The 86273-nt window shown below is 59.0% G+C and carries 75 protein-coding genes; 38 read left to right on the forward strand and 37 right to left on the reverse strand.

The features are described from left to right. Positions 1-103 precede the first annotated feature (103 nt). Genes RRF55_RS16405 through RRF55_RS16415 form a run of 3 tightly spaced genes read right to left on the reverse strand, consistent with a single transcriptional unit; the run spans position 104 to position 3105 of the window. Positions 104-901, reverse strand: coding sequence for an ABC transporter ATP-binding protein (locus tag RRF55_RS16405; RefSeq protein WP_002892698.1), 798 nt, complete (start codon positions 899-901; stop codon positions 104-106). Continuing rightward, positions 898-1926: a FecCD family ABC transporter permease gene (locus RRF55_RS16410; RefSeq protein ID WP_074421628.1), complete on the reverse strand. Its 1029-nt coding sequence runs from the start codon at positions 1924-1926 to the stop codon at positions 898-900. The genes RRF55_RS16405 and RRF55_RS16410 overlap by 4 nt, the downstream gene beginning before the upstream one ends. 60 nt (positions 1927-1986) lie before the next feature. After that, the gene (locus RRF55_RS16415; RefSeq protein WP_009308082.1) at positions 1987-3105 is read right to left on the reverse strand and encodes an ABC transporter substrate-binding protein; all 1119 of its coding nucleotides are present in this window, start codon (positions 3103-3105) and stop codon (positions 1987-1989) included. A gap of 271 nt (positions 3106-3376) precedes the next feature. On the opposite strand from RRF55_RS16415, the gene RRF55_RS16420 reads away from it, so the two are divergent. Together RRF55_RS16420 and RRF55_RS16425 are read left to right on the forward strand one after the other, a co-directional pair. Next, positions 3377-3766 carry a hypothetical protein gene (locus tag RRF55_RS16420; RefSeq protein ID WP_032414637.1) on the forward strand — a complete coding sequence of 130 codons (390 nt, stop codon included), beginning with the start codon at positions 3377-3379 and terminating at the stop codon, positions 3764-3766. 179 nt (positions 3767-3945) lie between these two features. Further along, positions 3946-4401 (forward strand): RcnB family protein, encoded by a 456-nt coding sequence (locus RRF55_RS16425; protein WP_032414638.1) that lies wholly within the window; start codon positions 3946-3948, stop codon positions 4399-4401. A gap of 64 nt (positions 4402-4465) precedes the next feature. Here RRF55_RS16425 and RRF55_RS16430 read toward each other — a convergent pair whose 3' ends face one another. After that, positions 4466-4591, reverse strand: a complete 126-nt coding sequence (locus tag RRF55_RS16430) for a hypothetical protein (protein WP_016831715.1) — start codon at positions 4589-4591, stop codon at positions 4466-4468. Here RRF55_RS16430 and RRF55_RS16435 point away from each other — a divergent pair. The 4 genes from RRF55_RS16435 (at position 4554) to RRF55_RS16450 (ending at position 7963) form a co-directional block, all read left to right on the forward strand. Further along, complete coding sequence (locus RRF55_RS16435; protein ID WP_032415644.1) at positions 4554-4691, forward strand: hypothetical protein; 138 nt, start codon at positions 4554-4556, stop codon at positions 4689-4691. The two genes, RRF55_RS16430 and RRF55_RS16435, sit on opposite strands and share 38 nt — an antisense overlap. Before the next feature lie 215 nt (positions 4692-4906). Further along, complete coding sequence (locus RRF55_RS16440; protein WP_004176999.1) at positions 4907-6085, forward strand: M20 aminoacylase family protein; 1179 nt, start codon at positions 4907-4909, stop codon at positions 6083-6085. Between the two features lie 19 nt (positions 6086-6104). Beyond that, positions 6105-6881, forward strand: a complete 777-nt coding sequence (locus RRF55_RS16445) for an ABC transporter substrate-binding protein (RefSeq protein ID WP_002892707.1) — start codon at positions 6105-6107, stop codon at positions 6879-6881. Between the two features lie 128 nt (positions 6882-7009). After that, a complete protein-coding gene (locus tag RRF55_RS16450; RefSeq protein ID WP_004147443.1) occupies positions 7010-7963 on the forward strand; it encodes an aldo/keto reductase in 954 nt (317 codons plus the stop codon). Positions 7964-9051: 1088 nt separating this feature from the next. Here the strand turns inward: RRF55_RS16450 and RRF55_RS16455 are convergent. From RRF55_RS16455 to RRF55_RS16470, 4 genes are all read right to left on the reverse strand, one after another. Further along, positions 9052-9843 carry a MoaF C-terminal domain-containing protein gene (locus RRF55_RS16455; RefSeq protein ID WP_004176998.1) on the reverse strand — a complete coding sequence of 264 codons (792 nt, stop codon included), beginning with the start codon at positions 9841-9843 and terminating at the stop codon, positions 9052-9054. 25 nt (positions 9844-9868) lie between these two features. Further along, positions 9869-10645, reverse strand: a complete 777-nt coding sequence (locus tag RRF55_RS16460; RefSeq protein WP_064153146.1) for an SDR family NAD(P)-dependent oxidoreductase — start codon at positions 10643-10645, stop codon at positions 9869-9871. Between the two features lie 87 nt (positions 10646-10732). Then, positions 10733-12466 (reverse strand): arylsulfatase, encoded by a 1734-nt coding sequence (locus RRF55_RS16465; protein WP_004223434.1) that lies wholly within the window; start codon positions 12464-12466, stop codon positions 10733-10735. A 44-nt stretch (positions 12467-12510) separates the two neighbouring features. Further along, positions 12511-13698: an anaerobic sulfatase maturase gene (locus tag RRF55_RS16470; RefSeq protein WP_023316535.1), complete on the reverse strand. Its 1188-nt coding sequence runs from the start codon at positions 13696-13698 to the stop codon at positions 12511-12513. A gap of 425 nt (positions 13699-14123) precedes the next feature. Here RRF55_RS16470 and RRF55_RS16475 point away from each other — a divergent pair, with 425 nt between their 5' ends. The 3 genes from RRF55_RS16475 to RRF55_RS16485 all read left to right on the forward strand — a co-directional run bounded on the left by RRF55_RS16475 (position 14124) and on the right by RRF55_RS16485 (position 17229). Continuing rightward, positions 14124-14807: a helix-turn-helix transcriptional regulator gene (locus RRF55_RS16475; RefSeq protein ID WP_002892774.1), complete on the forward strand. Its 684-nt coding sequence runs from the start codon at positions 14124-14126 to the stop codon at positions 14805-14807. A 117-nt stretch (positions 14808-14924) separates the two neighbouring features. Further along, positions 14925-16097: an MFS transporter gene (locus RRF55_RS16480; RefSeq protein ID WP_021314077.1), complete on the forward strand. Its 1173-nt coding sequence runs from the start codon at positions 14925-14927 to the stop codon at positions 16095-16097. A 16-nt stretch (positions 16098-16113) separates the two neighbouring features. Further along, complete coding sequence (locus RRF55_RS16485) at positions 16114-17229, forward strand: class II histone deacetylase (protein WP_004151809.1); 1116 nt, start codon at positions 16114-16116, stop codon at positions 17227-17229. A gap of 6 nt (positions 17230-17235) precedes the next feature. Here RRF55_RS16485 and RRF55_RS16490 read toward each other — a convergent pair whose 3' ends face one another. From RRF55_RS16490 to RRF55_RS16505, 4 genes are all read right to left on the reverse strand, one after another. Continuing rightward, complete coding sequence (locus RRF55_RS16490) at positions 17236-17829, reverse strand: DUF3156 family protein (protein WP_064153150.1); 594 nt, start codon at positions 17827-17829, stop codon at positions 17236-17238. Further along, the gene (locus RRF55_RS16495) at positions 17807-19306 is read right to left on the reverse strand and encodes an APC family permease (RefSeq protein WP_002892820.1); all 1500 of its coding nucleotides are present in this window, start codon (positions 19304-19306) and stop codon (positions 17807-17809) included. Before RRF55_RS16495 ends, RRF55_RS16490 begins: the two co-directional genes overlap by 23 nt. Before the next feature lie 374 nt (positions 19307-19680). Next, entirely contained in the window at positions 19681-20046 is a 366-nt protein-coding gene (locus tag RRF55_RS16500) for a cupin domain-containing protein (RefSeq protein WP_042939236.1), read from the reverse strand. 13 nt (positions 20047-20059) lie between these two features. Continuing rightward, positions 20060-21361, reverse strand: a complete 1302-nt coding sequence (locus RRF55_RS16505; RefSeq protein ID WP_004176990.1) for an NAD(P)/FAD-dependent oxidoreductase — start codon at positions 21359-21361, stop codon at positions 20060-20062. A gap of 158 nt (positions 21362-21519) precedes the next feature. On the opposite strand from RRF55_RS16505, the gene RRF55_RS16510 reads away from it, so the two are divergent. From RRF55_RS16510 to RRF55_RS16540, 7 genes are all read left to right on the forward strand, one after another. Next, on the forward strand, positions 21520-23004 hold the full coding sequence (locus RRF55_RS16510) for an aldehyde dehydrogenase family protein (RefSeq protein ID WP_023312812.1): 1485 nt from the start codon (positions 21520-21522) through the stop codon (positions 23002-23004). Between the two features lie 395 nt (positions 23005-23399). Beyond that, positions 23400-24482 carry a YncE family protein gene (locus tag RRF55_RS16515; RefSeq protein ID WP_004147457.1) on the forward strand — a complete coding sequence of 361 codons (1083 nt, stop codon included), beginning with the start codon at positions 23400-23402 and terminating at the stop codon, positions 24480-24482. A gap of 59 nt (positions 24483-24541) precedes the next feature. Next, complete coding sequence (locus RRF55_RS16520; protein ID WP_064153152.1) at positions 24542-26740, forward strand: TonB-dependent receptor; 2199 nt, start codon at positions 24542-24544, stop codon at positions 26738-26740. Positions 26741-26847: 107 nt separating this feature from the next. Further along, positions 26848-28224, forward strand: a complete 1377-nt coding sequence (gene pheP / locus RRF55_RS16525; protein ID WP_004151811.1) for a phenylalanine transporter — start codon at positions 26848-26850, stop codon at positions 28222-28224. Between the two features lie 187 nt (positions 28225-28411). Continuing rightward, positions 28412-29617: an MFS transporter gene (locus tag RRF55_RS16530; RefSeq protein WP_004198867.1), complete on the forward strand. Its 1206-nt coding sequence runs from the start codon at positions 28412-28414 to the stop codon at positions 29615-29617. A gap of 16 nt (positions 29618-29633) precedes the next feature. Next, entirely contained in the window at positions 29634-30656 is a 1023-nt protein-coding gene (locus tag RRF55_RS16535; RefSeq protein ID WP_004151812.1) for a sugar phosphate isomerase/epimerase family protein, read from the forward strand. A gap of 1 nt (position 30657) precedes the next feature. After that, entirely contained in the window at positions 30658-31809 is a 1152-nt protein-coding gene (locus RRF55_RS16540) for a Gfo/Idh/MocA family protein (RefSeq protein ID WP_004151813.1), read from the forward strand. Between the two features lie 19 nt (positions 31810-31828). Here the strand turns inward: RRF55_RS16540 and RRF55_RS16545 are convergent, their stop codons facing one another. Further along, positions 31829-32245, reverse strand: coding sequence for an Exc2 family lipoprotein (locus RRF55_RS16545; protein WP_004151814.1), 417 nt, complete (start codon positions 32243-32245; stop codon positions 31829-31831). 663 nt (positions 32246-32908) lie between these two features. On the opposite strand from RRF55_RS16545, the gene RRF55_RS16550 reads away from it, so the two are divergent. After that, the gene (locus RRF55_RS16550) at positions 32909-33604 is read left to right on the forward strand and encodes a helix-turn-helix transcriptional regulator (RefSeq protein WP_004228166.1); all 696 of its coding nucleotides are present in this window, start codon (positions 32909-32911) and stop codon (positions 33602-33604) included. Between the two features lie 6 nt (positions 33605-33610). On the opposite strand, the gene RRF55_RS16555 is transcribed toward RRF55_RS16550, so the two are convergent. The 7 genes from RRF55_RS16555 to RRF55_RS16585 form a co-directional block, all read right to left on the reverse strand. Continuing rightward, on the reverse strand, positions 33611-34294 hold the full coding sequence (locus RRF55_RS16555) for a hypothetical protein (RefSeq protein ID WP_004153315.1): 684 nt from the start codon (positions 34292-34294) through the stop codon (positions 33611-33613). Then, the gene (locus RRF55_RS16560; RefSeq protein ID WP_004176984.1) at positions 34291-35910 is read right to left on the reverse strand and encodes a hypothetical protein; all 1620 of its coding nucleotides are present in this window, start codon (positions 35908-35910) and stop codon (positions 34291-34293) included. Before RRF55_RS16560 ends, RRF55_RS16555 begins: the two co-directional genes overlap by 4 nt. Further along, positions 35900-38437: a TcfC E-set like domain-containing protein gene (locus RRF55_RS16565; RefSeq protein WP_004153314.1), complete on the reverse strand. Its 2538-nt coding sequence runs from the start codon at positions 38435-38437 to the stop codon at positions 35900-35902. The genes RRF55_RS16560 and RRF55_RS16565 overlap by 11 nt, the downstream gene beginning before the upstream one ends. A gap of 8 nt (positions 38438-38445) precedes the next feature. Next, the gene (locus tag RRF55_RS16570; protein WP_004152948.1) at positions 38446-39123 is read right to left on the reverse strand and encodes a hypothetical protein; all 678 of its coding nucleotides are present in this window, start codon (positions 39121-39123) and stop codon (positions 38446-38448) included. Positions 39124-39187: 64 nt separating this feature from the next. After that, the gene (ecpA, locus tag RRF55_RS16575; protein WP_004151820.1) at positions 39188-39766 is read right to left on the reverse strand and encodes a common pilus major fimbrillin subunit EcpA; all 579 of its coding nucleotides are present in this window, start codon (positions 39764-39766) and stop codon (positions 39188-39190) included. A 70-nt stretch (positions 39767-39836) separates the two neighbouring features. After that, complete coding sequence (locus RRF55_RS16580; protein ID WP_187439292.1) at positions 39837-40343, reverse strand: LuxR C-terminal-related transcriptional regulator; 507 nt, start codon at positions 40341-40343, stop codon at positions 39837-39839. A gap of 792 nt (positions 40344-41135) precedes the next feature. After that, a complete protein-coding gene (locus RRF55_RS16585) occupies positions 41136-41534 on the reverse strand; it encodes an NUDIX hydrolase (RefSeq protein ID WP_002892937.1) in 399 nt (132 codons plus the stop codon). A 261-nt stretch (positions 41535-41795) separates the two neighbouring features. Between RRF55_RS16585 and RRF55_RS16590 the strand changes: the two genes are divergently transcribed. Further along, on the forward strand, positions 41796-42776 hold the full coding sequence (locus RRF55_RS16590; RefSeq protein ID WP_004176981.1) for a LacI family DNA-binding transcriptional regulator: 981 nt from the start codon (positions 41796-41798) through the stop codon (positions 42774-42776). A 3-nt stretch (positions 42777-42779) separates the two neighbouring features. Here the strand turns inward: RRF55_RS16590 and RRF55_RS16595 are convergent, their stop codons facing one another. After that, positions 42780-44024, reverse strand: coding sequence for a mechanosensitive ion channel family protein (locus RRF55_RS16595; RefSeq protein WP_004142570.1), 1245 nt, complete (start codon positions 44022-44024; stop codon positions 42780-42782). A 70-nt stretch (positions 44025-44094) separates the two neighbouring features. Continuing rightward, positions 44095-45522 (reverse strand): MFS transporter, encoded by a 1428-nt coding sequence (locus RRF55_RS16600; RefSeq protein ID WP_064148261.1) that lies wholly within the window; start codon positions 45520-45522, stop codon positions 44095-44097. Positions 45523-45630: 108 nt separating this feature from the next. Between RRF55_RS16600 and RRF55_RS16605 the strand changes: the two genes are divergently transcribed. From RRF55_RS16605 to RRF55_RS16615, 3 genes are all read left to right on the forward strand, one after another. Next, positions 45631-46497: a helix-turn-helix transcriptional regulator gene (locus RRF55_RS16605; protein ID WP_130974944.1), complete on the forward strand. Its 867-nt coding sequence runs from the start codon at positions 45631-45633 to the stop codon at positions 46495-46497. A 665-nt stretch (positions 46498-47162) separates the two neighbouring features. Further along, positions 47163-48197: a DUF2157 domain-containing protein gene (locus RRF55_RS16610; RefSeq protein WP_004183291.1), complete on the forward strand. Its 1035-nt coding sequence runs from the start codon at positions 47163-47165 to the stop codon at positions 48195-48197. Between the two features lie 96 nt (positions 48198-48293). Further along, a complete protein-coding gene (locus tag RRF55_RS16615) occupies positions 48294-51023 on the forward strand; it encodes a sigma 54-interacting transcriptional regulator (protein ID WP_004147470.1) in 2730 nt (909 codons plus the stop codon). A 52-nt stretch (positions 51024-51075) separates the two neighbouring features. Here RRF55_RS16615 and RRF55_RS16620 read toward each other — a convergent pair whose 3' ends face one another. The 9 genes from RRF55_RS16620 to RRF55_RS16660 form a co-directional block, all read right to left on the reverse strand. Further along, complete coding sequence (locus tag RRF55_RS16620; RefSeq protein ID WP_004147471.1) at positions 51076-52062, reverse strand: SIS domain-containing protein; 987 nt, start codon at positions 52060-52062, stop codon at positions 51076-51078. A gap of 64 nt (positions 52063-52126) precedes the next feature. Continuing rightward, on the reverse strand, positions 52127-53188 hold the full coding sequence (locus RRF55_RS16625) for an SIS domain-containing protein (RefSeq protein WP_004183293.1): 1062 nt from the start codon (positions 53186-53188) through the stop codon (positions 52127-52129). Between the two features lie 17 nt (positions 53189-53205). Then, positions 53206-54060: a PTS system mannose/fructose/sorbose family transporter subunit IID gene (locus RRF55_RS16630; protein WP_004176976.1), complete on the reverse strand. Its 855-nt coding sequence runs from the start codon at positions 54058-54060 to the stop codon at positions 53206-53208. Between the two features lie 2 nt (positions 54061-54062). Next, positions 54063-54806: a PTS mannose/fructose/sorbose/N-acetylgalactosamine transporter subunit IIC gene (locus tag RRF55_RS16635; RefSeq protein ID WP_004183295.1), complete on the reverse strand. Its 744-nt coding sequence runs from the start codon at positions 54804-54806 to the stop codon at positions 54063-54065. A 14-nt stretch (positions 54807-54820) separates the two neighbouring features. After that, on the reverse strand, positions 54821-55291 hold the full coding sequence (locus RRF55_RS16640) for a PTS sugar transporter subunit IIB (protein ID WP_004176974.1): 471 nt from the start codon (positions 55289-55291) through the stop codon (positions 54821-54823). After that, entirely contained in the window at positions 55284-55718 is a 435-nt protein-coding gene (locus RRF55_RS16645; protein ID WP_002893017.1) for a PTS sugar transporter subunit IIA, read from the reverse strand. The genes RRF55_RS16640 and RRF55_RS16645 overlap by 8 nt, the downstream gene beginning before the upstream one ends. Positions 55719-55965: 247 nt before the next feature. After that, entirely contained in the window at positions 55966-56619 is a 654-nt protein-coding gene (gene nfsB / locus RRF55_RS16650; RefSeq protein WP_004178896.1) for an oxygen-insensitive NAD(P)H nitroreductase, read from the reverse strand. A gap of 119 nt (positions 56620-56738) precedes the next feature. Continuing rightward, entirely contained in the window at positions 56739-57107 is a 369-nt protein-coding gene (locus RRF55_RS16655) for an MmcQ/YjbR family DNA-binding protein (RefSeq protein ID WP_004142557.1), read from the reverse strand. Then, positions 57107-57688 carry a TetR/AcrR family transcriptional regulator gene (locus RRF55_RS16660; protein ID WP_004176968.1) on the reverse strand — a complete coding sequence of 194 codons (582 nt, stop codon included), beginning with the start codon at positions 57686-57688 and terminating at the stop codon, positions 57107-57109. Before RRF55_RS16660 ends, RRF55_RS16655 begins: the two co-directional genes overlap by 1 nt. A 179-nt stretch (positions 57689-57867) precedes the next feature. Here RRF55_RS16660 and RRF55_RS16665 point away from each other — a divergent pair, with 179 nt between their 5' ends. Continuing rightward, complete coding sequence (locus RRF55_RS16665; protein WP_012737592.1) at positions 57868-58983, forward strand: MBL fold metallo-hydrolase; 1116 nt, start codon at positions 57868-57870, stop codon at positions 58981-58983. A gap of 30 nt (positions 58984-59013) precedes the next feature. Further along, positions 59014-59355 (forward strand): RamA family antibiotic efflux transcriptional regulator, encoded by a 342-nt coding sequence (locus tag RRF55_RS16670; RefSeq protein WP_002893035.1) that lies wholly within the window; start codon positions 59014-59016, stop codon positions 59353-59355. 17 nt (positions 59356-59372) lie between these two features. On the opposite strand, the gene RRF55_RS16675 is transcribed toward RRF55_RS16670, so the two are convergent. Further along, entirely contained in the window at positions 59373-59621 is a 249-nt protein-coding gene (locus RRF55_RS16675) for a DUF1158 domain-containing protein (RefSeq protein WP_002893037.1), read from the reverse strand. 502 nt (positions 59622-60123) lie between these two features. On the opposite strand from RRF55_RS16675, the gene RRF55_RS16680 reads away from it, so the two are divergent. Genes RRF55_RS16680 through RRF55_RS16690 form a run of 3 tightly spaced genes read left to right on the forward strand, consistent with a single transcriptional unit; the run spans position 60124 to position 67085 of the window. After that, complete coding sequence (locus RRF55_RS16680) at positions 60124-62847, forward strand: cation-transporting P-type ATPase (RefSeq protein WP_032419261.1); 2724 nt, start codon at positions 60124-60126, stop codon at positions 62845-62847. A gap of 52 nt (positions 62848-62899) precedes the next feature. Further along, a complete protein-coding gene (locus RRF55_RS16685) occupies positions 62900-63979 on the forward strand; it encodes an efflux RND transporter periplasmic adaptor subunit (RefSeq protein WP_064153156.1) in 1080 nt (359 codons plus the stop codon). A 13-nt stretch (positions 63980-63992) separates the two neighbouring features. Further along, positions 63993-67085 carry an efflux RND transporter permease subunit gene (locus RRF55_RS16690; RefSeq protein WP_004223499.1) on the forward strand — a complete coding sequence of 1031 codons (3093 nt, stop codon included), beginning with the start codon at positions 63993-63995 and terminating at the stop codon, positions 67083-67085. A gap of 348 nt (positions 67086-67433) precedes the next feature. Here the strand turns inward: RRF55_RS16690 and RRF55_RS16695 are convergent, their stop codons facing one another. Together RRF55_RS16695 and RRF55_RS16700 are read right to left on the reverse strand one after the other, a co-directional pair. Beyond that, positions 67434-68153: a phosphodiester glycosidase family protein gene (locus tag RRF55_RS16695; RefSeq protein WP_004176956.1), complete on the reverse strand. Its 720-nt coding sequence runs from the start codon at positions 68151-68153 to the stop codon at positions 67434-67436. A 47-nt stretch (positions 68154-68200) separates the two neighbouring features. Further along, the gene (locus RRF55_RS16700; RefSeq protein ID WP_004176954.1) at positions 68201-69316 is read right to left on the reverse strand and encodes a YbdK family carboxylate-amine ligase; all 1116 of its coding nucleotides are present in this window, start codon (positions 69314-69316) and stop codon (positions 68201-68203) included. A gap of 326 nt (positions 69317-69642) precedes the next feature. Here RRF55_RS16700 and RRF55_RS16705 point away from each other — a divergent pair, with 326 nt between their 5' ends. From RRF55_RS16705 to RRF55_RS16730, 6 genes are all read left to right on the forward strand, one after another. Beyond that, positions 69643-71310 (forward strand): ABC transporter substrate-binding protein, encoded by a 1668-nt coding sequence (locus tag RRF55_RS16705; RefSeq protein ID WP_004191441.1) that lies wholly within the window; start codon positions 69643-69645, stop codon positions 71308-71310. Between the two features lie 18 nt (positions 71311-71328). Beyond that, complete coding sequence (locus tag RRF55_RS16710) at positions 71329-72282, forward strand: ABC transporter permease (protein WP_004178910.1); 954 nt, start codon at positions 71329-71331, stop codon at positions 72280-72282. Between the two features lie 2 nt (positions 72283-72284). Continuing rightward, entirely contained in the window at positions 72285-73178 is an 894-nt protein-coding gene (locus RRF55_RS16715; protein WP_032414654.1) for an ABC transporter permease, read from the forward strand. 3 nt (positions 73179-73181) lie between these two features. Then, positions 73182-74219, forward strand: a complete 1038-nt coding sequence (locus tag RRF55_RS16720) for an ABC transporter ATP-binding protein (protein WP_004223507.1) — start codon at positions 73182-73184, stop codon at positions 74217-74219. After that, entirely contained in the window at positions 74209-75219 is a 1011-nt protein-coding gene (locus RRF55_RS16725; RefSeq protein WP_004191439.1) for an ABC transporter ATP-binding protein, read from the forward strand. The genes RRF55_RS16720 and RRF55_RS16725 overlap by 11 nt, the downstream gene beginning before the upstream one ends. Positions 75220-75316: 97 nt before the next feature. Next, complete coding sequence (locus RRF55_RS16730; protein WP_016532222.1) at positions 75317-76585, forward strand: Zn-dependent hydrolase; 1269 nt, start codon at positions 75317-75319, stop codon at positions 76583-76585. A gap of 103 nt (positions 76586-76688) precedes the next feature. Here the strand turns inward: RRF55_RS16730 and RRF55_RS16735 are convergent, their stop codons facing one another. Then, positions 76689-77597 carry a DMT family transporter gene (locus RRF55_RS16735; RefSeq protein WP_032415645.1) on the reverse strand — a complete coding sequence of 303 codons (909 nt, stop codon included), beginning with the start codon at positions 77595-77597 and terminating at the stop codon, positions 76689-76691. 123 nt (positions 77598-77720) lie between these two features. Here RRF55_RS16735 and RRF55_RS16740 point away from each other — a divergent pair, with 123 nt between their 5' ends. After that, complete coding sequence (locus tag RRF55_RS16740; protein WP_130974945.1) at positions 77721-79055, forward strand: PLP-dependent aminotransferase family protein; 1335 nt, start codon at positions 77721-77723, stop codon at positions 79053-79055. On the opposite strand, the gene RRF55_RS16745 is transcribed toward RRF55_RS16740, so the two are convergent. Then, positions 79052-80515, reverse strand: a complete 1464-nt coding sequence (locus tag RRF55_RS16745) for a PLP-dependent aminotransferase family protein (RefSeq protein WP_004176948.1) — start codon at positions 80513-80515, stop codon at positions 79052-79054. The genes RRF55_RS16740 and RRF55_RS16745 overlap by 4 nt on opposite strands. 241 nt (positions 80516-80756) lie before the next feature. Between RRF55_RS16745 and RRF55_RS16750 the strand changes: the two genes are divergently transcribed. The 4 genes from RRF55_RS16750 to RRF55_RS16765 are packed head-to-tail and all read left to right on the forward strand — an operon-like array spanning position 80757 to position 83731. Next, on the forward strand, positions 80757-81608 hold the full coding sequence (locus RRF55_RS16750) for a transporter substrate-binding domain-containing protein (RefSeq protein WP_002893184.1): 852 nt from the start codon (positions 80757-80759) through the stop codon (positions 81606-81608). Positions 81609-81655: 47 nt separating this feature from the next. Beyond that, on the forward strand, positions 81656-82297 hold the full coding sequence (locus RRF55_RS16755) for an amino acid ABC transporter permease (protein WP_004142522.1): 642 nt from the start codon (positions 81656-81658) through the stop codon (positions 82295-82297). A 14-nt stretch (positions 82298-82311) separates the two neighbouring features. Further along, positions 82312-82977 (forward strand): amino acid ABC transporter permease, encoded by a 666-nt coding sequence (locus RRF55_RS16760; RefSeq protein WP_002893189.1) that lies wholly within the window; start codon positions 82312-82314, stop codon positions 82975-82977. Next, positions 82970-83731, forward strand: coding sequence for an amino acid ABC transporter ATP-binding protein (locus tag RRF55_RS16765; RefSeq protein ID WP_021464385.1), 762 nt, complete (start codon positions 82970-82972; stop codon positions 83729-83731). The genes RRF55_RS16760 and RRF55_RS16765 overlap by 8 nt, the downstream gene beginning before the upstream one ends. Before the next feature lie 53 nt (positions 83732-83784). Here the strand turns inward: RRF55_RS16765 and RRF55_RS16770 are convergent, their stop codons facing one another. Further along, positions 83785-84549: an SDR family NAD(P)-dependent oxidoreductase gene (locus tag RRF55_RS16770; protein ID WP_004178931.1), complete on the reverse strand. Its 765-nt coding sequence runs from the start codon at positions 84547-84549 to the stop codon at positions 83785-83787. 180 nt (positions 84550-84729) lie between these two features. On the opposite strand from RRF55_RS16770, the gene RRF55_RS16775 reads away from it, so the two are divergent. Beyond that, positions 84730-86067 (forward strand): aspartate aminotransferase family protein, encoded by a 1338-nt coding sequence (locus RRF55_RS16775; RefSeq protein WP_032414656.1) that lies wholly within the window; start codon positions 84730-84732, stop codon positions 86065-86067. Positions 86068-86273: the final 206 nt, after the last annotated feature.

Consider the following 86273-nt stretch of genomic DNA (forward strand, 5'->3'; position numbering starts at 1 on the left):
GGGGGGGGGGGGGTGGGGGGGAGAAGGGGAGGGGGGAGGGTTGGCTTTTCTGTGAGGAGGGGGGGGGGGGGGGGGGGGTCCCCCCCCCCCCCCCCCCCCGCGGTCAGGCCTCGCTGTCCACCAGGCCGTCAATAATCACCTGCCGCACCCCCTGCGAACAGGGTTCAATACGCCCGCGCACCCCATAGACGGCCGCCAGAGTCTCGGGGGTGATGACCGCGGCCGGGGTGCCGTCGCCGAGCAGCTGGCCCGCCTTGAGCATCAGCACGTGGTCGGCGTGACGCAGGGCAATATTGATGTCGTGCACCACCACCAGGGTCACGATGTTGCGCCGCCGGGTCTCCCGGCGCACCAGATCCATCACGTGAAACTGGTAGTTGAGGTCAAGGGCGCTGAGCGGTTCGTCGAGCAGCAGCAGGCGCGGCTGGCGGATCAGCGACTGGGCGAGACCCACCAGCTGCTTTTGCCCGCCGGAGAGCTGATCGAGGTAGCTCATCGCCAGATGGGCAATCCCCAGCTGTCGCAGCAGCGCCATCACCTCCTCCTGGCGCTGCGGACTGTGGCGTCCTCCGGCGGCGCGCTGGGCAACGATTATCGACTCCAGCACATGCAGATGCACGCCGGCGGGCAGCGTCTGCGGAAGATAGACCACCTGCTCTGCGCGACGTGAGAACGGCTGCGTCAGCAGATTTTCCCCCTCCAGCAGCAGCTCGCCGCGGCAGGGGCCCAGACCCGCCATCGCCCGCATTAACGTTGATTTACCGCTGCCGTTTGGCCCCAGCAGCGCGGTGATTTTCCCTCGCGGCAGATGGGGAACCGTCAGGTTCTCGATCACCTTGCGTCTGGGGTAGCCGGCGCTGAAGTGAGACAGCGACAGCCCGGATAATGTCTGGTCGCTCATACCTGCCCCCGATGACGTAAAATGATGCTCAAAAAGAACGGGACCCCGACCAGGGAAGTGACGATCCCCACCGGAATAATGGCCCCGGGGATCAGGTTTTTCGAGGCGATGGAGGCCAGGGAGAGCACCAGGGCGCCGATCAGCGCGCTGGCGGGCAGGTAAAAGCGATGGTCTTCGCCGAAGAGCATCCGCGCAATATGCGGCGCCACCAGGCCGATAAAGCCGATTGGCCCGACAAAGGCCACCGAAAGCGCTGACAGGATGCTGATCCGCAGCAGCGTGGTCAGGCGCAGACGGCGAACGTTAATGCCAAAGCTGATGGCCCGGTCCTCGCCCAACCGCAGGGCGGTCAGCTTCCACGCGCTGCGCAGCGACAGGGGCATCACCAGCGCCAGGGCGACCAGCAGGATGGCGACTTTGCTCCAGGAGGCGCGCTCGATGCTGCCCATGGTCCAGAACACCAACCCCTGCAGCGTGTCTTCGTTGGCGATGAACTGCAGCATCGAGACCAGAGCGTTAAAGGTAAAGACCAGCGCGATGCCGAACAGAATGACGCCGGAGGTGGCCACCTGGGTCCAGCGGGTGATGCCGTCCAGCAGCAGGGCCGCCAGCAGGGCGAAGATAAAGGCGTTGGCCGAGATAAACCACTGGCCGGGAATACCGGGCAGGCCAATACCCAGCACAATCGCCAGCGCGGCGCCAAACGCCGCAGCCGAGGAGACGCCGAGGGTAAACGGGCTGGCCAGCGGGTTATTGAGGATGGTCTGCATTTCGGCGCCGGCCAGTCCCAGCGCCAGACCGACGATAATCGCCATCACCGCATAGGGCAGGCGGATATCCCAGACGATGGCGCGCGTGCCCGGATCGGCGCTGGCCGGATCGGTTAACGTCTGCCACAGGCTCTGCAGCGGCAGACCGGAGGGGCCGAGCATAAAATCGAGTAGCAGCGACGCGACAATCAACAGCGCCAGCAGGAGGATCAGCAGCAGACGGCGACGCACGATACGGCGATAATCATTCATCACGCCAGAGGTCCCGGCGGGCAGCCCGTCGAGCACGGAGTCGGAGGTTAAACGCATGCCGGATTACTCGCTCTGCTGCCAGGAGAAGACGAACGGCTGGTCCGGCAGGTCGGTGAAATGGCGCACGATATAATGGTACGTCTCATCCGGGTTGAGATCGCCGAAGGCCTGCGGGTAGATATCTTTCGCCAGGTATTCCATGCCGACAATATTCCACGGGTGGTTATAGAAGTGGTGATAAACGCCATAGGCCCGCTTTTCCTGTACCGCCGGGATCTGGCTGACCCCAGGTCGCGCCAGCAGCGTCTGCGCCTGGGCCTTCACCGCCTCTGGCTTAACCGCATAACCCAGGGGCAGCACCTGGCTGTTGCCGCGCTTCGAGCCGGTCATGATCCAGGCGTCGGGCTTCATACTGATAATTTTCTCCAGCGAAACGAACCCGGAGGCGCCCGGCAGCAGCTGCGAACCGATATTGTTCGCCCCGACCGCCTCCACCAGCCCGCCCCAGCCGCTGTGGCCGTGAGTAAAGCAGCAGGCGTCGCTGTTGCCGGCCAGCGCTTCCACGAAGACGTTGGCCTTCGGCGTGATGGCCGCGGTTTTCTGGCGAATCGTCTGCAGCTGCTGACGATAGTAATCGGTAAAGGCTTTGGCCTGGCTCTCGCGGTTAAGGACTTTGCCCAGCAGGTCGATGCTGGGGGCGGTATCTTTCGCCGGGGCGATCTCATAGTCGACAAACAGCACCGGAACGTGCAGGGCGCTGAGCTTGTCGATGACGCCGCTCTCCATCAGCGCTGGCCTGGCGCGCAGCTGGGCGATCATCAGATCCGGCTGACGGGCGATGACGCTTTCAAGATCGACGTTCCCTTTATCGCTGAAGCCCATGTCAAGGATCGTGGCCGACTGGGGCCACGTCGTTTTCAGCATCTGCCAGGTGGCAACATCCTGCTTTTTCGCCAGATTATTCCATGCCACCAGCCGTTTAAACGGATTGTCCCGATCCAGCAGGGCGAGGGTCATAATGTCGCGACCATCCTGCAAAATAATACGCTGCGGCTCTTTGGCGAGGGTGACCTGCCGGCCGTCAAGGTCCGTGACCGTCAGGGGATATTGGGTTGCATAGCTGAGGAGGGGCGTCGCGAGCAGCGCAGTAAGTAACAGCGATCTTACTGATTTTCTTGCCATAAAATGAGTTCCGTTTGCCAATTTATAAATATAATGATTCTGAGAATTATTCTCGAGTAAACGTCAACGGCAAGTATATCAAGGGCAAATTTCATAAAATGTAACAAACATGTTGGAAATTATGCCAACGCTGACAGGGCGCGCGCGGCGGCAGCATTTTCTGCCATGGCTGGAGGTCGAAGACGTTTTTCAGGCTAATTCCTAATGTCATCCCCGGTTCGTTGTGCCATCCTGAATGCGACTCATAACACGACACGTGAGAGAGGATATTATGAAAAAAGCAATGATTGCGTTATCGGCTATTCTGGTTGCGGCTCCGGTTTTTGCTGCGACAACACATGCAACAGATGATACCGTCGCGGCGGCGAATGCCAACGCCAACACCGCTAAAGAGAAGCTGCATCAGGCCCAGCACGAGGGCGAAGAGCAGCAGCTGAAGGCGAAACACGCCGCCGAAGGCAAGCAGGACAGCGTCGGCAGCCAGGTGAGCGAAGGCGCGCAGAAAACCTGGAACAAGACCAAAGAAGGCACCGAGAAGGGGTGGGATAAGACCAAAGAGGTCAGTGAAAAAGGCTGGAACGCCACCAAATCCGGTGCGGAAAAGGGCTGGGATAAAACCAAAACCGGCGCCGAAGAGTTAAAAAATAAAGTGACTAAATAAGTCCTTTTACCTGTCTGAATAAAGGTCGCGAAAGCGGCCTTTTTTATTGTCCTTCCTCCCGCTGCCTGGCTGTTGCGCAGCACAGTAACAGCCGATGCCAGGAATCGTCCTGGTTAACCAGTTACTCACTCTTTCTTCACATTTGCCCGGTACAAAGGAGCTGAATCAGGAGGTGTACCATGAAAAAGATGATTTCTCTGGCAGTAATTTTATCCTGTGTGCTGAGCGTCCCGGCCTTTGCCGATGGCCCGAACGACGGCCATCGTCCGGGGCAACCCACGGTGTGGCAGAACGGTCCGGACCATGACGGGCATGCACCGCAGGGCGGACCTGACGCGCATCATCAGGGCGACCATGACCAGCATGGCCCGGATCGCGACGGCCATGACAAACGCGATCTGGCACGTCATGAGCAGAACCATTTCGCCTGGCGCGGGAACGATTTCCGCAAAGGCCACCCGGCTCCGGCGCCGTTCCGTGGCGATGAATATCGCGTCCGCGACTGGAGCGACCGCGGCCTGCCGCCCCCGCCGGAAGGCCATCACTGGTCCTATATCGACGGTAACTATGTGCTGATCGCCGCGGCGACCGGGATCATCACCTCGATTCTGGTAAGTGGCGCCCTCGGCCACTAAATGCGCTGCTCCGCGACGCCGGGTCAGGAAAAGCCTGATCCGGCGATGGCGCACTCGCGGAAAGCTACGGATCCAGCGCAGCATCCGGCCAGTATTTATAACCATTGATCGTTGCCTGGGTGGACAGTTCTTTTTCGGTCAGATGATAAACGTTGACCTTCGAGAGCAACGAGGCGGTATCTGACGCCACGCCGCTGGTGGAGGCGGCGATCGGCGCGCTGCAGCCCGCCAGCGCAACGATTGCGAGAAGGAAAAGCCTCTGTAATTGCCTGCCCGTTTATTTTATATAACGCTGGATGTGGCCGTGCAGGGTAGGGTAAATAACTGGAAATCCTCAAAAAAATAAACTTTTATTTTTTAATTGCACTATTTTTATTATTCATTGCGCTGTGATGAGTGAATTATTAAATAAGATGCGTCCATTCCAGGTATTAGAAATGCTGCTTGCATAAACTTTTCATCGCGATACCGTGATAAGTCCTTAATTTATTTCCCGGAGAGCGGCATGAGTGATTATGTAATTCCAGAAATTAAAGCGACGGAAGCGGAAATGATTTCTATCCGTCATTATTTACATGCCAATCCGGAATTAAGTCTTGAAGAGTTTAATACCAGCGAACTGGTCGCCAGCAAGCTGACGGAATGGGGCTATCAGGTGACGCGCGGTCTCGGCAAGACCGGCGTGGTCGGCAGCCTGAGCAAAGGCGATTCTCCGCGCACCATCGGTTTACGCGCCGATATGGATGCCCTGCCGATCGAGGAAACCACCGGTTTACCCTGGGCCAGCACGGCGCCAGGAAAAATGCACGCCTGCGGCCATGACGGTCACACCACCATTCTGCTGGCGGCGGCGAAATATATCGCCTCGCCGGCCTGTCAGTTCAACGGCACGGTGCATCTGATTTTTCAGCCGGCGGAAGAGGCTATCGGCGGCGCGGATTTAATGATTAAAGACGGCCTGTTCGAGCAGTTCCCCTGCGAACGCATCTTTGGCTTGCACAACATGCCAGGCCTGCCTGTAGGCAAGCTGGGCTTCTACGCCGGCAACTTCATGGCCTCGGCGGACACCGTCAAAATCACGATTACCGGCTACGGCGGCCACGGCGCCCACCCCGAGCGCACCGTCGACCCGATCGTCGCCGGTGCGGCGCTGGTGATGGCCCTGCAGAGCATCGTGGCGCGCAACGTGCCGCCGGGGGAAACGGCAGTGGTCAGCGTCGGCACCTTCCAGGCCGGTATCGCCTCCAACGTCATTCCGGAGAGCGCGGTGATGGAGCTGAGCGTGCGGGCGATGAAGCCGGAAATCCGCGACCTGCTGATCAAGCGTATTCACGAGCTCGCTGACTTTACCGCCAAAAGCTATGGCGCCAGCAGCGTAGTGGAGGTTTACGACTCCTATCCGGTATTAACCAACAGTCCTGAAGAGACCGATTTCGCCCGGGCGCTGGCGCTGGAGGTGTTTGGCCGCGAAGGGGTCCTGGAGTCGGTCTCGCCGATGAACGCCAGCGAGGATTTCGCTTTTATGCTGCGCGAACGCCCGGGCAGCTACTTCCTGCTCGGCAATGGCGAGAAAGGGGAGAAGGGCGGTTGCATGGTGCACAACCCCGGCTACGACTTTAACGATGACATTATCACCATCGGCGCGACGCTGTTCGCCCGTCTGGTGGAAAAACACTGTCGCTAATCTCTGGAGAAGAACGCGAATGAAAAAATCACTGTTGCTATGGCTGGCCTTAATGGCGTCGACGTCGGCGCTGGCCGAAGGGGGAAAGGAGATCCGCTTCGGCGTCGACCCGACTTTCGCGCCGTTTGAATGGAAAGATCCGCAGGGCAAGCTGGCGGGGTTTGATATCGATTTAGGCAACGCCATTTGTCAGCAGCTGCAGGCGAAATGCGTGTGGGTGGAAAGCAATTTCGACGGCATTATCCCGGCGCTGAAGGCGCGTAAATTCGACGCGATCCTTTCCGGGATGTATATGACCGAGAAGCGCAAAGCGCAGATTGCCTTTAGCGACAAGTTGTATAACGGGCCGGTGTTCCTCGTGGCGCGTAAAAATACCCTGCAAGGCAATACGCCGGAACAGCTGAAGGGCAAAACCATCGGCGTGGAGCAGGGCTCGGCGCAGGAGACGTATGTTAACCAGCACTGGCGGCCGCAGGGGATAAACATTGTGGCCTACCAGGGGGCCGATAGCGTGGTGCGTGACCTGGAGTCGGGGCGCATCGACGGCGCGGTGCTCTCCGGGATGATGGCCGACTACAGCTTCCTGCAGCAGCCGCAGGGTAAAGAATTCGCCTTTGTCGGCGGCCATCTGCAGGACGATACGCTGTTTGGCGCCGGGGCGGCGATAGGTTTGCGTAAAGACGATGAGGCGCTGCGTCAGGAAATTAACGGCGCGATTGCGAAGATTCTTGCCGACGGCACCTATAAAAAATTAGCTGGCAAATATTTTAGCTTTGATGTTTATTCCGGGACATAATGTCAGAGTGTACCTGCGGGCGTGGAGCGCCCGCCGTAAGATTCCTTTTCTGATTATCCAATCGACCTCCTCTCCTGACCCCTATGGTTACCTGAGGGAAGCAGAATATAAGCTAAGGAGTACTCGGCATGATGACACGTCCTTTGGGCAAAACCGGATTTTCCATCGCCCCATTAGTCTTTGGCGGCAACGTCTTTGGCTGGACCATCGATGAAAAAACCAGTTTTGCTCTTCTTGATGCTTTCGTTGACCACGGTTTTGACGCTATCGATACGGCGGATGTTTATTCCCGCTGGGCGGAGGGCAACCAGGGCGGCGAATCTGAAACCATAATCGGCCGCTGGCTACAGGCGCGCCCCGGCATGCGTGATAAAGTCAAAATTTTCACCAAAGTCGGCTCCGATCTCGGCCTCCCCGGCCATAAAGGGCTCAGCAAAGCCTGGATCCAACAGGCGGTTGACGACTCTCTGCGTCGCCTGAATACCGATTATATCGACCTCTACTTCTCCCACTGGCCGGATCCGCAAACCCCGGTGGCGGAAACGCTGGAGGCCTTCCACAGCCTGCAGCAGGCCGGAAAAATCCGCGCGATGGGGGCCTCTAACCTCGATGCGATGCAACTGGCGGGGGCGCTGGAGGTGGCGCGTAAGGGCGGCTTGCCTGCGTGGCAGGTGCTGCAGCCGGAATATAACCTCTACCACCGCTCTGCGTTTGAAGGTGCGCTGTGCGATCTCTGCGTCAGCCGCGATATCGGGGTGGTGACCTACTACAGCCTGGCCTCGGGGTTCTTAACCGGTAAGTACCGCCAGCCGTCGGATCTGACACAGAGCCAGCGCGGAAGCGGGATTGGTAAGTACCTGAATCCGCGCGGGATGCGGATTATCGATACCCTGGCGGCGGTCGCGGACGAGCAGGGCGCGAAGCCGGCTGAGGTGGCCCTGGCGTGGCTGATCGGCCGCGAAGGGGTGACCGCGCCGATCGCCAGCGCCACCAGCGTGGCTCAGGTGGAGAGTTTTGCCCGCGCGGCGGCGCTGAGTCTGAGCGCGGAGCAAGTGGCGCGGCTGGACGGCGCCAGCGCCTGAGGCAATCCCTCTTCCCGGCGGGGAGAGGGGGGAAGGCTAAACATGACGCGGAGCATAGGCCGGGTAAGGCGCCAGCCGCCACCCGGCAAAATAACGGCGCAACCGGTAATGCCCCTGCCCGCGCTGCGCTTAGCAGGGCTACAGCTTCTATGTTACTTCCGGGCCGATTGCGCTCCCAATTAATTGTCTGCGTTATGGCAGTCATGGTGCAGGGAGCGCACAGGGGGCGGCCAGTCGCCGCCGCCCCCTGTACCCCCGGGCTCCGGCCAGCAACATCGCCGCTGCGCGGTCCCTTCGACTTATCCCTGCAGGCTTCGGGTCGGGCCGAGGCAGCGTCCGTGCAAAACACGGCCCTCAGCCCGCATCCATGCGGGCTGCCCCGGCCTTCCGGGAACGTCTCAGCGATGTTGAGGCCGCAACACCGGCAGTTTCAGCAAGACTGGTGAATAAATTAACGACAGGTTGCGCGAATCCCAGGTCGGGTAAGGCGCCAGCCGCCACCCGGCGAAATATCGGCGCAATCGGAAATGTCCTTGCTCGCGCTGCGTTTAGCAGGGCTACAGCTTCTATGTTACTTCCGGGCCGATTGCGCTCCCGGTTAATTGTCTGCGTTATGGCAGTCATGGTGCAGGGAGCGCACAGGGGGCGGCCAGTCGCCGCCGCCCCCTGTACCCCCGGGCTCCGGCCAGCAACATCGCCGCTGCGCGGTCCCTTCGACTTATCCCTGCAGGCTTCGGGTCGGGCCGAGGCAGCGTCCGTGCAAAACACGGCCCTCAGCCCGCATCCATGCGGGCTGCCCCGGCCTTCCGGGAACGTCTCAGCGATGTTGAGGCCGCAACACCGGCAGTTTCAGTCGCACTAGTGGGTAAGTTAACGGCTGGCTGCTACGGACCGTAGGCCGGGTAAGGCGCCAGCCGCCACCCGGCAATAAAGCGGCTCTGTGCCTGATAGCATCGCCCGGTGGCGCTGCGCTTACCGGGCCTGCGAGGTGTGAGCCTGTGAGAGGCCCCGGTAGGCCGGGTAAGGCGCAGCCGCCACCCGGCGAAATGACGGGTGCGGTGCCTGAAAGCGTGCCCGGCGGCGCCCTACTATTCCTGATGGCGGGTGACGTTGAGGATCTTCGCGCTGGCGCCGACCGGAAAATTGCTGAGGGCGCCGAAATCGCTGCCCTGATAGCCCATGATCTTGCCGTCAGTGCGCATCTGCTGCAGATCGATGAGGATCACCCCCAGCGTGGGAATGATTTTCTCCCGCCAGACGAACAGATAGAGATCCTCAGCCACCTGCACATAGTGGCAGCGATCGACATCCGCCAGCCCCTTTTCCACGCCGTCCAGACACTGCCAGGCGTAAAAATTGTCGTTGAGATAGATGTGTTCATAACGCTCGGTCGGGCTGTAGGTGTACTGATTGCGCATGCCAATGAGTGCATCGGTAAAGCCCGGCAGCGGCCCCGGCTGGGCATCCAGGCGGGCGAAGACGAAACGGACCTCAACCGCGGTCAGCGGCAACCCTTGTTCTACCCGGCTGAAGGCGTCCAGCCGCGCGGCGGCTTCGTCCGGCAGCTGGCCGTATACCAGCGTGGCATTGCGCTGCGTCAGGTTGCATACCGCGCTAATGCTGGCGTTATCCCGCTCCGGGTCAAGGAAGTCGATAAACAGAATGTCCGGGCGCAGGGCGGTCGCCCGCCAGGGGGCGCGCTTGCCGTTCCAGCTTAGCGTCTGCTCATCTTCGATAACCAGCTGCTGCGGCTCGCTCCCGGCGACATAAAAGGTAAAGTTTTCGCCTGCGGGCAGGCTGGCGGTAGCCAGCAGGTTACCGTGCGGCGCAAAACCATCGGCCAGCGCGCCGACCTGGATAAATACGGCTTCTGAAGTCATAGGGGCTCCTGAACAGAGTAGGGCGTTAGGCAAACGCCAGAGTGGGAACATCGACGATGCTGGCCCCGCCGTCGGCGACCAGCGTAGCGCCGCTGATGATGGCGGCCTGCGGTGAACAGAGAAACTGACAGGCCTCGGCTATCTCCTCGGGGCTGGCGGGGCGGCGCAGCGGAACATCGCGACATACCCGCTGATAAGCCTCAGTCAGCGACAGCCCTTCCGCCTGCATCAGCGGGCGCATCTCTTCATCCGCCATCGGCGTCGTGACCCAGCCGGGACAGACGGCGTTAGCGCGTACCCCCTGGGGGCCATAATCGCGGGCGACGGAGCGCATCAGGCCGATTAAAGCGTGTTTGGCGGTGACGTAGCCGCAGGCCTGCGGCCCGGCGGCCAGAGAGGCGATGGAGGCGACAAACAGCACATTGCCGCGGCGGGCAATCAGCGAAGCCAGACAGGCGCGAACGCTGGCGAAGGCGCTGGTGAGATTGCCGTCCAGCGCCTCGCGCCATTGGCGGTCGCTGGTCTCGGCGGCGGGGCTGTTGCCCATCCCGCCGGCGCTGCAGATGAGGACATCAATCCCGTCGGTCTGGTCGAGGATCGCCGGTAGCAGCCGCTGGCGCCACACCTCGCCGTCGGCGGCATCGCCCACCAGCGCCGTGGCGCCGGTCTCATCGGCGACAGCCTGCAGCGGCGCTTCGCGCCGTCCGGTAATAAACACCCGGTCGCCCGCGGCGCGCATCAGCCGCGCGCAGGCGGCGCCAATTCCGGTTCCACCGCCGGTAATTACCACGACTCTCGCCATCCGCACTCTCCTGTAATGGGGTTTCCGATTACCTTAAAAAGCGCGTCAGGTCCCGGCTATCGCCCGGAAGAACGATAGCCGTGGTGGTTAATGGATCTCGCTCACAGGGATCGCCTGCGGCGCAGGCACCGGCTTCATGGTGGCGGGGTCGACTGCCAGATAGCGCCCGGTTTTGCTGTCGATGCCGACGTAATCGATCATCTTGCCCTGTGCCCGGGTGACCATGGTGCGCTTAGCAAATGCCTCGTAGGCCTCGCTCATGGCTTTGACCCGATCGGGATGTTCGGCCGCGACATCATGCGTCTCCAGCGGGTCGTCGTGCAGATTAAATAGCTGCCACGGCGCGTCGCCGGCGGTGAGGCCGCGCGGCACCAGCCGTCGCAGCTTCCATTCGCCATCGACCCAGGCCGCCTGATGATGCAGTTCAACCCCGTAGTTGCCGCGCGGCGGCTCCTGTACTTCGCCGGTGAGATAGCGCTTAAAGCTGACGCCGATCATCGGCAACACCGGCTTTTTCGCCAGCGACTTGTTCGGATCGATGCCGGCGAATTCATATAGCGTCGGCGCCACGTCATACACCGCCATCGTCGAGGCGTCGATTTTACCGTGGCGGGTGATCCCGGGACCGGAGATCATAAAGTCGGTATTGATGCCGCCCTGGGCGCTGGTGGTTTTGTGATAATTGGCGTAGGGGGCGTTGCTGACGTTGGCCCAGTGCGGGCCGTAGGAGACAAATGATCCTTTGCGGCCGACGTTGTCATAGCTGTTATCGAACTGCTTCCAGAATTCCGGGGTAGATTCGTAGTAGAAACCCTGCGCCGGGTTGGCGCCGTTATCGGTTAAAAAGACCAGCAGGGTATTTTTATCGCGCCCGGTTTGTTTCAGCGTCTCCATCAGGGTGCCGATTTGCGCGTCCATATTGGCGATCATCGCCGCATACACCTGCATCACTTTCGCCGTATATTTCTGCTGCTCTGGCGTTAGCGCTTCCCACTCTTTATCCAGCTCCAGATGCGGCAGCGGGGTATCGTCATGGATAATTCCCAGCGCTTTCAGGCGGGCGATGCGCTGGCGATAGACCTCGGCGTAACCCTGCTCATACTGGCCTTTGAAGCGCTTAATCCACTCGTCCGGCGCCTGCAGGGGATCATGAGGGGCGGTGAAGGCCAGCCAGGCGAAGACCGGCTGTTCCTTCGGCGTCGCTTTAATCCAGCTGTTCATCTGGCGGGCGTAGGCTTCGCTGGAGTAAAAATCATCCGGTAGGGAGACGCGCTCGCCGTCGCGGGTGTAGTAGGTGTGGAAGGCTTCAACGGTCCCCAGCGGTATCGCGTCGTTAAAGTGGCTGGTGCCGCCGCCCATAAAGGCGAAGGCGTGATTAAAGCCGCGATCTTTCGGCGTGGCGCCGGGAACAAAACCGAGGTGCCATTTACCGGCCATCAGGGTGTTATACCCCGCGTCTTTAAAGCGCTCGGCCATGGTGGTGACGCGGTCGGTCAGCCGCAGCTCGTAGCCCTCCTTGCCAATGGTGCTGTCGTACCACCACATGCCGCCCATCCCAGCCTGCTGGTTACTGTTGCCGGTGAGCAGCATTGAGCGCGCCGGGGCCGACATCGGCGAGGTGTAATACTGGCTCATGCGCATTCCCTGCTCGGCCATCGCCTGCAGGTTGGGGGTGGGGATCTCGCCGCCAAAGGGGCTGATGTCCGAGTAGCCCATATCATCGGCGATAATCACGATGACGTTTGGACGCTCCTGCTGCGCGGCGTGCGCGCCACCGGCGAGGATCATGCTGACCGCCGCGGCCATGGCTTTTTTGTTCACGACTGACTCTCCTGTTCAGAGGGGGATATCATCAGGGTAAGGCGCTACGCAGTATGCGCAGTCCCAACAAACGCGGCCCGCCAGGCCTTCAGGCCATTAAGGTCGCGGGAAAAGGGGCGTAATGGTGCGAGGATGTCGCTAAAGAAGCGGTAGTAGCCTCCGCAGAGGCGGTTGTTGCCTGCGGCGTTGAGATGCGCCGGGCAGCCGCCCTGGCAGACCATTTTTACCGAGCAAGTCTGGCATTCGCGGCGCAGACTTTTCTGCTGACCGAAAGGCAGTTGCACCGAGGCGTCGACCGCGGCGGCGAGCGTCTGCTCATCGAGGCGGCCCAGCCGATGTTCGGCGTTGATCAGGTGGTCGCAGGCGTAGAGCTGTCCGTCGGGCTCCATCACCAGGTTGCTGCCGCAGCGGGGGCTGTGCACGCAGCTGCCGCTGGTATGAGTGAAATACTGCGCCCACGCCTGTTCGATATTGATAACGAACACCCGCCCCCTATCGCAGCGCTTCCGCCACTGTCGCCAGATGCCGACCATAAAACGTCCCCAGTTATCGGCGCTGAGCTGGTATCCTTCGCGCAGGGCCGCGCCTTCGCTCATCAGCGGCTGAAACTGCAGATAGCGCGCGCCGAGGCTGACCAGCCGGTCATAAATCGCCGCCGCGTGGGCCGCCATCTCGTTATGCACCACCACCAGCAGATTAAAGTCCACCTGATGCTGATGGAGCAGGTCAATGCCGCGCAGCGCCGCCGACCAGGTCGACCGGCCGCGTTTATCCGGACGATGGTAGTCCTGCAGCGCTTCGTTGCCTTCGAGGCTCAACCCGATAATAAAGCCATGTTCGCGGAACAGTCGGCACCATGCGTCGTTGATCAGCGTCCCGTTGGTCTGCAGGCTGTTGCTGATAGTCACGCCGTCGGGGGCATAGCGCGCCTGCAGGGCGAGCGCTTTTTTGTAGAAGCTCAGGCCGGCCAGCAGCGGCTCGCCCCCCTGCCAGACAAAGTTGATTTCCCGCGCGCCGGCGGGCTGGGCGGCAATATAGCGGCGGATAAACTGCTCCAGCCGCGCGTCATCCATCTTGTTGACCGGCGTTTCGTCCTGCGGGTAATAGCAATAGCGGCAGGCGAGATTGCAGGCGGGGCCAATCGGCTTCATCAGAATATGAAACGGCACCGGCGAGCGCGGCTCAGCGGCCAGCGGAATTTGCTGCTGGCGCAGGGCGGCGATATTCAGCATCGGCTTATCCTCGGTTAATGACCGGTACTGTTGATATTATTTTGGCAACAGCGGGTCAGGCGTAATCACATGATTAAGCCGCGGCGAAAATTAAATGCATCCTGTTAAGGGTATAAGTGAAAAAAAACAAAAATCCATCGTTCTTTAGGATGAGAATCACGCGTCGGGAATAGGGTTTTTTTATCACCAGGGGCAGGTACGCCGGGTGTTAATCTTATTTGTTTATGTTTTAACGCCGCTATCGTAAAGCATGGCCGGGGTGTTTTTTAAATGCCTTATATAACAATGTATTGCTGAAAATTTTGTAACGGCTATCACATTGTTAATATGTTAATGATTGTGTTACTTAAATGTGAAATGTATGCTTCAATTATCAGTAGTCATCCATGTGTCATGTACCATCATCTCGACGGGGAGGCCCTATCATGTCTGCTTTGTTAAAAGCCAGCCGTAATGATGCGATAATAGCCCGTTGTTTACAGACTATTTCCCAGTTAATTCCACTAACTTCAGCGGTGTTTTATCGAGTAAATAATCGTTTAAAACCCGAAAACTATATATTGCATAATATTTCCGATAATACGCACCAACAATATCTGGAAAACTTCCAGCCGCTGGATCCGCTTCTGCCGTCGCACTTTAGCCACCAGAACACCACCGTGGCGGCGATGACGCCGCGGCTCTGCGACCGCAACCGGCATTACTATCATGAATTTATGTTGCCGAATAACGTGCGCGACATGACCGAGATCTTTATCCGCCGCGAGCGGCGGATCGTCGCCGGTATCTCGCTGATGCGCGACGTGCCTTTCTCCAGCGAAGAGCGCCAGCGGGCCCAGGCGGTGCTGCCGCTGGTAGAGCTGGCCATTCGCGACTGCCTGCAGGAAGAAGATGATTTGCCCGCCATCCTGACGGCGAAAGAGCGGGAAATCGTCGGCATGGTGCGCGAAGGCGCCAGCAATAAGCTGATTGCCCGCCAGCTGGATATCTCGCTCTCGACGGTAAAAACGCACCTGCGCAATATTTTCGCCAAGACCGAAGTGGTCAATCGTACCGAACTGGTTTCCCGAACCTGGATGCCGGCCGCTCAGCGTACGCTGCATCTGTAATCTGACTTTCGCATCCCGCGCGCGCCGTGGCAGCACGGCGTTTTCCTGATGCCTGTGGGTATCACTCCCTGGAGGATCCTCCGGGGGGAGGCTTTTTTGACCGGAGCACGCCCTACGATGTCGAGTACACCTCTCACTGATAATGCGCTTTCCCGGCCCGCCGGGCTGGTGGTGTCCCTGCGTTTGCTGGCGGCGATCGTTATTTTTGCCGCTATTGCGCCGGGTATTCTGATGACCGCGCCGGCGGTGGCGGCGCAGCTGGCCAGCGAATGGCAGCTAAAACCCGGGCAGATCGGCTGGCTGTTCTCAGCGGAGCTGGGGGCGATGAGCCTGGCGACGCTCCCGGCGTGGTGGTGGATGAGCCGCCTCGACTGGCGGCGGGTTGCCCTGACGGCCGGGGTGGTGTTTCTGGCCGCCAACCTCGCCTCGGCGGTGGTCACCCAGTACGAGACGCTGCTGGCGGCGCGCTTTATCGCCTCGCTGGCGGGCGGCACGTTGATGATTTTGTGCATCAGCTGCGCGGCCGGAACGCCGAACCCGTCGCGGGTCTACGCCTTCTGGGTGCTCGGGCAACTGCTGTTAGGGATGCTTGGCCTGCTGGCGCTGCCCGGCCTGTTCGCGACCTTTGGCCTGAAGGTGGTGTATCTGATCCTCGCCGCCATCATGCTCTGCTGTTTGCCGCTGGTATCCGCTTTCCCTCCGCGCTTTCAACCGCTTTCAGTCTTCCGCCAGCAGCCGTCGACGGCGCTGTGGCGTCAGGCGCTGGCGGTGCTGGCGGTGCTCACTTTCTATATCAGCCTCAGCGCCGTGTGGACCTTTATCGGCACCATCGGCAGCGCGGCGGGGCTGAGCCCGACGCAGGTCGGTCTGGTGCTGGCGGCGGCGACGGTTTGCGGCATTATCGGCGCCGGCGGCGCGGCCCTGCGCGGCACCCGGCGGGCCGATCGTTTACCGGTGTGGCTGGGCTACGGCCTGTTGATCGTCAGCGTTGGGCTGCTGATCGGCCAGCCGCTGCTGGTGCGTTACGCCATCGCGGCGCTGCTGTTTAAGTTCACCTGGACCTTCGTGCTGCCCTTTATTCTCGCCCGCGTGGCCGGGCTCGATAACAGCGGTCGGCTAATGAACAGCATCAATCTGGTGATCGGCGGCGGCATGGCGGCTGGCCCGGCGCTTGCGGGGGCCTTACTGCAACACTTCGCCAGCGCCGACCCGCTGCTGGCGGCGGCAGGCGTCTGCGCGCTGCTGTCACTGATTTTAATTGTGGCGGCGTCCGCCGCCGGGAAGGCTTAGCCCACGGGAGGATAGAGTGAAAAGAAAAACCGGTTTCTTCTTTGATGAACGTTGTTTCTGGCACAGTACCGGTCTGCACGCGGTGACGCTGCCGGTGGGCGGGTGGGTACAGCCGCCCGCCGGCGGCGGTCATGCTGAATCGCCAGAGACCAAACGGCGGATGAAAAACCTGATGGATGTCTCCGGGCTGACGCCGCAGCTGGCGCTGCGCAGCGCGGCGCCGGCGAGCCTTGAGGACCTGCGGCGGATCCACCCCGACAGCTATCTGGAGCGCTTCAAGGCGATAAGCGATAACGGCGGCGGCATGCTCGGCAAAGAGGCGCCGCTGGGGCCGGGCAGTTATGAAATCGCCTGTCTTTCCGCCGGGCTGGCCTGTGCGGCGGTGGAAGCGGTGCTGAAGGGGGAGCTGGATAACGCCTATTCGCTGTCGCGCCCGCCCGGACACCACTGCCTGCCGGACCAGTCGATGGGATTTTGTTTCCTCGCCAATATTCCCATTGCCGTCGAGCGAGCGAAAGCGCAGCTGGGGCTGGGCAAGGTGGCGATCATTGACTGGGATGTTCACCACGGCAACGGCACCCAGCATATCTACCTGCAGCGCGACGACGTACTGACTATCTCCTTGCATCAGGACGGCTGCTTCCCGCCGGGCTACGCCGGCGAGGACGATCGCGGCGTGGGCGCGGGCGAAGGTTACAACATCAATATTCCGCTGTTGGCCGGGGCGGGGGATGACAGCTGGCGCTATGCGCTGGAAACTATCGTTATTCCGGCACTGGCGCGTTTTGAGCCGGAGCTGATCATCATCGCCTGCGGCTATGACGCCAACGCCATGGATCCATTAGCGCGGATGCAGCTGCACAGCGATAGCTTCCGGGCGATGACCGAACAGGTCCAGCAGGCGGCGGATCGCCTGTGCGGCGGGAAACTGGTGATGGTGCACGAGGGCGGCTACGCCGAATCCTACGTGCCGTTCTGCGGCCTGGCGGTGATGGAAGCCCTGAGCGGCATCCGCACCGAGGTCCAGGATCCGCTGCTGGAATTTATTCAACAGCAGCAGCCGCGCGCCACGTTCGCGCAGTTCCAGCGCCAGGCCATCGATCGGCTGGCGCAGCAGTTTGGCCTGCTATAAACCACCTCAGCTTCCCCGCGGTGATGGCGGGGAAGTCAATGCTTTCTCTTCTGCGATTTCACCGCGCATCCACTGACTTACTGCCTGATTAACCATCGCCAGCACGCTGAGCAGCAGCATCCGCTGCTGCGCTTCCAGCCGCAGATAACGGCGCAGCGGCGGCATTTTACAGACCACTTCGCTGGCGGCCCAGGGTTCAATGCTGCAGCGCCAGCCGCTACTATCAAAGGTCAGCGAAAAGCGGCGGTAATCCAGCTCGCTTAAGGTCTGCTGGAGATTAGGAAAACCGTTGAGATAGCCGGCGAGTTCCGCGCTGTCTTTGCCGCCGATAAAGCGGATCGGCTGGCGTTTCCACCAGCCGGATTGATGGGCGCGAATGTTACCGCGCACGGGCCGGGTCACCGGCCCCTCGACGACAAACTCGCAGCTGTGAATGCTGGCCATAAACAGCCGCTTCTGACGCACGCTGAAGATGACGGCGGTGGCGTCGTTCAAGCGCAGCAGCGCGCTGCGTTCGCTCAGCTTTTCGCTGGGCCAGCCCGCCAGATCGCACTGCACCGCGTTCATTAACGGCGTTTCAAACCAGGGGACGGAGGACATCTGGCGTCATCTCCCCGCGGGTCTGTTTTTCATAATTGTTGATGGCGCGTTCAACCACCTCTTCCACTACCAGCGGCTTGAACGGATTGACGCGCTGCACGCACACCGTCCAGAACAGGGCGTAAGCGGCGGTCAGGCCGAGCATTATGCCGAACGGCACCAGCACCTGGCGGCTGTCCATCCCGGGCGGCGTGATATTGACGATAGCGATGATGATCCCGACGCTGGAGATAATCTGCGGCAGCGGGAACCACGGCGAGCGGTAGGCGCGCGGCAGGTCCGGGCGGCGAATGCGCAGCATCACCACCGACAGAGTAACCAGCAGATAGGCGACGCCCCAGGCGCAGACCGCGGCGAGGATCAGCGGCACGATGCGGTCCAGATCGCCGTTCAGATACCAGGCGTGCAGGCAGGGGATCGCCACCCCGATGGCAATGGCGATCACCGGCGTCTTAAAGCGCGGATGCAGCCAGGTCAGGAAACGGGGCAGCGCGCCGTCCAGCGCCATGCCGTAGATAATACGCGGCACGGCGGCCATCAGCGTATTGATGGTGGCGCAGCCGGCCAACAGTAGCCCGACCCCCAGCCAGTACTGGCCGGCGTGGCCCATCACCCGTTCGGCGAAGGCCGGGATCGCCATCGGTGTATCCAGCAGATGGACGTTGTTGGCCGCGTCGAGCACGGTATTCTCCACCTGGCGGTTGATCGCCGCGCCGTAGATAAACATGCAGCTGGCGACCCCCAGCAGGCCCAGCGCCATCGCCCGCGGTATGGTGCGGTGGGCCTGTTTGATCTCCGGCGCCATCGGCGTCACCAGTTCGCAACCGACGAACATAAACATCGCCATGCCGATATAGCCGAACAGGCCGTTGATATCGCTAACGTTCAGCGGTGTGCCGAACCAGCCGGACAGATGGGTGACCGGCGCCATAAAAATGCCGCACAGGCCGAAAATGGTCAGCGTGGTCCACATGCCGAAGGTCAGCACTACTTCGACCTTGCCGAAGATTTCCACGCCGATGGCGTTGAGCAAGCCGAAAATCACCACCATGCCGACGCCCACCATCCAGGTATTCTGGTGAGCGGCCATCTGGGCGTTAATCGACTCGAAGTTCACCAGCGCCATAATGCCCGCCAGGATCGTCTCCGCCGTCCCGGCGAAGATATGGACGATCAGATAGGCGCACAGCGCGCCGGTGATAGCGAAGAAGCGGCCCATGCCGCAGGAGATATAGTCGTACACCGAACCGGTGGTGGGAATGAGCGTCGCCGCCTCGGCAAAGGTGGTGACCTGCGCCTGCATCATAATAAAGGCCAGCAGCACCGCCAGCGCGAAGGTATCACCGCCCATGCCGAAGCCGCTGGTGACCGTCAGGATCACCGGGCTGGCCATGATCAGCCCGACGGAGCTGGCGAGGGTGGTCGGGAAGCCGACGACGCCGCGCTCAAGATGGCTGGCGAGTCTGTTACTAAACATAGTCAACCTCTGCACAATAATGGGGTAGGGCAGGGAATAGCCAGCGCCACTCCCGGATAGTCATAATTTAGGCGGGCATCCTGCTCAACGAATATCGTCCGGAAGGTGGAGGGCGGCGCATGATTCTGTGACGCAGTCGATGAATGTCGCGGCGGATAAACAATATGACCCCGAAAACCGGGGCCATCCGTCTTGCCACGTTGCGCCTGTTTCTGCCGGATGGCGGCTGCGCCTTATCCGGCCTACGGTCCGTGCGGCCTGCCTTTAATTTGGCCTCAACCCCCCCGGTGGCGCTGCCGCTTACCGGGGCTACAGCGCTGTGCGATTTGGTAGCCCGGAGAAGGCGTAATGCGCCGCCGGGCATTATCAGTTTGTTAGCGGGTCTCGACGTTCGCCAGGTAGTGCTTCACAAAGCGCGGCGTCAGAATTTTCCACTCCACTTCGGTGCCCTGTTTAACAAACCAGCTGTCGCCCGGCGCAAAGCGCTGCGGCTCGCCGCCGGCGACGGTCAGCTCCACTTCGCCCTCCAGCACGGTGGCGTGCTCGGTAAACGGATAGGTCATGGTAAAGCTCCCCTCAGTGGACGAAAACAGTCCGCAGGTAAAGGCGTCCTGCGGCTCGCCGTAGATCATCTCGCCCGCTACCTGCGGGTCGCCGGCGGTCGGCGTCGCGCCGAGCAGGCTGACGCTGCCGATCGGCTGCAGATCAGGTACCGGGTGTTTAAGTTTAAAAGCGTGCATAGCGTTCTCCTGGTTAACTCCGGCCTTTCCAGAAACCGGCGGTTTGATGCATCAGTTTTCCGGCCGTGACTAATAGCAAGCGCAGACTGTCACGACCGTGGATGGTCGCGTGGGGGATGCTGCTCAGCAGGCGATAGCGGTCGGAACCGCCGTTGATCCCTTCGGCGAGGATTTTGCACACGATGTGCGACGGGGTGACGCCGAAGCCGGAGTACCCCTGGACGTAAAAGACGTTGTTGTGATCGCGTAGGGTGCCGATCTGCGGGAACAGATTGGCGCTACAGGCCATCGGCCCGCCCCACGCAAAATCGATCTTCACATCCCTGAGATAGGGGAAGACCTCCGCCAGCAAGGTGCGGTTCCAGGCGGCGAAATCGTTCGGCGTATACTCCACAAAGCGGGTGGCGCTGCCGAACAGCAGGCGGTTTTCCCGGGTGACGCGGTAGTAGTTAATTACCGGGCGAATATCGCTGAAGGCGCCGCGCAGTGGGCTGATGCGTTCGATCAGTTCATCGGAGAGCGGCTCGGTCGACACCTGGTAGGAGTAAGTGACCAGCGTCTTGTTGTAGATCTCCGGCTCCATATTGTTGAGGAAGCTGTCGCAGGCCCACAGCAGTTTGGCGGCTTTGACGCTGCCCATCGCGGTGCGTACCCGCACCTGTTTGCCGTAATTCACTTCCACCACCGGCGAGGATTCGAAAATCTTCACCCCCAGCGAATGGGCGGCCTGCGCCGAACCGAGCAGCATATTGAGTGAATGGATCTGGCCGCCGCCCATATGTTTCAGCGCGCCGCAGTAGACCTCGGAGCCCACCACCTGCTGCACCTCTTTTCCGGTATACAGTTCGATCTCTTCATCCGGGGTAGCGGCTTTAAACTCCTTCTCCCACTGGCGCAGCGTTTTAAGCTGTCGCTGGTTATAGGCGAGATAGCCGTAGCCGGGCACGAAATCGGCGTCGATGTTGTATTTGCGGATGCGTTCGCGAATGATGCCCGCGCCGAGGTTGGCGATTTTAAACAGCGTCTCCAGCCCCTCTTTGCCGACGTGCTTTTTTACCGCTTCGATATCGTGGCCGATACCGGCCATCACCTGGCCGCCGTTGCGCCCGGTGCCGCCGTAGCCGAGATGGCGCGCCTCCAGCACCACCACGTTGGTGATCCCCTGTTCCGCCAGCTCAAGGGCGGTGTTAATGCCAGAGAAGCCGCCGCCGATAATTACCACATCGGCTTCAATATCTTCCCGTAGCGCCGGGAAATGGAGGTGATATTTCTTCGTCGCGCCGTAGTAGTTCAGCGCATCGATCTTGATGTTCATCGCGTTACCCTGTGGTCTTGCCTGGCTCAAGACCCTCATCACAGCACGCCGCGCGGGCGTTGAATATCGTCCGGAAGAATGACGTTCTTTAGAACGATAGGCTGCGGCGGGAAGCCGTGCTGTGATGGGTTAACTTTGCTGAAAAACGGGTGCTGACGATGAGCGAGATAACCTTACTGGCGGAAGTGACCGCCTTCTTACGCCAGCCGCACGGGCAGTTTATTGCCGGTCAACGTGAGGCGGGCCGCGGCGCGCCGTTCGCGGTGATCAACCCGGCGACCGGGCAGGCGATTGCCGAGGTCACCGCGGCGGATAGTGACCAGGCGGATCGCGCTATGGAGAGCGCCCGCCAGGCGTTTAGTCAGTGGCGCGAGATGCCGACGCTGGCGCGCGGCGCGCTGCTGCTGAAGCTGGCGGACACGCTGGCAGAGCATCGCGAAGCGCTGGCGCAGCTGGAAAGTCTCTGTTCCGGCAAAACTATCACGCTGGCGCGGATGCTCGAGCTGGACCAGTCGGTGGCGTTCCTGCGCTACTTCGCCGGCTGGGCGGGGAAAGTCACCGGTGAAACGCTGGATGTCTCGCTGCCATCGATGGCCGGGGAGAAATATACCGCCTTTACCCGCCGCCAGCCGCTGGGGGTGGTGGTTGGCATCGTGCCGTGGAACTTCTCCATCATGATTGCCATCTGGAAGCTGGCGGCGGCCCTGGTCTGCGGCTGCACCATCGTCCTCAAGCCGAGCGAATATACGCCGCTGACGCTGCTGCGCGTGGCGGAGCTGGCAAAAGCGGTGGGTATCCCGGATGGGGTGATTAACGTGGTCAACGGCGCCGGCGGCGAGATTGCCCAGCGGCTGATTACGCATCCGGCCTGCGCCAAGGTGAGCTTCACCGGCTCGGTGGCCACCGGGGAAAAAGTCCAGCAGTCGGCCAGTGCGTCAGGTAAACGGGTGACCCTTGAGCTGGGGGGGAAAAACGCCGCGCTGTTCCTCGATGACCTGACGCCGGAGGCGATGGTCAACGGCATTATTGAAGCTGGCTACCTGAACCAGGGGCAGATTTGCGCCGCTGCGGAACGTTTTTATCTGCCGCAGGGAAAACTGGATGCGGTACTGGCGCTGCTGAAAGACAAGCTCAGCGCTTTTGCGCCGGGGTCGCCGCTGGATGAACGGACGCTGATGGGGCCGCTGGCCAACCGCCAGCAGTATGACAAAGTTTTGCGGCTCATTCAGACCGCCCGCGACGAGGGCGATACCATCGTCTGCGGCGGCGAAGCGCTGCCGGGGGAGGGCTATTTCCTGCAGCCGACCGCGGTTAAAGTGCGCAGCGAAGAGAGTACTCTGATGCGCGAGGAGACCTTCGGCCCGGTATGCAGCTTTATCGGCTATCGCAGCGAAGAAGAGGCGCTGGCACGAATTAATGCTTCGCCGTATGGACTGGCGGCCAGCGTCTGGTCGGATAATATTCGTCAGGCGCTACGCTACTCGGAGGCGATTGAGGCCGGCATCGTATGGGTCAATATGCATACCTTCCTCGACCCGGCGGTACCGTTCGGCGGCATGAAGGGCTCGGGCATCGGGCGCGAATTCGGCAGCGCGTTTATCGATGATTATACGGAGCTGAAGTCGGTGATGGTGCGATATTAATCGCCGTTCAGCGACATAGCGCTGTCATGTGTCGCTTTGCGCCAGATAGGCAACACATTGTGTGCCTTCTGGCCCGCAACCCGGGCGGTGCACGGCATCGCTTCCGGGACGCTTTTCCCGTCACGGATCCTTTCTTCCCCTCCTAATCCGCCATTGCCGTAAAAAAAATCAGCAGATTATCTTTTTTGCCCGCCAGGACTTGTTTGACATTAGATAATGAGTATAGTTCTCATTCTCTTTTTCATTCGTAATTTTGGCAAGGTTCGAGCTGCGCCAGTGAGTCGTTCACTAAGAGTCGCGAAGGCGTAGGGTGACGTAAAGACAGCAGGCTGGAAACACACAATATCGGCCGCTGCGCGTCCATCGGGTCATTGATTTTTTATAGGGTTGATCCAATGAAATACACACTTCCGGCGTTGACGCTGGCCATCAGCGCGGCGTTAAGCGGCTGCGCGACGCCTCATTCCTCTGCCGTTTCCCAACCGGTTGTCGACTCGCCAGTCCCTAACGTGGCGCAACCGCTGCAGCGCCAGCTAGCGGAAGGGCTGTACGAGATGGCGTTAAGCCCGCAGGGTGATGCGCTGTACGTCGCCAGCGCTGAAGGCTTTAAAAATGTACAGGGCGGGGCGGTTTACACACTGGATCCGCACACCCTCAATACCATCGGCCTGACGCATACCGATCTGAAAAACTTCGCTTTACAGCTCTCTGCGGAGGGTAAAACGCTGTATGTCAGCAATTCGCTGGACGGCGGCATCAGCGCTATCGACACCGCCACCGGCAAGGTAAAAAACCGCCTGCTGTTCAGCGAGCGCAATGAAAAAGGTCGCCCTTATGGGGCCCGTCAGCTGCTGTTGCTGAATAATACTCTCTACGTTGGCGCGGTCGCCGACCCGGCGCAAATCTGGGTGGTTGACGCCACTACCCTGAAGCTGAAAACGCGGATTAAAAATACCGGTAAATGGATGACCGGCCTGCACTACTCCGCGCAAACCGGTCGCGTGTACGCCGCTAACGGCAGCGGTGAAATTCTGGTGATCAACCCGCGTAACCAACGCATTGAACAGCGCTGGAAGCCGCTGGGCGACAAGCCGGCGCTGCTGCTTAATATGGCCGAAGATAGCGACACCGGCCGTCTGTTCGTGACCGACAACTCGAAAGCGAAAACCACTCTGGTGCTGGATATCCACAGCGGCAAGCTGCTTAAACAGCTCGACGTCGGCGATTCGCTGGCGGTGCAGTTCAATAAGAAACGCCACGAAATTTATATTTCACAGCGTGAATCCGGCAAGGTCATCAGCCTTGACGCCAGCCGCTACACGCTGAAGAAAAGCTGGGCGCTGCCGGCCAATCCCAACAGCCTGCTGCTTTCCGCCGATGGTCAGACGCTGTTTGTCACCGTCAAACAGCCCTTCAATAAAGACCACTCCACTAAAGGCCCGGACAGCGTCGTACGTATCGACCTGAACGCGCAATAAAAATAACGGGTCCGGCGACGGGCCCTTTGATTCATTTATCCTCATCCATGGGGCAAATTATGCACACCACGCACTATTCATCCTTCCCGCTGCGTAAAACGCTGCTGGCCTTAGCCATCGGCGCCGCCAGTCAAACGGCGATGGCCGCGGACGCTGCCGCCGCGAAGCAGCCTGGCGAAGAGACCCTCATCGTCGAGGCTAACGAAACCAGCGATTTTAAATCCGGCGGCGACCTGGTGGTTCCGGCATTCCTCGATGGCCAGATCGCCCACGGCGGCCGTCTGGGGATGCTTGGCGAACAAAAAGCGATGGACGTCCCGTTTAACGTCATCGGCTATACCTCGAAGCTGATTCAGGATCAGCAGGCGAAAACTATCGCCGATGTCGTCAGTAACGACGCTGGCGTGCAGGCCGTACAGGGCTACGGCAACTTCGCCGAGACCTATCGAATCCGCGGGTTTAAGCTCGATGGCGATGACATGACGATGGGCGGCCTGGCGGGCGTGGTGCCGCGTCAGGTGATGGACACCCAGATGCTGGAGCGCGTTGAAATTTTCAAAGGGGCTAACAGCCTGCTTAACGGCGCGGCCAGCAGCGGCGTCGGCGGGATGATTAACCTCGAGCCGAAGCGGGCGGAAGATCTGCCGACCGCACGCGTTGGCGTCGACTATACCTCTGATTCTCAGGTGGGCGGCACCCTCGACCTGGGGCGCCGTTTCGGCGACAACAACCAGTTCGGCGCCCGGGTCAACCTGGTGCACCGCGAGGGTGAAGGCGCTATCGATAATGATAAACGCCGTACCACGCTGGCTTCGCTGGGGCTTGATTACCGCGGCGACCGTTTCCGCTCCTCGCTCGATTTCGGCTATCAGAAGAAAACGTTCCACGGCGGTACGATGGGCGTCAATATCAGCGGCGTGGATTTCATTCCGGCGCTGCCGGACAACAGCAAAAACTACAGCCAGAAGTGGGGCTATAGCGATATTGAAAGCGAGTTCGGCATGGCGAAGGCAGAATATGACCTGACCGATAGCTGGACGGTATACAGCGCCCTCGGCGGCCAGCATTCGCATGAAATTGGTACCTACAGCGCGCCGAAGCTTCTGAATAAAAACGGCGATGCGACGGTGGGCCGCCTGGATACTAACCGCATTATCGACGCGATCAGCGGCATGGGCGGGGTACGCGGCGATTTCAATACCGGCGCGATTTCGCATAAGGTGAACCTCGGCTATGCGGCGCAGGTGCATACCGATGCGACCGCCTGGCGGATGTCGGCCAGGAACCCGACCACTAATATCTATGACAACCATGATGTGGCGATGCCGGATAGCGCCTATTTTGGCGGCAACTACCACGATCCGCTGGTCACCTCGCGCAGCCGTACGCAGGGCTGGCTGCTGAGTGATACCCTCGGCTTCTTTAACGATAAAGTGCTGTTTACCGCCGCTGCTCGTCATCAGAAAGTGGTTGTGCGCAACTACAGCAACGCCACCGGGCTGGAAGATACCTCTTCGCGTTATACCCAAAGCCGCTGGATGCCGACGTTTGGCCTGGTGTACAAGCCGTGGGAGCAGCTGTCGCTGTATGCTAACCATACCGAAGCGCTGCAGCCGGGCTCTGTGGCGCCGACGACGGCGGCCAATGCCGGGCAGAGTACCGGGATCGCGCACTCGAAGCAGGACGAAGTGGGCGTCAAGATCGACTACGGTACGATCGGAGGATCGCTGGCGCTGTTTGAAATCAAAAAACCGAACGCCATTTCCGATACCGCTGGCAATTACGGCCTCGACGGCGAGCAGCGTAACCGCGGCGTAGAGATGAACGTCTTTGGCGAGCCGATGCTGGGACTGCGTCTTAACGCCAGTACCGTCTGGCTGGATGCCAAACAGACTAAAACCGCTGAAGGCGCAACCGACGGTAAAGATGCCATCGGGGTGGCTAACTTCTACGCGGTACTCGGCGCCGAATATGACATCAAGCCGGTGGAAGGCCTGACCGCCACCGCGCGCGTCAATCATAGCGGCTCGCAGTATGCCGATGCGGCCAATACCAAGAAGCTGGATAGCTACACCACCCTGGATTTAGGCCTGCGCTATCGTATGCGTCTGAACGCCGACCAGAACGAAATGATCTGGCGCGTCGGGGTGACCAACGTGACCAACGAGAAGTACTGGTCTGGCATTGACGATACCGGTACTTACCTGTTCGAAGGCGATCCGCGTACCGTCCGCGTCTCAATGAGCTACGACTTCTGACGCTAAAAAAAGCGGGGCGGGCGGCTGACGCTCGCCCCACGCAACTTGCGACAATCCCCCCTAAGTGATAAAAGGTGCCCCTTCACAAAAACACACAGGGGAACGACGTGAAAGACGCGTCAACGTCGTCGGAGACCGTCACGGAAAGTGGCCCGACGCTTCATCGCGGTTTACAGAACCGACACATTCAACTTATCGCCCTTGGCGGCGCCATTGGCACCGGCCTGTTTCTCGGCATTGGTCCCGCTATCCAGATGGCCGGTCCGGCGGTCTTACTGGGCTACGCCGTGGCCGGGATTGTCGCTTTTCTGATCATGCGTCAGCTGGGCGAAATGGTGGTGGAAGAGCCAGTATCCGGTTCCTTTGCCCACTTTGCCTATAAATACTGGGGGCCGTTCGCCGGCTTTCTCTCCGGCTGGAACTACTGGGTGATGTTCGTGCTGGTAGGGATGGCGGAGCTGACCGCCGCCGGGATCTATATGCAGTACTGGCTTCCCGACGTGCCCACCTGGGTTTGGGCGGCGGCTTTCTTCATCATTATTAACGCCGTCAACCTGGTCAACGTACGCTTGTATGGCGAAGCGGAGTTCTGGTTCGCGCTGATCAAGGTGCTGGCGATTATCGGCATGATTGCCTTCGGCCTGTGGATGCTGTTCGGCGGCCACGGCGGCAGCAAAGCCGGGTTCGACAATCTGTGGAAACACGGCGGCTTCCTCGCCACCGGCTGGCACGGACTTATTCTGTCGCTGGCGGTGATCATGTTCTCCTTCGGCGGGCTGGAGCTTATCGGCATCACCGCCGCCGAAGCGCAAAACCCGGAAAAGAGCATTCCCAAAGCAGTCAATCAGGTGGTCTATCGTATCCTGCTGTTCTATATCGGTTCGCTGGTGGTGCTGCTGGCGCTCTACCCGTGGGTGGAGATCAAATCCGACAGCAGCCCGTTTGTGATGATTTTCCATAATCTGGACAGCAACCTGGTGGCCTCCGCGCTGAACTTCGTCATTCTGGTGGCCTCGCTGTCGGTGTATAACAGCGGCGTGTACTCCAACAGCCGGATGCTGTTCGGCCTGTCGGTGCAGGGTAATGCGCCGAAATTTCTCGCCCGCGTCAGCAAGCGCGGCGTGCCGGTGAACTCCCTGCTGCTCTCCGGAATTATCACTTCGCTGGTGGTGGTGCTGAACTACCTGCTGCCGCATGAAGCGCTGGGGCTGCTGATGGCCCTGGTGGTGGCGACGTTGCTGCTGAACTGGATCATGATCTGTATGGCGCACCTTAAGTTCCGCGCCGCCCAGCGCCGCAAAGGGCGCGAATCGAAGTTCAAAGCGCTGCTGGCGCCCGCCAGCAACTACTTCTGCATTGCTTTCCTTGGGCTGATCCTGGCGCTGATGTGCACTATCGACGGCATGCGTCTGTCGGCGATCCTGCTGCCGGTGTGGATCCTGTTCCTGTTTATCGCCTTCAAACTGCTGCGCCGCCCGGCGTAAGCGAGATGCCCCGCCGTCCGGCGGGGCTGCCTGCCTTTTTATTGTGATCCTCTTCGCAGGCGGCGCATTTGCCTGGCGATCTTCTTTTTGTAATCGATTACTTTTGTTTTGAGTGGTTTTGTAATCGATTACTTTTCTGAGGGCGAGCAACATGGTCACAACAACAGAAGGTCGGGAAAGTGTCCGCGTGAGCCACCGTTTTCTGGTGCCGCGGCTGTCGTTAATGATGTTTATGCAGTTTTTTATCTGGGGCAGCTGGTCGGTGACCCTGGGGCTGGTGATGACCCGCTATGAGATGTCATTGCTGATCGGCGATGCGTTCTCCGCCGGGCCGATCGCCTCCATCTTGTCTCCCTTTGTGCTGGGGATGCTGGTGGATCGCTTTTTCGCCTCGCAGAAGGTGATGGCGGTGATGCACCTGGCCGGGGCGGCGATCCTGTGGTTTGTCCCGCAGGCGCTGGTGGCGCAGAACGGCGCCCTGCTGATTGGCCTGCTGTTCGGCTATACGCTGTGCTATATGCCGACCCTGGCGCTGACCAACAATATCGCCTTCCACAGCCTGGCCAATGTCGATAAAACCTTCCCGGTGGTCCGCGTGTTCGGCACCATCGGCTGGATTATCGCCGGGATCTGCATCGGGGTGACCGGTATCTCTGATACCACCGGCATCTTCACGCTGGCGGCGCTCTGTTCGGTCGCGCTGGCGCTCTACAGCCTGACGCTGCCGCACACCCCGGCGCCGGCCAAAGGCATGCCGGTTCAGTTTCGCGACCTGCTGTGCGCGGACGCCTTCGCGCTGCTGAAAACCCGCCATTTCCTGATTTTCTCCCTCTGCGCCACCTTAATTTCCGTGCCGTTAGGCACCTATTACGCCTATACCGCGTCGTATCTGGCGGATGCCGGCGTCAAAGATGTCAGCACCGCGATGTCCTTCGGTCAGATGTCAGAGATCGTCTTTATGCTGGTGATCCCGTTGCTGTTCCGTCGCCTCGGGGTGAAATACATGCTGCTCATCGGCATGGCGGCGTGGTTCGTCCGCTACGCCTTTTTCGCTCTCGGAGTCAGCGAGGAGGGGCGCTTCCTGCTCTATCTGGGCATTTTGCTGCACGGCGTGTGCTATGACTTTTTCTTTGTCGTTGGCTTTATCTACACCGACCGCGTGGCGGGCGAGAAGGTAAAAGGCCAGGCGCAGAGCATGATTGTGATGTTCACCTACGGGATCGGCATGCTGCTGGGCTCGCAGATCTCCGGCGCGCTGTATAACCATCTGGTGGCCGGCCAGAGCGTGCCTCAGGCCTGGGTGACCTTCTGGTGGATCCCGGCGGTGGCCGCCGCGGTTATCGCGCTGATTTTCCTTTTCTCTTTCCAGTACAACGAGAAAGAGCCGCACTAATTTTTCAGGAGGGGGTATGAAAACGATTAAGGGACCGGGCATTTTTCTGGCGCAGTTTATCGGGCCGCGGGCGCCGTTCAACACCCTGGCGGGGATAGCGCAGTGGGCCGCCGGCCTGGGGTACAAGGCATTGCAGATCCCCTGCAACCACCCGGCGATTTTTGATGTCGAGCGGGCGGCGGCGAGCCAGACCTACTGCGACGAGGTCAGCGGCATCCTGGCGGAGCATGGGCTGGTGATCAGCGAGCTGTCCACTCACCTTGAAGGACAGCTGGTGGCGGTGCATCCAGCGTATGACGCGGCGTTTGACGCCTTTGCCCCGGCGGCGCTGCATGGCGATCCGCAGGCGCGCCAGCGCTGGGCGGTGGAGAAAGTGCGCCAGGCGGCGGTAGCCTCCGGCCGCCTGGGGCTGCAGGCGCACGCGACCTTTTCCGGGGCGCTGGCATGGCCCTTTTTTTATCCGTGGCCGCCGCACAATCAGCCGCTTCTGGATGAGGCCTTTGCCGAGCTGGCCCGGCGCTGGCGGCCGCTGCTGGACCTCTTCGACGAGCAGGGGGTCGATGTCTGCTATGAGATCCACCCCGGCGAAGACCTGCACGATGGCGTGACCTTTGAGCGTTTTCTTGCGCTGGTGGATAACCATCCGCGCTGCAATATGCTCTATGACCCGAGCCACCTGCATCTGCAGCAGATGGACTACCTGACCTATATCGATATCTATCATGCGCGTATTAAAGCGTTTCACGTCAAGGACGCCGAATTTCGCCGCAACGGGCGCAATGGCGTCTACGGTGGATACCAGCCCTGGCAGCAGCGGGCCGGGCGTTTCCGCTCTCCCGGCGACGGGCAGATCGACTTCAAAGGGGTGTTCAGTAAGCTGACCGAATATGATTTTGCCGGCTGGGCGGTGCTGGAGTGGGAGTGCTGCCTGAAGGATAGTGAGACCGGCGCGCGCGAGGGCAGCGAGTTTATCCGCCGCCATATCATTCCCGTTGCCGGACGGGCCTTCGATGACTTTGCCGCCGGCGGGAGGGAGTAACATGATTCAGGTTGCGATTATCGGGGCAGGGTTTATTGGCCCGGCGCATCTGGAGGCGCTGCGGCGGCTGGGAGATGTCGAGGTGGTGGCGTTGTGCGACAGCCGCCTTGAGGCGGCGCAGCGCAAGGCGCGAGCGCTGAACATTGCCCATGCCTACGACAGCGTGGAGGCGCTGCTGGCCCATCCAGGGCTGCAGGTGGTGCATAACTGTACGCCCAACCATCTACATGCCCAGATTAACCGGCAGATCCTCGCCGCCGGGCTGCACGTCTTCTCCGAAAAACCGCTGTGTATGACGGCGGAGGAGGCGCGGGAGCTGGTGGCGCTTGCCGCCCGGGCCGGCGTGGTGCATGGCGTCAGCTTCGTCTACCGCCAGTTCGCTATGGTCCAGCAGGCGGCGGCGATGATCCGCCATGGCGAGGTCGGCAGAATCTTCGCGGCGCACGGCAGCTATTTACAGGACTGGATGCTGCTGGAGACCGACTACAACTGGCGGGTCGATTCGGCGCAGGGGGGCGCGTCGCGGACGGTGGCCGACATCGGCTCCCACTGGTGCGATACCGTGCAGTTTATGACCGGTCGGCGGATTGTCGAGGTGATGGCGGATCTGTCTATCGTCTGGCCAACGCGTAAAGCGCCGGTCAATGGCAAAGCGACCTTCAGCGCCGTTCACGAGGCGCAGGCATATGAAACGCGGCCTGTCGATACCGAGGACTTTGGCTCGGTGCTGTTGCGTTTTGACGATGGCAGCAAGGGCAGCTTTATGGTCTCTCAGGTGAGCGCCGGGCGGAAAAACCGTCTGGCGGTGGAGATTAACGGCAGCCTCTGTTCTCTGGCCTGGGATCAGGAAGTGCCCCAGCGGCTGTGGATCGGCCACCGCGAGCAGCCGGATCGCCTGCTCAGCGATGACCCGAGCCTGCTGCGGCCGGAAATCGCTGACAGCGCCCATTACCCCGGCGGCCACATTGAGGGCTGGCCGGACGCCTTTAAGAATATGATGGGGCATTTTTATCAGGCGGTGCGCGCCGGGAAGATGCCGGCGGCCGGGGCCCGGCGCTTCGCCGCTTTCGACGACGGCGCCGATGTGATGTACATCATCGAGGCGATCGTCAAAAGCCATCAGGAACAGCGCTGGGTCAGCGTCGAACGCTGAGCGCAGGCGGGGCGCAGGATTATTTCACCCCAAGATAGCCGTCGAGATAGGCACCGGAGAGCTCGTTGCCGAACAGGACGGCATCTTTATTTTCCATCGCATTATCCCATTTGTCGCTGGCATTGCCGGTGAAGGCGTGCTCGGTGCGGGTGCCCTGCGCCGCCTGCTGTTTGATGGCTTCCGCGGTGCGGCGGGCATCACTTTCGCTCATGCCAGCGGCTTTATCCTGCTGTCCGCGGGCATACATCGCCGTAAAGGTCGGCAGGTTTAAACGGTAATTTTCCTGGCGGTTGACGGTGAAGTTGCCGCCGACAAAATCGGAGCGGTGGGCGACGAAGGCGTAGGCATGGCGTTCCGGTGACGATTTTGACGAGGTGCAGCCGGTGATCGTTGCCAGGGCACAGCTGAGGGCGAGAACCGCGGTGGTGAGCCTCATGGGGATATCATCCTTAATCATAAAAGAAAAAATGGGGCGCAGGCGGTCTGTTGCGCCTCCTGCGCTAATGAGAATATGAAACGGCAAAAGGATGCGCGTTAACGGGGCGGGAGAGAAGCCCTGATTATTAATAGTTTTCTCGCGCGTTCCCGCGCTTTCGCGCCAGGCTGACCAGAGGTCATTTATGATAGCCTGCAGGATCCACCTCTATGGCTGCGCTCTTCCACACCGGATAAGCTGGCAACCCTTAGACGTGTTTATCGGGCTACGGCGGGGATCCTTATCCCTATAAGCAACGTTCATGCTGAATTCACAATGATTCAGGCATTCCTCGCACAGTTCGCTACGGCAGAAACAAATTTTATTTACTCTTCACATCCTCCATCGCTCCGACAGCAGGCCCAGACTGATTTAGCCGCTGGTTTGCATATCACGTTTATCTTTACTGACAGGCATCAAAATAATAAATATGATATTTATTAGCTGTAATGCATAAGCATGGCAGCTAAACATAGGAACAGTATGAGGTTAAATTTCAGTTTTTTTTTAAACTTTTGATTGCTTGTGTTGATATTTATCTGCTTGTGCAAGGGTATTATACATTAATCTTTATTTTATTATTTTATAGTAAATAAAATACACCTTGGGTTTATTGTTTACAGAGTGTTTGATATTGCTTATGTATCTTTACTAAATTTTTTAATGACTTGCGAGGTGATTATAATGAGAGGGTGTAACTGTGAGATTAAATGTATCGCCTGTGGATTAAACTGCCGGATTGAAGCGAAAAATAAAATAGAGCGCACTCTCTGTGGAGAGAAGAAATTTTCTGTGTGGCCAGACAGGAACTATTTTTTTAAACGGGCAGTAAATGATCTGGTTTTCCGTGAACTCACCTGTTTTGTACCTGAAGGTATAGTGGTGGTGGATTTTTCATTGGGAAATATATTGTACTTTCTGAATGAGTGCTGGACCAGGAAATTGCGGGATAGTGGTCTGAAAATCATTCTGATAGCAGATAAAAACATGCTGCCAATGGCTAATTTTTGGAGGCTGCGTTCCGGGTTTTCCTGGGCAGTAGTGGAAGTGAATAGTGACTTAAGCAACTTAATTAATAAAATAAAACGCGTTATGCTGGGGCGGAACCTTCTGTGCAGGCGCACACCGTCGCTGACGGAGCATGAAATGAAGACGCTGTGCCTGCTTGCAGAGGGGCATTCCAGCCAGGATATCGCCCGTATCATGGCGTGCGATACCCGCAGCGTCTACCGCTTTCAATACTCTTTATGCAAGAAGTTCGGCGGGCTCAATCGCCTGCGCAATCTGCGCTTCAGGCATACTATCCCCGCGCTGGATTAGCCGTGATTAACCCGGCGCATCCATGAAACAGCCATCACCTAATTTATGATAACGGCCTAATGCGACGATATATTTCCTGTTGCTATTCTTCGCCTCAGGGCCTGTCCAGCTATCCCCTGGCAGCATATAAAACTGTGTAGAGCTTTCATCATCACCATTACAACCTTTCTGGAGAATGACTCTGAAATAGGTATTGCCGGTATTTTTAATGGTGCCCGTGGCTTCGTTGATCTCATACTGGAAACGCGTTTTTCGAGGGCGAACAATGAGAATGGTGCTCATCGATACCGAAGGGACAATATTCAGTTTTTTCTGCTCCATGCGCCAGGGAAAAACCGTGACGGGCGTTTCTTTAAAGATCACCCGATAATATCGCTCAATGTCATCTCCAGGCCCACGGTAATAGAGTTTAAAATACTCCTGGCCATTGGCCTGTACGGTGAACTGCAGCGGCGACCAGACCAGGTCTTTGTCCTGACCGGGCACCGGCCGTTCATTACCGTTGCCCGGCCTGGCGATTTTGTAAGCCGAGATGGTATATAAGTTATTGCTGCTTGTATCATTGACTAACGGCCGGGAGATAAAATCTTTACTGGCATCCATATCATAAATGATGGAATCAAAGTACACCGCGGAAGCGGGCTGAATACACAGCCCGCACAATCCGATGAAAAGCATTTTCTTCATCATACCCCCCGATCGACGCCAACCCAGGTGGCGGTCACTTTTACATCCCCGGTGGCGCTGACGGTTCCCATCCAGTCATGACCATCAGTAGTGAACTGTGAATGCGAGTCATCCATCGGAAACAGCAGTTTCAGCGTGGTGGTAAAAAAGAAACCATCGTTGACGTTGGCGTTCCAGGCCGTCTGAACCCAGGCGGCGTTGGTCATATCAACGGGGTTTTCACCGCAGCTGTTGCGCACTCTTACCGCGTTACCGGCAGCGGAAGTCCATTCGAGGAAGGCCGGGACCGGCACTTTTAGCGTCTCGTCTGCTGAGGTAAACAGACAGTATGGCTGACCATATATGTTGATGGCGTCGCCAGTCACCTGGGCGGTGATGCTGTCCGCCTGACGCGACGCGGAGGTAGTAACTTTATACTCAAAGGTGATGGGCGTTTCGCTACCGATCTTGCCAGATGCTTTTGGATGAGCACTCCCGTCGCTGGCGATAATGCTGATGCCGTATTCACGCGGGATGATGTTAATTAGTGTTGATGGCGTAAACTGATAATAACCTGATTGAGGAGTCACGGAGTTATCAAAATAAAAGGTGAACAGCTCATCTTTGTTGGTTAAATCTGTGCCCGCCTTGAGAGCTTTTTTGAAAAAAGCGTTGGACAGAAAGACATAGATGTACTCCCCTGACGGTTTGAAGACCTTGTTATAGGTGCTAGTCGAGCCGAAATTGGTCCAGCTGGCGCCATCACCGCTGTACTTGACGTCAGACGAAGAAGGGGAAAATCCCAGCAGCGTCGTATCGATAACCATCCGGAAATCAAGCGAAGTGGTGAGGGTTTTGGTTTCCTGAAAGCTGTAAGACACCATTTTACAAATGATCCCCGAAGCGCTCCCTACCACCCCCATCTGGCACAATTCAGAGCCGAGGTTGACGCTTGGCGTACCGTCGCTGGCAATCCACACTTCCGCCATCGCGCCGGTACTGTTTAAGGTCAGATGCGAGACCTTTTCGAGGTTCATCGTGTAGTAAACCCACTTTCCTCCGCTGGGGAGATCTTTACAGCGAACGCCGGAAGCAAAGTCATAATCAGCTTTGGAGTCCATATAGCAAAGATTCAACTGCAAACTATCGATGGTTCCCACCGGCCGATTACGAAAATACTCATATGCCGACTGACTCAGCACCCCGGCGCCGTAGTAACCATTGGCCACGCTGTTGCCGGACATCGCGTGATAGAAGCCGTCTTTGTCGAGTACATCGGCGGGGATATAGCCCGAAGCCGGGCAGTTCGCGCCCGTTGACATGCAGCGGAGCCCGAGAAACGGTTGGTTAATCGGGGAGTTGTCTATCCAGAGGTCAAAATAGCGGTTGCTGTAACTCCAGCCTGAGTTGCCCATGTATCCCAGACTACGCTGGTTCGTTTTATATTTCGTCCAGATATTGGCTCCAGTGAAGCGCGGGGACAGGGAGCTGGTGGTGATGAAATATTCATCATCGACATCGTTGTCGATAAACATATAGGTGTTGCTGCCGCTCCCGTCGTTAGTAGCGGTAAGTGCCATAGCCGGCGCGGCTAGCAGCCAGCCGGCCAGCAGCATGATGGCCTGGGGTTTAATAGACATTCTTAATATCTCCAGTCACTGATGCCGTTTGTTGTTGGATCTCACAAGGGATCTCACCGACCCATACGGCACCTTTCGCTTCTCGCAGATCCAAATCCACTTCGCAAATACCGCCGAATTTATCGACCAGGGTAATCACCGGATAGCGCTTATCAACGTCCATGGCGAACTCGCCGAGTTCGTCGGTGCGTGTTTTACCAATGTGGTTATGTATATCGGCGTTGGCGTAGTAACCACCGCGGCGATCTTTCACCCGGCCAAATACGGTGACGAGCTGTTTGATTTCCGGGTTAATCACGCTGACGTTGCCGGGATAGAGCACGACTTTGTTCCGCCGGCCGTTAACGATGTCGACGCTGTCTTCCGAATTTTTGTCGTTCATCAGCTCCACCTTGTATTCGGCGTAGGGCGGAAGACTGATGAAGTTGCTTTTGCCGGTCAGCGGGTAGTTCTGGCCGTTGATCTGCGCCATCATCCTCCCCTTGCCGCTGAAATTGGTATTCACCACCAGGCCTGCGGTTTGAGTGCCTTTGCCGACATAAACATTTTTTTCCGTCCAGGCCAGGCTGCCCTGCGAGCTCAGGCTGTAGTTTGAACTGTGCTGCGATGAGCGGCTAACGGAGACGGTGCCAGCGTTATATTTGGTGTCATAGCTGACGTAACCATTGGCGGCGTAATCGTCGGAACGATAGCGGCTATCGTCATTTTTATTCTGTTTAATCTGCTTCGAAACCGATGCTCCCACCTGGGTAATAGCGCTGTCGTCAAAGCTTTTGCGCAGCGTGGCGTTCGCCAGCATGTTTCCATTCTGGCTGGACACGCCGGTGCTGAGCCAGGTAGAGAAGGGGATAGAGACATCAATATTGACGTACTTATCACGCAGATTTTCATGGTTGTTGTATTGATAGTTCTGAATACCGGCGCGCAGCGACACGGTCGCATAGCGATTGGCTAACAGCGATTGGTCGTAATCGACGTTGGTATAGGTGCTGCCGGTATATTTGTTATTGGTTCGGCTGACGCTCAGCGTACCGAGGAACGGCGCGATTTTGCGCAGATTGGCATTGGCGCCGATGGTCACGTAGTCATTCTGCTGCATCGGGAGCGCGTTACCGATGGAACTGTACTGGCGCGACCCCCACAGGTTGCCGTAACCGTCGGGTAAACTCATATTAAAGGTGGAGGTACTCTGCCAGCTGCCGTCGGTAGCGAGCAGCCCCTGCTGGTTAAAACTGAACGCGTCGTTGAAAATAACGTTCGCTTCCGTTTCATTGACGCCGTTAGTGTCAAAACCGTAGAGCGTGGTTTTCAGATTGACGCCGGAAAGCCAGGGTTGGCTGGTTGCCGCGGCGATCCCGGCTATCCATGTATTCTTTGTGCCATAATTGATGTTGTATTTGTGGCGATAGTCCATCTTGTTGTATTCGAGGCTGCCGCCGAAGGTTTGCCACGAGAGATCGCCGGTCACGCTCGATTTACGGGCGAACGTTTTATTGATGTTCGCCGTCCGGCTGCTGACCACGCGCCCGTTAACTACCACCTGGATATCAACGTTGTAGATGCCAAATGGCAGACGCGACGTATCGAGCTCGTAGCTACCCATCGAGAAGTTTTGAATGCTGAGCAGTTTGCCGTCACGATAGACGTGTACTTCACCAGCGGCCGGGAGAAACACCGTGACGGGCACCAGAGCAAGCGTATTGTCCTGCGTTTGTGAACTGCTTTTATTGCCATAGCTGACGCCGTAAATACGGCTGGAATTCAGGGCGCTCATGCTGGCAATCGATTGCAGATTCCATGTATCCACCATACCCATTGCCAGGCGGCGTCCCTGATAGTCACGTTCGTACATCGAGCGATACAGTTTACTCTCCTGGTTGCCGGTACCTATCCCGTAAAGAGAACCGTTAAAGTTCAGATGGTGTTCCCGCAGCGACCAGGTATTATCCAGCGTCAGATAGCTGCTGGCGTTATCGGTATTCTCATATTTGTTGTAATAGCTCCCCATCGAGTAATTCAGCACGCTCGAGAGATTCTGGGCGGTAGATTCTCCAAGCATATTGGTACGCGGCAAAATAGCGGCCTGCATGGCTGCCCGGTTAACCGTCAGCTCGAGATAAAAGGAACGCGTATCAAGTGAAAGTGAGGCGTCTTTGTTGATATAAACGCGCTGACCGTCGCCGATGCTTTTATCCTGCATCTCGTTGAGCAATGATTTAATCTGAGGTGATAGTTCGGTTCGCTCCGGCAGATCGCTGAGCGCGATCTGATTCAGGCGAAACTCATTATCCTTGATGGTCAGGATGGCATCAGCGATTTTTTGCTGACTGCGTTGGGTACTATTATCGCCTTCATAACGAATAAAAACAGGGACCGACATGCCCTGATATAACGCGTTAGCAAATACCGAAGGAATAATATAGTTACTGACTTTGACTGGCGCTGTAGCATTAGCTGCCCAACCCTGGTTTACTGTAATCAATAACCCAGCGAACAACGTCCCTTTGACATAACCAAGATTATCCATGATGTTACTCAGTTTACATTTATATATTGCTCACCGTGCCATATTCCAATTCGCGTTTTTTTATTGGTGAGATCGGTATGCTTTATTTTTACGCTGACACCAGGCATGACATAATATCGCTCACGGCAGCCTTGTCCCTCATCCTTCGCTTTATCACGACAGGGACCGTAGGAGATCACACGGAATGAAGCGTTACCAGTATTGGTTACCGTGTCATTATCGCGACGATAGTCAAATCTTTCTTCTCGCGGCGCGACCACCAGAATGGTACCAATAATGGCTGAAGTCGTTGCCTCGCCCTGTTTTTTCTTTTTACTGGCTTCAAACTCGGTTACCGGCTCATCGGTCCAGGATATTCGGTAGTAACGTTCCTGGTTATCCTGAGGTCCTTTGTAAAAAAAACGAAAGTTCTCTTTAGCATTGCCGGGTAATATCAGGCTGGCGGGTGTTGATAATAATTCCGATCTGTTCGCCATCGGGATAACCGTGCCACCGGCCATAGGCGATGAGATACGCTCCACGCTGACGCTAACGTAACGCGCCGTATCGGTGGTATTAATGATTTCTTTTGCCAGAGTCGAGGCATCCGGCCCCATTATTGAGGTGACGTCTCCGACATTAATCGCATGGGAGGAGGGCGTCACGGTGAATAAAAAGAGAGAGAGGAATAATGGATTCAGTTTCATGGCGCATCCTTATAAGGAGGCCGAGGCCTCCTTGTCTTACCGGACAGGTGTTGGCTACACCTGATTAGATAGTCCAGACCGCATTAAACTGAACGCGAACGTCGCCGCTCCAGTAACCGTCGGTTAAATCTTTGAACTCAGCGGCAGTGCTGCCGTCAGAAGTCGCGGAGTCGATAGTGAAATCGAAGTTACCCTGAGTGCTGACGCGATCGGCGCCTGCGAAGGCGGTCGCGACAGCCAGCGCATCCAGACCCGCGGAAATGTTGTTGGAAGTATCAATCATCGTTACCGGGGTGGATTTGTTCAGCGCGTTGCCGTTCCAGTTCACACCGACGGCCAGAGTAGAGGCGTCAGTGGTACGGCTCAGGGTGTTGCTCACGATCTGAGAGGTCAGCGTAAAGTCAGTCGCGCCAGACTGGCCCTGGATGGTGATGTCAAAAGCGCCTTTCTGAGAGTTAAACGCTTTAATCCCTTCCGCGTACTGGAAATTCAGGGATTTCAGCGGAGTGACAACTAGCGCGCTGGTGGTGTCTTTCGTTGCGCTTGCATCCCAGCTTGCAGTGGCGGAAGCAGTTACGTCAGCCATTGCGTTGGAAGAGATAAGAGCCGCAGCCGCAACACCTGCTAATACGATTTTTTTCATTTTCAATTTCCTGAGAATAATTAAGTTAGTTCCATTTATGGAGTTATTGCTATAAATACTGATAATGACTTTATCCAGATAAAATAATGTTTAACTTCCCTCTGCCTCCCATCTTATTCTGCAAGCTGAGCTTGATTGCGTAGATTCTTTTTTCTGCCATCTGCAATTCTTGTGCTATCTCTTTAACTGACTTCTCTGCAAGTAAAAGATCGAGTACCAATACCTCTTGAGCGCTTAGTTTCTGACGATAGCCGCGTCCATCTTTTTGGCCGAGAAAGGAAAGATGTATTTTCCTTTCAATCTCATTTCGGGTATCGCTGGTATAGATAATTGAAAGTATTTGCTGACAACGGTGTTTCCAGTACAACGCCAGTGGTTGCGCTAATCTGTCGGCAATCAAAACTATCCGCAATCCTGTTTTGATCAGATATTCAATCCATTTATCATTGGTGAATAATCTGATGTTGTAGCGAGAAAAATCAACAAAAACATATCCAGAATTAGAGAAGTTGTAATGCTTGTTAATTAAAAAAAAATGCACGCCATTTTTTAAGTAGATGTTTTTATCAGGCCACACGCAATAGTGAGTTTCAATACATCTAATCGATTTTATCGTAGGTCGTGGATAGATTTCGCACTGATACTGGCAGCTAATACAGTATGCCTTCTCATATTTCTGTGGAACCATGTGTCGATTTATTTCCCTATATTGTCTTACCTTATCGTTCAATGATGTGGCTATATTATGGCTAGTTAATAAATGTGACAACTTTAATTTCAAGGTGGTTATTTTGCTGAAAAATGTGTAAATTCTTAAAGTCAAAAAATACTGCGAATCATACTAACCTGCTCTTATTAATAAGAAAAATCTTAATGGGCAGGATTTTATAGCGAACGCAGCTTAAGAATTATCCATTGCGACCAGGAATTTTCTCGCTGAATGAGCAGTAATTGGTTAAAAAAAAACAGCACAATAAGTCAAAAAAAGCGCAGCCACACACTATTTTGTTAACATTTTGTTTTAAATTTGTTTTTTAATTTGTGTTTTTTCAGGCGGATATTCCCTTTTTTGTAAGGTGAAGTTGCGCTGTTTGATGCTCAGAGTGAAAGAAGGCGCGGGCAAAATATGATCTGGCGTACAAAACAGCAGAGGCCCATGCATAAAGACGCGTTAATGTTTAAGGAGAACTCGTCAGCAGTCTGTGCGGAATAGTGATGGTACAAAGCGGACAAACAGGTCACGGAGAGAGTTAGGGGGGCCGCATGGATTGGCTCTGCCTACAGGTAGCCGTAAATACTTCAAGACGAGGATGGTGTGGATTTTTACTTGCAGATAAATGAGCCAAAACTTTCGATGCGTTTGGGGTGGTTACACCCCTTTCAGCAGAGGGAGCAGGTGGTTTTCGGTAAGGGGAGCAAGCTTAATATGCCGATCCTGACCCGGCGTAAACCAGATCACTTCTTCTATTTCCATCGTCGGTGTAAAGCTTACCCTGTTCGTGGCTATCAGAAAGACATCCGCAGAGACAAGATGACCTGGCTCGTTTGCCGCCGCATCAGTGAAACGGCCTACCTGGACCAGTTCTTCTGGTGAGACGCTGAAGTTGAGTTCCTCCTCCAGCTCGCGGATCAGCGCCGCGTGCGGGGTCTCGCCGATTTCAGGCTTGCCGCCGGGTTGCATAAAATATTCAGTTCCCCGCTTACGCACTAAAAGACAGCGTCCCTGACTGTCGGTGATAATTGCCGCTGCGATAATAATCATTTTCATTGCGCTCAAAATACCCCATTTCTATACCAATGCCGTAGCATACCCGAGTGAGTTTTGCATTTTGCGAAATTACATCAGCGCCACCATGATAGCCCGCTAAGCGTGCTAATCAATCCCGTCATGTTTTGCAAAAGCGGTTAACGTCCTGGCATCGCAAAAGCGTAAGGCTCCCAGTTCGCACGCAGCCCGGCTAGCGGCGCGGGCTGCGCTCATTTATGATAGCCTGCAGGATCCACCTCTATCGCAGGAAGTGCAGGGTTTATGTCTATTCAGAAAATTGCTCGTCTGGCCGGCGTCTCGGTGGCCACGGTGTCGCGGGTGCTGAACAACAGCGATACGGTAAAAGCCAAAAACCGTGAGCGCGTGCTGCAGGCGATCAAAGAGAGCAACTATCAGCCGAACCTGCTGGCGCGTCAGCTGCGAACCGCCCGCAGCAATATGATCCTGGTGATGGTCTCCAATATCGCTAACCCCTTTTGCGCCGAGGTGGTGAAGGGGATAGAAGAAGAGGCGGAGAAGAATGGCTATCGCATTCTGCTGTGTAACTCCGGGTCGGATCTGGCCCGCTCGACCTCGGGCCTGCAGCTGCTCTCCGGCAAAATGGTCGACGGCATTATTACCATGAACGCGCTCTCCAGCCTGCCGGAACTGACCACCATGATTGGCGACGCGCCCTGGGTGCAGTGCGCGGAGTATGCCGACACCGGCAGCATCTCCTGCGTCGGGATTAACGACGTTGAGGCGGCTCAGGGGGCGGTATCCCGGTTGGCCGATAGCGGCCGCCGCCGCATCGCGCTCATTAATCACGACCTCAGCTATCGCTATGCCCGTCTGCGCGAGCGCGGCTATAAAAGCGTGCTGCACGTGCACGGTCTGGCGTATCAGCAGGTGACCTACGCGCAGGATCTTAGCGCGGCGGCCGGTAAACGGGCGATGGAGCAACTGCTGTCGCAAGACGAGAAGCCCGATGCGGTGTTTGCCGTTTCGGACTCCCTCGCCGCCGGGGCGCTGCGGGCTATCGCCCAGGCCGGACTGCGGGTGCCGGAGGATATCGCGGTGATCGGCTTCGATGGCACCGAGCTGGCGGAAGTGGTCTCCCCGCAGCTGACCACCGTCGAACAGCCCTCCCGGGCGATCGGCCGTACGGCGGTGTCTCTACTGATGAAACGCATCGACGATCCCGACGCTGCCGTCGAACGGGTGATGATGGACTGGCGCGTGATAGACCGCGCCAGCGTCTGAGGATCAGCGGGAGAAGGCGCCGGTCAGCGCGCGAATATCGTTGCCGGTGGGCGTTTGATGAATGCGTAAGCCAAACTCATCCACCACAGCGAAGACATGGTCGAAAATATCCGCCTGGATCCCCTCATATTCCGCCCATACCACGGTGTTGGTGAAGCAGTAGATCTCGATCGGCAAGCCGTTGGCATCCGGCGCCAGCTGGCGCACCATCAGGGTCATATCCTGGCGGATGCGCGGATGATGGCGTAAATACTCCTGCAGATAGGCGCGGAAGGTGCCGACATTGGTCATCCGCCGCTCGTTGAGGATCGATTGCTCCCCGGCGTACTGCTGGTTCCAGGCGCTAATCTCCTCGTGGCGTGAATCCATATAGGGTTTGAGTAACTTCGCCCGGATCAGGCGCTGCTGCTCCTGTTCATCAAGAAAATGAATGCTGGTGGTGTCGATGTTAAGGCTGCGTTTGATGCGGCGGCCGCCGGAGGCCGACATGCCGCTCCAGTTTTTAAACGAGTCAGAGACCAGCGACCAGGTCGGAATGGTGGTGATGGTATTGTCCCAGTTGCGCACCTTGACCGTGGTGAGGCCGATATCGATCACCGCCCCGTCGGCGCCGTACTTCGGCATCTCCAGCCAGTCGCCAAGCTTGAGCATATCATTGGCAGAGAGCTGGATACCGGCCACCAGACCGAGGATCGGATCTTTAAACACCAGCATCAGCACCGCGGCCATGGCGCCGAGCCCGCTAATCAGGATCGCCGGTGACTGACCTATCAGTAGCGAAATAATCAGAATGCCGATAATAATCGCCGTCACCAGCTTAATTCCCTGGAATATGCCCTTCAGCGGCAGCTGTGAGGCGGCGGGAAATTTCTGCGCCAGCTTTAAAATGACATCCAGCAGCGAGAAGAAGGACAGCATGGCATATATCATCACCCATAGCTGGGCCACGGTGGTTAATATTTCCGCGGCCTCGCTGCCTTTTTGCAGCCACAGCACCGCCTGGACGTTGACGATGATCCCCTGCAGGGTAAAGGCCAGTCGGTGAAAGAGTTTATTCTGCGTGATTATTTGCAGCCACAGATGGCTGCTGGCCAGCGCCCGTTTTTCAAATGCGCGCAGGACCACTTTGTGCAATATCAGATGCACGACCACGGCGGTGAACAAGATAATGCCGAAGATAATCATCAGCGAGCGGGTGGGGGTTATTTCGATTCCTAAGGCGGCAATTTGCGATATTAATTCCTGCATAACGTCTCCTGAATATCCAGCGGGTATGATGACCGCTGGATAGCTATTATGCAAATTACCGCCGCCGGTATTACGAGGCCACCGTCGCCGGCTGTCGGTTGAGATGATGGCGTAGCCACAGCGCTATCGCCCCCAGCAACAGCATCATGGCCACCTCGACCAGCAGAAAATCAATCAGCGCCTGCGGATAGTTGCCGCCGCCGCGACGGGCCAGCGCCAGGAACAGCGAACCAAGGATAGCCGGTCCGAGACCGAGGGTCGCCTGCTGCAGGGTGCTGAGGATTGCGCTCCCGGCCCCGGCGTCGCTGGCGCTGATATCGCGCATACCAATCCGATAAAAGCTGTTGACGATCAGCGCCTGGCCATAGCCGATCAGCGCCGTGGCGGGAACCAGCGTCAGGGCGTTGGTGGCGACGCCGAAGCGGGAGAAGGTGGCGCACAGCAGCAGGAGACCGGCGATCTGCACCGCCAGACCGGTCAGCAGGATCCGCCCCATGCTGTAGCGGGCGATAAGCCGCGGGGCATACAGCGCCGAAATAAAATAGGCCACGCCGAGGGCGATAAAGCTATTGCCGGACTGCCACGGCGCCATCCCCAGCCCCTCCTGCATGGTCAGCGCCATGCAGAACATAAAGCCGGACCAGGCGCTGAAAAACAGCAGGGCGATGGCCATCCCGAAGCGGATGCTGGTCAACTGCAGCAGACGCGGCGGCAGCAGAGGATGGTCGCCACGCTGCTGCTGGCGCAGGGCGCTCTGACGCATGGCGAACAGCAGCGGCAGGACCGCCACCAGCATCAGCTGCAGCCACAGCGGCCAGTGCAGCTCCGGACCGAGGGCCATCGGGAACAGCAGGCAGCAGAGGATCAGCGCGAGGTACAGCGTACCCTGCCAGTCAATCCGCGACGGCGTCTCGCGACGGGTTTCCGGCACATAGCGGCGGCTCAGAGCCAGCACCAGCAGGCAGATCGGCACATTGATAAAAAAGGCGTTGCGCCAGCCCAGCCCGGCGATGTCCGCCGACACCAGCCAGCCGCCGCCCATCTGACCGACGATAAAGGCGATCCCGCCGATCCCGCCATACAGGCTGATGGCCCGGGCGTGGGCGGGGCCTTTGAGGGTGACGTGCAGGGTCGCGAGGATCTGCGGCACAATCAGCGCCGCCCCGGCGCCCTGCAGGGTGCGGGCCGCCAGCAGGGCGCCAATGTTGTTCGCTATCCCGCACAGCAGGGAAGCGATGCCAAAGAGGGCGACGCCCCACATAAACAGGCGCCGGCGGCCATAGTTATCGCCAAGCTTACTGCCCATCGCCAGGCAGACGGCAAAGGCGACGCCGTACAGCGCGACGATAAGCTCCAGCTGCGTGGCGCTGGCCGCCAGGGTGTGGGTGATGGCGTCCAGCGCCACATTGGTGATCGAGGTATCAATAAGCGGCAGCATCTGGCCGCTCAGCAGCAGCAACAGACCGGCGCGGCCGGGTGAAACAGCAGACGTATTCATGGGATTCTCCATTGCGTCATTCAGCAGACCGACGTAGCATTACCGATAAATTAAACGGGTACCAGTTCCTGTCTATACTGGTATTGGCACTACTATGCTGGAGGGGTGATGACCACGATGCCGCAACGGGAGTCGACGATCGCCGTGCCGGACGATCGACGCAAACAGCTGGGGGCCTTTCTGCGCGCCCGCCGTGAAAGCCTCGATCCGCAGCGCCTGGGGTTGCCCCGGGTGGGCCGCCGGCGCACGCCGGGTCTGCGCCGGGAAGAGGTGGCGATGCTCGCCGACGTCGGCGTTACCTGGTACACCTGGCTGGAGCAGGGGCGGGAGGTGAATCCGTCGGAGGCGGTGCTGGTGGGGGTGGCGAATGCCCTGCAGTGCAGTCCGCTGGAGACCCGGCATCTGTTCGTGCTCGCCGGGCTGTCCCCGCCGGAAGCCACCCAGGTGACGGTGTGCGAAGGCATCAGCCCAGGGACCCGCCGGATGCTGGACAGCCTGATGCCGCAGCCGGCCAGCATTCAGAAACCGAACTTTGATATTGTGGCGTGGAACGACAGCTTCTGCCGCCTGATGGGCATCGATTTCGCCACCCTCCCGGAAGAAGATCGCAACTGCATTTATCTCTATCTGACCCATGAGACCTGGCGCAGCCGGATCGAAAATCGCGATGTGCTGCCGACCTTCGTCTCCTATTTCCGCGCCGCGATGGCCGAGCACCGCGGCGATCCGGCGTGGGAAAACAAACTGGCGCGCTTTTTCGCCGCCTCGTCGGAGTTTGAAGCGCTGTGGCATCAGCGCTACGAGGTGCGCGGCGTGGAAAACCAGATTAAACATTTTAACCACCCGCAGCTCGGGCGATTCAGCCTGCAGCAGATGTACTGGTATTCGGCGCCGCGCAACGGCTCGCGCCTGCTGGTCTACCTGCCGATGGACGAGGCGGGCGAGCAGGCGCTGGCGTGGCTGGACCAACATTAATCACAAGGAATCAGATGGCTGGCAATGTGCCATCTTCGGGTATTGCCCGGCCGGCGCTGCTGGACGGTTCCCTTTCCCTCCGGGAGTAGGGGAGGGAAAGCACTGTCGGGAAGTCCTGTATGTGATCTACGACTTCAGCACACATTGCGCTCCCGATACGCCTTCTGCGTTATGTCACTCATGGCGCAGGGAGCGCACAGGGGGCGCCAGTCGCCGCCGCCCCCTGTACCCCCGGGCTCCGGCCAGCAACATCGCCGCTGCGCGGTCCCTTCGACTTATCCCTGCAGGCTTCGGGTCGGGCCGAGGTAGCGTCCATGCAAAACACGGCCCTCAGCCCGCATCCATGCGGGCTGCCCCGGCCTGCCGGGAACGTCTCAGCGATGTTGAGGCCGCAACACCGGCAGTTTCAGTCGCACAAGTGGGTAAGTTAACGGCTGGCTGCTACGGACCGTAGGCCGGGTAAGGCGCCAGCCGCCACCCGGCAATAAAGCGGCTCCGTGCCTGATATCATGCTCGGCGGCGCTGCGCTTACGCGGGCTTACGGTAAGGAGTAACAATCTGATATATAAATGGTTAATTAGGCCGGGGAGGGCGACAGCCGCTGCCCGGCAGAAAGGCGAGCATATTAGCGAAAACAGGTTTGTCATCAGTCTCAAGGAATGCCTATGAACGTAACCCGAAAAGAGCAGCGCATTATTCAGCGCGCGCTGAATGCCTGGCAGGCCAGCGGGGAGTTAACCCCCTCGGACAGCCAGCGGCTGGCGCAAACGATGCGCGTCTCCCCCTTCGACTGGCGGCGCCTGAGCCGCTATGCCTTCTGGACCGCGCTGGCCTGCGTGCTGATTTCCCTGGGCAGTCTGTTCGCCGACAGCGAGCTGGTGGCGTGGCTGCTGAGCCTGTTCAGCCACTCGGCGCTGATGCGGATCCTGCTGCCTGCGCTGCTGGCAGTCGCCTGCTACGGCTGGGGGTTTCGTCGCCAGCGGCGGGAGACGCAGTGGCACTACAGCACCGAGGCGATTTTGTTTCTGGGCGTCGTCTTTACCGCCGTGGCGCTATGGCAGCTTGGCGAACGGCTGGATAACGGCAGCGGCCATATCGCACCGCTGTTTCTGGCCGGATGCGTGATTTACGGCGCCATCGGCTATATTGCCCGCTCCGGGCTGGTGTGGCTCTTTTTTCTGCTGGCGCTGGGCAACTGGTTCGGCGCGGAAACCGGCTACGTCTCGGGGTGGGGCGCCTACTGGCTGGGCATGAACTACCCGATTCGCTTCGTCCTGTTCGGCGGCGCGCTGCTGGCGCTCTGCTACGGCGCGCAATCCCTGCTTCGCCAGCGGCAGCTGTTTACCGTCAGCAAGGCGATGGGCCTCACGTACCTGTTTATTGCGCTGTGGATCATGTCGATTTTCGGCAATTACGACGCAGACAGCTGGTACCAGGTGAGCCAGGCGCGACTCCTGCCGTGGGGGCTGCTGTTTGCCGTAGCGGCCGGCGTCTGCATTTTTATCAGCCTGAAAACCGATGACGGAATGCTGCGCGGCTTCGGACTAACCTTCCTGGCGATCAATCTCTATACCCGTTTCTTTGAGTTTTTCTGGAACGGGATGCACAAGGTGCTGTTTTTCCTGATCCTTGCCGTCTCGCTGGCGGTGATTGGCCGCTATGCCGAGCGCATCTGGCATGCGGGGAACGTTAAGCCATGAAAAATTAAGCGTTTTTAAAGAAGTGTGGCTGGCGGCAGCGACGTCCTGCGCGAATTGTCGTATAAGCGAATTTTACGCTTTTGACAGGGGAGCGAGATGAATAAGGAGTCGATTTTTCGCCAACTAGAACAACGGATCGCCGGGCGAGCGCTGACGGCGGAAGCGCTGGGCGAGTTTAACGCTATGGCCATCGCCGATAGCTTGAAGCAAAAACGCAGCATCATCAGCCATCATCTGAATAATCTCCATCGCGAGCAGCGGGTGGTCAAAGTGAACGGTCGCCCGGTGCTGTTTTTACCCGTTACCGTTCTGCGCGATCATCACCGCCTGGCGGTTCGGCACGGCGAATACGCCTCCATTCAGGCGCTGTGCGCGGATCGTCAGGATAGTCTGGCGCAGCTGATTGGCGCGCAGGGCAGCCTGCAGGAAGCATTGCGCCAGTGCAAGGCTGCCATCAGCTACCCTGGCGCAGGTCTGCCGCTGCTGCTGCGGGGCCCTACTGGCACCGGGAAAAGTTTTCTAGCTCGCCAGCTCTGGCACTACGCAATAGATGAAGGTATTTTACCTGCCGATGCGCCTTTTACCGTATTTAACTGCGCCGAGTACGCGAATAATCCAGAACTACTGACCTCGAAGTTATTTGGTCATGCGAAGGGGGCCTTTACCGGCGCCGATAAGGCCGTTCCTGGTCTTATCGAGACCAGCAACGGCGGGGTGTTGTTTATCGATGAGGTTCATCGGCTGCCGCCCGAAGGCCAGGAAAAGTTGTTTCATTTTATGGATAACGGTAGCTGGCGCCGGCTGGGGGAGAGCGCCGACGAGCGCAGCGCCACGGTGCGGCTAATTTTTGCTTCAACCGAGGATCTGGAAAAACACTTCCTGGCGACCTTTATTCGCCGTATTCCGGTGATTGTAAAAATTCTGCCGATCGCTGAACGCGGCCAATTCGAGCGGCTGGCGTTTATCCACCACTTTTTCCGCCGTGAAGCCCAGCGTTTGAACCACGATCTGGAGCTGGATGGCGAAATCGTCAGCCAGCTAATGCGTGAAACGCTTGAAGGAAATGTCGGTGGGCTGGAAAATTTGATTCGCAATATTTGCGCCAGCGCCTGGACATTTGGCGAACGTGATAGCGGTCTTTTACATATAAAAGCGGGTTTGCTGCCCGACCGATTACTGGCGGATGCGCCTTTTACCCTTCAGCAAAATAGCGAGCGGGTTATGATTTACCGCGATGGCGACGCGCAGCCTCTTTTTTCTGGTCGTCACCATGAATACCAACGGCTAACGGAAAATATTTGTAGCCTGTGCGAGGAGTTGGCTCAGGATAATATTAGCGTGCGGACCTTTGAAAAGCTTATTTATCAGAACGTGACGCTCTATCTTGATGCGCTGATGAATCAGGAGAGTACGGTCTCTCTGCAGGACAAACGGCTGCGCTTTATTGAAGATGTGGGCAAAGCAATCGCTGTCAATTATGACCTTCAGCTAAATGTCGAATTCGCTTATCTTACCGGCCGCTACCTCACCAGCCTCCCTCTGGCGCCGCGCAGCGTTGCTGAGCCCGTGCGTCTGGTGATGCAGCGCTGGCTGGACTCCTCGGCGGGGCTGGCGCAACGCATCGCGGAGAAACTACTGGATGTCGTCAATAATAAATACGATCTGCTCATCGATACGCTTGACCGTCTGGCGATTACCGCCATTGTCAGTAATGCTATCGATGCGACCAGCGGCGGAAAAGTGAAAGCGCTGATAATCGCCCACGGTTATTCGACCGCCAGCAGCATTGCCGGCGTTGCCAACCGCCTGATTGGCGAGAAGATCTACCAGGCCATGGATATGCCGATGGAGGTGGCGTTTAACGATGTCAGTCGCGCCGTGGTTGATTATCTCCAGCATACGGACACGCGTGCGGGTGTGATGGTGCTTATTGATATGGGCTACACCAAGGAGATTGCCGATGCGCTTTTGTCGGTGATTAACGGCCCGCTGGTAGTGGTGGATAACGTCACGACCCGCATGGCGCTGAACGTTGCCAGCGAGATCGCGTTGGGAAAAAACATCGAACAAATCGCCGAAGAGATCGTGCCGCTTAATCAGTCGCGTTGGGATGTGTTCTGGCCCGCAGAAAAAAAAGAGCGTGTGCTGCTGGTGACCTGTATTACAGGTATCGGTACCGCATTTAAATTTAAAAATCTGATGGAGAAGAGCCTGCTCAACGATTTTGATATTAACATCATCGCCTGCGAGTATACGCGCTTAAAAAACAGTCGTACAGCGGTATCGTTGCTCCACCAGTATGAAGTTATTGCGGTCGTGGGTACCCACGACCCGCAGCTGGCCGGAGTGCCCTGGGTTGGCATTGAGGAACTACTTGGCGAGCAGGGGCATCGACATCTGAGTCAGCTCTTAAGCGGCTATCTTAATGAAAAGCAAATTGCGCTGATTAATAAAAATATGGTTCGTGAGTTTTCACTGCATAACGTTGTCAACTCTCTGACGATACTGAATGCTGGAAAAACCATGGGCCATATCGAAACCATTATCGCTGAGTGGCAAAATACGCTTGGTTTTCATTTTAATAATAACTTAATTATCAGTTTATATGTGCATCTCAGCTGTATGATTGAGCGTCTGGTAATGCGTAATGAAATTAGCCATTATAAAGATCTTGAGCAATTTACCCGCCAGCATGGTGAATTTATTGCCATGGTGAATCACTCGTTCCAGCGCCTGAAAATACTCTATAACGTGGCGCTACCGGTAGCGGAAATTGGCTATATTCACGATATTTTTGAATTACGTATTGAAGATTTTAGCTGGTAATCCTCAACGCAGCCCCGGAGAATTACGCCGGGGCTGGCAGGCGGTTAGCGAATCAATATTCGACTTTCCACATATAGCGGCGGGTGGTCAGCGGGTGGTTGCGAGCGGTGGCCAGCGCCAGGTTGTAAACATCCAGTACGCAGTTGTGCAGCAGGCCGCAGAAATATTCGCGCACGCTGGCGTGCAGTGCGTCGATTCCCACCTTTTCCACGTCAATAATCTGCAGTTTTCCCTGGTAACGTTCGATAAAGCGGATCGCGCGATCATCCAGCGGGCGGGTGCGGCCGCTGCTTTTTAATAAAATAAACGGCGTTCCCGTTTCGGTAATCTCAAAGGGGCCGTGGAAATACTCGCCGCTGTGGATGCTGGCGGAGTTAATCCACTGCATCTCCAACAGAATACAGATGGATTCCTGATGCGCGGCGCCGAATGAGGGGCCGCTGCCCATCATGTAGATGACCTTTTCGGTCTTCCAGGCTTCGGCAAAATGGCGCGCATCCGCCTGAACCTGCTGCTGAGCGCCGCGTACCACGGATTCAAAACTGGCAAAGGCGCTGACCATCTCATCGTAATGGGCGTATCCCTCAGTTTGTGCAAGTACTTCCAGCGCCAGCCACAGGCTGTATGCCGCTTTTTGCTGCGTCGGATCGACGGTTTCGGGATAGCGCGCCCAGCAGTATTCAATAGTGTAATCGCTGTGTTCGCACAGCGGCGTGCCGGGGGTATATACCAGTCCAATAGTGGCGGCGCCTTTCTGACGCGCGATGCGGGCGGCTTCCACCGTTTCAGCGGTGTTGCCCTGCTGCGAGGCGAGGATCACTACGCTGTTTTTACCTAACGCGTTCGGCGTCGCATGGACAAATTCATTACTGGTAACATAGCCGACGGCCAGCTTTTTAGCTTCACAATCGAGAAAATATTTCCCCGGCCAGAAACCGGTTAATGAACCACCGCAGCCAACAAACCATACGCGCTCAATGTGCTGCTTAGATAAAATATCGCGAATAATAGTATGTGCGTTTTGATGAGCTATAGACATATTGGTCTCCTTGGGATGTAACGGGTCCTCCGCTGAATAGCGGATAACTTTTACTATGCGTCAATTAATTGAGTTGTTTACTTTTCATTTTCTGGTGGAACTGCGGATCCTTCGGTATTGCGGGATCGATGCCCTTCACTGGCGGCAGTCGGGCACAAACCATTTGTAACGGAATAATATATTCAAAGACCGCAAAGTCGGGATCGTTAATAAATGCGAAGGGCATATTTTTGCCGTTATTTTCGACTTGTGGACCAATGCGATAAATATGCTGAGTCCAGCCGCCAAGTATTTCCGCCAGGCGATCCTGACGCTCATCGGGAAACGGATCGAGCATGATCAGGGTAGAGCGCTCGTCGAAGGCGTTATAGATCCCGTGGATGAACTCCTCAAATTCGTAACCGGCAACCGGACAGCGTAGCGTTTCAAGCATCTTTAGCGCACCTTCCTGAACGGTGCCAAACAGCCTTGCCGGACCGGTCAGGCGAATGTCCGCGCTGTCGATAAGCGGTCGGGCATGATTGAGAACCCACGCCTGCGAGGCCTCAATGAGCGTCGGCAAATGATTAAACGTGGTATCCATGCGGATGAGTAGCGCCTTGCGCTCCTCATCGCTCAGGCGCCGCTGGCGACTGGCGACAGCAAGCCCCAGCAGCATCAGATTAAGTATGGTGCAGTGATACCCTTTGGTTTTGGCGCCAGCCCGCTCTTCTCCACAGGGTACTGTTAAGACCAAATCTGCCGCCCGGTCGATAACGGCTGGCGCTTCCCCGGCCATGGAAGCGGTAAGATGCCCGGCTGCCCGGGCGCGTTCCATTGCGGCGAGGGTAGAGAGGCTGCCGCCTCCCTGAGAAATACCGATGACCAGCGCTTTGTCGCTGAGGGTCAGCGCCGAATCATCCAGCAGAAAAGGCCAGTAGACATCAACGGGTAGCCCGCACCACTGCTGCATAAACGAGCGGGCGGTCAGCGCGCCGTGATAAGAGGTACCGGAGCCGGTCAGGATAATACGCGTGACGCCGCGCTCCGTTAGCGCTTTTGCCGCCTGCCAGAGATCTTCCCGCGTCTGCGTCAGCATAGCGAGCAGACAGGCGGGTGTTTCATTCATATAGTCTTCTACGTGCATGGGTGATATTCCTCTTCTTAAAGCAGGCCTAGCGCGCTGGCCGCCATGCCAAACGCGACGGTTCCTAGCAGGATCCAGTTAATATTGACTCCCTTGCGGATCAACTTGTACATCCCAAGGGTGAAAAGCAGCGGCAGCAGCGAAGGAAGTATTTTGTCAATAAACTCCTGCGCCTTCATGGTGGTCTGCCCGGCGGTAAAGCTGAGCGGGGTGGTGATATCTATCATGCTGGCGGTCATCGCGCCGACGACCATGAGGCCAACAATTGATGCGATATAGGTCACCCGGTCCATAAGGCCGCTTTGGTAAATTCTCATCAGCCAGGTCGTACCCGCCCGGTAGCCGAGCTTCAGGCCATACCAGCGGCACAAAAGATGCGGCAGGTTATAAACTAACAGCGCCAGTATCGGTCCCAGCAGGCTGCCCTGCTGGGCGAAATAGATACCCATCCCGGCGGCGATAACCTTTAATGATCCCCAGAATATGGAGTCGCCGATGCCCGCCAGCGGCCCCATCAGGCTGGTTTTAATCGCGTTTATCGACTCCTCATTAAATTCGGGGTTACGCTGGTTCTCTTCTTCCATGGCAATCGACAGGCCGAAGATAAAGGTCGAGAGATGGGGCGTGGTGTTAAACAGCACCAGATGACGCTGCAGGGCGCGCCCCAGCTCCGTTGGGTCCTGATAGATGCGCTTCAGGGCTGGCGACATTGCGAAGGCATAGCCCATATGCTGCTGGCGCTCGTAGTTCCAAGAGCCCTGTAGCGTAAAGGAGCGCCAGAACACGCTGCGTAAATCGCGGGCGGTGATGCGGCTTGCATCATCGCTTTGCGGCTGGGTAGCGCCAGTCACAGTTTGCGTCATTTCGCTCATGATTAGCTCTCCTGCTGCTTAAGATTAAGGAACTGGCTGATGATAAATGCCAACACCACAGCGAACAGCGCGATGGCGATGATATCCAGTTTGGTATATGCCGCTATCAGAAATCCCAGACCGAGGTACGGCATCAGTTTGCTGCTGAGCATCATGCTGATCAGCAGGGCGAAGCCGAGCGCTGGCAGGATCTTACTGGCGACGATCAATCCATTGGTTATCACCGGCGGAATGGCCTCCAGGAACCAGCTTACCGCCGAAGAACCAAGCAGAATGGCAAAAAATACCGGTAGAAATCCGTTTAAAAAATAGAGTAGCGTCGGACCGGCGAGGTGCATCAGGCCGACCATTCGGGTATTACCTTGTGCCGCATAGCGGTCCGCCAGATGACCAAAGCGGGCGTTCACCACGCGCACCAGGATTCCCAGCGTCTGCGCCAGCATTGAGACAGGGATGGCGATGGTGAGCGCAGCCTCTGGACCACGACCGGACATGATCGAAAACGCGGTGGCCAATACGGAGCCGGTCACGATATCTGGCGGGTGCGCGGCGCCGATGGCGACGTTGCCGAGGAAAATAAGCTCCAGCGTAGCGCCAATCAGAATCCCCTCATGTAAATTACCGCAGACCAGACCGGTGAGGGCGCACATCACCAGCGGTCGATCGATCATTGATACCCCAAGCAGGCGACCATCAAGTATCCCCAGGGCAGCGATCAGTCCGAGTAACGTTGCGGTGAGCAACATAGTGACCTCCGAAGTTAAAGTTGGTCGTTAAGGAGTTCAGCCGAGTGGGCGGGTACCTGACGCATCTCCAGCCGAATACCTTTTTCTTTTAGCGCTCTGCTATGGGCGATTTCCTCTTCGGTCAGATAGATGGCCTTGCCGAATTGTCTTGCCCCTTCCTTCTGTGGCAGACCGCCGTAATTAATTGCGCTAATTCCCGGGACTTTTTCCACTAGCGCGAGGGTTTCCGCAGTATTGCCCAGGACCACCATGACTTTTTTATGATCCAACTTGCCGCTGTTAAGCTTTTCCGCCGCCTGTTCAACGGTGGCGATGTCCAGCGTGACGCCCGCTGGCTTTGCCAGGTTAAGCGACATCGTAATGAAGGCATCCGCCGCGGCTTTGGCGTTGGCGACGATGATATGGTCGATATCCAGCGCTCGGGTCCAGGCAAAAACCACCTGGCCGTGCAGCAGCCGATAATCAATGCGCACGAGTTTAATCATGAGATTCTCCCTGTGGGTCAGAGGATGGTTGTGTTATTAGAGGATTGATGAAAACAATGGATTCACGCGCCGCGCTGGTGGCGTAGATAATCGCGGCCTCGGTAGTGGCTTCTTCGCACAGCAGAAACTCCAGCAGCAGAGTCAGATTGATGCCGGCGACCACGAAAACGTTGCGATGTCGCATCAAGACGCTCACGGCGCTATTGTTGATACTGCCGCCAAGCAGGTCGGTGAAGATCACCACTTCATCACCATTCGCCTGGACGATGAGATGCTCCAGGGTTTGCTCCAGCTGTTCGGTGGTCACGATATCTTCGTCATAGGCGCAGACCGGGATAACGCCGTGTTCGTCGCCAATCAGCAGCGACAAACTGTTCACCAGTCCGCGAGCAAAATGGCCGTGGCTGGCCACATAGATATGTTTCACCCGGTTTCTCCTTCATCCAGATAGCGGTATCTGTTAAGAGCAAAGGGCGTGCCAGAAATGAAAAGTATTATTTATCAATTAATTAAATCGTCTGGTTCACACTAAAGTCGTTATTCCTGGCACAAGCAGGATTATGAGCGCCAGAAACTTGGCACAAACGGCAGAAAAGAGGGGGAAAGAGTGGGTGAAGAAAGTCCCGGGCGAGACGCTGCTGCGCCATGGCCCGGGCGTTCCCGGCAGAAGGGAATTAAATCTCGGTAATGGTCGTCGACTGCGGCAGACGCGACTTCGGCAGGGTAGCGTTGAAATCTTCTACGCTATGGTGGCCGACCGGGACTACCACCAGGCTGGTGTAGCCCTGGGCTTTCAGGTCAAATTCCTCATCGAGGATCGCAAAATCGACCCCTTCAATCGGCACGGCGTCGAGACCCATCGCCGCTACGCCCAGCAGGAAATTGCCGACGTTGAGATACACCTGTTTCGCCATCCACTGATCGTCATCTTTCAGCTCTTTGCGGTGCATATCGGCAAAGAAGGTGCGACCCTTGTGGTTAGCGGCTTTTGCGTCCGGGGTGGCAAAACGGCCATCGGCCTCTTCCTGATCCACCACGCGCTGCAGCCAGGCGTCGTCCATCGCGGTTTTCGCGCAGAACACCACCACGTGCGAGGCGTCGAGAATTTTACGTTCGTTGAACACGTAGGTGCCGCTGGCGGCTTTCGCCACGCGAGCTTTCCCTTCATCGGTGCTGGCGACAATAAAGTGCCACGGCTGGGAGTTGGTGCTAGACGGGCTGTACTGCAGCAGCGTTTTCAGCTGTTCCGCTTCCCCGGCAGTCAGCTTTTTCGTGGCGTCAAAGGCCTTGGTGGAATAGCGCTTCAAAGCGACCGATACGATATCCATAACTCTTCCTCACAGTTTACAGCACCTTACCGGTGCGTTCAGGAGAGGAAGAGTACAGCGAAGATCGCAAAATGATAAGGGTGAAAAATGCGATAACACTTATCGCATTTGGCTGAAAATCAGCGCGGACGCAGGCGCTGCTGGGCCTTTTTACTCAGCTTGTTCACCACCTGATGCCACGAATCGTCAATCAGCTCGGCCAGCAGATCCTCGCTAATATCCTCTCCTGGCACCACCGTGATCCAGTGTTTCTTGTTCATATGGTAGCCGGGTTCGATACTGCGATAAATTTGCTGATTCAGCAGCGACTTCTGCGGCTCGGCCTTGAGATTGACCAGCGCCCGCCCGCGAATAGTCATGGTGATCATAAAGATGCGGCCGTCGACCTTAAACACGTCGTACTCTGGCCCAAAGGGCCAGCAGTGTTCGGTAAACGGGTAGGTCAGGGCGATACGGTGAGCGCAGGGATGCAGTGTTTCCGGCGTCATTATGCGTCCGCCTCATGCAGGGCGTGCCACATGGCTTCAAAGCCGAGGGCGATAATCTCCCGGGCGCGCTGCGGATCGTGGCTGGCGAATTCGATGGTGGTTTCCGCCAGCGACAGAAACAGGGCGTCGCCAAAGGCGCGGTACGCCTCGCTGAGGAATATCTCTTTCACCGACAGCTGGCACATTTCGTTGAGCTCCGGAAAGCTCTCTTTTACCTGGCGGCGGGTTTCGTCGGTGATGCGCTCGCTGAGCGCCATCCGGCGGATCGCTTTGTGCTCCATCGGGTTGCGCACGCCCCAGTCGATATAGCTGTTCCAGATATTGCGCGCGTTCTCTTTCGGGCGCTTCTCGTCCGGATCCAGCCCGGCGATCATTGTGCGCACCAGGCGCAGCTTAATCGCGAGGTACAGCTCGTTGAGCAACTCATCCTTGGTGGCGAAATAGCGAAACAGCGTTCCCTCGGCCACACCGGCGCTGCGGGCGATGGCCGACGTCGAGGCGGCTATGCCGGACTGGGCGAAAGCCGCGGTGGCAGCTTCCAGTAACGCTTGCTTTTTATCTTCACTCTTTGGACGAGCCACTACTTTTTTCCTCACGCAGGTTTAAACAAACCGCCGATCTTGGCACGTCTGACCAGGTCGCTGCAACGGCGGAACGCAAAAATTGAAAATCGTCTTGACGACTTTCATCGCTTTCCTAATAATGAGTGCGTACTCACTCATAATCAAGTTATATCATAAAGCCTCCGGGATGGGGGCTTTTGTCTGGTCAGGATATGAACCGTGTCACTTTCAGCGTGGTCGCCATCATGTTACTCGCAGCAGCAACGACATTGCCGTTTGTTCTTAATGCCGGTTTTGGTAAGGCGCCGCAGGGGGCACAGCTTAGCCAGGTGGAAGCGTCTCCCCACTACCGGGACGGCCAGTTCCATAACCAGTTGCCCACGCCAGGGTTCACCGGGCAGAAAAATATGCTGGCGGCGTGGTGGGATTTCCTGATGACCAAACGGGAAAACGCCCGTCCCGCGCAACCGCTGCCGCTGGTGAAGACCGATCTGGCGACGCTGCCCCTCGGGCAGGATGTGATGGTCTGGCTCGGCCACTCCTCCTGGTACCTGCAGCTGGCGGGAAAACGCATCCTGATCGACCCGGTGTTCAGCGATTACGCGGCGCCGTTCTCTTTTATCAATAAAGCCTTCCCCGGCGACTATCCGTGGCGGGCGGAAGGGATGCCGGAGATCGATCTGCTGATCATCTCCCACGATCACTACGACCATCTGGATTACGCCACCATTCGCGCCTTACTGCCGAAAATTAAGCGGGTCATTACGCCGCTGGGGGTCGGATCGCATCTGCGCTACTGGGGAATGGACGGGGCGCTGATTACCGAAGCGGACTGGCAGCAGGCGGTACCGGCCAGCGACGAGCTCACCGTCCACGTGCTGCCGGCGCGGCACTTTTCCGGCCGTGGGCTGAAGCGTAACCAGACGCTGTGGGCCAGTTTTCTGTTCGTTACCCGGCAGCAAAAGATTTATTACAGCGGCGACAGCGGGTATGGGCCGCACTTTAAAGCGATAGGCGATGAGTTCGGTCCGGTCGATCTGGCGATCATGGAGAACGGGCAGTATGACCAGGACTGGAAATATATCCACATGATGCCGGATGAAACGGCTCAGGCTGCCGACGACCTGCGCGCTCGCGCGGTGCTGCCTGGGCATGCTGGACGATTCGTTTTGGCGAAACACAGCTGGGATGAACCGTATCAACGGCTGGCGGCTGCCAGCGAAGGAAGGGCCTGGCGTCTGCTGACGCCTGTGCAGGGCGAGCCGGTGTGGGTCGCCGATAAGACGCAATCATTTAACGCCTGGTGGCGCTAAGCGCCAGTGCAGTATCAGAGGAGAGAGCATATGACGATTTCCGCTCAGGTGATTGATACTATCGTCGAGTGGATTGATGATAACCTGCATCAACCGCTGCGTATTGATGATATCGCTCGCCATGCCGGGTATTCGAAATGGCATCTGCAACGGCTGTTTTTACAGTACAAAGGGGAGAGCCTGGGGCGCTATATTCGCGAAAGGAAGCTGCTGCTGGCCGCCCGCGATCTGCGCGACACCGATCAGCGGGTCTACGATATCTGCCTCAAGTATGGCTTTGATTCGCAACAGACTTTTACCCGCGTCTTTACCCGGACCTTCAATCAGCCGCCGGGCGCCTACCGCAAAGAGAACCACAGTCGCGCCCACTGAGGCGCGCCTCTCCTGGTTTACCGCTCGAGGGAAAACCAGCGACGCCACACCCAGCGCAGCACCAGATACTCAATGGCGCCCAGCGCTAAGAACCACAGACAAAACAGCACCGTATAGAGCTGGTTGAGATCCATCATATGGAATGTCTCAACCAGCTTTTGCGCCAGCGTCAGGCCCAGCGAAGGCGCGGGCAACAGCAGACAGGAGAGCAGGGCCAGCAGTAAGATCCCGGCGGCGGAGAGCAGCGTTTCCAGTGGATGTTTCATGTCATGTTAATCATCAGTTAAAAAACATATTGTCCGGTAAAATAATGCTTAACGCAATATGCTTTGTTTTTTTACTCGCTATAACACGACTATTTTAAATATTATCGCCTGCCTTTCGCTCTCATGTTAATTAATCTGAAATAATTTGTAATTAAGTTAATTGCAGCCGGGTGTAAATTAACGTCATTATTATGCCAGCGCTTTTACAAAACTGTAAGTGCTATATCCCACCAGCGTAGCAATGATAATGGCTAGCGCGATGTACAGCGCCAGTCGGCGCCCGCGGTAGATTCCAAACATATTTTACCTCGTTTAGTTTTGGTTTATTAATATTCTGTAATAGTTGGTTTGTGGAATTAACTTATCACAAAATTTTTATTTTGCGAAAAATTTAGACTTGTATTAGTTCACATTTTTATCGGCATTTTTGCCCTCTTTTACTTCATTGGCCAGGAATGATTTCAGGCTTTCCGACTCACGGAATTTATAAGGAAAATGTAAATTGACCAAGATGAATAACCCAAAGTTTACGACGCCCTCGGGCGACACCGCGCCACGGCAGGTCTGGCAGCAGACCGTTGACGCAGTGCTGGCGCAGACCAAAAGCCAGGCCGCTGGGTTAAGTTCCGCAGACGCCGCCGAGCGCCTGAATACCTGTGGGCCGAATGCGCTGCCGGAAAAGAAAGGCAAACCGGGCTGGCTGCGCTTTCTCGCCCACTTTAACGACGTACTGATTTACGTGCTGCTGGCCGCCGCAGCGCTGACCGCCATCATGGGGCACTGGGTCGATACCCTGGTGATCCTCGGCGTGACGGTGATTAACGCCCTGATCGGCCATATCCAGGAGAGCAACGCCGAAAAATCGCTGCAGGGGATCCGCAACATGCTCTCCAGCGATGCCCGCGTCCAGCGTAACGGCAAGCATGAGACTATCCCGACGCGCGACCTGGTTCCGGGGGATATCGTTATCCTGCGCGCCGGCGACCGCGTGCCGGCGGATATGCGCCTGATTGAAACCCACAACCTGCGGGTGGAAGAGGCGATCCTCACCGGCGAGTCGACGGTGGTGGATAAAATCACCGACGCGCTGGAGGGCGATCTGCCGCTGGGCGACCGGGTGAACATGGTCTTCTCCGGGACCACCGTCAGCGCCGGCGGCGGCGTCGGCGTGGTGACCGCCACCGGCGCGCAGACCGAACTCGGCCATATCAACCAGATGATGGCGGGTATTGAGAAGCACCGTACCCCGCTGCTGGTGCAGATGGATAAGCTCGGCAAAGCGATTTTCGCCATTATTCTCGCCATGATGGTGGCGCTGTTTATCTTCAGCCTCGCGCTGCGGGATATCCCGATGGGCGAGCTGCTGCTGTCGCTGATTAGCCTGGCGGTAGCCGCGGTACCGGAAGGACTGCCGGCGATCATCTCGATTATTCTGTCGCTCGGCGTGCAGACGATGGCGCGCAAGCGGGCGATTATTCGTAAGCTGCCGACCGTGGAAACCCTCGGCGCCATGACCGTGGTCTGCTCGGATAAAACCGGCACCCTGACGATGAACGAAATGACCGTCAAAGCGATCATCACCGCCGACTGCTGCTATCGGGTGGAAGGCGACAGCTACGAGCCGCAGGGGCGGATCTTCCTCGAGGGGAGCGATGAGCCCGTGCAGGTTCAGCCCGGCACCGTGCTGGAGACCTGGCTGCGCACCATCGACCTGTGTAACGACAGCCAGCTTACCCAGGATGAGCGCGGTCTGTGGGGGATCACCGGCGGGCCGACCGAAGGGGCGCTTAAAGTGCTGGCGGCGAAAGCGCAGCTCCCGGCGGTGGAGGCCCGTCTGGTGGCCAAGATCCCCTTTGACTCGCAGTACAAATATATGTCGACCCTGCAGCACATCGATGGCGATGCCCGGGTGCTGATCACCGGTGCGCCGGACGTTATCTTCGCCATGTGCCGCGAGCAGATGAGCCGCCACGGCGCGGTGCCGTTCGAGGCGCAGTACTGGGAAGAGGAGATGGCGCGCTTCGCCCGTCAGGGACTGCGGATGGTGGCGGCGGCCTGTAAGCCGGCCAGCCTTGATGCCACCACCCTCAACCATGAGGACCTGCAGGAGGGACTGATTTTCCTCGGCATCGCCGGGATGATGGATCCCCCGCGTCCGGAAGCCATTGACGCCATCCACGCCTGCCAGACCGCCGGCATCCGTGTGAAAATGATTACCGGCGACCACCCGCAGACGGCGATGAGCATCGGCCAGATGCTGGGGATCACCAATAGCAGCCAGGCCATGACCGGCTACCAGCTGGAGCACATGGACGATGCGGCGCTGGCGAAGGCGGCGGTGGAGTACGACATCTTTGCCCGTACCAGCCCGGAGCATAAGCTGCGCCTGGTTAAAGCCCTGCAGGATAACGGCGAAGTGGTCGGCATGACCGGCGACGGCGTTAACGACGCGCCGGCGCTGCGCCAGGCCGACGTGGGTATCGCCATGGGTATCAAAGGCACCGAAGTCACCAAAGAGGCGGCCGACATGGTTTTGACCGATGACAACTTCGCCACCATCGCCAGCTCGGTAAAAGAGGGCCGTCGGGTCTATGACAACCTGAAGAAGACCATCCTCTTCATCATGCCGACCAACCTGGCGCAGGGGCTGCTGATCATCATCGCCCTGCTGGCGGGGAACATTATTCCGCTGACCCCGGTGCTGATCCTGTGGATGAACATGGCGACGTCGGCGACGCTCTCCTTCGGCCTGGCCTTTGAGGCCGCAGAGCGCAACGTGATGAACCGTCCGCCGCGTAAAACCGGCCAGCATGTGATGGATGGTTTCGCCGTGTGGCGAGTGGCTTTCGTCGGGTCGATGATCGCGATTGCCGCCTTTATCCTTGAGGCCTGGCTGGCGCCGCGCGGCCACAGTCCGGAGTTTATCCGCACCGTGCTGCTGCAGATGCTGGTGACGGCGCAGTGGGTCTACATGATCAACTGCCGCAGCAGCGACAGCTTCTCCCTGAGCATGGGTCTGCTGCGCAACAAAGGCATCTGGCTGGTCACCGGCGTCCTGCTGCTGATGCAGCTGGTCATTATCTATGTCCCGCTGATGCAGAGCATGTTTGGTACGGAAGCGCTGCCGCTGCGCTACTGGTTTGTCACTCTGGTCATCGGCGTCGCCATGTTCCTGGTGGTGGAAGTCGAGAAGCGTCTGACGCGCCGGTTCCGCAAAACGGCCTGAACAATCTCGCGCGCCTCGCTGCAGGCGCGCGTTACTGTCGCAAGGATCCTCTATGATTAAAACCTTCCGCTTTGCTCTGCTGGTCTGCGGTCTGGTCGTCGGCGCCCTGACGGCGACCGCCGCGCCGGCGGTGCCGGTCCGCGTCGCCACGGTTGAACTGGCTCCTCATGCTGAAGAACGCGCTATCCCCGGGCGGGTCGAGGCGATCCGCGCCGTCGACATTCGCGCGCGCACCGAAGGGGTGATTGTTCAGCGCCACTTCCAGGACGGCCAGTATGTTACCGAAGGCGACCTGCTGTTTACCCTCGACGACGCGCAGCCCCGCGCGGCGCTGGCTCTGGCGCAGGCCGAGCTGAAAAGCGCCGAAGCCTCATTACGTCAGTCGCAGCAGTTGCTCACTCGCTACGAGCGGCTTATCAACAACCACTCCATCAGCCGCAACGACGTCGATACGGCCCGGATGCAGCGCGACGTCGCCGCCGCTGCCGTACAGCAGGCCAAAGCCCGCGTCGAGGCCCAGCAGATTGTGCTCAGCTACACTCAGATTGCGGCGCCGGTGACCGGTCGCGTGGGACATAGCGCCTTTCATGTCGGGACGCTGGTCAATTCGTCCAGCGGCGTGCTGGTGGACATTGTGCAGTTGGATCCGGTGCGGGTCTCGTTCGCCCTCGACGAAGCCGCGTTTTTCAGCAAAACCGGCCAGCACGCCGATATCCACGCTCTGAAGCAGGCGTGGCTGGCGCAGATTGAGGTTGATGGTAAACGGCGCGACGGGGTGTTGACCTCTATCGATAACCGGATCGACGCCCGCACCGGCAGCGTAGCGGTGCGGGCCGAGTTTGCCAATCCGCAGCACCGTTTGCTGCCGGGCGGCAGCGTGACGATCCTGTTCCGTCCGCAGGAACTGCCGTCGCGAGTGATGGTCCCGGCCGCCGCCGTGCAGCAGGATCCGCAGGGCTTTTTCAGCTGGGTGCTGAAGCCGGACCACACCGCCGGGCAGCGTCGTCTGACCCTCGCGGGGCAGCAGGGGCAGCAGTTTGCGGTCGAGAAAGGGCTGCAGGCGGGCGAGCAGGTGATCACCGACGGCGCGCAGCGGTTGCGCGAAGGCGCCGCGGTGCAGGTGCTGAACTAGCTAAGGAGAAGGGATGCTGACCTTTTTTATCCGTCGTCCGCGATTTGCCATGGTGATCGCGCTGCTGCTGACCTTTGTCGGCGCGGTGTCGCTGAAGCTGATCCCGGTGGAGCAGTACCCGGCGATCACCCCCCCGGTGGTGAACGTCAGCGCCAGCTGGCCGGGCGCCAGCGCGTCAGACGTGGCGGAAGCCATCGCCGCCCCGCTGGAGACCCAGCTCAACGGCGTCGATCATATGCTGTATATGGAGTCCACCAGCTCGGATGAGGGGACGTACCGCCTGAGCATAACCTTCGCGGCGGGCACCGATGCCGACCTGGCGGCGATCGACGTGCAAAACCGGGTGGCGCAGGCGCTGGCGCAGCTCCCGGCGGAGGTGCAGCAGAATGGCGTCCAGGTGCGCAAGCGCGCCAGCAATCTGCTTATGGGGGTAAGCCTCTACTCGCCGCTGGGCACGCTGTCGCCGCTGTTTGTCAGCAACTACGCCAGCACCCAGGTGCGCGAGGCGCTGGCCCGCCTGCCCGGCGTCGGCGAGGTGCAGATGTTTGGCGCCCGGGATTACAGCATGCGTCTCTGGCTGCGCCCGGACCGCATGAACGCGCTCAACATCACCACGGATGATGTCGCCCAGGCGCTGCGCGAGCAGAATGTGCAGGGCGCGGCGGGGCAGGTGGGCACCCCGCCGGTATTTAACGGCCAGCAGCAGACGCTGACCATCAACGGGCTGGGGCGTCTGAACGAGGCGGCCAGCTTTGGCGAGATTATTATCCGCCGCGGCGCGCAGGGGCAGCTGGTGCGCCTCGCCGACGTGGCGACCATTGAGCTGGGCGCCCGCAGCTACAGCTCCGGCGCCCAGCTGAACGGTAAAGCGTCGGCCTATCTGGGGATCTATCCGACGCCCACCGCCAACGCCCTGCAGGTCGCCAGCGCAGTGCGTGCGGAGCTTAACCGCCTGCACACTCGCTTTCCGGCGGATCTCACCTGGGAGGTGAAGTTTGATACCACCCGCTTTGTGGCGGCGACGATCAAAGAGATCGGCGTCTCGCTGGCGCTGACCCTGCTGGCGGTGGTCGTGGTGGTGTCGCTATTTTTGCAGAGCTGGCGGGCGACGCTGATCGTAGTGCTGGCGATCCCGGTGTCACTGATCGGCACCTTTGCGGTGCTCTATCTGCTGGGCTACAGCGCCAACACCCTCAGCCTGTTCGCGATCATTCTCGCCCTGACGATGGTGGTGGATGACGCCATTGTGGTGGTGGAGAATGTGGAAACCAAAATGGCGGAAGGGCTGGATCGCCTGCAGGCCACCGCCCAGGCGCTGCGGCAGATCGCCGGGCCGGTGATCGCCACGACCCTGGTGCTGCTGGCGGTGTTTGTGCCGGTGGCGCTGCTCCCGGGGATCGTCGGCGAGCTGTACCGGCAGTTTGCCGTGACGCTCTCCACCGCGGTGGCCCTGTCGAGCCTGGTGGCGTTAACCCTGACTCCGGCCCTCTGCGCGCTGCTGCTGCGCCCGCGTCCCGCCCGGCCGGCGGCGGTGTGGCGGGCGTTTAACCGTCTTCTCGACGGCACCCGCGACGGCTATGGCCGGCTGGTAGGCTGGATGAACCGCCGTCCCTGGCTGGCGCTGGCGGCGACGGTGGCGGCAGGCGCGCTGGTGGCGTTCAGCTTCACCTCGATGCCGAAAGGCTTCCTGCCGCAGGAAGATCAGGGTTACCTGTTTGCCAGCGTGCAGCTGCCGGAGGCGGCGTCGCTGGAGCGTACCGAAGCGGTGATGGCCCAGGCGCGCAAGCTGCTGATGGCTAACCCGGCGGTGGAGGATGTGATTCAGGTGTCCGGGTTCAACATTCTCAACGGCACCAGCGCCTCTAACGGCGGGTTTATCTCGGTAATGCTCAAGGACTGGCATCAGCGGCCGCCGCTGGATGCGGTGATGGCGGATATTCAGCGCCAGCTGCTGTCGCTACCCGAGGCGACGATCATGACCTTCGCGCCGCCGACCCTGCCGGGCCTGGGCAATGCCTCGGGGTTTGATCTGCGCATCCTGGCGCAGGCCGGTCAGTCGTCGGCGGAGCTGGAGCAGGTGACGCGGCAGATCCTCCAGCTGGCGAACCAGCATTCGCAGCTGAGCCGGGTGTTTACCACCTGGAGCAGCAACGTGCCGCAGCTGACCCTGACGGTCGACCGCGACCGGGCGGCGCTGCTGGATGTGCCGGTGGCGCAGATCTTCAGCAGCCTGCAGACGGCGTTCGGCGGCACGCGCGCCGGCGATTTCAGCCGTAACAATCGTGTCTATCATGTGGTGATGCAAAATGAGATGCAGTGGCGTGAGCGGGCTGAGCAGATTAGCGAGCTGTACGTCCGCAGCCGCGACGGCGAGCGGGTGCGGCTGAGCAATCTGGTCACCATTACGCCGACGGTGGGGGCGCCGTTTATTCAGCAGTACAATCAGTTCCCGTCCGTGTCGGTGAGCGGTTCAGCGGCCGAGGGGGTCAGCAGCCGCACGGCGATGGCGGCCATGGAGCAGATTCTGCAGGCCCATCTGCCGTCGGGATATGATTATGCCTGGAGCGGGATCTCCTGGCAGGAGCAGCAGACCGGCAATCAGGCGGTGTGGATCGTGCTGGCGGCGGTGGCGATGGCGTGGCTGTTCCTGGTGGCGCAGTATGAGAGCTGGACGCTGCCGGCGAGCGTCATGCTCTCGGTGCTGTTCGCCATCGGCGGAGCGCTGCTCTGGCTGTGGACCGCGGGCTATGCCAACGATGTGTATGTTCAGATAGGGCTGGTGCTGCTGATCGCCCTGGCGGCGAAGAATGCGATTCTGATCGTTGAGTTCGCCCGCAGCCGGCGCGAGGAGGGGCTGTCGATAGTCGACGCTGCGCGCGAGGGGGCTACCCGCCGCTTCCGCGCGGTAATGATGACCGCGGTGTCATTTATTATCGGCATCATGCCGATGATGCTCGCCACCGGCGCCGGGGCGCAGAGCCGGCGGATCATCGGCACCACGGTGTTCAGCGGGATGCTGGTGGCGACGATGGTTGGCATCCTGTTTATCCCCTCGCTGTATGTACTGTTTCAGCGTATGCGCGAGTGGGCGCATCGGCGGGGCTAAGCGCGGCGCTACCGGTCGGTAACGGGGATACTCCAGGCTGCAACGACTACCGGGCGGTCCCCTCTCCCTTTGGGAGAGGGGTAGGGTGAGGGTGGGTTTTGCGTTCACGTTGCGTTTGGGCGTGAGCCCCGCCTTATCTGCCGACCTCCGGTTCGCCGATTTCAGCGGGAATCAGCCCTGCTGCACGCCCGTAGATTTCAGGAGCCACACCATAGCGAACAGACTCTGTAGGCCCGGTAAGCGCAGCGCCACCGGGCAAGGACATCGGGCACGGCGGCAATACCTTGCCCGGCCTGTCGTTAATTTATTCACTCTCGTGGCTGGAATGGCCGCCCCCAAACGCGCCCGCTATTTTCTCTCCACCGTTATCATGGTCACGAACGGATGATACTGCCACGGCACGCTGCCGCCTTTGCGGTACATCTTCGACAGGGTGCCGTCGAGATAAAGCATCTGCCGCACGCCAAGCTTTGACTGCGCATAGCAGGCAAAATCGTAAAAGTTGGTCTCGCGATCGCTGAGCATAAATACCACCCGGCCCTGCTTATCGATACCAACCCCGTTGCGCAGCTTGCGCGAACTGGCGGAGGGCTTCAGTCGCCAGTTGATGACGCCATTTTCAATCAGCATCGGGCCGGACTGCACCGCATAGCGGATGGCGGGAGAGGGTTTGTACGCCGGCAGCGGCACGATTTTCGCCCGGCCGTTTTCCACCAGGAATACGCCGCCGGGGCGGATAAAGAAGTTCCCGCCGCCGGCGGAGCGGTTTACCGGCGTCAGCCGTTTGCCGTCTTCGATATACAGCCCCAGCGGCGCGTAGGCCTTATCGTAAATGCCGCCGTTCATCGCCATCTGCACCCGGCCGTCGCCATCGATACCCGCCAGCAGCGAACGCAGGGAACCCCAGGCTTTGCCGTGCCGATCCTGCCAGTACATCGCAATGCGCTCTTTCTGCGCATCCACCCGATAGCTCTGCAGGGTCAGCGTCGGGTCGGTGAGGGTACAGGCGGCGCTGGCGACGGCGGCCAGGGGCAGCAGCGCCAGAGGGAGCAGGCAACGTAATAACATGGGCAGTCCTTTCTATAGTCTGCGCCGAGTATACCCGCCTCGCTACCTTATGCCGCCCAAATCTCACAGTGTTTTTGCACCAGCCCGGAAAGCGAACCGCCGTTGGCGATAAAGTCGCGCATCTGCTGCGCCTCGCTGTGCGGCGATTTCGCCTGGCGAACCACCGCCTCCAGCGCTGCCGTCGCCTTCAGCTGATGGGCGAAAGGGGCCAGCCGGTCGGCGAGCTGCAGGATCTCCTGGCGGATGCTGCGCTGCTCCCCGCTGCGCACGTCGGTGAGGGTCCCGTCCAGCCCGTAGCGGCAGGCCTGATAGCGGTTAAAGGGGTACAGCAGATAATCATCAGGCTGGTGCTTAAAAGGACGCTCCGTCAACAGCCAGCAGGCCAGGGTCTGAATAAAGCCGGCGATGTGGATCGCCTGGGCAAGGGTCAAGGGGGTGTCCATCACCCGCACCTCGACGGTACCAAACTGCGGGCTGGGACGAATATCCCAGTGCAGATCCTTCATGCTATCGATCATGCTGGTGTAGCTCAGCTGGCGGAACAGGCGACGAAACCCCTGCCAGTCGGCCACCCACGGCATCGGACCGTTGTCGGGATAGGAGGAGAAGCGGTTCAGGCGCGAACAGGCGAAGCGGCTGTCGGTGCTGTCGAACCACGGTGAGGCGGCGTTAAGGGCGATGAAGTGCGGTACAAAGCGCGACAGGCCATGCAGCAGATAGATGGCGTCGTCGCCGCTCTGGCAGCCGACGTGCACATGCTGGCCAAAGACCGTCGCCTGCTGCGCCAGATAGCCAAAATGCTCGACGGTTTTGACATAGCGCGGGTTATCGCTGATTTGCTGGCGCTGCCAGGCATGAAAGGGATGGGAACCCCCGCCGCAGATCTGCAGATGATGGCGCAGCGCCGCGCGCTGGACCGCCTGCTGGATGGCGCTGAGCTGGATTTGCGCATGGCTGATGTCGCGGCACACCCCGGTGGCGATCTCCAGCATGCTCTCGGTGATGTCGTGTTTGGCTTCTCCCACGGTCAGCTCATGCTGGACGTCGGCAATCAGCGTCGAGGCATCCTGGCTGAGGTCGTAACCCGGCGGGTTCACCACCTGCAGCTCCAGTTCGATACCGAGGGTAAAAGGATCGGAGCGGTGAAAATCGGCTAAAGGCATAGTCTCTCCCGGTCGATGTGTTCCCTGAAGTATAGAAGGGATTGATCCCGACGGAGAATACGCGGCGGCGGTGGACGGGGGATGAATAAAAAGTGACGCAGAGTGATTATTTGAAATTTGCCATATAGCGGCTGGTGCAATTCTGCAACATATTTCCCGCTGGCGGTGCGGCGGAATAAGGCGCAATTATTTTCCCATAATTATCATGGTGATAATATAAGTCATTCTTATTTTACCGGTCGGTTTTGACCTATTTTCGTCCGCGTAAGAGCTGGTACGCATTTTGCCTGTTAATCCGTGACATTTTATTTAACAGGGATCATGTGATGCACAAAAAGACGTTATTTTCGCGTGCCGGTCGTCTCGCCGTGGCGGTGAGCGGCGCACTGGCCCTGGCGGGCGCCGCCTTACCTGCCAACGCCTCCACGCTGCGGATCGCCATGACCGCCGCGGATATTCCGTTAACCCTTGGCCAGCCGGATCAAGGCTATGAGGGCAACCGCTTTACCGGCATCCCGCTGTACGACGCGCTGGTGGAGTGGGATCTGTCGCAAGGTGAAAAGCCCAGCGGTCTGGTGCCGGGGCTGGCGACCGAGTGGCACATCGATCCGCAGAATACCAGCCGCTGGATTTTCACCCTGCGTCCGGGGGTGAAGTTTCATGATGGGACGGAGGTGAACGCCGACGCCATCGTCTGGAACGTGGATAAGGTACTGAATAAAGCGGCGCCGCAGTACGCCCCGGGTCAGATCGGCAACACCCTGTCGCGCATGCCGACCCTCACCGGCGCAGAGAAAATTGACGACCACACCGTGGCGCTGACCACCTCGGAACCGGATGCGCTGCTGCCGTACAACATCACCAACCTGTTTATCGTCTCGCCGACGGCGTGGCAGAAGCAGTATGACGCGGTGCCGGCCAGCGTGGGAGATAGCGCCGCGCGCAGCAAACAGGCGTGGACCGCCTTCGCCGCCCACGCGGTGGGTAGCGGCCCGTTCAAACTGGAGAAGCTGGTGCCGCGTCAGCAGCTGATCCTCGATAAAAACCCCGACTACTGGAACAAAGATCGCATTCCCCGGGTGGATAAAGTGGTGCTGATCCCCTTGCCGGAGGCCAACGCCCGTACCGCGGCGCTGTTGTCGAAGCAGGTGGACTGGATTGAAGCCCCGGCGCCGGACGCCATCGATCAGATCAAGTCTCAGGGTTTTCACCTCTACGCCAACACCCAGCCGCATCTGTGGCCCTGGCAGTTCTCCTTTGAAAAAGGATCGCCGTGGCAGGACATCCGCGTGCGCAAAGCGGCCAACTTGTGTCTGAACCGTGCTGAGCTGAAGAGCTACCTCGGCGGCTATATGACCGAGGCCACTGGGGTCTACGAGGCTGACAGCCCGTGGCATGGCAAACCCACCTTCCAGATCAAATATGACCCGGACGCCGCCCGCCAGCTAATGACCGAGGCCGGATACAGTGCCAGCAAACCGCTGCACGTCACGGTGGCTACCTCGGCCTCCGGCTCCGGGCAGATGCAGCCCTTGCCGATGAACGAGTATATCCAGCAGAGCCTGAAGAGCTGCTTCTTCAATGTGGATATCAAAGTGGTGGAATGGAACACCCTGTTTACCAACTGGCGCCTGGGCGCCCGGGACCCCTCGGCGAAAGGGATCGATGCGATCAACGTCAGCGCCGCGGTTAACGATCCTTACTTTGGCCTGATCCGCTTCTCGACGGCCAAAGCGTTTCCGCCGGTGGCGACCAACTGGGGTTACTTTTCCACGCCGGAGACGGAGAAGCTGGCCGCCGCCGTCAAGCACGCCTTTACCCCGGCGGAGATGAACAAAGCGGCCGGTGAGTTGCACGCCGCGCTGGTGGATCAGGTGCCATTCCTGTTTGTCGCCCACGACGTCGGGCCGCGTGCGATTTCCCCTGCGGTGACCGGGGTGGTGCAACCGCAGAGCTGGTTTATCGACCTCAGCCTGGTGAGCAAAAAAGAGTAATCGCGAAAGGGGCGACCGATGATCAATACGCTGCTATACCGCATTCTGCTGGCTATCCCCACCATGCTGGGGGTGGCGGTGATCTGTTTCATGCTGGTGCAGATCGCCCCGGGCGACCCGCTGGTGTCGGTGATGCCGCCGGACGCCTCGGAGGCGCTGCGTCAGACATTAATGCAGGCTTACGGCTTTGATAAGCCGCTGCCCCTGCAGTTTATCCACTGGCTGTGGCGGGCGCTGCACGGCGACCTTGGTATGTCGGTCGCCACCGGCCGCCCGGTGATAGACGAAGTGATGACCGCGGTGGCTTACTCTCTGCGCCTGGCGCTGCTGGCGACGGCGATCGGTTTTGTCCTCGGCAGCCTGTTCGGCTTTGTCGCTGGCTATTTTCGCAACAGCGTCATTGACCGTCTGGCCTCGGTATTGTCGGTGTTTGGCGTCAGCGTGCCGCACTACTGGCTGGGGATGCTGCTGGTGATCCTCTGCAGCGTCAAGTTCGCGCTGCTGCCGGCCACCGGCGGCGGGCCGATAGGCGAGGTGGGCTGGCAATGGGACTGGGCGCACCTGCAGTTCATGCTGCTGCCGGCCCTCACCCTGTCGGTGATCCCGACCGGGATTATCGCCCGCACCGTGCGCTCGCAGGTGGCCGATATCCTCAGCCAGGAGTTTATCGTTGGCCTGCGCGCCCGCGGGCTCAACGAGTCGCGCATCTTTGTCCATGTCATGAAAAATGCCGCGCCCACCGCGCTGGCGGTGATGGGGCTGCAGGTGGGCTATCTGATGGGCGGCTCGATCCTTGTGGAGACCGTTTTCTCCTGGCCGGGAACCGGATTGCTGCTCAATACCGCCATTTTTCAGCGCGACCTGCCCCTGCTGCAGGGCACCATCTGGGTGCTGGCGCTGTTTTTCGTGCTGCTCAACCTGCTGGTGGATATTCTGCAGACCACCCTCGACCCGCGTATTAAGAGGAGCTGACCATGGTGGATACAGCAACGACGAAAGCGGTCCCGGCCGCAGCGGCCCACGCTTCCCGGCAAGGTTACTGGCGCGGCGTGCTGCGCCGCCTACTGCGCGACCCCGGCGGGGTGGTGGTGGGCGTGGTGATCCTCCTGCTGCTGGCCCTGGCGCTGTTCGGTCCGTGGCTTATCGTCAAAGATCCCTATCAAACGTCGATGTTCCTGCGCCTGAAACCCATCGGCAGCGATGGCTTCCCGCTGGGCTCGGATGAGCTGGGACGCGACATGCTGTCGCGGCTGATCCTTGGCACCCGACTGTCGCTGTTTATGGGAATTGTCCCGGTGGTGTTCGCCTTTTTTATCGGCGGGGCCATCGGGATTATCGCCGGCTATACGGGCGGCAAAACCAATACCGTGATTATGCGCACCGTGGATGTGTTCTATGCCTTTCCCTCCGTCCTGCTGGCGATTGCGCTGTCGGGAGCGTTGGGGGCGGGCATCGGCAATGCGCTGTTGTCGCTGACCCTCGTGTTTGTCCCGCAGGTGGCGCGGATTGCCGAGAGCGTGACCGCCCAGGTGCGGCATATGGACTATATCGACGCCGCCCGGGCCACTGGCGCCAACGCGTTGACCATTATCCGCGTCCAGGTGTTGGGCAACGTGCTCGGGCCGATCTTCGTCTTCTCCACCGGGCTGATTTCGGTGTGCATGATCCTCGCCTCCGGCCTGTCGTTTCTCGGCCTCGGCGTGCGGCCGCCGGAGCCCGAGTGGGGGCTGATGCTCAATACGCTGCGCACGGCAATCTATACCCAGCCGTGGGTGGCCGCCCTGCCGGGCCTGATGATTTTTATCACCTCCATTTCGTTCAATATCCTCGCGGACCGCCTGCGTGCGGCAATGGCGATTAAGGAGTAAGCGATGCAACCCTTTATCAATATCGACCTTGGCGGGCCGGCGCAGCCGCTGCTGAAGGTCAATCACCTGCTGAAGTACTTTCGCGGCGGCAAAGGCCGGGAGGTGGTGCAGGCGGTGGACGATATCAGCTTCACGGTGATGAAAGGCGAAACCCTGGGGGTGGTCGGCGAGTCGGGCTGCGGCAAATCGACCACCGCCCGGCTGCTGATGCAGTTGCTCACCCAGGACAGCGGCGAACTGATCTTCGACGGACAGGGGGTCGGCTCGTCACGTCTGCCGCTGAAAGCCTACCGTCGCCAGGTGCAGATGGTTTTCCAGGATAGCTATGCTTCGCTCAATCCGCGCCTGACCATGGAGGAGAGCATCGCCTTCGGCCAGCGCGTCCACGGCGTCAGCGCCAGAGAGGCCAGCGAATATGCCCGCTATCTGCTGGCGCACGTTGGCCTTGAGCCGGCGCGCTTTGCCGACCGCTACCCGCATGCGCTCTCCGGCGGCCAGCGGCAGCGGGTGAATATCGCCCGCGCGCTGGCGATGAAGCCGCGGCTGGTGATCCTCGATGAGGCAGTGTCGGCGCTGGATAAATCGGTGGAAGCCCAGGTGCTGCAGCTGCTGCAGGAGCTTAAACGGACTCTCGAGCTGACCTACGTGTTCATCAGCCACGATCTGCACGTGGTTCGCTGGCTGTCGGATCGGATCCTCGTCATGTACCTTGGCGAAGTGGTGGAGATTGGCCCGGCGGAGCAGCTGTTTACCGCCTCCGCCCACCCCTATACCCGGGCGCTGTTAAGCTCGATGCCCTCCATGGACCCGGAAAACCGCACCCTGACCTCGCCGCTAAGCGGCGATCCCCCCAGCCCCATCGCGCCGCCGAGCGGCTGCCGCTTTCACACCCGCTGCCCGCATGCGAAGGCGGTCTGCGCCGAGGTGAAACCGCGGCTGGAGGCGGTCGGGGAGGGGCACCAGAGCGCCTGCCTGATGGCGCAGCCGGCCTCGCCCTGGCATCAAAGCATCCCCCTTAAGGAGGTCAGCCATGTCGGATAACGCCTTTGTCCATGTGCGCGACCTGCGGGTCGTCTTTCGCCGCGACGGACAGACCATCAACGCGGTCAACGGGGTCTCCTTTGAGGTACAAAAGGGGGAGGTGATGGCGCTGATTGGCGAGTCGGGTTCCGGCAAGAGCGTGACCCTGCGGGCGCTGATGCGCCTGCACCCGCCAGGGAGCAGTGAGCTCTCCGGCACCCTGCAGGTGGGGGACGACGAGGTGCTGACGATGAGCGCCAGCCAGCTGCGGCGCTATCGCGGCGGACGCTGCGCGATGATTTTTCAGGAGCCGCTGCTGGCCTTCGATCCGGTCTACACCGTCGGGCAGCAGATTATTGAAGGGTTGCGCCGCCACGAAGGGCTGTCGCGCCAGGCGGCCCGGGACAGGGCGCTGGAGGCCCTGCGCCAGGTGCGCATTCCCAGCCCCGAGCGGCGGCTGGATGCTTACCCGCACGAGATGTCCGGCGGAATGCGCCAGCGGGCGATGATCGCCCTTGCGCTCTCCTGTAACCCGCAGCTGCTGCTGGCGGATGAGCCGACCACCGCCCTCGACGCCACGGTGCAAATCCAGATCCTGATCCTGCTGCGCGAGCAGCAAAAGCAGCGCGGGCTGTCGATCGTGTTTGTGACCCACGATATCGGCGCCGCGGTGGAGATCGCCGACCGGGTGGCGGTGATGTACGCCGGGCGGATCGTCGAGGAAGCGTCGATGAGCGAGATCCTGCGCCACCCGCGCCATCCTTATACCCAGGTGCTGCTGGGCAGTCGGCCGAAAGAGGGGCTTAAGAAAGGTGATGCCCTGCACTGCATTCCCGGCGCGCCGCCGGATCTGGCGCGCTTGCCGCCCGGCTGCGCCTTTGCCGAGCGCTGCCCGCACCGTCGCCCGGTCTGTGAGCAGAGTCTGCCGCCGACGGAATCCGTCGCGGAGCGCCACGCGGTGAGTTGCCACCGCTGGCGCGAGCTGGCGATTGACGCTAACGCCCAGGCCCTGGCCGTCTGATCGGCGGCAAAAAACCATACAGGATGAAGACCAGGCGTTGATAGCGCATTCCCACCGCCGGTTACGCTGGCGGCGACCTTGATGTCAGGAGACTACCATGAGCAGTGATGTACTTTTTACCCCCGCGACCGACACCACCGGCTGGCGCATCAATGGCGACCGCCTGTGGGCGTCGTTAATGGATCTCGCGCAGATCGGCGCCACGCCGAAGGGCGGCTGCCGCCGTCTGACCCTCACCGACCTCGACCGCCAGGGGCGGGACAAGGTAATAGGCTGGGCGCGGGAGGCCGGGATGAGCGTCACCATCGATAAAATCGGCAATGTGTTTATGCGCCGGGAAGGCCGCAACCCCGGCCTGCCGCCCATCGTCTCCGGCAGCCATATTGACACCCAGCCCACCGGCGGCAAATTTGACGGCAACTACGGCGTGCTGGCGGCGCTGGAGGTGGTGCGCACGCTCAACGATCTGCAGATTGCCACCGACGCGCCGATTGAGGTGGTGTTCTGGACCAACGAAGAGGGGTCGCGCTTTGTACCGGTGATGATGGGCTCCGGGGTCTTTGCCGGCGTCTTCCCGCTGGAAGAGACCTGGGCCGTCACGGATAAAGAGGGTGTCAGCGTCGGCGAGGCGCTGGAGCAGATCGGCTATATCGGCGAGCAGACCCCGGGGGACCATCCCATCGGCGCCTATTTTGAGGCGCACATTGAGCAGGGGCCGATTCTCGAAGATGAAGCGAAAACCATCGGTATCGTGCAGGGCGTGCTGGGGATCCGCTGGTACGACTGCGTGGTCACCGGCCAGGCCTCGCACGCCGGACCCACGCCGATGCGCCTGCGTCAGGATGCCCTGCAGGTGGCGACCCGCATTATGCAGGAAGTGGTGGCCATTGCCGGGCGCAGCGAAGAGGGACGCGGCACGGTCGGTAGCGTGCAGGTGTGGCCCAACAGCCGCAACGTGGTGCCCGGGGAGGTCACCTTCTCCATTGATATGCGCAATCTCAGCGATGCGCTGGTGGACGAGATGGATCGCCAGCTGCGGGCGTTTATCGCGGAGGTTGAGCGGGAGAGCGGTCTGCAGGTGGCCCTGAAGCAGGTAAGCCACTATCCGGCGGCGCCGTTCGATGCCGAATGCCAGCAGGCCATTGCCGATGCCGCGCAGCGGCTGGGCTATCCGGCGCGGCCGATCGTCTCCGGCGCCGGGCATGACGCAGTGTATATGAGCTACCTGGCGCCCACCGGGATGATTTTTATCCCCTGCAAGGACGGGATCAGCCATAACGAAATTGAGTATGCCTCGCCGGAGCACGTCGCCGCCGGCGCCAACGTGCTGCTGCAGGTGATGCTTCAGTACGCGCGGCCGGTGTAGACGGTCGTCCTCCCCGGCGACGCGACCTCCAGCCGTTTATCATGCTGTCGCCCGGGTAAGGCGGTTACACCGCCGCGACCCGGGACGGCGGATGACGGGGCGGTCAATCATGGCTCCCGCTCCCTGCGACAACCCGCTGACGGCCAAATTTGCGCGAGCCCACCACGCACAGCACCACGCCCAGCGTAACCGCCAGCATCAAGGGGCTGACGGTTTCGTGCAACAGCGCCGCCGACAGGCCAAGCCCGAAGAACGGCTGCAATAGCTGGAGCTGGCCGACGGCGGCGATCCCGCCCGCGGCCAGCCCTTTGTACCAGAAGATGAAACCGATCAGCATGCTGAAGAGCGACACATAGCCGAGCGCCGCCCAGGAGGAGGCCGATATGGCATGCCAGGACGCGGGCTGAACCATCAGCGAGGCGGGGAGCATCAACGGCAGGGCTATCACCAGCGCCCAGCAGATCACCTGCCAGCCGCCGAGCTCCCGCGTCAGCTTTGCCCCTTCCGCATAGCCGAGGCCGCAGGCGATAACCGCCGCCAGCATCAGCAGATCGCCGCTGAGTGAGGCCGCCGCACTTTGCGTCAGGGCGAATCCCACCACCAGCAGGCTGCCCAGCAGCGAAAAGATCCAGAAAGCCCGCCGCGGGCGTTCGCCGCCGCGCAGTACGCCGAAGAGGGCGGTCATCAGCGGCAGCAGGCCAATAAACACAATCGAATGCGCCGAGGTAATGCGCTGCAGGGCCAGCGCCGTGAGCAGGGGAAAGCCGATCACCACCCCTGATGAGACGATGATCAAGGGCACAAGCTGCGCCAGGCGCGGGCGTTTCTGGCGAAAGCCGACCAGCAGCGCGACGGCAAGCAGCCCGGCGATGGAGGCGCGCAGAAAGGTCAATAAGAACGGATCCATATCCTGCACCGCCAGCCGCGTCGCGGGCAGCGACCCGCTAAAAATAATCACCCCCAGTAAACCATGAAGCCATCCGGACCAGGGACCGGGCACCGATTTATCCAGTGTTGAATCTACCACGTTAACCTCGCGTTATCAGATGTGCTGTGCCCGCTTGAGCATCGTCTGCGGCGATGGTAATGTGCTCAATCTAATACAATCAAATTATTGTCATAGATACATTTCACGATGAAAGCCCGATATAAAGCCGTTGTCGACCGATATGCCCAGGCGATCCGCAGCGGGCAGCTGCCCGCAGGCACCCGTCTGCCGACGCACCGTACCCTTGCCGCCGGAGAACGCCTCTCGCTGGCCACCGCCACGCGCGTCTACCGTGAACTGGAAGAGATGGGGTTGGTCAGCGGCGAAACCGGCCGCGGCACCTTCGTGCGCGACCTCTCGCTGCCGCCGGGGCACGGGGTCGATCAGCAGGTGGTGGCCGCCGATGTCGTGGATCTCAATTTCAACTACCCTTCGCTGCCGGAGCAGGGCGATGCGCTGCGCGAGGCGCTCAGGCAGCTGGCGATGGCGGGCGATATTGACTCGCATCTGCGCTATCAGCCTCATGCCGGGCGGCTCGCCGAGCGCGAAATTATCGCCCGCCATTTGACCTGCCAGCACTTTACGCCGGATGCGGAAAATGTCCTGATCGTCAACGGCGCACAGCACGGGCTGGCAGTGACCGTCATGGGGCTGTTACGTCCGGGGGATGTGGTGGCGGTGGATGCGCTGACCTATTCGGGCTTCAAGGTTCTGGCGGCGCTGTATCATCTGGAGCTGGCGGCGATCCCCTGTCGACCGGAGGGGCCGGACCTGCAGGCGCTTCATACGCTGTGCCAGCAGCGGCGGGTGCGGGCGGTGTATACCATGCCGACGCTGCACAATCCGCTGGGCTGGGTGCTCAACACCGGGCAGCGGCAGGCGCTGGCCGATCTCGCGCGCCAGCACGACCTGCTGATTATTGAAGATGCCGCCTACGCCCGGCTGGTGAGCCATCCGCCGCCGCCGGTGATCAGCTATGCGCCGGAAAGAACGGTGTATGTCACCGGTTTTTCAAAAAATATCGCCACCGGACTGCGCGTGGGCGTGGTGATCTCTCCGCCGCGCTACCGGCCGGAGATTGAGCGTGCCATCCGGGCCACGACGTGGAATACGCCGACGCTGATAAGTTCGCTGATCTGCGCCTGGATTGAAGATGGCACGGTGGCCCGCTTTGAAACGCAGAAACGACAGGATGCGCGACAGCGGCAGCAGGTGGCCCGCGAGGTGCTTTGTGGGCTTCCCGTCGTCAGTCATCCCGATTCGTACTTTGTCTGGCTGCCTCTGGGTGAAGAGAGCCGGGCCGATCGACTGGCGAATGCGCTGATGGAACGCCGTATTTCGGTGTCGACCGCCGAGCCGTTCTGCGTCTCCGCCACGATCCCGCAGGCGCTGCGCATTGCGCTCGGATCGGTGCCTTTCGACAGTCTGCGCCCGGCGCTGCTCAGCGTGCGCGACGCCGTTGAGTATGAACAATACCGCTAACCCATCTGCTCCAGCTGGCCGCGCAGGACCTCCACCCCCTGGGCGATGGCGTCAGGGTTAATGGCGTGGAATCCCATGCGAAAGTAGTTATCCGGCGGCGCGGCGCTGAGAAAATGGCGCGCCCCGGGCTCAATCAGCACGCCGGCGTGGGCGGCGCGCCAGGTGAGCTGCTGGGTGTTGATCTGCGCCGGGGTCTGCAGCCAGAAGGCGTTAGCATGTTCGCTCCCCGCCAGCGCGCGACACGACGGCAGATAGCGCTGCAGGGCGGCGTGCAGGCGCTCCCAGCGCTGGGCGGAGTCGTAGTGGTAGCGCCGCAGATGGGTTTCATAATGGCCCTGGGCAAGGAAGTGGGCCATCTGGTACTGAATGTTGGTCGGCGGATGGCGATAGACCAGCCGGCGCAGGGCGCGCGCCTCGTCGATCAGGTCCGGGTCGGCGACCATAAACCCCAACCGCAGCCCCGGTGACAGCGCTTTTGACAGGCTGCTGACATACACCACCCGGCCGCTGCGATCGCTGGCCTTCAGCGCCGGCAGTGGGTTGAGGGTAAAGTTACTCTCCGAGTCATAATCATCTTCAATAATGACTGCGTCATGGCGGGCGGCATGCTCCAGCAGCTGGCGACGCCGCGCACTGCTCATGGTCACCCCGGTGGGCACCTGATGGCCGGGGGTGACATAGTAGTAATCGCAGGGACGCTCATTAAGCACGATCCCCTCTTCATCCACCGGGTGCGGCACCACCTCGGCGTCGGCGAGCAGAAAGGTGTTGATGGCTTCGCGAAAGCAGGGGTTTTCGACGCCAATGCGGGTGGTGGAAGAGAGCAGCAGTCGGGTCAGCAGGTAGAGCGCATTTTGCGAGCCAAGGGTGATGAGAATTTCATCCGGCGCGGCGACAATGCCGCGCTTGGGCAGCACCCGGGTGCGGATCTGCTCGATCAGCATCGGCACATCCTGGTCAATATGGTCGATGACCCACGCCGGGTCGCGCACCCCGCCGTGCAGCCAGTTCGCCGCCGAGCGCCAGGTGGCCAGCGGGAACTGCCGGGTATCGGGCTGGCCGTAGATAAACGGGTAGCGGTAGTGCATCCAGCCCGCCGGTTTGAGTATCGACTCCTGCTGGCTGGGGGTCATCTGCAGCCGGTCGCCCCAGCGTGGTGCAGCGGCTTCGCGCTGCGGTGCACTCTCGACGGCGGCAGGCGAAGCTTCATGATAGTCGGGATGCAGGTAGTAACCGCTTCGTGGGCGGCTAATCAGGTAGCCCTCGTTGACCAGACTTTCAAACACCAGCGCGGTGGTGTTGCGCGAGACGCGAAGCTGGCTGGCCAGCTGGCGACAGGAGGGCAGCGGGGTGTCGGCGGCGAAGATCCCGCTGAGAATGGCATTCACCAGCGTCTCTCGCACCTGTTCCTGCAAACCGCGGCCAGGCTGAAAATCAACGTGTAACAGGTGACGGATCATACGGGGCTCCTCTGGCAATAACGCATTGCGACCACCCGTTACACTCAGCAAATTCCATACCACCCTGCCGCCATCTGACACAGCGATGCGGCCCATCTGGCTCTATACGGAATTGAAAAACGCTCCCACATTAAAAACGTATTCAGCCGCCGTGGACCGGAACGTCCCCGGCCACTATTTTGCAGAAACCTTTTCGCGTTCTGGAATGAACCCGTCTGGCCAATCCATCAGGGGTGAAATAATGAAAAAATCATTGGCATCAATGTGTCTGAGCGCTGTATTAACGGTCGCTTTTTCTTATCACGCCGTCGCGGCCGATCTTCCGGAAATAGAAAAATCCGGCACCTTGAAAGTGGCGACGGAAGATGATTATGCGCCGTTTAACTTTATGAATAATGGCCAGGCCGATGGCTTTAACAAAGATATGCTTGAGGAATTACGTAAGTACGCCAAATTCCATGTCGACCAGAGCATATTACCGTGGACCGGATTATTAGCGGCCGTCTCCACCGGGCAATACGATATGGCCTTAACCGGGGCGGTTATTACCGATGAGCGGCTGAAGGTTTTTGATTTCACCCCACCGTGGGCCTCCGCGCAGCACTATTTCGTCAAACGCGCTGGTGATACTTCGTTAAATACGATTGCCGATCTCAGCGGCAAAAAAGTGGGGTTACAGGCCGGGAGCGCGCTGCTGGCGCGTTTGCCGGAGCTGAAGGCGATGCTGGAGAAGACCGGCGGCAAGCTGGGACCGGTGGTGGAGTATCCCTCCTATCCGGAAGCTTACGCCGACCTGGCGAATAAGCGACTGGATTACGTGATTAACGTGGTGATCTCGGTAAACGACCTGGCGAAAGCCAAACCGAAGGTCTTCGCCAAAGGGCTGGCTGTCTCCGGACCGGGGTATATGGCGTGGCCGATCCCGAAAAACTCGCCGCAGCTGCTGGCCTATATGACCAAGTTTATGAACCACATGAAGGAGACCGGCAAGCTCGCCGAGCTGCAGAAAAAATGGTTTGGCGAAACCTATGACAACCTGCCGACCGAGGCGATCACCAGCCCGGAACAGTTTCACAAACTCGCCGGACTGTAATATTCCGCGGCGGGCGACCGCCGCCTGTTGCTGAGAAGGAGGGCCTCATGGATGCAATTTCCTGGCAGTTATTAATCGAAGGCGCATGGACGACCCTCTGGATTTCGGCCATCGCTATCGCCTTCGGGGTGGTGGCGGGCCTGCTGATCGCCCTGGTACGGATGCTGCGCCTGCCGGTGATCGACCAGCTGCTGGTGGTCTATATCAGTCTGGCCCGCGCAACGCCGCTGGTGACGCTGGTGCTGTTTCTGTTCCTTTCCCTGCCGACGATGGGCATTAACCTCGACAAGAACGTGGCCGCCATCGTGGCGCTGACGCTTAACACGTCGGCGTTTAACGCTGAGATCTGGCGCAACGCCTTCCGCACCTTTCCGCGCGAACAGCGGGAGGCGGCGGAGTCGGTGGGAATGCGCCGCTGGACCTACTTCCGCTACATCATGCTGCCGCAGATGTGGATCGAGAGCCTGCCGGCGCTGGTCAATGAGATGTCCTTTTTGATCAAAGGTAGCCCGGCCATCGCCGTGATTGGCGTGGTGGATCTCACCCGGGTCACCAACCGTATCTCCTCGGTCACCTACGAGCCGCTGTCGCCGATCCTCGCCGCCGGCCTGCTGTATGTGGTGATCATCGGCTGTTTGTTGAAGCTGCAGGGTATCGCGGAACGTAAAGCCAGGCGTCTGGCGCGCTAGGAACGGGAGGCATTATGAATCAGTGGGGCGTTATCTGGTCGGTTCGCGATAGCTTTATTGCCGGGTTATTCGCGACCCTCGAACTGTTTATTACCGCCGCCCTGGCGGCGCTGATTATCGGTATTGCGCTGTGTTATTTTAGCGAATATCAAAAGAAAGTGATTAACCGGATTATTATTGGTTTCGTCAGCCTGATGCGTGCGATCCCTTTTTTGATCCTCGCTTATCTTCTGTATTACGGGCTGCCGCAGCTCGGTATTAGCATGGAGCCGTGGACCGCCGGTTTACTGGCCCTGATTATTTATCATGGCGCCTATTTCTTTGAAATATTGCGCAGCCAGCGGCGGGTATTTTCCGGCGGATATATTGAAGCGGCGATTGCTCAGGGCTTTTCGCGCTATGCCATTTTCCGGCGGATTATTTTACCCAATATCGTCTCTTCCGCCTTACCGCTGATCGGCAATCAGCTGATTATTTGCCTGAAGGACACCGCTTTCCTGAGCATTATTACCGTTCAGGAGATCACCGCCGCCGCCAACAGCGTCCAGGCGACCTATTTTATTCCGTTTAACGCCTTTATCGTCGCCATTGGGCTTTACTGGGCGATCAGCATTCTGCTGGAGCTGCTGATTAAGCGCCTGACCGCCTGGGGAGCCAAAAGAGGAATGAGCCATGCCTGAGTCTATTGCCGTAAGCGTCAAAAACGTCTCCAAACAGTTCGATAATGTGGAAGTCCTGCGGGATATTAACCTGACGGTGGAGAAGGGGACCGTGGTGAGTATTCTCGGCTCGTCCGGGTCGGGAAAATCCACACTGCTGCGCTGTATGAACTGGCTGGAACAGCCGGACCGCGGCGAAATTCATATCGGCGGTCAGCGACTGGGGATTGATGAACAGCGAGGCCGGGCGATGTCGCACCGCCAGCTGGCCAAAATCCGCGAGCGGGTGGGGATGGTCTTTCAGAGTTTTAACCTGTGGCCGCATCTGACCGTTCAGCAAAACGTCAGCGAGGCGCTGCTGCACGTTAAGGGCATGAAACGAGACGAGGCGAAGGCCATGGCCATGCAGCAGCTGGAGAAAGTCGGCATGGCGCACAAAGCCGATGTCTACCCGATCACTCTCTCCGGTGGACAGAAGCAGCGGGTGGCGATCGCCCGTTCGCTGGCGATGTCGCCGGAAGTTATTCTCTTCGATGAACCGACGTCGGCGCTGGATCCGGAACTGGTTAATGAGGTGTTGGGGGTAATGAAAGCCCTTGCCGCCGAGGGCTACACCATGGTGGTGGTGACCCACGAGATGGATTTTGCCCGCCAGGTGTCCAATGAGGTGGTGTTTCTGGAGAAGGGGCTGCTGATAGAGAAGGCGCCGCCGGAGAAGTTCTTCACTCAGCCTGACTCCGAACGCGTCAGGCAGTTTCTGCAAAGCAGCCGTTAGTCCGGCCTGCATCCCCTGCCGGCAGCGCCGGCAGGGGATGCGTCGGGTTTCGCTTAATCCCGATCGATGGCGAACGGCTGCCATGCCTGACGCACCGGCATCACCTCCACCCGGTTAATGTTCATATGCGCCGGCAACGTGGCGATATAAAACATCTGCTCGGCGATATCGTGCGCGCTCAGCGGCGTGGTGCCGCGATAGAGCTTATCCGATGCCGCCTGGTCGCCTTTGGTACGCACCAGGGTGAATTCGGTCTCGGCAATCCCCGGCGCCAGATCGGTGACCCGCACGCCGGTGCCAAGCAGATCGCAGCGCAGGTTATAGCTGAACTGCTTCACAAACGCCTTGCTGGCGCCATACACATGGCTGCCGGGATAGGGCCACTGCCCGGCGATCGAGCCGATATTGATAATACTCGCCCCGGCGCCATGGCGGATCAGCGTCGGCAGCAGGGCGTGAGTGACTGTCACCAGACCGGTGACGTTGGTGTCGATCATCGTTTTCCAGTCCTCCAGCGCCACCTCCTGCGCCGGCAGCGGCGACAGCGCCAGCCCGGCGTTGTTGATCAGGGTGGTGATATCGGCGAAATCGGCGGGCAGCGACGCCACGGCGGCAGCCACCGCCTCGCTGTCACGAACGTCAAGCTCAATAATATGCACCGGCACCCTGGCGGCGAGTCTGTCCTGCAAGGCCTTCAGTCGCGGATAGCGGCGCCCGCTCAGCACCAGCGACCAGCCCGCGTCGGCAAACACCTGCGCTGCCGCTTCGCCAAAACCCGAGGTCGCCCCGGTGATAAACACTACGTTGCTCGTTGCCATCTCATTCTCCTGTGCGGTTGTCCCTTCACTATAAAAACGCCGGACGACAAGGCACAGGGCCAGACGACGGGCAGGGATGTGACACCGTGTCACATCGTTATGCGCGCACTGGCTCTATCCGATTTGCGCGGCCAAGGCCAATGATGAAGCCAACCACTACGACATGAGAGAGGGCAGGGTATGAAGCTGGCAATTCACAACGAGGTCGCGGTAAGCAATGACGAAGTTCGGCAATTAGATCGCGCCTATGTGTTTCATTCATGGTCGATGCAGGGCAATCTCAACCCGCTGGTCATCGCCGGGGCGCAAGGCTGCGAGCTATGGGATTATGAGGGGAACACCTGGCTCGATTTCAGCAGCCAGCTGGTGAACGTCAACATTGGCTATCAGCACCCCCGGGTACTGGCGGCCATGAAGGCGCAGCTGGAGACCCTGGTCACCATCGCGCCCGCCACCGCCAACCTTGCCCGCGGCGAAGCGGCGAAGCGCATCGTCGACCTGGCGCCGGCGGGCTTCAGTAAGGTGTTCTTCACTAACGCCGGGGCGGATGCCAATGAGAACGCGATTCGCATGGCGCGGCTCTATACCGGGCGCGACAAGGTGCTGTCGGCCTATCGTTCCTATCATGGCAACACCGGCAGCGCGATCGCCGCTACCGGCGACTGGCGCCGGGTGCCGAATGAGTTCTCCCGCGGCCACGTTCACTTCTTCAACCCCTACCTTTACCGCAGCGAGTTCAACGCCGCGACTGAGGAAGAGGAGTGCCAGCGCGCGCTGGCGCATCTGCGGCGGATCATTGAATGCGAGGGGCCGACGGCCATCGCGGCGATCCTGCTGGAGTCCATCCCCGGCACCGCCGGGATCCTCGTGCCGCCGGCAGGCTATATGCAGGGCGTGCGCGCCCTGGCCGACGAGTTTGGCATCGTGCTGATCCTCGATGAGGTGATGGCCGGCTTTGGCCGCACCGGCAGCTGGTTCGCCTTCGAGCAGGATGGCGTGGTGCCGGATCTGGTGACCTTTGCCAAGGGGGTTAACGCCGGCTACGTGCCGGCGGGCGGGGTGCTGATTAGCGAGCCGATTGCCCGCTACTTTGACGATCACTTCTTTGCCGGGGGGCTGACCTACTCCGGCCATCCGCTGGCGATGGCGGCGATTGTCGCCACCATCGACGCGATGAAAGAGGAGAAGGTGGTTGAGAACGCGGCCTATATCGGCAACGAGGTGCTGCGCCCCGGTCTCGAGGCGCTGGCGGAGAAGCACGCCATTATCGGCGAGGTGCGCGGTCGCGGCCTGTTCCAGGCGCTGGAGCTGGTGAGCAGCCGTGAACAAAAAACGCCGCTGACCGCCGCCGACATGGCCGCGATCAAAGGGGCCCTGACCGAAGCCGGGCTGCTGGCCTTTGTGGTGGAGAACCGCATTCACGTGGTGCCGCCGTGCACCATTACTGCTGAGCAGGTGGCGCAGGGGCTGGCGATTTTTGATGCGGTCTTTGCTCGCTTTGCCAGCCTGGCGAAGTAGGGGAGGGGGCCGGATACTGTTGCCCGGCGGCGCGCTTGCACGGGCCTACGGGGTGTGAGCCTGTGAGTGGATCCTGTAGGCCGGGTAAGGCGCAGCCGCCACCCGGCGAAATCAAGGATACCGTGCCTGATATCTTGCCCGGCGGCGCTGCTGGACTGCACCCCAAAAGTTGGACACCCAACTGAGTAAGGTGCAGTTTTATGGCT

The organism is Klebsiella sp. K47 (assembly GCF_051858335.1).
GTDB classification, from domain to species: Bacteria; Pseudomonadota; Gammaproteobacteria; order Enterobacterales; family Enterobacteriaceae; genus Klebsiella; species Klebsiella pneumoniae.

What these genes read in the sequence shown, in the direction of transcription:
- RRF55_RS16405 (WP_002892698.1), bottom strand. Translation starts at nt 901, where the DNA reads ATGAGCGACCAGACATTATCCGGGCTGTCGCTGTCTCACTTCAGCGCC.
- RRF55_RS16415 (WP_009308082.1), bottom strand. Translation starts at nt 3,105, where the DNA reads ATGGCAAGAAAATCAGTAAGATCGCTGTTACTTACTGCGCTGCTCGCG.
- RRF55_RS16420 (WP_032414637.1), top strand. Translation starts at nt 3,377, where the DNA reads ATGAAAAAAGCAATGATTGCGTTATCGGCTATTCTGGTTGCGGCTCCG.
- RRF55_RS16425 (WP_032414638.1), top strand. Translation starts at nt 3,946, where the DNA reads ATGAAAAAGATGATTTCTCTGGCAGTAATTTTATCCTGTGTGCTGAGC.
- RRF55_RS16440 (WP_004176999.1), top strand. Translation starts at nt 4,907, where the DNA reads ATGAGTGATTATGTAATTCCAGAAATTAAAGCGACGGAAGCGGAAATG.
- RRF55_RS16445 (WP_002892707.1), top strand. Translation starts at nt 6,105, where the DNA reads ATGAAAAAATCACTGTTGCTATGGCTGGCCTTAATGGCGTCGACGTCG.
- RRF55_RS16450 (WP_004147443.1), top strand. Translation starts at nt 7,010, where the DNA reads ATGATGACACGTCCTTTGGGCAAAACCGGATTTTCCATCGCCCCATTA.
- RRF55_RS16455 (WP_004176998.1), bottom strand. Translation starts at nt 9,843, where the DNA reads ATGACTTCAGAAGCCGTATTTATCCAGGTCGGCGCGCTGGCCGATGGT.
- RRF55_RS16460 (WP_064153146.1), bottom strand. Translation starts at nt 10,645, where the DNA reads ATGGCGAGAGTCGTGGTAATTACCGGCGGTGGAACCGGAATTGGCGCC.
- RRF55_RS16470 (WP_023316535.1), bottom strand. Translation starts at nt 13,698, where the DNA reads ATGCTGAATATCGCCGCCCTGCGCCAGCAGCAAATTCCGCTGGCCGCT.
- RRF55_RS16475 (WP_002892774.1), top strand. Translation starts at nt 14,124, where the DNA reads ATGTCTGCTTTGTTAAAAGCCAGCCGTAATGATGCGATAATAGCCCGT.
- RRF55_RS16480 (WP_021314077.1), top strand. Translation starts at nt 14,925, where the DNA reads ATGTCGAGTACACCTCTCACTGATAATGCGCTTTCCCGGCCCGCCGGG.
- RRF55_RS16490 (WP_064153150.1), bottom strand. Translation starts at nt 17,829, where the DNA reads ATGTCCTCCGTCCCCTGGTTTGAAACGCCGTTAATGAACGCGGTGCAG.
- RRF55_RS16495 (WP_002892820.1), bottom strand. Translation starts at nt 19,306, where the DNA reads ATGTTTAGTAACAGACTCGCCAGCCATCTTGAGCGCGGCGTCGTCGGC.
- RRF55_RS16500 (WP_042939236.1), bottom strand. Translation starts at nt 20,046, where the DNA reads ATGCACGCTTTTAAACTTAAACACCCGGTACCTGATCTGCAGCCGATC.
- RRF55_RS16505 (WP_004176990.1), bottom strand. Translation starts at nt 21,361, where the DNA reads ATGAACATCAAGATCGATGCGCTGAACTACTACGGCGCGACGAAGAAA.
- RRF55_RS16510 (WP_023312812.1), top strand. Translation starts at nt 21,520, where the DNA reads ATGAGCGAGATAACCTTACTGGCGGAAGTGACCGCCTTCTTACGCCAG.
- RRF55_RS16515 (WP_004147457.1), top strand. Translation starts at nt 23,400, where the DNA reads ATGAAATACACACTTCCGGCGTTGACGCTGGCCATCAGCGCGGCGTTA.
- RRF55_RS16520 (WP_064153152.1), top strand. Translation starts at nt 24,542, where the DNA reads ATGCACACCACGCACTATTCATCCTTCCCGCTGCGTAAAACGCTGCTG.
- RRF55_RS16535 (WP_004151812.1), top strand. Translation starts at nt 29,634, where the DNA reads ATGAAAACGATTAAGGGACCGGGCATTTTTCTGGCGCAGTTTATCGGG.
- RRF55_RS16540 (WP_004151813.1), top strand. Translation starts at nt 30,658, where the DNA reads ATGATTCAGGTTGCGATTATCGGGGCAGGGTTTATTGGCCCGGCGCAT.
- RRF55_RS16545 (WP_004151814.1), bottom strand. Translation starts at nt 32,245, where the DNA reads ATGAGGCTCACCACCGCGGTTCTCGCCCTCAGCTGTGCCCTGGCAACG.
- RRF55_RS16555 (WP_004153315.1), bottom strand. Translation starts at nt 34,294, where the DNA reads ATGATGAAGAAAATGCTTTTCATCGGATTGTGCGGGCTGTGTATTCAG.
- RRF55_RS16560 (WP_004176984.1), bottom strand. Translation starts at nt 35,910, where the DNA reads ATGTCTATTAAACCCCAGGCCATCATGCTGCTGGCCGGCTGGCTGCTA.
- RRF55_RS16565 (WP_004153314.1), bottom strand. Translation starts at nt 38,437, where the DNA reads ATGGATAATCTTGGTTATGTCAAAGGGACGTTGTTCGCTGGGTTATTG.
- RRF55_RS16570 (WP_004152948.1), bottom strand. Translation starts at nt 39,123, where the DNA reads ATGAAACTGAATCCATTATTCCTCTCTCTCTTTTTATTCACCGTGACG.
- ecpA (WP_004151820.1), bottom strand. Translation starts at nt 39,766, where the DNA reads ATGAAAAAAATCGTATTAGCAGGTGTTGCGGCTGCGGCTCTTATCTCT.
- RRF55_RS16585 (WP_002892937.1), bottom strand. Translation starts at nt 41,534, where the DNA reads ATGAAAATGATTATTATCGCAGCGGCAATTATCACCGACAGTCAGGGA.
- RRF55_RS16590 (WP_004176981.1), top strand. Translation starts at nt 41,796, where the DNA reads ATGTCTATTCAGAAAATTGCTCGTCTGGCCGGCGTCTCGGTGGCCACG.
- RRF55_RS16595 (WP_004142570.1), bottom strand. Translation starts at nt 44,024, where the DNA reads ATGCAGGAATTAATATCGCAAATTGCCGCCTTAGGAATCGAAATAACC.
- RRF55_RS16600 (WP_064148261.1), bottom strand. Translation starts at nt 45,522, where the DNA reads ATGAATACGTCTGCTGTTTCACCCGGCCGCGCCGGTCTGTTGCTGCTG.
- RRF55_RS16605 (WP_130974944.1), top strand. Translation starts at nt 45,631, where the DNA reads ATGACCACGATGCCGCAACGGGAGTCGACGATCGCCGTGCCGGACGAT.
- RRF55_RS16610 (WP_004183291.1), top strand. Translation starts at nt 47,163, where the DNA reads ATGAACGTAACCCGAAAAGAGCAGCGCATTATTCAGCGCGCGCTGAAT.
- RRF55_RS16615 (WP_004147470.1), top strand. Translation starts at nt 48,294, where the DNA reads ATGAATAAGGAGTCGATTTTTCGCCAACTAGAACAACGGATCGCCGGG.
- RRF55_RS16620 (WP_004147471.1), bottom strand. Translation starts at nt 52,062, where the DNA reads ATGTCTATAGCTCATCAAAACGCACATACTATTATTCGCGATATTTTA.
- RRF55_RS16625 (WP_004183293.1), bottom strand. Translation starts at nt 53,188, where the DNA reads ATGCACGTAGAAGACTATATGAATGAAACACCCGCCTGTCTGCTCGCT.
- RRF55_RS16630 (WP_004176976.1), bottom strand. Translation starts at nt 54,060, where the DNA reads ATGAGCGAAATGACGCAAACTGTGACTGGCGCTACCCAGCCGCAAAGC.
- RRF55_RS16635 (WP_004183295.1), bottom strand. Translation starts at nt 54,806, where the DNA reads ATGTTGCTCACCGCAACGTTACTCGGACTGATCGCTGCCCTGGGGATA.
- RRF55_RS16640 (WP_004176974.1), bottom strand. Translation starts at nt 55,291, where the DNA reads ATGATTAAACTCGTGCGCATTGATTATCGGCTGCTGCACGGCCAGGTG.
- nfsB (WP_004178896.1), bottom strand. Translation starts at nt 56,619, where the DNA reads ATGGATATCGTATCGGTCGCTTTGAAGCGCTATTCCACCAAGGCCTTT.
- RRF55_RS16655 (WP_004142557.1), bottom strand. Translation starts at nt 57,107, where the DNA reads ATGACGCCGGAAACACTGCATCCCTGCGCTCACCGTATCGCCCTGACC.
- RRF55_RS16670 (WP_002893035.1), top strand. Translation starts at nt 59,014, where the DNA reads ATGACGATTTCCGCTCAGGTGATTGATACTATCGTCGAGTGGATTGAT.
- RRF55_RS16675 (WP_002893037.1), bottom strand. Translation starts at nt 59,621, where the DNA reads ATGAAACATCCACTGGAAACGCTGCTCTCCGCCGCCGGGATCTTACTG.
- RRF55_RS16685 (WP_064153156.1), top strand. Translation starts at nt 62,900, where the DNA reads ATGATTAAAACCTTCCGCTTTGCTCTGCTGGTCTGCGGTCTGGTCGTC.
- RRF55_RS16690 (WP_004223499.1), top strand. Translation starts at nt 63,993, where the DNA reads ATGCTGACCTTTTTTATCCGTCGTCCGCGATTTGCCATGGTGATCGCG.
- RRF55_RS16695 (WP_004176956.1), bottom strand. Translation starts at nt 68,153, where the DNA reads ATGTTATTACGTTGCCTGCTCCCTCTGGCGCTGCTGCCCCTGGCCGCC.
- RRF55_RS16700 (WP_004176954.1), bottom strand. Translation starts at nt 69,316, where the DNA reads ATGCCTTTAGCCGATTTTCACCGCTCCGATCCTTTTACCCTCGGTATC.
- RRF55_RS16705 (WP_004191441.1), top strand. Translation starts at nt 69,643, where the DNA reads ATGCACAAAAAGACGTTATTTTCGCGTGCCGGTCGTCTCGCCGTGGCG.
- RRF55_RS16710 (WP_004178910.1), top strand. Translation starts at nt 71,329, where the DNA reads ATGATCAATACGCTGCTATACCGCATTCTGCTGGCTATCCCCACCATG.
- RRF55_RS16715 (WP_032414654.1), top strand. Translation starts at nt 72,285, where the DNA reads ATGGTGGATACAGCAACGACGAAAGCGGTCCCGGCCGCAGCGGCCCAC.
- RRF55_RS16720 (WP_004223507.1), top strand. Translation starts at nt 73,182, where the DNA reads ATGCAACCCTTTATCAATATCGACCTTGGCGGGCCGGCGCAGCCGCTG.
- RRF55_RS16725 (WP_004191439.1), top strand. Translation starts at nt 74,209, where the DNA reads ATGTCGGATAACGCCTTTGTCCATGTGCGCGACCTGCGGGTCGTCTTT.
- RRF55_RS16730 (WP_016532222.1), top strand. Translation starts at nt 75,317, where the DNA reads ATGAGCAGTGATGTACTTTTTACCCCCGCGACCGACACCACCGGCTGG.
- RRF55_RS16740 (WP_130974945.1), top strand. Translation starts at nt 77,721, where the DNA reads ATGAAAGCCCGATATAAAGCCGTTGTCGACCGATATGCCCAGGCGATC.
- RRF55_RS16745 (WP_004176948.1), bottom strand. Translation starts at nt 80,515, where the DNA reads ATGATCCGTCACCTGTTACACGTTGATTTTCAGCCTGGCCGCGGTTTG.
- RRF55_RS16750 (WP_002893184.1), top strand. Translation starts at nt 80,757, where the DNA reads ATGAAAAAATCATTGGCATCAATGTGTCTGAGCGCTGTATTAACGGTC.
- RRF55_RS16755 (WP_004142522.1), top strand. Translation starts at nt 81,656, where the DNA reads ATGGATGCAATTTCCTGGCAGTTATTAATCGAAGGCGCATGGACGACC.
- RRF55_RS16760 (WP_002893189.1), top strand. Translation starts at nt 82,312, where the DNA reads ATGAATCAGTGGGGCGTTATCTGGTCGGTTCGCGATAGCTTTATTGCC.
- RRF55_RS16765 (WP_021464385.1), top strand. Translation starts at nt 82,970, where the DNA reads ATGCCTGAGTCTATTGCCGTAAGCGTCAAAAACGTCTCCAAACAGTTC.
- RRF55_RS16770 (WP_004178931.1), bottom strand. Translation starts at nt 84,549, where the DNA reads ATGGCAACGAGCAACGTAGTGTTTATCACCGGGGCGACCTCGGGTTTT.
- RRF55_RS16775 (WP_032414656.1), top strand. Translation starts at nt 84,730, where the DNA reads ATGAAGCTGGCAATTCACAACGAGGTCGCGGTAAGCAATGACGAAGTT.